Origin of the sequence: Pediococcus parvulus (genome assembly GCF_964063155.1) — a bacterium.
Classification (GTDB): domain Bacteria; phylum Bacillota; class Bacilli; order Lactobacillales; family Lactobacillaceae; genus Pediococcus; species Pediococcus parvulus.
On sequence record NZ_OZ061292.1, the window covers coordinates 1,845,491 to 1,960,833 of the forward strand.

The window sequence follows — 115,343 nt, forward strand, 5'->3', positions numbered from 1 at the left end:
ATCAGATAATTTCAAATTTTGTTTCGCCGTTTTACCAATAAAACCATGCATTAAAGCATTGTTCTTTCCAAACCAATACGTCCCCGAATATTCAAGCCTGTTTAAACTAAGACCTAGTTCTTCTTGCACCTCACGTTTAGCAGCAGCCTCTGCACTTTCGCCAGGTTGCATGTATCCAGAAATGAACGATGCATAACGGTGCGATAAGTAAGGCATTTTGGCCAACACAATTTCATTATATTCATTAGCTACAAGCACAATCACGCAATCGGAAAAAGTCGGAAACCAGTAACGATCACAATGTTCACAATACGGTGTTAACCCATCGTCACCAGCAGCCTTATCAACTAATATTGTGCCACATACCGGGCAATAACTGTATTTCATAAGACTTCAGCCTCCATGTCTATTTTGGTTCTTCTTTACTCTTATTCATTCTTCTAAATTTAAGCTGTGCGTTAATCCTCTGTGCTGTCAATCGCCAATAAGTGCGTAGTGCGATCCAAATACAGACATATATAATCATGAAATTAATCAAAAAAATAACTAAATTATTGCCAACTAACCAATTCCAATGAAACAAAAGATTAAATCCACTCACGCTCAAAAAAGAAACTATAATCAGAATGGTCAATTCACCCTCGTCGATAGCATCAGCATTGACCTTACTTTAATAAACTAAATTTCTTAGTTAAGTTTCGAACCACTGTGTCTTCTCCACTGATTGCAATTCCAACCGGATCGGTTTCCTCTAGTTTACTACTTGAAATTTTCGCTGCATATTCTTCAAATTGGTTATTAAGTGATTGACCCGTAGCTGTGAACACAACACTCACCACCTGATCGTTGGCAGTCAAGCTTTTAGCGAGATTTGCAATTTGGCCTTTGCCACCTTTCAACACCACTATGCTGTATTTAATACCTGCATGAAGTACTTGGTCTTGATCAATAACTGGCTGCTCTGAAAATACGGCAGGGTCTAATTTGGAAATTTGGCCCATTAATATCGCGGCCACATTACCAACTTGACCAATAGAAAGATTTCTATCCAAAATTATTGCATTTCTCTTCATAAGGGATTCACCTCGTTCATAAGATATACATACTATACCTATTGTTGGTAACTAAAACTAGCAAAAGTTTTGTTTGTCCAAACAATTCAAAAAAACAGCCTAAACCATTTCATGCAAAATTTTTGCGTAAAATTGGCTTAGCCTGTTTTTTATCAGTAATTTATTATTTATTAGAAACTAGTTATCCGCATCTGTATCGTCATCCAATCGGGCTTTTAAAACTTCAATCGCCTGGTTAGTCGTTTCGATCTCTTCAATCACTTCCGACAAAGTCAGACCCTCGGAGCTGTAGCCTTTGTACGTAGCAGTCACGTATTCGTTTTCTTCCAATTGGCGAACACGTTCCCTCAAGTTGCCCAATTCTTCAATCATTTGGTCGTATTCACGATCGGTCATTTAGCCTACCTCACATTCATCGTTTTAACCAACTATTTTCCTAAGCTAAAGCTTCTGGTGCATCCAATTGGGGACCTTTCCCTTCACGTGCCAGCACCCAATCATCATAGTTCCATTCTTCAGTTGCCCGTCTCGAACGCATATAGTCCCACTCCGATTCACGTTCAACTTCCATAATCTGCCCACCAGGCCCAATCGTCACCCAGTTGTAGGAACCATTATTATGGGCAAATTTTATCCACAGCACGTCAAAATCGATTCGTTTTCCCTTGCTAGTTTTATAAAATCGTTTTAATCTGTCAATTCTCATAAATTGTAACCCCCGGGCATAATCTGCGTCCAAATTCTCCCAAACATCGGTGGCAAGTTGCACCAGATTGCTTTCAGATGGAAGCGGTAAACTAGGGTTTCCAAAAAAATTATTGTAGCTAATCAAGCGACCATCTTCACCATAAACTAAGGTCAGATGGGCATTATTGGAAACGACCTCTTTTTCTTGTTGATAACGTTCAACGCGAACTTTTTCACGATTGCGCTGTCGTTGTGTCGAAGAAACTAATTTAAATTCATCAGGAATTATTAGATCACGATCGATTTGATTCTTAACTAATACATACTCTGTCATATCACTCACGCTCCATTTTCTCTGCAAACTATTGAGTTTTCAATCTAATAACGCATCCAATCCAGTTTCCATTTTCCCAACTAACTGTTTCAAAACCACAGCTTCTTTGGGATCTAACGTTTCAACGACTGCTTGATTAATCGTCGGGAGGCAACGGACTAATTGATCGTACTTTTGCGTGCCAAGTGGCGTCAACTTGATAATGCGCGTACGACCATCTACTGGTGATTTTTCTTTTGAAATATAACCTAATTTGATCAACCGATTTAATCGCCGGGTCACATTACTTGGATTGAGGTAAATTTGTTTAAAAAGCTCTTCTTGCGATAATTCGCCCATATCGCCCACTTTTAGCACAAAAAAGTAGGTACTTGATGTCAAACCCAAATCCTTTAACTCTTTATTCATATACTGACTCACCTTATGTGAAACTGTATTAATTGCCCTAAGGTAACTATCTAATTCTCTTTTTGCCATGTTTGAAGTCCTTTCGAATCGCGTAAATTATATAAAGCAGTGCCATGCCTAATAACAATAAGCCGACCGCATATGTCCAACGTTGGGCAACTAAAAATGAACTTTTGGACACGCCAATTGCGGTATCTATTTCGCGATGATTGATGATAGATAGCACGCGATAAAAAATAATGGTCGACAATGTTGTGCCTAGAACTAAACCAAATTCGCGCACTAATGAATTGGTTGAACCAGCCATTCCCCGTAATTTTTCAGGTACCGACTGCATGATAATCACACTGTTGGGGGTGCCAAATGTGGCCGTTCCGACAGCCATGATAGCAGAAAGCCCAATAAAATAAAGCAGCTCGGATTTCCTAGTTAAAAATAATAGTCCAATTTGAGTCATCATAAGAATGCTCATTCCAATAGTCATTTCCACATGTTGGTCATAATGATCTGAAATGTACCCGGCCATTGGGGATGCAAACACTGACACAACGGGAGCAACCATTAATAAAATCCCTGAGAATTGCGTGGAATAGTTTAAAACAAGCTGTAAATATAACGGAGCTAAAATTGTAAAAAAGTAAGAGACAATAAAACTCAAAAACACGACGATAATGCTCTTTCTAAACATCTCATTGCGAAAAATTGTGAAGTTCAATAATGGTCGCAATGCTTTTTGTTCTGTTTTGACAAAACACCAACTAAAACCACCTAACAGGATGAGCAGTCCCGCCAAATAGGCAATGTGCGTATTCAGCTGAGTGGTCAACAAATATAAACATGTCGCAGCCAAAGCAAGGAGAATTGCACCATACCAGTCAATCCCCTTTTCTTTATGGCGTATACTTTTCGGGAAAACTAAAACCTCTATAATCAGACAAATTATTCCAATTGGTAAGTTAATCCAAAAAATGTAGCTCCACGGAAAACTGCCTAAAATAAGTCCACCTAATCCGGGACCTGCCAGTGCACCTAGAGAAATAAAAATACTTTCAACACCAAACGCACGTCCTAACTGTTTGGCTGGAAATGTATCGGTGACAATTGCATAGCTATTAGCCATGGTCATACTGGCACCAATTCCTTGAACAAAACGGCCTCCCAATACAAACTCGATTGTGTGTCCAGCTCCGGCTAAAAATGAACCGACCAAGAAAATAAATGTGCCAATTTCAAAAATTTGCACTCGTCCGTATTGATCACCAAATTGGCCAAATAATAATAACGTCGCACAAATGGTAATTAAATAGACCGAAATAATTAAGGTTGTCGTACCAGTTGCTGCATTTAAACTCTGTGCAATTTGAGGAATCGCGATAGCCACAATGCTCCCATCTACGATCACCATGAAAAAGAATAATCCTAGTACCGATAATATCAACCAGCGTCGTTTTTGTGATAGCATTTGACCACCCTCTCGATGGTATCATGGACCAATTTATTTGCTTAAGCAAATAAAAAGGCTTGGTTTTGTCAAACTCTTTCAAAAAAATTATATTGTGACATCCTACAAATAACCTGCCAACACTATTCTGGAAAATTCGAAGTACAAAGTTAGGACTGGTAGATTTAAAAGTTAATAGAATTTCGTAACTTTTCTAAGTTAAGGGGTATTTTAATTACAGAGGCAATCTTCATTAATTTAAATTAGTAATCAAATTTTTTTAATTCAAATAACGATGTGCTACATTTGGAGTACAAAAGGAAGTGATACAAATGCCCGCTACTGATCGTATACAAGTACGTATTGACGCTGCTATAAAGAAACGTGCCGAAGAAAAACTAAGAGAAAAGGGCTTTACAATTTCTGAATTCACAAGGATGATCCTGGCAGATGTTGCCAATAACAAACTGACCGTGAGAATTGAAACTGCAAACAATCAAGTAAACGCAAGCCTTGCTGAAGTTGTAAAAAGATACTGACAACTCAAAAGAAATCAAATCGTATTCAGATATAGACTCTTTGGAAAGGGAATTATTTAAGTAAATGCAAAAATTCACTTTAACTCCTACCAAACAATTTAAAAAAAGCCTAAAACGGGTAAAAAAGAACCCACGCTGGAAACCAATCTGTCAAAAATCATCAAATTACACCGAAACCAATCCGTTACCATGGCGATACGTTCTTCAATGCTTTATAGAAGACTCTGAAATTCCGGATTACTTTACGCACATCCACTAATGGTCAAACAAAAATACCCAGAACGCAAGTAGCAGTCTGAGTATAATTTGAAAAGCACATTGCCATAATACGCCTCTGTAAGCTTTTAACTTAAAAATGATTTGGTTAGTATAAAAAGTATTTGTAACGAGCGTCCCCACCCCTATAAAACAGCCATAGCCTCCTAAAGTTTAGGGATCCTATTCTTTTTCCTTTGCCACCACATTTATATTATTACTGACTACAAATGAGCTTGGCGTTTCATTCGCTAACACCATACTGGACAATTTTGGATACGAAACGGGGGCAGGTAGATAATAGAAAGTTGGCATTTTTTTGTAATAGTGCCATTTTTTTAGATCTTTTTGATTGTACAACCGTAATGGCAATAAAATCAGGTACTTTTGTCCATCCTGAGTTGTCATGAAATAATACTGATCACTTTGATATCCCTCAGAATTGGGAATTGCCCCTTGATAATAACCGACTGAAATCGTTGATGTGTAATCATAATCGTATTCAAGTGATTCATCATCACTTAAAGTGGATTTGGTAATTTTAGCAACTGATAAATTCAGAAATTCAGCCCGCTGTTTAATAAACGCACGCCACTGGTTATCAGTATACTTAGGTTTGTAAGTTGCTTTTAAAAACCGCTTTTTGAACGTTCGGTTTGAAATCCTTTGACTATGAGATCGAGCTTTGTCGGCCTTTTCCTGTTTTTGGTAAAGACTCTTTGCATGCTTTTTAAGATAAACCTGTAATTGCTTGGCATCTTTAACGCTCAAAACATGTTTGAAAATCCAATGAACCGCTGAATCATACTGCTGTTGTTCGCGTTTGAGTGATGCCTTGGATTCCAAGGGCTTACTCCCTACCTCATAACTAGTATGAGCAGCACCCAAAGAATTTGTTCCGGCATTAATCAAATAAGTGCTAGAGAATTCAGCACGAGGTTGTTTACTAAAATCATCATCGTTATTTGAGTAACTCAACCTAATTTTATGTTTACTAAAATCACCGCCGAATCGCACCACAAAGAGGTCATCACTATCCTGACTCATAAAATCTAGGAACCCTCGACCCCTTATCATCTTCAATATATGTCAAATTAAATATCATTGCCGACCTATTTTTCGTCTTTGGCACCTTAATTGGTTTTTTAAACGTGATATCGTATTGGTCATCGGTTCCCTGATCCTTCGCTACTGTTGCAATCGGATACTTATTAAGAAATTTCTTAGCGCCATCCGTTGACCCGCTGAAATCAATAGCAAGAAATCCAACTATCAACGCACAAACTACGACCGCAACTGAAATCACAAGCGTCTTTCTTTTCATCTTTTCCCCTATCGTCTTTCAAATTCGTTTTTAAGTCATAAATTATGGTCAAACGTTCTAATCTTAGTATTACTTTTCCGCCAACTTACGTGACCTGGTCAATTTAATAATCGACACGATCGGAACAACTACGAAAGGAAGCACTATTGCCACGCCAACCATCGCCGAAATTGATAAGTACATCACAATAAAGAAGAAACTGTTATAAACACCATAAAGAATAACAAGGAGAAATAAATAACCAATTTCGCCAAGCCAAATTTTAAATCTGGTTCGTTTAGGTGCATTCTTAGTAAACAACGGCAATGCAAATACCACCATCGCACCGATCAATTGTAGAAACAATGCGATCAACCCAGCATTATAAGGCCACTGAAGCATCGTTGTTGAAGTCCCAATCATTTCACCTTTTGTCTGCAGCTCATCTTCAACAAACCAGACTGTCTCGCCAACAATTAGTAAGGCATATGGCAAAATGCAATTGATCCACAATCGGTAGTTTCTGGTGAACCAACGGCTATCTAATTGATAATTTTCCGGTTTATAATGATAAGCCAGCCAACCAAATACAAGTCCAAGAAGCAGTGCACCTACCAAATCCAAACTCATAAAGCTGGTTAGCAGTAAAGCAGAAAGTCCGCTCGACGCCACGCCAAAAACGAGCATCAGACGCATACCAACAAGATAAATGGTCACAATCAAGCTCACCATCGCCAAGATAAAATATAGACGGGCTTTTTTCATCTTCTCATCCTCTATTTTCAATTTTTTATATTAGGTCGTAAATTTGACCCTTCGGCTAGCTTATTTAAACAAAACAAATGACGTCTTGTTGTTATGAAGCTTCGCAAAACGTCATCTCAAAACTACTTAGTTTAAATAAAATAATCAATCAATTGAAACAATCCTAATCCCACAAAAAAGATTCCGTAGATATAGGTCCAAATTCGGTTTGGAATAAAGAACAGTGCTGATCGGTCTTTAACTTCAACTTGTTGCAAAGTTTGCTCATCAACAAAGACTCTTTTTTCTTTAGAAATAAAATACTTGCAGAATAAATAGTTAATTCCTGCTGATACCAGTCCAAACACAATCAGTGTAATCCCCGTCTGTAATAAAGTTGCCATATTCGTGCTTTCTAATGCACCTGAAATTAGACCAACACCTAAGCCGCCGAGCATTCCAGAAACTAGTACTAAAAGCCCTTTTCCTCGCCACACAAGCATATTAATTCCTCCTAATATTTCAATTATAAATATGATATTACAGTATTTACTGCTTATTGACAATAGTAATTTAAGCAAATTTGCAAGTTACTATTAGATAAAAAGATTTATCGAGATCAGTTAAAAATTTGAATACTAGTTTTTCACAAATCCACCTCGCAAAGTACGCTTCCACGTTGGGGTAGAACATTGAACTAGTTTTTGCAAAAAAATACCCAGCCACATACAGCGGCCTGGGTATAAGTTGAAAACCTATTGTAATATTAATACCTTTTTAAAAATTGAACTAGCAAACCAACAATTATGGCTAGCATTACGGCGCAAAATGCTAAAAGAACCACAAAAATAATCGAACCCTACATTAACCCAACCTCATTTCAAAGATTAGCTAAATTTCCGATGCATTCCTACATTCACTGCCAATGACCCAGCAAGAAACAGAATCACGGCAACGTTAGAAATCACTGCAAACACAGTGGCTGCATTCAAAAATCCAAAGGCAATCAAGACAAAAAGCCAAGATTGAATTGCTAGCCAAATGACTACACCATCTACTAAAGAGAGTTTAAATAATTTGATATTTAAAATATCCAAAAACGCTGGCAACCGAAATTCAAAATCACTAACTACTTTTCTACACAGATGGTAGCTCACTAAGCCAAGTAAAACCTGTGCTAGAAAGAAAACAACTAAAATGGCAACCAAAGAATTAACTTGATCTCCAGTAGCTACTGTAATGGCATATACTGGGTGACCCCAGAAATTAATCAGTGTCGGAATTTGCGCCAGAATATACTTTCCAAAATAGACAACTGTCAAAACCTCAACAAAAATATTCACTAACATAAATGCACTAAGTTTGTATCTGAACTTTATCATAGTAAGCCTCCATCCCCGCTTGTGATCTCATAACTTCAAATTAAAATGTAAGCGCTTTATTTACAACTTCATTATACTAGCAATTTATGAATTAGCAAACTTCTAATTTTTAGTGCTACAAAATTTTTTCAATCAAACAGTGCATACTGTTTTCTAAAAAATCCAAAACAATAGACCTCAAGTTTTTTACAACCTGAGGTCTATTGTTTTATTTCGTGTCAGATCCATACACAATGGTTTGGACCTTCTTCGTTATTTTGGCTATCTTAGGGAATCCACTAAACCCGCTTTGGCCATGACCATGTGTCATGACAACTAAAATGTAGCGTTCGCCATTTGGCAAAGTCACAATTCCAGCATCATTATTCGTGTCATTCAAGAAGCCCACTTTATCGGCCACCTTCGTCCCACTTTCTGCAGCTTTAGCGCCAGCTGGAATTCCAGTTCGATAAATTTGTTTACGCATTAAAGCCAAAATTTTCTTCTGATCACTACTATTCTTAAATGGGCCTTTCGCTTGGCTCAGCTTTTCCAATAAGAGCATTAGGCTGTGGCTGGTCGTTGTCGCAACTTTTGTTTCTTGAAAAACGGGATTGTACCAGCCCTGTTTCTTAACAAAACTATTGACCGTTGCCATGCCATAACTTTGTAATTCATTATCCGCGTAAGTGTTGTCACTATTCACGATCATTTGATAAAAACCATTAGTATTGGTGGCTGTCCAGCTAAACTGCCCTTTTTGCTTTTGATTCATCAAAAAAGCACTGATGAATAATTTAAACGTGCTGGCCGCGACTTCCGGTGTATGTGCATTGGATGATTCGGTTGTTAAGCTACCTTTTTCGTAAACCGCCGCGTTCTTTATCTTCTTAGTAGCCTTTTTAGAAGCCCCCAGATTATAAAAACTAACGCTTGTGGTTCCGTCTTTTGTCACTTTATTCAGATAAGTTTGCAGCTGAGACTTAATTTTTTGGCGTTGTTTTACCACTTGTGAACTTCGCGAAGCGTTATCCGCCTGCGAAGCACTGCTAGCCGCGTTGGAATTTGATTGTGCACTACCTGAGTTTATTTTGATGTAAATTAATATAATCAAGAGTACTCCCATTACCCATGGGAAAGCTTTGAAAATAATTCTATTAATACTAGGTTTATTATTTCGATTCATTAATTTCAATCCTTCAGTGACGACAACCCAATTTTTTTTCCCCAATAACAAAGTTGTGCCTCTTTGATACTCTCTTTCAAGAATACTACTTAACTTGCATGTTTTGAACAGTCTTTTAGAAGCTTAATATTAACGTTTCATTACATTCCAAAAAAGTCTAGATACTCAGTAAAACACACCCAATTTAACTCGCGCTTCACGACTCATTTTGTCAATCGTCCAAACGGGTTCCCAGACCAAATTGATTTTTACCTGCTTAACTTCATCGGCCGCCATCAGTGCATCAGAAATGGCATTATTTAACAGATCGGTCAGCGGACATCCCATCGTGGTCAGTGTCATTGTCACTGTGCATAAGCCCGTTTCATCAACTTCAACGTCATAAATTAATCCCAAACCTACCAGATCAACACCAAGCTCTGGATCAATAACAGTTGATAAAATTCGAAAACCTTGATCTTTAAAATTTTCTTTTTCTAAGGTCATTCAAGGTACCCCCTAACCAATTGCACCTTCCATTTCAAAACTAATCAACCGGTTTAATTCCACCGCATACTCCATTGGCAATTTTTTCGTGAAAGGTTCCACAAATCCCATGACAATCATTTCAGTAGCTTTTCGTTCGGAAATTCCCCGGCTCATCAAATAATAGAGTTGCTCTTCCGAAATTTTTGATACCTTCGCTTCGTGCTCCATTGAAACATTACTATTCAAAATTTCATTGTATGGAATCGTATCACTAGAAGAATCATCATCCATAATAATGGTGTCACACTCTACATGAGCAAACGAGCCGGCCGACTGACGCGCAAACTTAACATTTCCGCGATAATCAACAATTCCGCCGTCTTTAGCAATTGATTTTGACACGATGGAAGATGACGTCTCAGGCGCGTTGTGAATCATTTGGGCACCCGTATCTTGATCCACATTATGACCGGCAACTGCAATCGACAACATGGTTCCCCGTGCGCCTCTTCCGTTTAAATAAACGGAAGGATATTTCATGGTTGTTTTGGAACCGAGATTACCATCTACCCATTCCATCGTGGCATTTTCAAGTGCCTGCGCTCGTTTAGTTTCCAAACTATACACATTGTTTGACCAGTTTTGAATGGTGGTATATCGGCAATAAGCGTCTTTCAACACATTCACTTCAACGACCGCGGCATGTAAACTATCTGTATCATATTTAGGGGCTGTGCAACCTTCCACATAGTCAATTCGACCCCCCTCGTCCACAATAATAAGTGTCCGCTCAAACTGACCAGAATTAGCGGCGTTAATCCGAAAATAAGCCTGAACGGGAATTTGTGTTTGGACACCTTTAGGAACGTAAAGAAATGTGCCACCGGACCAAACAGCCGCATTCAATGCAGCAAACTTATTATTCGTGGGTGGTACAAGTTTGCCAAACCATTTTTTGAATAGTTGCGGATATTTTTGTAAAGCGGTGTCCGTATCTGTAAAAATAATCCCTTTCTTCGCAAAAGATTCGCGCATATTATGATAAACCGCTTCGGACTCATATTGCGCGGAAGAGCCGGCTAAATATTGTCTTTCCGCTTGCGGAACGCCTAACCGATCAAATGTCTTTTTGATGGTTGCTGGCACATCATCCCAGTTTCGAAACTTCTTATCCGTTGCCTTTTGGTAGTACAACATATTTTTCAAGTCCAGATCATCCAGTTTGGGACCAAACTTTGGAATGGGCATCTTCTGATAAACTTTATAAGCCGCCAATCGATAGTCTAACATCCATTTTGGTTCATGCTTTTCGGCCGAAATTTGCCGAATAATTTTTTCATTTAAGCCTTTACCAGTTGAAAAAACAGGCTTCACATCATCATGAAATCCATATTCGTAATCTTCTGTTGCCATTGTTAATTACCTCCTTCCAAAGCTTCTTGAGCTGCATGCCAAGCTAAAGTGGCACATTTGATTCGCGCGGGGAACTCCGCCACACTGCCTAAAATTTCTGCATCGCCAAGCCATGCTTTCGCTTTTGTTGAAATTTGCTTGCCCATAACCAACTGAAAAAAAGCTTCACAACCTGCAACTGCCTCAGTTTTAGTTAACCCGGCAAGCGCATCTGTCATCATGCTTGCTGATGCTTGTGAAATGGTACAACCATTTCCTGTAAAAGACACCTGCTGCACCTTGTCGTCTTTCATTAAGATAAAGGCACGAATATCGTCGCCACAGGACACATTATGTAATTCCACACTAGTCGTCGCATCCGGTAACGCCAGTTTGTGGTGGGGATGACTTGCATGATCCATGACGACCGCCATATATAGCTGATTTAATTTATTTAGACTCACCTGCAAAAAACTCCTTCACCATTTGAATTGCCTGGACAAAACGATCCAGATCTTCAACTGAGTTATAAAAACTCAAACTTGCCCGAACGGTGGCTTGTACCCCTAACGTCGCCATTAATGGTTGCGCACAGTGGTGACCTGCTCGAACCTCAACGCCTAACATGTCCAATCCAGTGGCCACGTCATGAGGATGAAGCTGACCTAAATTAAACGAAATGATCCCCGCATGTTGACTAGCCTCTTTTGACCCGTATATTGTGAGCTTGTTAACAGCAGTCAGTTTCGGAAATAAATAAGCGGTTAATTGCTGTTCTCTGGCGTTAATTTCAGCCATGCCAATTTCAGACAGATAGTCAATTGCAGCGCCTAACCCAATAACACCACCAATATTTGGGGTTCCGGCCTCAAACTTCCATGGTGCTGCTTGCCAAGTGGCATTCGTGCGGCTAACACTTTCGATCATTTCACCACCAAATTGAACGGGTGGCATTTCTGCCAGCAATTCTGGTTTGCCATAACACACACCAATGCCCGTTGTCGCTAGCATCTTATGACCAGAAAAGGTCAAAAAATCGGCATCTAAATCCTGAACATCAACTTTTTGATGGGCAACAGATTGAGCAGCATCCACCACAATATACGCTTGATGTTGGTGGGCTAATTTTGCGATTTCTTTAATGGGGTTAGTCACCCCAAGTACATTGCTGGTTTGCGTGATTGCCACAATCTTCGTTTTATTTGTTAATTTGTGTTTCAAATCAGCCATGTCTAAAGTCTGATCCGCATTTAACTCGACATATCTCAAAGTTGCGTGTTTCCGTTTCGCCAATTGTTGCCATGGAATCAAATTACTGTGATGTTCCATAATTGTAATCAGAATTTCGTCGCCTTGAGTTACCACTAAATTGCCAAAACTAGTGGCAATCAAATTTAAACTATCAGTAGTGGACCGGGTATACACAATTGATTTAGCACTCGGTGCATTAATAAATGCAGCAACTTGATTCCGTACCTGTTCGTAGGCAGCTGTTGCCTCGTTAGCCAGGGTGTAAACGCCACGATGGACATTGGCATTCGAGTGTTGATAAAAATCACCAATCCGATTCAAAACTTGATTAGGAGTTTGCGAAGTCGCTGCATTATCCAGATAGACCAAGGGCTCATCATTAATTTTGCGTTTTAAAATCGGAAAGTCATGAGACAAATTTTTAAACTTATTAGGCATTGGGCAACTTTCTTTCTAAACTTTTTTGGAAGCTTTGACGTATTTGAGGATTGGCTATTTCTTTTGCCAATTCACCAATAAATCCCCGGACCACTAATCGCTTGGCAGTTGGTTTTGATAGGCCGCGACTCATTAAATAATACAATTGTTTCTTATCCAAACGGCCAACGCTAGCAGCATGACCTGCTTCCACATCATTTTCATCAATTAACAAAATGGGATTAGCATCCCCACTAGCCTTGTCTGATAACATTAAGATGCGATTTTCTTGTTCCGCAATCGTCCCATGCGCCCCGTGGATAATTTTGCCAATTCCATTAAAGACTAATCGTGATTCATCCAAAATGACTCCTCGCTGTCGAATTTTACCCACAGAATGGGGAGCAAAATTAGTAACTCGCGTATTCATACCCTGTGTTTGTTTTCCAGAAGTGATGGCCGCATTGTTAATTGTGGCAACTGCCCGTCTACCAACCAACTCGGCGTTCATTTCCGCAATGACGTTGCCATCGCTAAAGGATCCGATCGACCAATTAAGATGCGCATTTTCACCAACAGAAGCTTGACGATTCAAATAAATTGGTTGAGCGGCAGTAAAATCATCCAAATTAATTAAATTCAAGTGACTATTGGCCTCTAAAACAATTTCTGAAATTCGATGGCCGGTTTTGGCGGTTCCTGCCCCATTGCTCTGTATCCCAATCGTCGCCTGTGCGCCTTCACCTAGAATAATCAGGTTATGACTTATTTCCTGCTCAAACTTTGTCTTTGAGTTTTCCGGTAAAAGGATTGGCTTCGTTAATTTTGTGTTTGCAGGAATATAAAGAAAGCTCCCAGCATTCACAAAGGCCGTACTAAAATTAACCAATCGATCTGTTAAAGTCGTCAGTGCTTTTTGAAGATAATACTTTTCCACTAGCTTTTCATGCTTCATTAACGCCGTAGCCAACGTGCATAAAATATAATCATTTGTACTACAATCCATCTCTTGATCGATAGACGGTTTAACTTGAGTCATTAGTTCGCCTAATTGCCAATATTCATAATGAACTTTGGCAAACCGGGGCAATTTAGTATTCCGATAATTCTTTAAAGCAGTTTTTCGAATATCCGTAAACCAAGCAGGCTCATTTGGAAATAAGCCTAACTCTGGTAACTTTTTCATTATGGGTTCACTCATCTTCGTTAGACCTCCGAATCAACCAAATCAACATGAATTCCTAACTCATCTCGTAAACCAGAATAACCTTCATCCTCCAAGTGATCGGCCAATGAAGCATCCCCCGTTTTTACGATGCGGCCACCCATCATAACGTGCACTTGATCAGGTTTAATATATTTCAAAATTCGTTTGTAATGGGTAATCATCAACGTTCCAAAATCTGGACCCATAACATGATTCACCCCTTTAGAAACAACTTGAAGCGCATCAATATCAAGCCCGGAATCCAATTCATCTAAAATGGCAAAAGTCGGTTTAATCATCAGTAATTGCAAAATTTCATTGCGTTTCCGTTCGCCACCAGAAAAGCCCTCGTTTAAATAACGTTCTGCCATGTCACTCGTCATATTTAAAATGGCTAACGCACTATCTAACTGAGTTAAAAAATCTTTAATTGGAATTGGGGCACCTTCTGGTCGGCGGGCATTAATGGCAGCACGTAAGAATTCCATGTTGGTAATGCCTTTTATTTCTGCCGGATATTGCATAGCCAAAAATAATCCTGCACGTGCCCGCACATCTACCGCTTGCTTTAACAAGCTTTTACCGTTCAATAAAATGTCACCCTGTGTCACGTGGTAGCGGGGATTACCCATAATGGTTTCCGACAAGGTAGATTTTCCTGTGCCATTTGGACCCATAATTGCATGAACTTCACCGGTATGAATCGTTAAATTGACGCCGGTTAGAATTTCCTTCATTTTTTGAGTATCCTCATCTTTAACTGCCACATGTAAGTCTTTAATTTCTAAAGTTTTCATTCTCTGTCCTCCATTATCCCGATACCGCCACGCCAAGTAATGTCCCGATAAAATAGGTCACTAACGTGGTAAACACACCCACTGAAATGTTTCGAATCACCGCCTTATAAATCGGTGTTCCAGCTTTTTGATAACCAATAATCGCGTTGATCGAAAGAGCTGCAATCATTGCCAACGACGTATTCCAAACTCGCCATTGACTAGTTGAAAGACTGATTGCCAATAGTGGGATTAAAGCCCCACATAAAAACGAAAAGAAGGAAGCCGTAGCAGCATGAATTGGATTTAAGACATCAATTTCTCTAATCTTTGTTTGATAGGTTTCTGAAGTTTTGTAAACCGTGCTGGCTTGCCCTTGAATACTTAACCGGTTCAGCTGGACCTCTTTTTGGGCGCTTACGGAAATAAATTCACCACCAGCCATCGAACAGGCCCCAGCAAGCATACCGGAGACGCCGCTGATGAAAAGTGTATAACTGTTTAAATTGGCTGCTGCTGCTCCCAAAACAATTCCAGAAACAGAAATAATACCGTCATTGGCTCCTAAGATTCCCGCTCGAATCACATTTAAACTATCCCCAAAATGAAATCTTTTAGTTGTAATCAATTTATGAATTTCTAACATCTAATTTCTCCAATCTTATGTCGTCCTGTTAAATTCTTAATTTTTTTGACGAAAAATGCATGAATCGGGAGCATCAAAAATTCATGCATTCAAAACAAATTTAGTTACCGGACTAATTTATCCCAGATTACAACTTTATGGGTAGCCAACGATTTTGGCACATCGATAATACGCTGATTGGCGCTCCCTCGAAATTGAAGGGTTAAATCTTTTTGTTCTTCCAGAAAACGCCCGTCAACCAAAATATCCAATAGCGACAACATTTCCAATTTGTCGTCTGAATCCTTCAGCAATTCATCCCAGGTATAACCAGACCAAGACCAAATATCCTTGCTATGACCAAATTCTTGACGCACCCGTTTACAAATTCTTAGGCAAACTTGGGTATTCAAAAAAGGTTCACCACCCAATAAGGTCAATCCCTGCACATAATCTTGACTGAGATCTTCAATAATCTGATCTTCCAATTCTTGAGTGTAAGGTTTGCCATAGTGAAAATTTTGTGCCGCCACATTGTAGCAACCAGGGCAGTGAAATGGACAGCCACTCACATATAAGCTACAGCGAACACCTTCGCCATCCACAAAGTTAAAAGCCTTATAATCGGCAATATACTGGAGACTAAGATCTTTAGCCAACCACTCTTTCGGAGTCGGATTGTTTGGACCGTGCATTTTTTGCGGCATTCTTTATCATCTCCATCGTTAGATTTTTTCTTCGTGAAGCAATTTCTACGTGTCGGCCATGGACCATTGGCCGTTGTTGCGGATTTCCCAAATATCCACAGGTTCGTTTGACGACATCGCAATATTGCGGATCGTGGTTGCCACATTGTGGACACTGAAAGCCACGAGCAGTCGCTTTAAATTCACCCTTAAACCCACATTTATAGCACTTATCAATCGACGTGTTGGTTCCTAGATAGCCCACATGATCATAGGCCCAATCCCAAACTGCTTCGAGAGCTTTCGGATTTTGCGTCAAATTCGGATATTCACAGTAATGGATAAAACCACCCGAAGCGTATTTAGGAAAGTCCTGTTCAAAGGTTAATTTTTCAAATGGGGTCGGATGTTTACGGACGTCATAGTGAAAACTATTTGTGTAATATTCTTTATCTGTCACATTGGCCACTTTACCAAACTTCGCAATGTCGTCACGACAAAAAGTATCCGTCAAGGACTCAGCTGGCGTGGAGTATAAACTATAATGATAACCACTGGCCTGAGCCCACTCATCACATTTCTGTCGCATGGCTTTCACAACTTTTTCTGCAAATTCGTGCGCTTGGGCATTGTGCTCCCAGTTTTCACCATAAAACACAGTGCACACTTCGTATAACCCGATGTATCCTAACGAAACAGTCGCCCGTTGATTCTTAAATAAGTCATCTACATTCCCATCGGCCGGTAATCGTTTGCCAAATGCCCCATACATATACAGTAATGGTGCATTTTTTGGCTGTGCTTCTTTCGTGCGTTCAATACGATAGGCTAAGGCTTGGTGACACAAATTCATCCGTTCATCAAAAATCTCCCAGAATAACTTTTGATCACCATTAGCAGACAACGCCAACCGAGGTAGGTTTAGCGTGACGACGCCTAGATTCATTCGGCCTGAGTTTACTTCTTTGCCGTTTTCATCATGCCATCCCTGTAAAAATGACCGACACCCCATTGGTGTTTTGAAACTGCCCGTTAATTCCTTGATCTTGTCGTACATTAAAAGATCTGGATACATTCGCTTCGTTGAACATTCAACTGCTAGTTGTTTAATATCGTAATTGGGATCAGTTGGCCGTAAATTTAAGCCACGTTTCAACGTGAAAATTAACTTTGGAAAAATAGCCGTTCGATGCTCTGTTCCCAGACCCTTGATCCGAATTTCCAGAATTGATTTTTGAATTTCTCGTTCAATCCAACTAGTGCCCAGACCAAAGTTAACGGTGGTAAACGGTGTCTGCCCTTGTGAAGAATATAAAGTGTTGATTTCATATTCCAGTGCCTGCATGGCATCGTAAATGTCCTTACGTGTTTTTGCTTTGGCATAAGCCGCTTGTTTATCAGCAGCCACCCACTTTTTGGCATCAGTTAAGTGTTTTTGATAATTAATCTCCGCATAAGGAGCCAAAAGCTGATCAATTCGGTTGGCGGAACAGCCACCATACTGAAGTGAAGCCACGTTCGCAATGATTTGTGCCATCTGGGCCGTAGCGGTTTGAATGGAGCGTGGCGAATCTACTTCGGCATTACCAATTTTGTAGCCATTTTTTAACATGCCATCAAAATCGATCAAACAGCAGTTAGTTTCGGGAGTCACGGGTGAATAGTCCAAGTCATGCCAGTGAATATCACCCCGCAAATGAGCTTTAGCTACTAATTCTGGCAACATTTTAAGTCCCATCGCCCGACTGGCAGCGCCAGCCTCCAAATCTCGTTGCGTATTAAAGATGGTGCTATCTTTATTGGCATTTTCATGGACAACTTCGGCATCCCGTTCAAAAACTTTTTCAATTCTTTTTTGCACATTCGTGGCATCGGCAAATTTTTGCTGATCAGCTAAATAAAAATCTCGATACTTTTGGGCTGCTTCAGCGAATCCCTGATTTTTTAATTGGGTCAGAACAGCATCATGAATATCACGCGTTTGAATAACTGTTTGATCATGAAACTGATCATACAAAGCCTCATAAATTAATTCTCTGTCACTTTCATCTGGTAAAACCTTGGATAAGCTAAAAATTAACTTATAAGGATGAAACTTGGCCGTTTCGCCATCTCTTTTTTGAATTGGAATTGTTCGTAATAGTCCTAATTTGTCTTTAATTGTTGATATCATATTGTACCTCCTACTGCTTTATATATTATCTATTATTGTGTTTTAGTAAGTAAAATACCACAACTTGTTGTGATTTTATCTTATGTGCACACTATATATAGTAGTCCTTTTGAGTTCGTTTGTGTATCACTTTTTTAGTCGATTTTCTAACCAAATATCCACAATGCCGTTTCGCCGCAGATTAGCGACCCAAACTTTTTTTATTTATTTGAAAGCCTTCCCACTTTGGGTACAAAAAAAGGATTATGACAAAAACTAAATTTTTGTCATGATCCTTTGCTTAAATTTTTATTACGTCGATCAAACTTTATTGAAGTGCTGTAACTACTTCAAGTGTTGCTGAGAAATAATTCTTTTTTTCAATCTTCTTTGGCAATTGTTTAGCCGTCTTCTTTTGCAAACTAGTGTATTTCATTGTTTTTGCTGCAAAGTTAACCGGAGCAGTAAAGGCCGTATTGGTGTAACTATGAACAGCTCTTCCAGTCAAAGTGTAAACAGCTGTAATCTTCTTACGTTTGTTAAAGAAATTCAATTGTTTCTTTAACGCGTTTTTTGTCACGCTATCTTTGCTGATTTTATAAGTTTGTGCTAACCGCCATGGCACTCGGCAAGCATTATAACCATACTCATCATCTTGTGCACTCTCGATTTGATAAGCCTTGAATGCCGAAAGTTTGATGCTCTTGCCAGTTACCTTGATGAAATCAGGGAACAAGCCAGACTTGTGACGCGCACTTAACTTCTTAACTGCTACCTGGCTTTGTTTGGCTACTTTTGTCCAGGTGCTATCTTTGGTGTAACTTGCAAATGTCTTGAAGTATCCCGTCATCAAATCAGACGTCCGAAGTTTACTCTTATCATAGCTGCTGGTTGCCCAGTTACCCATTTTTGGCAAGTAAGTGGTTGTATTAATTTCTCGTTTTTTGATAGCCTTTAACAAAGTCTTGGCCGCTGCTTTGTAATTTGTTTTCTTACTTCCCCATTTTTTATCAGCTAAAATGAGTGAATAAGCAATATCCAAGTCACCATCGGTCGCACTATTTTTCTCTGAACCAACACTCTTCAATTTTCCTGAACGACTCGCTTGTCGCCACGTCATAAGAGCATCTTTACTGGAAATTCGATGGGCACGATAATAAGCGTACATTTGATTATATGTGGTGTGCGTATTTGCACCCTTTTTAGCAGCTAAAACAGTTGCCAACATGCCATATCCTTGACCTTCGGAAGTGACGTAAGTTGCCCCTGATCCATTATTGTTCTTCACATACTTTTGAGATTTTCCACCTACATAAGCTTTCTTCCACTGATTATATAAGGTAACCGCTTGACTCGTTTTTGCTCGTGCAGGTTGTGCCTTGAGATTGGTTAATCCCACGACCACCCCTGCAACAATGACAAGTCCTAAGAGGCTCACCCATAATTTTTTCTGCTTCAAACTTAAGTCCCCCTTCAATTAGAATAACCTACTTTTATTATAGCTATAATCATTGAAAGGTGTAACAACTAGCTTGAAATTTTTTTAAATCAACTACCCTATCATCCAGCCACTAAAATTCAATGCTATTTAGTGGCGCGTTTTAATAGCCAGGTCAGGCCAATTGCCAAAATTCCCATCAAAACTCCTGCATATGGTGTCATTGCCAGACCAGTAGTTTCCACAATTTGACTGCCTAACCCGGAGCCAATCATAATCCCAATGTTAAACGCCGAAATATTCAAGGCAGATGCTAGTCCAATATCTTCGGGATGATCCTGTTCAGCTAATTGCACAATAACTAATTGTTCACCCGGCACATTCATGAAGGCAAATAATCCCAAAAGAAGGACCATCAGTAGTCCCATCCATTTGAAACTAATAAACACACCCAAGAAGAGTTGTGTGACAGTCAACAAGGTAAACATCCACAAAAGACCAGTTAGTGGCGTTTGATTTGCAAACCGCCCACCCACTGTGTTGCCAATAGCCACCATTAATCCGTAAACAATCAAAATAATCACAACCGTACTTGGCTGAAAATGCATCAAACGGGTCATAATTGGGCTGATATAGGTGTAACTCGTAAAGGTGCTCCCATATCCAAAAATAGTTAGTAATAGTGCTAACAATATTTTTTTATCAAAGATAAGTCTGCCAATATTTTTAATCTGAATGGGTCTACCCACCGGTAAATTTCTAGGAATCAATATCCAAGTCGCTAATAAACTGACCAAGCCAATTAAAGCTAAAAATAAAAACGAAAACCGCCAACCAAAATGTTGACCAACAAACGTTCCCAGTGGTACTCCTGTGACGGTAGCCACCGTTAATCCCGTGAACATCAAGGCAATGGCACTCGCTCGTTTAGAAGGCGCCACCACATCTGCGGCGATCACACTAGAAACTGACATGAATAAGCCATGAATGACTGCCGCAATCAAGCGACCTACAAGAAGCCAGGCAAAGTTTTGTGCACTAGCCGCCATTAAATTGCCCAATATAAACACGACCATGATACCGACCATTAGCGTATGGCGATTCCATCGAGCTGTTAGAATTGTTAGAACTGGTGCTCCAATCATGACACCAAAAGCATATCCCGAAACGGTTAAGCTCGCCATTGCTAATGAAATTTTAAATTGGCTCACTAGTAAAGGTAATAAACCCACGCTAATGAATTCGGTTGATCCGATGGCGAAGGCACTAATCGCCAAAGACCAAAGAATTAGCGTTGCGTGTTGTGTTTGTTTTTCTGTCATTTGATAACCTCCCCAAAATTATGTCGCAAGATTTTATTATAGAGGTTATAAAATGGTCCACAAGTACGCACTTTACAGTCAGATAGTTACCTAAAAGTAAGAATTAGAGTACCTTTTGATAGTATGGGCTTTGGGTATCTAATAAATTAATTTTTTGGCCCGCTTTTCTTTGCCGTTCAATATGTCGTTCGCCCCAGTGGCACATTTGATCCGTCAAATCGGCCAATGTTTGACCATAATCTGTTAAGCAATATTCAACCCGGGGTGGAATTTCCGGAAAAACTTCGCGATGGATAATGTCATCATGCTCTAATTCGCGTAACTGCTGGGTTAAAACCTTTTGGGTAATGTTTGGAATCACTCTCAAAAATTCACCATTCCGCATGGATTGGCGTTTTAAATGGCATAAAATAATTGCCTTCCACTTACCATTGATCACGGACAATGTCGCTTCGACCCCAATGTTGTACGTTAAAGTTGGTTGTTTCATAATTGCAAACTCCTTTTTAATTCAAAAATAAAAACAAGTCACCAATTATTTCACGATAACTTGTTCATAAGCTTTATGTTGCCCCTGCCAAGGAGTTTTATTATAGCATTTCTTCATTCATTTGACGCGTTGCAAACCTTCTATTTTCCGATATAACCGATCCACATCCCAATCAACAAAATGACTAAAACAAACGTTGTAATCCATACATACAAATGATCCCGTTCTTTCACAAATGCATAAATAGAAACCACAACCCGTAAAACGGGGGTTAGGATCAATAGAAATAGCCCCAACATTAGAATTGCAAACGGCTTTAGTGCCACAATTCCACTCAAAATTGCCTTGACCGTGGTGGGATAAAAATTAGCCGCATAACCAGTTTTGCCAGTGAACACAACTAAGAGGACACCGACCAAAATAACGGCCGCAGAAATGAGTACGCCAATTCGGAGTACTTTGCCGATAATTAACTCAATCTCGTTCATTTCTTCCATTTTTTTTAATTCTTCAGCTGTTTCTGGTTGTTTATTTTGTGCCATTAGATTGTCACCCCAAATCCTTTAAGAAACATTTGTAGTCCAATATAAAAGAGGATGGGAATAAAAATCATCCGTAAAACGCGGGCCCGTAAATGTTTCATAATTCTCGACCCGATCAGTGCACCGACCAAAATGCCAATCGCAAGAGGCGCCGCAATTTCTGGTCTGATTGATCCATTAAAGAAATAAACAGTTGCACTAGCCGCTGCGGTAACTCCCATCATCAGGTTACTAGTGGCACTTGAAGGCTTAAGTGGCATCTTCATGATGGTATCCATTGCAATGACCTTGAAAGCCCCACTCCCGATTCCCAGTAGTCCACTCGCTAACCCCGCACCCAGCATCATAGTGAACCCACCTGGAACATTTGAAACCTGATAGTCGATTTTTTTATCAATCGCATTATCATAATAGCTACCGTTTAATTTCAATTTTGTTGACAAAGAATCAGCCTGAATGGCTTCCGTTTTTTCTTTGCCAGCCCTCATTTTTCGATACATATTCCAAGCTGAAAACAAAAGCAAAACACCAAATAAGACATACAGAACGGCTGATGGCAACACGCCGGTTAAAACTGCCCCTGCAATGGCACCAATTGTCGTCGCAATCTCTAAAAACATGGCCACACGTAAATTAAGCATGTCATCTTTTAGATACGCTACCGTTGCTCCAGAACTTGTTGCGATGACAGAAATGATGCTTGCTCCAATTGCATATTTAATATCAAGCCCTATCAAAAGTGTCAAAACAGGTGTCACAATCATGCCACCGCCAATTCCAAAAATTGCACCGAAAATGCCAGCTCCCAGTCCGACAATAATTAATAGTAAAATTGTATTTATCATGGATTTTTCCTCTCCCCTTGAGTTCTCCATAGCCTGTTACTAAATTCCATAATAAAAGAAATTGCGCAGGCAATCAATAAACCCTGAAGATTCAGTTAAGATTTACTGCCCCTTCAAGGTTAGCTGTTCGTAATTTAATTAGTGTAACATACTATGAAAAACGACTTAAAATCCAAAATAAAAATCCACCGACTGCAAAAATTAGCCACCAGTAACGCGCCAAAAAATCCCAACCGTTCAAATGATGTGGTGTTGTGTCAACTTTATACATTGTTTGCTCAGTTCCACGAATTAACTGATCCAAACTAATTTCAAAAACATTACTCAAATCAATTAGATTTTCGACGGTGGGATATTTTTCTCCCTGTTCCCACTGGTTTACGATTGTTTCACTTACTCCTAATCGTTCGCCCAAATCTGCTTGAGAGAGCTTCATTTCACGTCGATTATGATAAATTTCACTTTGCAGCTCCATCGTCATCACCCTTTCAACTTAATTATGATGACTATAAGATATTAAGTAAAGAAAGGTGATTACTAATTCTAATAAAAAAGCTTTACAAAAAGAACGCGTGTTCGTATAATGGTTTTTAAAAGGAGTTGCTTGTGTTATGAAACAGTTATCTGGAAAAATTTCATCGTCGATTAAGGTTCTCAATCTAACGCCCCTTGTGCGTTTCGAGTTAACTGATTTACAAAATCAAAAAATCAATTGTTTAGTCCACCAACATGCACTCAATTTTCCTGCCATGGCGCAACCCAACTCTCGGATTGCAATTTATGGACATTACAATAAACGCCACCAATTTGTCGTCCAAAAGTTTATGGTTCAAGCTTCAGAAAATAATGATTTTTTCTCACATTCAGCTTAACTTTAAAAGTGAACCACACTAGGTGTTGGCTGTTGAATACCACTTTCTAGGATTTCAATATCCAACAAAGTTTCTTCATCACTAACCAGTTTTTCTTTACCATTGATAATACTGTCATATAAGGAATCATAAATCCGTCCATAATCGCCCTGCAAAGATGGGATTTGTTTGGAAATCCAATCGCCATTTTGATTATGATATTTAACTTTACCGTATTTATCAGGGGTATCTAAGCCAAAATTTAAGTCTCCGGGCATAATTCCTAGTTTAAGATCATTTTCCTGCTGATCAATATCATACTTTACGTATGATCCAGCTGTTCCATGTAAAATAAATCGCGGATTTGGCATTGCCACTAACGGATCCGTTTTGACTGTGACCTTTAGCTTGCCATAATGCAAATCCATTTGATAATAATCATCAAGCGTACTCTTGGTATTCTGAATCGTGCAAATATCGTAGGCAACTGACTGGGGTTTCCCAAACAAGGCCAGCATTTGGTCCAGCATATGAATTCCTAGTCCATAAAATGTACCGTTAATTTTATCACCAGTGTGAACACTATTGTCAGGTCGATATTTGTCCAAGTGAGATTCAATCTCTAAAGGTTCACCTACATACCCTCTATCCAAAACTTCCTTTAAGGTGAGATAGTCGCTGTCAAAGCGCCGATTTTGATAAGGCATTGCAATTAGATGTTTTTGTTGGGCCAATTTTAAGAGCTGTTCCGTTTCATTAGCTGTTTTGCAGAATGGCTTTTCTACCAAAACATTTTTGCCATGGTTTAACACCTGTTTAGCAAAATCAAAATGTGTATCAGCTGGTGTACAAATGGTAATCAACTGAATTTCATCGTCATTTAAAACTTCATCCAAATCCGTGGTGAAGGTAATGCCCATTCCTTGATAATTTGCTTCTCGTTCAGGATGACGGCGATGATTATAAATATACTTTACTTCAATATTTTCACGCTGTTTCAGGTAAGGTAGATGGTAACGATTTGCACTTTTTCCAAAACCAATAATTGCCATTTTTAAAGTCATTTGAGTGATCCCCTTTTTATTTATTAACTTCATCATAAGCGAGGTAGAAATCGTTTTCAACTGACTTGATTCCATCTTTTCTATTTCACGTTTGTAGCGAAATAAAAAGCAACTAAATTAGCGAGTTAGTTCGCTAGTTTGGTTGCCAGTTGCCAAATCAACAATCACATTTATTTTCTAATCTTACCAAACCCATAATACGACAAAGCTCCAAATGGCGGTAAAACAAACACCAATGCGCTCCAGATTAATTTATTGCCGCGTTTGAATTCATGACTTTTTAAAATATCAACAAGCGCAAACAACTGAATTAAACCACCCAAAACAACAATTGGCCAATACTCTTTTTTAAATGCATGATCGTTCTTCATTAGCTTCACACTCCTCATTTTTATTGTTCCAATAAACACAGTATGAGCTATCTTGTAAGCGTTCGCAACTATTATTCTTATTTAACTAAAGGTTGAAAGTATCAAAATCATTATATCAGTGTGGTGATCGCAAAGAGTAGACTTAGTCTGGAAGCAAATGGGCTCAGTAGTGTCATTTATCTTAGCGGGTTTCGCTTAGATAAAGGCCGAGCTTGGAGACCTCCAAGTCGTGCCCACTATTCCGCCTAGTAATGATGATTTTCGTTCCGAAAATCTTTCTTGCTCCTGTCGATGTCGATTCTTGTGGCAAGCTCGGCCGCAAGAACTCGCACTACGTTCCAGCCCAAATTTGCGGGAAGACGGCATTTTATCTAATTTTGCTGCCATGAACGTTTTCGTATCAGGCAACAAGATAAGTTTTTGTAGTTTCAACCTTTAGTTATTTAAAATATCTGCTCTGAAAATCAGCAATTTTATGGTATTCCGGTTCCAAAATTTCACTAATTTGTGCCCATAATTTCATCAAATCTTGATAACATTCGGCATTTTGGGGATTCGCTTGCCATTTTTGCTGATCAGTTGATGCCAACTCATTTAAGGCTAGTTTGGGGACAATTTCCAAACTGTGAAGCCCCATAATGGCCGCACCTAAAGCTGAACCCGCCGATTTTTTTGAAACTGTCACTGTTTGATTAAAACAATCCGCTAAGATTTGTACCCAGAACGCAGATTGAGAAAATCCACCAGTTGCTTTCACATTGGCAATCGGACCTGCTACCCGTTCAATCATTTGCGTGACTTCACACAAATTTAAAACGATCCCTTCCAATACAGCCCGAATCATGTCTGCTGGGTGTGTTGGCGCGTCAGTCCAACGAAACTACCACGTGCATCCGCATTCCAAATTGGCGCCCGTTCACCACCTAAATAGGGCAAAAAAATTAAGCCATGGGCCCCAGGAACTGATTTTGCAGCTAACTTAATCAACTCAACGTAAGATGACTGCCTATCTTTTGTGAACCACTGCTCCTGTACCCACTGGAGAACAATCCCACCATTATTTACGGGACCACCCACAAGCCACTGATCTTTTCCAAGGACATAACAAAATAATTTTCCAGCCGGATCAAAAACCGGATGGTCAACGACTAATCGGACTGCGCCACTGGTTCCAATGCTAACTGCTAATTGACCAGAGTTAGTTGCACCAACCCCAAGGTTTGCGAGTGCCCCGTCACTACTGCCGATAATAAAGGGTACATCAGTATCAAGATTTAGCTGAGCAGCCATTGTTGCAGACATTCCAGAAAATTGGGTTTCTGTGCTCACCAATTTGGGCAATTGATTTGTAGTGATACCAGCAATTGCCAACGCCTGGGCATCCCAGGCCATCGTTTGAATATTAAACATTCCAGTAGCCGAAGCAAGTCCTTCATCTATCACGTAAGCTCCAAAAAGTTTAAAGAAAATATAGTCTTTAATACCAATAAACTTGGCAGTTTTGGCAAATAACTGCGGCCGTTCTTCACGAAACCACATAATTTTGGTCAGTGGGGTCATGGGATGGTTTGGCGTTCCCGTTTTAAAATACAAGGCTTGAGCAAGACCATTTTCGCGAAGTTCAGCACTTTGTTTTTCAGAACGGTTATCAGCCCACGTGATGACTTGGGTTAAAGGTTTGTCTTGGCCATCGATCAAAATCAAGCTGTGCATGGCTGCTGAAAAGGACACTCCTAAAACTTTCCAGGACTTTTGTTTAGCTATTTGCATCACCTTTTTAATACCAGTGACAACCGCCGCAAAAATCTGTTCTGGATTTTCTTGTGCGTAACTTGGTTGGTCTTGATGAAGTGGGTAACCATTATTCTGATTGGCTAAAACGGTCCCTTTTAGATCAAACAAAACAACTTTTGTACTTGTTGTGCCAATATCGACACCGATTATTGCTTGCATGGTGTTCTCCTAATTATATTAATTGCAAATCCGATCAAAAGTGGTTAAACTAATTGCTAACATTCGTGCCTCATTTGCTTTATAATTTTAATTGTAATCGAAATAGAAATTTATAACAGAAAAATCGTTGTAAATATTGAGAAAGGATCATAAAAAATATGAAAATTGGTATCATTGGCGCAACCGGTAAGTCCGGCTCAAAAATCGTGACTGAAGCACTGAATCGTGGTCATCAGGTCACGGCACTTGTTCGTAACAAAGATAAGGCAACAAAATTATTTGGTGGCACAGTAACCATTATTGCAAAAGATGCTTTTGACATCACTAAACAAGATTTAACTAATTTAGACGTTGTCATTGATGCCTTTTCCGTTCCATTAGGTAAACATCTTGCTTATCAACATATTGATCTGGCAGTCCATTTAGTGCATTTATTACGAGAAACGGAAACGCCACGCCTTGTTTTTATTCTTGGAGCAGGTAGTTTACAAACTGACGATGGTCTCTTACTGGATCAACTTAAAAAGATTCCTGACTCACAAGCTTGGATTGATACACCGGAATCACAAACTCATGAGTTAGATTTCTTAAGAACTGTGACAAACGTCAATTGGGTTGGTGTTTCTCCAGCGGCCAGTTTTCTCGATGGCCCTAAGACAGACTATGCTTTAGGAAAAGATCATGTTCTTTACGATGCCAATCAAAAATCTGAAGTTTCAACCGGAACAATGGCCGTTGCTATTTTAGACGAATTAGAAAACCCTAGTGTTCATCAAGCGCGCTTCACGATCCGCAACAAGTAGGCTTCTACATTAAACAACTTAAAGGAGAATTTTAATGCAACCAAAATCTGTTTATCTCGCCGGCCCATTCTTTAGTGATGGTCAAAACAATCGGGTAAAGACCGTTAAAAATCTTTTAAACAAGAACCAAACCATCAATTCTGACGTAATTTTTCTTCCAGGAAAAGATGAATATACGGACGCTGCCGCCGGGTCATTTGAATGGCAAATTGCCACTTTTAATGCGGATATTCGTCAAATTGATCAAGCCGATGTTGTTGTGGCGATCCTTGATTACGACCTTGAAAATGGCCAGCATGAAGCCGATGCCGGAACCATTTGGGAATGTGGTTACGCCTATGCCCAGCACAAACCCGTTTTCTTAGTTCGTTTTGATAAACAAACAGAAAATTCAATCAATTTAATGCTGGCAGGTAGTTATACAGCCATGTTCAATGGTGAAAAAGATATTGCCAACTTAGCTACTTATGATTTTTACAATTTGAAAAATAAATACGTCCATCTAGACGTCATTTAAAAACAGTTTCTTTTAAACCCATAAAAAAGAATCCCAGCAACGACAGGGATTCTTTTTGTTTCTCAATTTTTTAAAAAATCAGTCATTAATTGCAAAGCTTGTGGTCGCGCGGCTCCCTTGAATTGATGTGAGCCACCAACAACAATATGCAATTCACTATTTTCGTACACTTCTTGATAACGTTCTGATGCTTTTTTATCCACCACAGTATCCGCATCTCCATGAATTAAACAAACTGGACCCTTATACTGTTTGGCAACTTCATAAATAGGCATTGTCTGTGCCGTTCGCAGATAAAAGCCACCCACTATCTGTCCCTTTTGGGTTGGTAAAGCATCTGGAATATGATTCGGTTGGTACGTGACACCCTGCAGGTCACCTTTAAGCGCATCGTCCTTTAATGTCGCTGCAGGAGCCAACAGAACCAGCTTTGAAATATACTCCGGATAATTACCAGCAAGCATACTCGCCACAACACCGCCTTGAGAGTGTCCAATCAAAAAAATGTTTCCAATATGGGGTAATTTCCTGGTAAACGTTAAAATTGCGTTGCCATCCGAAATTTCATTTAAAATCGTCATATCTTGAAAACGGCCGTCACTTTTGCCATGCCCATTAAAATCAAAACGGATTGTGGCAATCCCATCTTCATGTAATCTTTGTACTACTTGTGCTAACAGATCTGTCTTTCGATAACCTAAATCACCAGTAAAGCCATGCATCAGAATTGCAATATCATACTTATCTGTGCCTGGTGTTTCCAATAAGCCGCGTAAGATTAAACCATCTCGTTTAATTTCAACGTCCATAAAAAGACTTTCCTTCTATAATAAAATCAAACCTTTATTCAAGGTCATCTTAGCAGGATTGGCAATTTTTTTCAGCTTATTACCCTCGAAATGAACAGTTTATTTACTATATAATTCCTGGACCTTTTTTTGAATGTCGACATGCTCCATAAACTCGTCATAGCTAGTCTCAGAACGATCAACAACACCTTTGTCCGATACTTCAATGATGTGATCTGCAATTGTTTGAATAAACTGCCGGTCATGAGAAGTTAAAATCAATGAACCGCCAAAATTAATCAAGCCATCATTTAATGACGTAATAGATTCCAAGTCTAAATGATTCGTGGGATCATCCAATAATAAAACATTGGCCTTACTCAACATCATTTTAGAAAGCATGCAACGCACCTTTTCACCACCAGATAATTTGGTAACTGGCTTATTAACGTCCTCACCGGAAAATAACATTTTCCCTAAGAAGCCCCGTAAGAAAGTATTGTCACTTTCCTCTTTAGGTGCAAACTGGCGCAACCACTCTAGGATATCTAAGTTTTCATTTGAGAAGTAACTATTAATATCTCTTGGGATATAACTTCGAGTGGTCGTTTGTCCCCAAGTAACCGTTCCTTCATCTGGCTCCAGTTCACCCGCAACAATTTGCAGTAAAGTGGTGGTTGCCAAATCATTTTGACTCAATAAAGCTGCTTTTTCACCTGGTTTGACAGTGAAGGTGATGTTATCCAGAATCTTCACACCATCAATTGATTTGGAAAGCTTATCAACGCGCAATAAATCATTTCCCAATTCACGTTCTGGTGTGAAACTAATGAATGGATATTTTCGAGTTGATGGTTGAATGTCATCCAAAGTGATTTTTTCAAGCTGTTTCTTTCGAGAAGTTGCTTGTTTAGACTTCGAGGCATTCGCGCTGAAACGAGCCACGAATTCTTGCAGTTCTTTCATCTTTTCTTCTTTTTTGGCATTTGCATTTTCTTTAAGTTTGGCAGCTAATTGACTGGATTCCATCCAAAAATCATAATTACCTACGTAAAGCTGAATTTTACCGAAATCTACGTCACACATCATGGTACAAACGGCATTTAGAAAATGGCGGTCATGAGATACCACGATAACTGTGTTCCGGAAATCACCCAAAAAATCTTCCAACCATGAAATTGATTGGGCATCAAGTCCATTGGTTGGTTCATCTAAGACCAAAATATCAGGATCACCAAACAAAGCTTGTCCCAACAATACTTTAACTTTTTGGCTTTCAGTTAGTTCGCTCATTTTTTGAGCTTGCATTGTTTCATCAATACCGAGTTGTTGTAAAAGTTGTGCCGCGTCAGACTCTGCATTCCAGCCGTCCATTTCGGCAAACTCACCTTCGAGTTCGGCTGCTTTAATCCCATCAGCATCGGTAAAGTCCTCTTTGGCATACAAAGCATCCTTTTCCTTCATAATGGCATACAACTTTTTATGACCCATAATCACAGTATCCAAAACTTTTTCAGTTTCAAACGCATAATGATCCTGATTCAAACTTGACATCCGTTCATTAGGTGAAATTGAAATATGACCCTTTGTTGGTTGGAGTTTGCCTTCAAGTATTTTTAAGAAGGTTGATTTGCCGGCTCCATTGGCACCAATAATGCCGTAGCAATTTCCAGGCGTAAACTTTAAATTGACATCTTCATAGAGTTTGCGATCAGAAAATTGCATACTCATATCGGTAACTGTTATCATTTAATATCCTCACTATTCTTGATAAATCCCCTTAAATCGAGTTTCAGATCTAATCCACAATTCTTAAAATGTATCACAATTTACTAAGCAAACGCAAGCCATTCGGGCCAAATAACGCCTAAAATAAGATAACTTTTTAATAATAATCTCTTTATGTTATTTGAATTCGTTTTCTTTCCGCAATTGCTTTTTCATGCTATTCTTTAGGTAATTAAATTCGAAAGCAAGTGAGGTTACATCATGCAACGTTCAGAACACGACTGTATAAAACTAGTTCCGCTGTTTAAACACTTACCAGATGGCGATGTTGATAAAATCGAATCCATTATCATGCACAAACATTACGAGGCTGGCGAATCTCTATTTCTCGATGGGGACAAACTGAACACACTCATGATTGTCGCTAATGGCCAGGTCAAAGTTTCAAAAATTGCCGCCAATGGTCGTGAACAGCTTCTGTATTTGTTACAATCTGGTGATTTTGATGGTGAAGGGGCCCTTTTTCAAGAAATGACACGCAGTTCTTCGGGTGTTGCGTTGATCCCGACGCAAGTTTGTCAGATTAGCCGTAACAATTTTCAAAAGTTACTCAGCCAATCACCAAGTATCAGCATGAATCTGATTAACGAATTTGGTCAACGGATTTCATCCCTTGAAAAACGCACGACCGAAGCTTCGACAGAAAGTGTTGAAGCTCGTATTGGCAATTATCTGGTTGAAACCGGGGCAAGTTTGGAAAAAGATACCTTTAAGTTACCCATCAAAAAAAAGGATCTTGCGATTTATCTCGGCACCACGCCAGAAACCGTTAGTCGGAAACTAACAGAGTTCGAACGAAAGGGCTGGATTACACAAGGTCCTCAAAAACGGATTAAATTGATTGATAAGGATGCGCTGGTCTTGTTGGATTAAAGGTTACTATTCCTTTGTAGCCGAAATGTGTTAAAGAGAGCAACTTCCTCCGCTTAGCTACGATAGTCAAACGATTCCAAGTGCGAATCATTTAACTATCTAGGCTAATGCTCAGAAGCTACCGCTCTCTTGAACACTCTATTCTTCCTCCAGCCCATCGCCAGCATTATTGCCGACTAACGCCTGAAGCACACGAATCGCATGATTATCATCCCCACGCAATTTTTCCATATAATTACGCAATGCGGGACGCTCTTCTTTTTCCGCTAACTTAATGGCACGATCCACAAACAAATTTTGCGTCACATAATCCTGAACCGCCTCACTCACCATCTCATCAGCCGTAAAATACTTGTTCTTACCATTTTCACCAATCATCGAATACTCACTGTATTCCGCGGTTGTTGAAGATGGTTTTTCATTTTCATCTAAAAGTAGTTCCCCAACTTCATCATAGTGGGTTCGGTTTTCTCGAATCAAATGCTTCAACACATGTTGAATTGCTGGTGCGCTCAATCCCTTTACGTACCAAGTCACCTGATGTAATTTCGCATCAAGCACCGTGAAATTGGAAACAATATGATTCACCATTGCCCCTGCTGTGGGCACATGATGATCGATTTCGGATTGTTTCTGTTCTGCTGCAAATAATTCTTCTGGAGTTTTTGACATTTTTGGTTCCCCCTAATTTCTTAATATGCTTATATTCTATCGAGTAACTGCTGACGTTAAATTGATTAGGATCAAGTTTTAAAAAATTTCTAGTTCTTAACTACTTATTCTTTCGACCCGTTTTTCTTATGCTGTAATCATGGTAGCGATTACAACAACTGTAATCATATTTAGCATAGGAGGAATTTTTTTATGAAATTAGGTGCGATTGAAGCTGGCGGAACCAAATTTGTATGTGCTGTTAGCGATGAAAATATTACTATTGAAGATCGGACACAATTTCCAACCACAACCCCTGAAGAAACAATGGCGCAGGTGTTTACATATTTTGAGCAACATCCCGTGGACGCAATTGGAATCGGTTCGTTTGGCCCTGTTTCTTTAAATGAAGAAGCCGATAATTATGGTTTTATTACCAATACGCCCAAACTAGCTTGGAAAAACTATGACTTTTTAGGTGCCATGAAGGCTCATTTTGATATTCCATTTTATTTCACTACAGACGTCAACGTGGCGGCTTACGGTGAATACAAGGCTGGCGCAGGTCGGGGCAAACAAAACATTTTGTACTGGACTGTCGGAACCGGCGTGGGTGCCAGTTATCTGCAAAATGGTGGATTTCTACAAGGCTACAGCCACCCTGAAATGGGTCACATCTTGTTGAGACACGATCCTCGTGATCATGGTTTTGAAGGCGTTTGTCCTTATCATGGTGATTGTTTTGAAGGTTTAGCTGCCGGACCATCCATTGAAAAACGGTTTGGTAAAAAAGGAAATGAAATTGATCCAAGTGACGAATTCTGGGAAATTGAAGCTAACTATATTGCACAAGCTTGCGTCAATGCCACTTTGATCTTACGCCCAGATATCATTATCTTTGGCGGCGGAGTTATGAAACAAAGCCAGCTCTTCCCTCAAATTCAAAAAGAATTTGTCAAACAACTAGCAGACTATGTAGATTTCCCTGAAATTTCAAATTACATTGTCCATGTTGAATTGGGCGATGACGCCGGAATTACTGGTGCATTGATGTTGGCTAAAAAGGCCACTGAATAAAATTAAAACCAAGTTTAGTTGGATAGCGAGTCATCCTTAACGGACTTTCCGTAATTGATGGCCGCTATTTTTAGTTGGTCAAAAACCACTCTGCTTCCCCTCTCTGCGTAAGTAAGCTAAAATACACTTAACAAAACAAAATTAGGAGTGATTAATTTGGCAAAATACGAAACATTATTACCTCGATTTTTAAAATATGTAAAAGTAAACACACGCTCTAACCCAGATTCAAAAACAGTTCCCACTGATCCTAAGGAAGTAGCCTTCTTAAAAACACTTGCTCAAGAGCTTACCAATCTTGGTTTACAAGACGTGCATACCCAAGCACAAAGTGGCTATGTCGTAGCTACTTTACCTGCTAATGATGGTGGCAATACTCCTGTATTTGGTTACATTGCCCACATTGATACCGCCGACTTCAACGCAGAAAACATTGATCCTCAAATTCATGAGAATTACGATGGTGAATCTGATATTCAATTAAGTAAAGATGGCAAATGGGTGCTTAAAACTTCTGCATTCCCTGCGTTACACAATTACAAGGGTCAAACCTTAATCACAACAGATGGCACAACTTTGCTTGGTTCTGACGATAAATCTGGTGCAGCTGAAATCATGACAGCAATGGAATATTACATTAACCATCCTGAAGTAAAACACGGTGAAATTCGCGTCGGCTTTGCCCCTGATGAAGAGACAGGAACCGGTGCTGATCATTTTGATGCAAAAGACTTTAACACCAAATATGCTTACACTGTTGATGGCGGTCCGCTGGGTGAATTGGAATATGAAACATTCAATGCTGCACAGACAACTGTCGAAATTCAAGGTAATGAAGTGCATACGGCAACGGCCAAAGGTGTCATGGTTAATGCCCTTCAAGTGGGAATTGATTATCATAACCTCGTTCCAGCTGGTGATCGTCCTGAATTAACTGATGGCCGTCAAGGATTTTTCCACTTATTTAAGATGGAAGGCACTCCTGATCATGCTAAACTAGTTTATATTATTCGAGATCATGACCGCAAAGTATTTGAACAACGGAAACAAGAACTACAAAACATTGCAGATAAACTAAACGCAGACTTTGGTGAAGAACGCGTAACTGTTGAAACCCATGACCAGTATTACAACATGCGCGAAATTCTCGAAAAAGATATGACACCCGTTGAAATCGCAAAAACTGCCATGGAAAATTTGGATATTACCCCTGTAATTTATCCCGTTCGTGGCGGTACAGATGGTTCAAAAATTTCATTTATGGGTATTCCTACACCCAACTTATTCGCAGGTGGCGAAAATATGCACAGTCGTTATGAATTTGTTTCGGCTCAAACCATGGAAAAAGCAGTTGATTTGATTTTAGAAATCAACAAGCTAAATAGTGAACAAAGTAACTAATTTTTCATATAGAAACTAAAAACGTTATTCGGTTACCTGTTTTAAAAACAGATGGTGAATAACGTTTTTTTTGATAACTTTTTTTCATTTACATCAATTGTGCTAGAAAAAAATTCATCAGTTCAACAAAATAAAGATCCGAAAAGGGATAGATTTTCCTTTCAGATCCTTATTTTGCATAAACAGGTTAGTTTTGTTTTTTTAGCATCAAGTTATTGCCTCATAACGGCGTAATTAATAACTTTCAAACTTGAATATGTTAAAACGACTATTGAGGTACTCTACCTAATAATTTCTTTGGTGTTGTCAAATAAATTGAGAACTATGAGGATTACAAATAGTAATATAGCTATCATAAAAACGGAATGAAAACCGTTAAGCAGAACTGAATTAATTGCGTTTTGCAATGAATGACCATTCCTAAAGGGAGTATTTGAACTGATAGCGTTATTTAATTTACTAATTGTTAGCGACTTATTCGCTTTAACTCCCTGGTTTAAAGCGAAGTTAAAGACTAATCCGAAAATACCTGTCATGACGGTTTGTCCCAATGTTCGCCCAAGTGTGAGCATTGAGGATGCAGTCCCAATATTTCCCTTTGGCACAAGTTCTTGTGCTACAACGGTATTCATGGTAATGATAATACCAAGACCGGCACCAGTTATACCGGCAATAACATAAAACATCATTATTGGGAAATTTGTTCCTGCAAAAACTAAAGGTACGTAAAATGCCGTTTGAATTACAACTATAGGCAATACTATATACTTCGGAGCAAATCGTTTTAAGAGGCCGCCTACAAAAAATGAAGTTATCAACCATAAAACAGGACTGGGTGTAATAGCCAGACCAGCTATTGAAGCCGATACATGGTAAATTGACTGTAACCACATCGGAAAATACACTTGAAACCCAATCTGCACACCAGAAAGCAGTAAGGCTGTTGTTATCTGAATTGAAAAGGTTCGATTACTAAATAATTTTAATGGGATTAATGGATCTTCTGTACGTCGTTCGACCATTATGAAGAATACCAGAGCTGCAGCAAAAGTAATAAACGGTATCAACCAGAACATGAACGAGGTACTTTGCTTGCTAAGATTTTGTAAGCCAAGGAGAAGTCCAATTAAACTTGCCGAGAGTAAAACTATCCCTGGATAATCAATCTTAATCTTTTTCGCATTAAATGAGGATTCATGGTAACCAAATACGATTAATCCTAAAACAAGGATACCAAGAGGCACATTAATAAAAAATACCCAATGCCAATTAAGTTTGTCCACTATAAATCCACCAATAAGTGGCCCAGCAAGTGCTGAAATACCCCATGCTGTATTATTTCATTGCCATAATGTTGGAACGTCTTTCAAAACTAAAAACGTCAGCGATGATTGTAAATGTTATTGGCATTATTGCACCCGCGCCGATACCCTGAATTGCGCGCGAAACAATTAGAACAATAATGTTAGGCGAAAATCCACAGGCAATTGAACCAATCAGAAAAGTTACCAAGCCAAAAATAAATATTGGCTTTCTTCCCAGTTGGTCTGCCAATTTTCCATAGATGGGAGTTGTAACAGCGGTAGTAAGCAAGTACATTGCAAATACCCAACTTTCTTGAGTAATACCATGTAGTTCACTCACAATAGTTGGTAACGCCGTAGTGATGATTGTCGTCTCCACTGAACTCATGAACGTTGCAATAAAAATTGCAGCCAGAGTGAGAGTTATATTACTTTTTTTACTTTTTTCCAAATGTATACCTCCATTATTTTTTTGCATTTTCGCGTAGCTAAATATTTATTTCAGCAACAAAAGATGGAAGTGCACGATTTCTATTATATAGCTAATCATTAATTTCTTGCAAAAATTTGTTTAGTGAATCCTTAAAAAATGAGCTTTTTTCATTCACTTTTTTAGGATGATTATTAATATCAATAAGTGAACCATAAGCATTGTTCCCGCTGCTTTCCGCTGAGCTCTAGGACCGCTCGGCAAAACAAAAGGCAGAATATAAGCACGATTCCTGCGGGATTGCGATCCCGCCTCCATCGTGCTTATATTCTGCCTTTTACCGTTTTGCCTCGCGCACTTTCACTTTATGCCACGTGGCCCTCCACCGTCTCAATATCAGCCTTGCCATCACGCTCCACAATGGCTGCAATTGCCTCCGTTATTCCCTTCACATCATCTGTCAAACTCAATGAAGGCGTATTTGGCCTGCTTGTCACCTGCTCCGGTAAAAACGGAATATGCATAAATCCAGCCTTCAATTCCTGAAACTCCTTATCAATCATATACTGTACCTGGTACATAATATGATTACATACATACGTTCCAGCCGTTGTCGACACACTACTTGGCAAACCTGCCACCCTAATCGCCCTAGCCATCGCCTTCACCGGCAATTGCGTAAAATACGCATTTTGACCATCTTCATGAACCGGCGTTCCTAGTGGCTGATAGCCCGCATTATCCTTAATCCGTCCATCATCAAAATTAATTGCTACCCGTTCTGGCGTCAATCCAAAACGACCGCCAGCTTGGCCAATACTCAAAACATAATCTGGTTTTTCCTTTAAAATAGCCGCATGCGTCACATCTGCACACTTGCCAAAAATTGTGGGGATTTCAATTTTCACAATCTGCGCACCTTTAATTTCATCTGGCAAACGTTTCACAGCTTCAATCGCCGGATTAATTTTGTCGTCACCAAACGGATCGAACCCAGTCACAAGAATTTTCATTTTTATGTCCTCCTTAAATTTAAAATGCTAACACATACATCAATAAAATCTGAATAATTAACATAGGAATTGCAATTGGTGCCTGCTGTTTAATGACACCCAGCGGATCCTTCATTTCCATTAACGCCACCGGCAACGTATTGAAGTTTGCAGCCATTGGCGTCATCAACGTCCCACAATAACCAGACGTCATTCCGAGTGCCGCCACAACCACTGCTGATCCACCTTGCGCAACCACAAATGGAATCCCAATTCCAGCCGTGATAACTGCGAATGCCGCAAACGCATTACCCATAATAATCGTAAACACAGCCATTGCCACACAATACAGGACAACGCCCAGCAGATGATTGCCAACCGGAAAAACACTGGAAATCGCATGTGCCGTCACGTTACCTACGCCAGAAGCTGTGAAAACCACTCCTAATGTAGCTAATAACTGCGGCAAAACTCCGGCCGAGCCAACCGAACGTACCATGCGTTGCGTATCGTCAAAAACGGCTTTTCCACTTGATTTGGTCAAAACAACCGCCACAATTAATGAAAGAATTGCTGCAGCGCCGATTCCAACCTGTCCGCCAAACGGTGTGAACTGGGCTACCAAAATAGCAGTCACAGCCAAGATAATGCTTGGCAGGAAAATCCACCCCTTTAATCGCAAGGCCGCAGATTCAGCTGTTTTAACATTAATTTCTTTGATATGGCCCACCTTGACCTGTTTTAAAAGAGACAGTAAGCCGATCACCAATAAAAATGCGCCCACTAATGCATTAGGAAGCCATTGACCTAGGGCAAAAATAACTGCAAACAAAGTCCAAAACAATCCAGTTCCATAACGAGTCGAATTCGTTTTGTCTCGAAACGATTCGATTGCAGCAATTAAAAAACCAACTCCAATTAACATGTATAGGAACGTTAAAATATTATTGATTAAACTAGTCATGGTCAACACGTCCCTTCTTTGTAAACTGGCGATCAAATAAGCGATTATATACAAATACTAGGACTAATGTAATCACGGCAACTGGAATGGAATATAAAACAATTCCCGTCGGATCGACTTTATACCCTAAAGATTTCATGGTGCTCGCCATCAATAACACACCACCAGATGCAACAAACAAGTTTTGCGCAAAGAAATTTCCAAAGTTTTCTGTAGCCGCCGATCGTGCTTTAATTCGATCGACATCTTTTGGTGTGAGTTTTGCTTCAACACTCGCTGCTGCTTGCGCCATTGGATTAATCAAAGGCCGGATAAACTGGACCTGCCCTTGTAAGGTAATTCCAAAAACACAGGCTAATTCTCTAATTAATAAATAGATATCAAAAATTCGCCCGGGGGTTAAGTTTTGTAGACGATGAATCAAATTTACGGCAGATGCCTTTAAGCCATTGCGTTCGATAACGCCAATCATTGGCAAAGTTAAAAAAAATAAGGACACCATCCGATTGTCTAAAAATCCTTGCCCTAAAATCGCTAAAAATTTTGTAAAATCGATTCCGGATGCTAATGCGGTGGCCAGTGCCGAAATCAAAACGACGGCCACAGTGTCTAATTTGAATGCAAATCCCAGTATAATAACTAATACACCAATTAAACGTATGTATTCCATTCGCTTGTCCTCCATTTCATTTATTGAATGATTCTAATTTTGTTATCATAAATTTAGCATGAAAACCCATTTTCATCTTTTTAAACTAGGAAACATGTTTTTTCAGCGCCAAACACTTTCTAAAAATTCGCTAGCCTATACTCCGTGAAAACTTCCACACGTGTTTCTCATTTATATTTAATGTTTTTCACTATAGGACTGCTGAAAGTGATTGTCAAATGTAAATTTGTATCTTTAAAAAAACAAATATATCTTCCTTGTTTCGTTCCAACGTTGGCGCAAGTTATGATCTGATTGGCAAGATATTCAATAAACCCCTGATTTGTGCAATATATTTTTCAATTTTACTAATGCTAATATCTCAATATGCTTGGTGAATGATTTCAAGCAATCAATTACCCTTCATAAATTCTTCAAAAACATTATATTTTCCATCCAAGTTTGACAACTGACAAGACACGCGCTAGACTAAGTCCAAATTAGATAACAATTAAAAGCAATGAAGAGATGAGTACGATCCCACATTTTCATAGAGAGCCTCTTCTGGTGTAACGAGGTAAAATAGTGAATCTGAACATGGTCTTGGAGAACATTCCGCATTAAGCCTCGGCAAAATGCAGATGGGTGCGCCCATTATCGCGCCGGAACTTCCTTTGCGGAGTTCTTCGAGGAAATAATTTTATTATTATTTCAAACCAAGGTGGTACCGTGACCATTTCTTTAATGAAGTGCTCGCCCTTGACGTTTTTACGTTGAGGACGAGCTTTTTTGTTTCTAAATATAAATAATAAGGAGTTTTTACAATGACAACTAAAACAAGTTTACAAGCGCCCTATCGTTTCGACCAAGTCGGTAGTTTATTACGTACTCCAGAATTAAAAGCGGCACATAAGGACTTTGCCGATCAAAAAATCTCGGCTAGCCAATTAGAAACCGTGCAACAACAAGAAATTAAAAAAATTGTAGCTAAACAGGTTGCACTTGGCCTCCATGCCGTAACTGATGGTGAATTTAGCCGCTCTTGGTGGCATCTCGATTTTCTTTGGGGATTAAATGGTGTTGGCAAATACGACTACCAAAAGAGTTACAAGTTTCATGGGCAAAAAACACGAACTGACAATGCCTTTTTAACCAGCAAGATCAGTTACAATCCAGACCATCCCTTTTTTAAAGCTTTCAAATATTTAAACTCAATCGTTCCTGATGGTGTCCAAGCTAAGCAAACCATTCCGTCACCAAGTTTACTATTCCGTGATAATCGCAGTGATAATGCCCCTAAGTTTTATGAGCATCACACAGATTACTTAAATGATTTGGCGCAAGCTTATCACGAGACAATTCAGCACTTTTACGAACTTGGTTGTCGTTACATTCAATTAGATGACACAACTTGGGCATTTTTAATCAGCAAGCTGGACGAAACTAAAAGCGATCCAGAAGCTCAAAAGCCATTCCGTAAAATTGCTGAAGATTCCGTTTATGTTATCAATAAACTCTTGGAAAACTTACCCACCGATTTGACCGTAACGACACATATTTGTCGAGGAAACTTCAAATCAACCTTCCTATTTTCAGGTGGTTATGATGTTGTGGCTGACTATCTTAGTCAGTTGAACTACGATGGCTTTTTCTTGGAATATGATAACGATCGTGCCGGTGACTTTAAGCCCCTCGCTAAAATCTGGAACCATGATGCAAACAAGCGGATTGTCTTAGGTCTTGTGACTTCTAAATTTCCAGAGCTAGAGGACCAAACTCAATTAATCACACGTATCAAAGAAGCTACTGAAGAAGTCCCACTAGAAAACTTGGCGCTTTCTACTCAGTGTGGTTTTGCTTCAACTGAAGAAGGCAATAAATTAACTGCTGATCAACAATGGGCAAAATTAAGTTTAGTCATCGACACCGCTAAAAAAGTTTGGCAAGATGCAGAATAACACTTAACCTACTAAAGGTTGAAAGTATCAAAATTACTTCACTAACTAGTATTAAATGACTTGGTTCAAAAACAGTAGTTTAATTGCCGTCCTGCGGCTCCAAGTCGTGCCCACTATTCCGCCTAGTAATGATGATTTTCGTTCCGAAAATCTTTCTTGCTCCTGTCGATGTCGATTCTTGGGCAAGCTCGGCCGCAAGAACTCGCACTACGTTCCAGCCCAAAATTTGCTGGAAGACGGCATTTTATCTAATTTTGCTGCCATGAACGTTTTCGTATCAAGCAACAAGATAAGTTTTTTGTGGTTTCAACCTTTAGTTAACCTATGAAAACCAGAACACGGCTCTTTTTGAGTTTTGTTCTGGTTTTTTCTATATAATGGCCTTCAGAAAAGACGCTTAGTGCCAAACATGATACTATTAAAGGGAAATAAATTTTGTAACTGCCTGGGGGAATGGCTAAGATGGGTAAAATCAGAATAAATAATATGAGCTTTCATACATTTAACGGTGTGTTTGCTGAAGAAAAGAAACTGGGTCAGCGCCTTGAAATTGATGCTGAACTCACCTATCCAATTGAAGAAAAGGTTTTGCACGACAACCTGAAAGAAACGGTTAGTTATGCGGACGTCTACCAAACCATTGAAGATTTCGTTTTAAACAATAACTACAATTTAATTGAGAGTGTGGCTAATCATCTTTTGAAAAAAATTCTGGCCACCTACCCGACTATTCAGGCCGTTAAATTAAAAGTGCGCAAATATAGCGTCCCGATTGCCGGAATCTTTGACAACATTGAAATTGAAGTTTCCGGAGAACAGCATCATGAATAATGACGTTTATTTAAGTGTTGGCTCTAATCTTGGCGATCGCCAGGCCAACTTAAAACAGGCTGTTAACCTGCTCGACCAGAATTCAGCCATCAACGTTAAAAAAGTTTCGCCCATTTATCAAACGCAGCCGGTGGGTGGCGTCCCGCAAGACGACTTTTTAAATATTGCCATTCACTTGTCCACTTCTTTAGATGCCCATCGCCTTTTAGATGAGTTACATCAGATTGAACAGGATTTGCGCCGGAAACGGATTATTCATTGGGGACCCCGGACAATTGATTTGGACATTTTGTACTTTAATCACGAAACCTATCAGGATGACAAATTAATCATCCCCCATCCCGAAATTGCCAACCGCCGTTTTGTGCTGATCCCACTGTTAGATGTTTTAACAGATGACAAATTGATTGCTAAAACCCAGCAACAATTACAAACGACGCCTGACCAGAATTGGGTAGAAATTTTACATGACTAAGAGGTAACCAGAATATGATCGAAAAAAATAAAAAAAAGATAGAAAACGCCGTGCATGACATTATTGAAGCCATTGGCGATGACCCCAAAAGACCTAGCATTCAAGAAACTCCCGCCAGAGTGGCCACAGCCTATGAAGAAATCTTTGCTGAAACTGGCAAGCAACATTTTGAGGATTACAAAATTTTTAATGTTGCAGAAAATGCCGGGATGGTTTTGGTGCAAGACATTCCTTTTTATTCCATGTGTGAACACCACATCCTCCCCTTCTTTGGCACGGTCAATGTGGCCTACGTTCCACAAAACGGTAAAATTATTGGCTTGAGTAAAATTCCCCGGTTGGTCGACTTTGCCTCGCACCGACCAAGTGTCCAAGAAAACATCACGGTGATGATTGCCGATGAATTACAACGCATTTTAAACCCTAAAGGTGTGGCAGTATCGATTTCTGCACGCCATATGTGCATGGAAATGCGTGGAATCAACAAATCGGGTCTATTTACGTATACGAATAAATTTTTGGGCACCTTTGCCGATGATCACGAGTTAAAAAACGAATTTCTCCAACAGACGCATCAGAGGTAATCACTTACCATGAACGAAGACCAACAAACCTACCAAAATTTAATTGCAAAAATGAATCATCAAGTTCTAGTCACTCAAGATAATCGGGTAACCATTTTACGAAAAATCCTGGTTGACCTCCATTATCCAGATCAGAGCTATAAAATTATCCACATTGCCGGAACCAATGGCAAGGGGTCAACCGGTGCCATGTTGGGAGCTATTTTGCAGGAAAATGGCTACCACGTGGGTCGTTTTTCCAGCCCCGCGATGTTAGACGACCGCGAACAAATTAAACTTGATGGGCAAATGATTAGTTATAAGGCTTTTCTTCAAGCCTACCAATTTATTAGTGACACGCTGGGAAACCGAGATCAGGTCGCTTCGCTTTCAATTTTTGAGTGGTTTACTTTAATTGCCTTGGTTGCTTTCAAACAGGCAAAAGTAGATTTCGTGATATTGGAAGTCGGATTAGGTGGTAAAAATGATGCCACAAACGCAATCTCTGCGCCATTATTGACTTTGTTTACGCACATTGATTACGATCATACCCAAATTCTCGGCCATACCATTCGCAAAATTGCGACTCAAAAATCCGGTATCATTAAATCGGGTTCATCAGTGATTGTTGCACCCCATCAAAAACAAATTACGCGTGAAGTCTTGCGGACTGTGGCTGATAAACACCATGTGGCCATCCATTTTGTGCGTAACATTCAGTTGAAAGTTTTAAATCAGGATCAGACAGGCACCCAAGTCCAGATTAGTGGCCCCCTAATTACCAAACAAGTTTATCAACTGGGCTTGATCGGTAACTTTCAACTAGATAATTTAGCTACGGTTTTAAGTGCTGTAACTTGGCTTCGGCAAAATGGCACGTCACTTGACCAACAGTGCGTTTACAAGGCTCTATCACAGCTCAAAGTTCCCGGACGTATGCAGATTATTCAGCAGCATCCCACCGTTATTTTGGACGGAGCACATAATCCTGATGGTGCTAAACAATTAGTTCAATCATTAAAAAGTTTGTTTCCAAATCGAAAAATCCATTTTCTATTGGGCTTTTTGGCGGATAAAAATTACTTTGAAATGTTGAAAAGTTACTTACCAATTGCAACTGATGTGTACGTGAATACACCCAGTCAGCACCAACGGGCCTTAGACAAGGAGTGCCTGGCTAATGTGATTCGAAATGAGTTTCATTTTGCTAACGTCCATCTTTTTGAACCCAACGATTCACACGAAGCACTTGCCCAAGCTCGGCAAAGAAGTTCCACAAACGATGTCATTATCATTACTGGTTCCTTTTACTTTATCAAACAATTTGAAGGTGAATTTCATGTTTAATCAACCAATTCTCATTGCTTCTAATAACCTAGATAAAACCATCGAACTTGCCAAATGTTTTAAGGTAGCAAATGTGCACGCCCAGTCCTATCAAAATAAGCTTGCACGCACAACCTTTCCAAAGGAAGGTACGACAAGCTATTTAGATAATGCGCGGCAAAAAGCAATTTTTATTGCTGAAAAGATGCCTCACGCTTATGTTTTAGGGGATGACTCTGGAATGATTGTAGATGCTTATCCAGATAAATTTGGTGTTGAAACTTCACGCCAACTAGTAGATTATCCTACAGATAAAGATAAAAACGATTATTTGATCAATTTGGTGGCCGGTAAATCACGAAACGTGACCTTACGGACAGATCTGGTTTTATGTTCACCTAGTCACCATCTGTATCATGGTTTTGGCGAGTTTAAGGGGACCTTTAGCGACCAAGAACGGGGCCAAAATGGTTATGGCTTTGACAAAATCCTCATTCCTCAGGGTGAAACTCATACCCTAGCCGAGATGCCAGATTGTAAAAAGGCCCCTTATTTACATCGCACAAAGGCAGTTCATAATCTTCTAAAAAGGGCGGTTCAAAACGAATATGAATATTTCTGACAAAACTGAAGAATTTGCACATCCCGATTCATTTGCGGATCAAATCGCCTATGATACGTTACGTAAAGCGCGTAAAATTGCGTTGCAGTTTACCGATCTATCTGAACCAGAAATGGTCAAACTAACCAAATTATTGGCAGCATTTGATGTTCCCATTCGAGCCAACAAAAATAGCGTCCAGACCGTTCTCCCTTTGACTGCGTTTCAGTTGTTTATGGCACATTTCAAAGATCGGTTTCAAAACTCTGTCAGTCAAGAAAAGTTGACCGAAATTTATGCGCAGCACGGCGTTTACTGGAATTATGGAAATCAGCACCGCGATTTAATTCAAAAACCTTTAATTTACGGTATTTTAAATATTACCCCGGACTCATTTTATGATGGTGGTCGTTATTTTGAACCTCAAAAAATCATGGATCGCGTTGCTGAGATGGTTGCGGCTGGGGTGGACGTCATTGAACTTGGCGGACAAACCACACGGCCGGGTTTCAAAGAAATAACTGCCGATGAAGAGTTAGCGCGCATTATGCCTTACGTAAAGCAGATCCACGACTCCTACCCTCAAGTCACTTTAGCTGTTGACACCTACAAATTTGAGGTCATGCGTGACATCGTTAAGGACGGCGAAGTTGATATTATAAATGATGTGAATGCCTTCACTGACGATCCGCGTAAACTTGCTTTATTGGCACCAACTAAAATGGGCTTGTTAACCATGCACAGCAGTCGTGACACTGAGTATGACAATTTGACTCAAGAAATGCGAAACTTTTTCAAGCAGAATCTAGATCAATTGACTGCTGTTGGAATCGATCGCGACCGTATCGCCTTAGATCCCGGAATTGGTTATGCCAAAGTTGCAGACGGTTATCAAGATTATGCGATGATGCGCAACATCGATCAGTTTAATGATTTTGACCGCCCCACAATGATTGCCATTTCCCGTAAGGGGTTTGGCGCAAAATTATTTGGTTTAAAAAAAGAGGACCGTTTAGCGGTCACTCTTATTGCAGAAACTTATATGTATTTGCATGGCGGAAATATTTTGCGCGTCCATGACATTACGGAAACGAAGCAACTTGTGAAGATGCTTCAAACCATTAACAATGGGTATTGGTTCAAAAATGCTAGTAAAAAAGATTGAGACATTTTTCTCAATCTTTTTTACTAGTTTTAATTTGAAGGTAACATGGTTGCAAACGATCCGTCCCAAATACTTTCATGATGCTTGATGATTGTTTGAGCATTCAAAAGGTCTGAGTCAAAGGTTGTGGTTAATCCCCTTGTGACTTCAACCTCATAATTTAGATGACGTGCAACCCGAATTGTGGTGTCCACGCAATACTCAGTTTGACCGCCACAAATTTCAACACTATGTGTGTTGTAGGTTTTTAAATAAGCCTCTAAATTAGTGTGATAAAACGAGTCGGGTGTTGTTTTGACGATGAATTCATCTTTCTGCGATTTAAAGTCTAATTTGTCGGTTAATTCAAAGGCTTCGGTATCGCTTGGAATCTCATCATCGGTAGTTTGGACGAAAAAAATCGCCTTTTTTTCTTGTCGATAAACGGCGATTCGTTTGTTGATGCCTGCCACAACTGCATCAAAATTCTCCATTTTATGCAATGCATTTTGCATATCAATTACAATTAAGACATCTGCCATTATATTTCCTCTTTCATAAATCAAGTTTGTTTGACAGTACTAAATCTAAAGTACTTTCGGTATCCAAAGACGATCTATTTCCCTGTTCAAGGCATCATCAATCAAGTAATACGCTTATGAACTTTGCGAATAAGTTCAAGAGAAATGAATGGGTCTCTGTCAAATCGTATTGGTGGAGATTTTGAACGGCACATTCACTTCGGTGAATGTGCTTTTTGTTTACTCATGAATTAAACTAATCCGGATAAAGAAGTTGTCAATATTTCGAAAACCAAAACAGTTACGCTTTAATGCCTTGATTTTACGATTAAGTCCTTCAATTGGACCGTTGGAAAATGGATAACGACAACTGTTTAGAAGGGCTGAACCATTTTTGATAAACGTGTTGATCGTTATGTCCATTTGATTACTAGTGGGTTGGTAGTTAGTAAGTAAGGATTGGAACACATTAGCATCCTTTTGGTGTATGGCACTTAAGATACCTTGATAGGTTTGATACACAGATCTAAATCTGGGAAAAGCGTCTAGAGCTAAATCAATGGCGTTTTGTTGCGTCATATACTCGTTAATTCCGCGTAAATAAACAGCCTTAGAATCATTAACTTTTATTTCATCAAGATGAAATAAACGCCATTGAGATTTTAAAATATGATAAATTCGTGAATGCTTATCTTGGATAGTACGAATGGTCTGCGTGCGTTCATTATCTAAGGCACGCCCAGCCAGTTGAATAATATGGAAACGATCGATAATCGTGGCCGCATTGGGAAATAAGCGATGAATGAAGCTGCCATATTCAGCATTCATGTCAATCGTCACTGATTGAACTTGGGCACGTTCTTGAACCGAAAAACGAGCTTCAAAGTAGTCAATGATATCTTTACTTAGCCGATCTTTTAAAGTAACAATTCGGCGATGACTAACGGCATCGCAACAATTAAAGGACATCCAGTGATTACAGGAACGAAATTCATCAAAGCAAAGATTCTCTGGGAGATGTTTAACACGATAGGCTAAGTGAATATTGGCATTTAGGATTCGTTGAACACTGCTTGGCGAAATTCCACAAAGTTTAGCAATTTCTTTACTCGTCAACATATCGCGTGCCAAAACGATCACTTGATGTTTGATATTATGTGTGAAAGTTTCGTTACGATTAACCAACTTAGTTTTAGCACCACAGGTTTTTGAACAATCTTTACATTGGTATCTTTGACGTTTTAAATGCATTTCGTAACGACCACCGGATAAGGTTCCTAAACGCAGGTGACTCATGTGAGTTCCGTTTTTAATTAAGCTTTTATGGCCACAATGTGGGCACTTTAAAAGTTGATAAGACAAAGTTGCATGGACGACATGAATACGTTGGTTTGTGGAACACCGTTCTTTAGAAATACCAGTGACAATTAAGTTTGGGTCTGTTATTTCGAATAAGCATAAGATAGAATTAGTTAGGGACATCTGAATTTCCTCTTTTCGATTTGTTTTGGCGATTAAATCGTAGCACAAAGAGGACAGATGTCCTTTTTTATTTTTCTGATTTTCAAAACAGACAAAAAACCGGTATTAGTTATTCACCAATACCAGAAAGTGTAGACCCAAATGAATTGGTGATGCAAATATAACTCCCCAAATGAGCATCTTGTCCCATTATAGTACAACTGAATGGAAAAGAGGAAAACGCTACATTTTTTATTTAAGAAATTCTTAAAAACAGTGAGTGAAACAAAGCGGTAAAGGCAGAGAATATAAGAGAACTGGAGGCGGGATCGCAATCCCGTTGGAAGTTTTCTTATATTCTCTGTCTTGCTTTGTGGAACTGTCCTATATCAGTGAGTGAAACAAAGCGGTATGAGAGGAAATTTAAGGCTCACCGTAAGCGGGGAGAATTCCCGCAGTAGGTGTGTCTTATATTTTTTCTCTTGCTTTGTGGAGCTGTCCTATATCAGTGAGTGAAACAAAGCGGTATGAGAGGAAATTTAAGGCTCACCGTAAGCGGGGAGAATTCCCGCAGTAGGTGTGTCTTATATTTTTTCTCTTGCTTTGTGGAGCTGTCCTATATCAGTGAGTGAAACAAAGCGGTAAGAGAGGAAATTTAAGGCTCACCGTAAGCGGGGAGAATTCCCGCAGTAGGTGTGTCTTATATTTTTTCTCTTGCTTTGTGGAGCTGTCCTCAAACCCAAGAAAAAGAAAGTCTCCCTATTTGCCATCCTGTTTCTGCACCGCAGCAGTCGCTACTGCGTTCACATAATTGAGCGGGTTATCAAAATTAGGCTGGAAAAACATATCCACCATTGATAAGTCATCGATGGTCATTTTAGTTTGAATGGCTAATGAAATAACATTTGCGGATTGGGCACAATCATAGGAACTGTAAAATGCCCCACCCAAAACAACCCTTGTTTTGGGATCCCAAACTAGTCGCATCAAAATGGGCGTTGTGGTTAACATAAAATCTGGCCGATAATTTTGTTCCAGTGTCACACTTTCAACCTTGACGCCCCGTACTTGGGCACCACTTTCCGTTAATCCAGACGAAGCCAAGGTCTTTCCAAAAAGGGCCACCGCAGATGAAGCCTGCGTTCCCATATATTTAACAGTTGGCTTTTCAATGTTATGACCGATTAAAACGCCCTGTCGGATAGCGTTAGTTGCCAAGGGAATATAGTCATCCTTGCCTGTTGGATTGTAATGCACAACTGCTGAATCGCCCGCCGCAAAAATATCAGGATCAGATGACCGCATATACGCGTCAGTAATTATTGCACCATTCGGTAACATTTTTACTTTACCCTTCAATAAATCAGTGTAAGGTCTGAAACCCGCACACAAAACAGCAAAATCGGCTGTGTAACTATCCTTAGTTGTTTTTACTGTGATTTGGTCATCACCTTCAAAAGATTGTACCATTTCATCCATAGCCAATTTGACACCATGTACTTTGTAGTCGTCTTCAACTCGCAAACCAATTTCTGGATCAAAGTTTTTGGCTAAAACGTGTGGTAAACCATCAATCAAAGTAACTTGTTTACCAGTAACCGCCAATTGTTCAGCCAATTCTGCACCAATATACCCGGCACCAATGATAATTGCAGACTTAGATTTTGGCGCGGCTTCACGCAAAATTTTAGCGTCGTTCCAATCTTTACAAAGCTTAACCTTGTCATTATCGATACCCTTAATTGGAGGAATGACAGGTGCAGAACCAGTTGTCATCACCAACTTATCATAATGTGTCTGTGAAATTCTTCCAGAAACTAAATTTTTTACCTGAACCGTTTTTTGTTCAGGATCAATCTGCAACACATCATGTTGCATTTTCATAGTCGCCCCTAGTTTTTCAAGCTCCTCAGGAGAAGAATAAAACATTTTATTTGGATCTGAAACGTGATCACCAACCCATAACGCAATTCCACAAGAAAGAAACGATAAATTATCATTTCGTTCATATACAGTCACTTCATAGTCTGGATGTTCTGCTAGAATCTGTTTGGCTGCAAAAGTTCCGGCATGGGTTGCTCCTACTATAATTATTTTCATAATTTCCCTCCACAAGTTTTTTTGTTATCAAAATTATTAGTTTATTGTTAATTCAATTCTATTTTGTATGTCGGCAAATGTCAACGCTTACACATCCCTATTTATTGCTATCAACATTATATTGACATTAATACTATACGGTATATAATATAGATTAGAAAATATCATAAAGGAGGGCACCTATGAATATTCAAGTCAGTTCGGAAATCCTCGACGGACTAGTTTTGTCATTACTCACCCATCAGGATTTTTATGGTTATGCAATTACGCAAAAAGTCCAAGAATCCATTAAAATATCTGAGTCAACGATGTACCCCGTTTTAAGACGACTTCGAAACAAAAAATGGCTAACTACTTATGATCAGCCCTATCAAGGCCGGAATCGACGCTACTACAAAATCACTGAAGCCGGTATTGATCAATTAAAGATTATTTTAGAAGCTTGGCAGAGTTACCAAACCAATCTTAATCAAGTTTTTGAAGAAACTCAGATTCCACCTATTAATATGCAGGAGGACGCCACCCATGAATAAATCAGCATACATTAAAAATCTCCAAACTTATTTATCTGGATTAACAAAAGATGAACAAAATGATGTAATAGATTTTTACAGTGAATATATTGAGGATGCCAATTTACAATCTGATAATGAAATCATTGCAAAGTTAGGAACTGCAAAACAGTTGGCTCGAAAAGTATTAGCAGATTACTCTATTAAGAAAAATGAGGGGCTTGAAGAAGTCAAAACAAGTTCCAGTAAATCTAACATAAAGTTAATCTGGGTAATTTTATTAGGTATTCTTTCAACTCCTCTTACCATTCCCGTTGCCGTTTTAATTTTTATCGGTATTGTCTTAGTATTTGGCCTTTTGTTAACGTTTATCTTCGCCGCAATTTTATTTTTTCTTTTTGGAATTATTTTCGGAGCTATTTCAATTTACTCTGGCATAATTTTTCTTTTCACAAATTTTACTTCAGGACTTTTCTATCTCGGCACTGGATTAGCTTGTGTGGGTCTTGTGTTAATTATTTGCCCACTCTCCATTTCAATTATTCGTTTCCTATTGCAAATAACCGTCCAAATTTTCCGTCAGGTTTTTCAAAAACTTTCTCAAAGGGATCCATCCCTGAAAGGAGATCACTAAAATGAAAAAAATCATTAAAGTTGGTTCGCTTAGCCTTCTAATCGGTCTTTTTCTAAGCCTAGTCGGTTGGAAAATGAATGGCTTTCAATCTATGACCATTGACCAACACTATCTCCCCAGAATCGTTAAAATCGAAAAAAAAACAACTAATTTAAGCTCCTTTACATCAATTAAGGGAGATATCAATAACTATAATGTGCATATTAAAACCGGGAAAAATTACAAAATTCATTACCAAGGCCAGTCTCAAGCTAATCCGATTTATCGCATTAAAAACAACCAACTTATCATTAAACAAACTGGCAAGCTCTACAATGCAGTTGTGCACAAATCTTATGTGCCTAATGTCTTAACCATTACGGTTCCAAAAAATAGTAACTTGAATCAACTAGACTGGAAAATCACAGGCGATAATCTAACGCTTGAGCATTTAAATATCAAACAAGTGAAACTTAGAATAAAAAACGGTTATTTTTGGGCCTATAACAGTACCCTCGGTCAAACTGATTTTAACTCGTTCGGAAAATTGGCCGGTAACGTTTCGTTACATCAAGTTAAGTTATTAAACGGCGCAAGCTTTAAACAAGAAGGAACCTTTAGAATGTTCGGAGGTTCCTTCAAGGGAATCGTCAAAATTTATAATAGTGGCTATTTCAATCATCTGTATGGATTAAGTAAAAAGGACGGCTACACTTTAAAGACGGGATCTTCTGACGCTTATAATAATTGGTATGGATTTAAAACGACTAAAACAATCACTAAAAATCCCCATTCCAAGAACCAAATTGAGCTGTACAACAAATACTTTGAAAACGTGGTTGATCACCAATAATTATTAGACCTCTAAAGATTGAAAGTATCAAAATTATTATATCAGTGTGTTAATTGCAAAGATTAGCCTTAGTCTGGAAGCAAATGGGCTCAGTAGTGTCGTTTATCTTAGCGGGTTTCGCTTAGATAAAGGCCGAGCTCAGAGACGTGTATTTCGGCTCTAGTCGTGCCCACTATTCCGCCTAGTAATGATGATTTTCGTTCCGAAAATCTTTCTTGCTCCAGTCGATGTCGATTCTTGTGGCAAGCTCGGCCGCAAGAACTCGCACTATTCCGCCTAGTAATGATGATTTTCGTTCCGAAAATCTTTCTTGCTCCAGTCGATGTCGATTCTTGTGGCAAGCTCGGCCGCAAGAACTCGCACTATTCCGCCTAGTAATGATGATTTTCGTTCCGAAAATCTTTCTTGCTCCAGTCGATGTCGATTCTTGTGGCAAGCTCGGCCGCAAGAACTCGCACTATTCCGCCTAGTAATGATGATTTTCGTTCCGAAAATCTTTCTTGCTCCTGTCGATGTCGATTCTTGTGGCAAGCTTGGCCGCAAGAACTCGCACTATTCCGCCTAGTAATGATGATTTTCGTTCCGAAAATCTTTCTTGCTCCTGTCGATGTCGATTCTTGTGGCAAGCTCGGCCGCAAGAACTCGCACTACGTTCCAGCCCAAATTTGCTAGAAGACGGCATTTTATCTAATTTTGTTACTATGAACATTTTCGTATTAAGAAACAAGATAAGTTTTTGTAGTTTCAAGCTTTAGATAGACCTATTTATAAGAAGGCTTTCGGATGAGAATTTAGTTATCGGGAAGCCTTTATTTTTCTATATCAATAGTTTGTTTTAAGGCTTTTTTTATAGTTAGTTTAAAAAGTTTGGAAATTAGTCTTAGAAAGTTACCTAATCGATAACATTATCTTCATATTTGTAATCTAAGATTATGAGTAATATTTAGAGGAAACGGGGCTCAACTTTATGATATATGCGCAAATCTTAGCTGGTGGTAAAGGTACTCGGATGGGAAACACAGCCATGCCGAAACAGTTTCTACCACTTGGCGAAAAACCAATTTTAATTCAAACTATCGAAAAATTCGTTCTAGAACATCGTTTCAAGGCGATCCTGGTTGTTTGCCCCGCTGACTGGTTGACTCACACCAAGGACATCATTAGTAAGTTTATCAAGGATCCCCGCGTAGTCGTCGTTACTGGTGGCTCTGAACGAAACGATACCTTAATGAACGGTATTGCTTATATCGAAAAGACTTTCGGTCTAAGTGATGATGACGTGGTGGTCACCCACGATGCAGTTCGCCCATTTATTACAGAGCGGATCATCGATGACAACATCAATGCCATTTTGCAACACACAGCCGTCGATACGGTTGTGCCGGCTATCGACACCATCGTTCGCGGTGAAAAAAGCCAAGTGGCAGAAATTCCTATTCGAGAATATATGTATCAAGGCCAAACGCCACAAAGTTTTAACATTAAGAAGTTAAAAAAAGCTTTCGGCCAACTAACCAATGCTCAAAAAAAAGTTTTGTCCGATTCCTGTAAAATTTGTCTCCTCGCGGGTGAAGAAGTTCACATGGTTCGTGGAGAAGTTTCAAACATCAAAATCACAACACCTTACGATTTAAAAATCGCACAGGCAATTGTAGAAAAGAGAGTGATTATTTAATGCTAAATCAAGTCTACCGTTTAGTCAGTGCACGCCAATTCGAGTCACAAACCATTGACGAGAATTTAACTTCAAATGAAATCATTGTGCGTCCCACATATTTATCAATTTGTAAGGCTGATCAACGTTATTTTTCTGGTAATCGTTCTCAGACTGTCCTGAAACAAAAATTACCGATGGCATTAATTCATGAAGCCATTGGTACCGTCGTTTTTGATCCCCAAAATGAATTTTCTGTGGGAGAAACTGTGGCGATGATTCCAAATACGCCATCCCACCAAAGTAAGATTGTTAAAGAAAACTACCTTTCAAATAATCATTTCCGTTCTAGTGGTTACGACGGCTTTATGCAAGAGTATGTCTTTTTACGTCGCGATCGCGTGATTAAGATCCCTAAAGAATTTGAACCCAATATGGCCGCCTTTACAGAAATGATTTCGGTCGGCGTCCAGGCTCTCACCAATTTAAAGGAAACTATGGATGCTGATCAAGATATAATTGGTATTTGGGGTGATGGCAATTTAGGTTACATTATTGCCTCCCTAGCCAAATCCTTCTTTCCAAATAGTAAAGTCCTTGTATTTGGTCGGCATCAATACAAACTAGATTATTTCTCTTTTGTAGATGAAACTTACCTGGTAAGTGACATTCCACCAGAATTAAAGGTAAGTCATGCGCTTGAATGTACTGGTGGCACTGGCAGCCAAATTGCCGTTGATCAAATCATCAATCACATTCGACCAATGGGCACCATCATGTTATTAGGCGTTTCAGAAAACCCAATTGAAATTAATACCCGTTTAGTTCTTGAACGCGGTTTAACTTTAAGAGGCTCAAGTCGCAGCAGTCGTGGCGATTTTCAAAGTGCAATTGACATTTTGGCGAAGGACTGCAAAACACAGGATCGGTTATGCAATTTAATTGGCGAAACGCAAAAAGTAAGTTCTATTAAAGAAGTTGTAAGTTTCTTCGAAAAAGACAGTGCCAGCTCTTGGGGGAAGGGCGTGATGCGTTGGGCAATTTAAAAGAAATAAAGCTTAAAACCTTAAAATTCATATATAATACCAGTTACCAATTTTGTTATTACGTATGCCGTCCCCGCCCCAAACGCGTCACATTTGCGACAATGCGAAATGCAAAACTAGTTGACAATCTGAAACAACTTTATGACACATTTGAAGAAAACGGTGATTATGAATTAAAAGCATTTTGCTTTCATTATGACCGTTCATGGAAGAGTCGTTTGCTCTTTTTTTGGTACTCGTTAATGTCCGTTTATTACGTCGCCACTTCACATTTGTTCATTATTGATGACTACTTTTTCCCTTTATATTCATTAAAGAAGCATCGTAAAAATGTCGTCATTCAAACTTGGCACGCAATTGGCACACTCAAAAAATTTGGTCTAAGTCTTCCTAATGCACAAAAAAGTGTGATCAAACCCCACACAAATTATGATTGGGTCGTTGTAAATACTGAGGCAGATCGTCAGGCCTATGCAGATGCTTTTGATATTGAAAATTCACATATCCTTCCCCTCGGTCAGCCTATGTTAGACACCGTTTCAAAATCATCTATTAACCTACCGCCCAATCACAAAAAGAAATTGCTTTACTCTCCTACCTATCGCTCAAACGATTCAAAAAAAGTATTAACAGCTGTCAACGATATGATTAAGGCAACAGCAAGCTTAAAAGAAGATTGGGAAATCTACATTTCAATCCATCCATATGTTAATATGAAATCAAATCTTCCTAAGCTTCCTAAAAACGTTCATCTCTTTCAGGATCCCGCATTAGTCAAAAAAATAATGCCAAAAGTTGACGTTTTTATTACAGATTATTCGTCACTCCTTTTGAACTTTAGCTATTTCGAGCGACCTATTTTATTATTTACTCCCGATTATCAAGACTATTCTCAAGAACAAGGTTTCTATGTTGATTATTTTAACTATTTACACGCACCTTCGTTTAAACAAACATCGTCACTTATGACTTTTATCAATGAGGATTTATCGCATGTTGATTTAGACTATGTCCGTCAGTTAAAGCAAAAGAACTTTCCTAATCAGGATGGCCATAATAGTGACCGGGTTTACAACTTTTTAACATCAATCAATAGGTATGGAGAACAGAGATTATGAGACATCTACTAAGAAGAATCAAAAATAAACTAAAACGTATGTTGCATCCTACGCCACAAAATACAGTGACTCCAGAAGAAAGCTTGCCCGCATATCACACTCCTCATTTGGTGGAAGGTATCGATTCCCTCATCAAACGACAGATCACCACAATTGATTTCAATGGTGCGTACTTCACGATTTCTGGAACAGCTTATTTTGAGAAATTTCCTGAAAAAGATGAAGAAAAAATCGTCAAAAGTCTAATCCTCACAAAAGACGGATCCGACGATATTGAAATTCCCTTAGTCAACCAGAAAATAGAGAATCCCCATTTTCCAATGGCCGGCTACAAAGGAACCGCTAATTTTTCCGTAATCAATAAAGGTAAACCGCTAGAACCCGGTCAATACGAAATCAAAATTCAGTTAAAACAATATCTTTCTGATGGATGGCTAATCGAACGCACATCCGTGGGAAAGATTTTGGACTGTACTCACGATTTAAGTTACATCACAAATATGACAAACTATTCTGCGAAAAAAAATACCCAGTATCGTTTGATTTTTAAGTATAATTTTGCTGCTAATTCCCTTGAAATCGATTCAAGTGTGCTCAGTGAAATTAATCCTCTTGAAAACGAATTAGATGCAGATTTTGTCCTTGAAAGTCCTCTAATGCGGCCCTTAAAACGCCGCGTTTTAGGTTGGGCTTATCGCTGGTATAGTTTGTTACCCGTAAATCGGCATAAGATTTCGTTTGTTTCGGATAGTCGAACTAGTATTTCTGGTAACTTTGAGTTCATCTATCAAGAATTATTAAAACGCCATTCTGATTTTAAAATTTCGTTTTATCTAAAACCAAGCATTAAAGCTAAAAAATCGTGGCATGAAATTTTTGTTCTCGCAAAAGCTTTTGCCACAAGTCGGTATATTTTATTGGATGATTTTTATCCCTTAATTTATCCCCTTTCTATTCGGCATAATGCCGATCTCATTCAAGTGTGGCACGCAGTCGGCGCATTTAAAACTTTTGGTTACAGTCGCGTAGGCATGCCAGGTGGCCCAAAGCTAGATTCGTTAAATCACAAAAATTATACTAAAGCGCTTGTTTCTTCTAAACACATCGCGGATAAATATGCGGAAGGTTTTGGTATTCCCGAAAAAAACATCGTGACAACTGGGATTCCGCGAACAGATATCTTTTTTGACAAAGCTTATCAGGCTGATGTCCACCAAAGATTACAAGAAGAGCTCCCATTCATCAAAGGTAAGAAGGTAATTTTATTTGCGCCAACTTTCCGTGGCAATGGGCAACAATCTGCTTACTACCCCTTTGAGGATATTAATTTCAACAAGATCTATGAAGCTCTTCATAAAGATTACGTTTTTCTCTTGAAGATTCATCCCTTTGTCCAAAACCAACCAAATATTTCTTATAAATATGCGGACTTCTATCATGACGTTTCTGATTTCCGAGAAATCAATGATTTATTGATGGTGGCAGATGAACTGATTACTGACTACTCTTCTGTTTGCTTTGAATACGCCTTACTAAAACGACCCATGATTTTCTTTGCACCGGATTTAACAGAGTATATGCAAAAGCGTAGTTTCTACTTTAATTATCTGGATTTCATTCCGGGTGCTTTGGCTGAAACAACAGACGAATTAATTGCTCGAATTAAGAATCCACAACTAGATCGTAAGAAGCTTGATTCATTTGTCAATTACTTCTTCGATCAGCCAGATGGTCATGCTACAGCACGTTTTGTTGATAACCTTGAAAATGGTTTTGACGATGAAAACAGCCACCTCGCCCAAGCAGATGATGACCATACTCCAGATGGAAAGGTGATCCCACATTGGGGTAAGATGCAATAATAGGAATCTAAAGATTGAAACTACAAAAACTTATCTTGTTGCTTGGTACAAAAACGTTCATGGCAGCAAATTTGGGCTGGAACGTAGTGCGAGTTCTTGCGGCCGAACTTGCCACAAGAATCGACATCGACTGGAGCAAGAAAAATTTTCGGAACGAAAATCATCATTACTAGGCGGAATAGTGGGCACGACTTGGAGCCGCAGGACAGCAATTAATCTACTGTTTTTGAACCAAGTCGTTTAATACTAGTTATTGAAGTAATTTTGACACTTTCAACCTTTAGTAGGAATCAAAAAACAGTCACACGCCTAAAAGGGTTAGGCGTGTGACTGTTTTTTAATAGCTTCTAAAATGATAGACGCCTTACTCATTTGACCCATAACTATGTTTGGTAGGGAAAAGTGAGAATCGTTCCGCCCGGTAAACATAACCGCCACTACCAAGATTGGTGAGTTTGACATTAAAAATCTGTTTATTCGTCTTCGCATCATACTCAATCACATTAGCAGCATCCCCATTATCTAACCAGCCAAAATCAATTAAACGATTTGTGGCACTCAGGTAACGGTTGGAACCAATAATATTGGCAAAGTTCTTTTTACCAAGCGACTTACCAAAACTATCAACCTGTTTAATCGTCATTTTCTTCTCATTAATCTTGTATTCAACCCCTTCTGAGTACTTACCAGAAGAGTTAGCAAGAGATTTCTTCGTATCACCAACAGCCACATTATTGTTGAAGATCAAAACATTCAGAGAGTTCTTATTTCCTAAGGTACTTGGATTAACAATCGCTGCATGTTGACCACCTGGCCAAGCAATCTTCCCAGAGGCTTTCAATAGATACTTACGATAGCTCTTAGGCCATGCTGAGCGCTTCTTACCAGAAAGAATCCACTTGATCTTTTGAGTCTTATAGTCTATTTTCATAACCAAATTTTGGTTCCGACTAGAAATAATCAAACTCTTATCCGTTTTATCGTAGTAAATGGAATTTTCATGGAACCAATCTCGCTTTCCCATGTACTTAGATGATTTAGTTGCATTATATTTACGATAGAATTTACTTGGCAAAATGTTCTTCATGTTAATGACTTTAGTGATTTTACCAGTCTTGTGAGAAATTACAATCATTGTATCTTCTACGTAAGTTCGGCCACCATCGGAAACGGTCGCGATCAAATCTTGATTAGGAAGCTCTGTCACATCATGATGAATTTGATTATGATTTTGTTTCTTCGATCCTTTTGCCTTACCCAAGGCTTTATGATTAAGTCGATAGGTTCGTTTAATTTTACCTTCATAGTTCATTTCAACCAGTTCATTGAAATAGGAGTTAGACGCTTTTGATTTTGTCCAAATCAGTAAGTTACCATCGCTTAACTGTTTGAAAATATGGGAAGTTGGCCGGGTGGTGTACCACCGAATTGCCCCATCAGCATCAATTCCAAATGAATAATTTTTAGCTTCTTTTTTACCAGAAATGGTTGTTCGCACCATAAAGGTTAGTTTAGCATTTCCTTTTCCTGTTTCCATTTTCTTTTTGTTTGCTTTGGTAACCTTAATATTTATGGAAGCTAAAGAGCTAGGTATTTTGGCCGTTTTGATATGAATAGTTTTGGTCACGGAAGTACCATCTTTATAAGTGACTTTAATTTTTACAGTGTTATTGTAACCCGCATACAAACCTAGGATTTGAAGGGTATGAGATTTTGTATACTTCTTAACTGTATTGGTAATGGATGTCTTACTTGTTTTCCCGACTACCGTGTAACTCACTTTGGCTGCCTTTGAAGTGTTAAAAATAGCTACCGCAGTTAACGGTGAAACTTTATAAGGATTGAGCTTGGTATAAATATTATTCAGTGTGTACGCCCCGCTAGTAGCCTTATTTTTCAGGCTCTTTGTCACACTTTTTTGCGCCTTAATTTCGTTATAAACCAGGCGGGAATTAATATCTTTTTTTACCGCACTAGCTGAGTGGACCTTACTAGTTGTCGTTGTGGTACTAGAGGAGTTATTGCTCTTCGAAGCTTCGTAATAGTACGCAGACCCGATTACAAAAAAGACCACGATAATTGCTATTATCCATTTGGTTCTTTTACGCATATAAACAGGTTCCCTTCATAATAAATTTTGCTAAAAGAAAATTTCCGAACAATTATTCCAATTTAAACTGTCCGGAAACACTCTTGTAACTATGCGGATTTTTGTGTGTCTAATAACTTATCGGTTGCTTTAATCAAAGCCTCAACGTCTTGTAAGTCATCCACATACGTACCACTTGCCAACGGATGACCGCCACCTGCAAATTTCCGTGCCACCCCATCAATTGGAATTGTCTTTGATCGTAAATGTACGCGATAATTACCGGTAGGACTTTCAATAAAGATTAGCCACATTTTAACATCTATCAGCTGTCCCGGCAAAGGAATAATTGCATCTTCATCCCCCCAGGCAATGTTTAGCCCTTTCAGCACGCGTTGTGGGATGAGGATACACCCCAGTCCGTGATCGTTAACTTCCATATTGGTCATCACAAAGCCAAACAACTTACTAATTTGAAAATCAATTGCGGTGGCTTCATGACTAATTTGCGAAACATCAACCCCAAATCGACGTAAGTCTGCCGCAACTTGAAAAGTTTCACTAGTGGTGTCACCCGTCGAAAAATTGACCGTATCACCAATAATTCCCGCGTATAAAGCACTCGCAATTTTCATATTTAGTTTAAGCATGCCAGGATTGGTCTGATAGAGTTCATAAATTAATTCAGCACAACTTGAAGTTCCCTCTTTTACCCAATTTATTTTAGCATAGGGGTCCAAATTAGGATGATGATCAATTTTTATTGTCGGTTCAACTGGCAAAGGACCGTCAATTCGACCCCGATTAGCACAATCAACAACAATAACTAAGTCATCTACAGTTGGTAACTTTTCTAAGCCCATTTCGTCACTAATCCAGGCCAGCGATGAACTGGGTGAACCAACTGAAAAAATTTGCTTTTCTGGAAACGAAATTTGTAACATTCTCGCTAACCCGACTTGACTGCCAATCGCATCAGGATCCGGATTAACATGCCGATAAATAAAAATCCGTTGATGCGTTTTGATTAATGTCATAATTTCCGAAATCATTAACCCAATTCACCTCCTTAACTAATTATTCAGCCAAACTGATATAATCATGGCTTGCCAAATAATCAATAATCTGTTTTGCTGACGCTTCTAAAGACTGTGCCGAGGTATCAATAGTCAATTCTGGTTCTTCAGGGGCTTCATATGGTGCATCAATGCCAGTAAATCCCTTAATTTCACCCCGACGAGCTTTTTCGTAAAGATGTTTCACATCACGTTTTTCACAAACTTCTAGCGGCGTATCGACGAAAACTTCGATAAATTCACCATCGCCCAAAATTTCACGAACCTTGTCACGATCAGCACGGTACGGAGAAATAAAAGCAGTCAGTGTGAAAAGACCCGCATCCGCAAACAATTTAGAAACTTCACCAATTCTGCGGATGTTTTCTGCCCGATCTTCTGCTGAAAAGCCCAAATTACTGTTAAGGCCAAATCTAATGTTGTCACCATCTAAGACGTAACTATTGATATGGCGATCAAATAATTGTTTTTCAACTTCAACAGCGATGGTTGATTTTCCAGATCCCGATAAACCGGTAAACCACAGAACGGCACTCTTATGACCAAAACGTTTCCGCCGGTCCTGTTTATTAATTTTTGTTGTTTGCCAAGTAATATTTTCTGATTTTGCCATACAGTCCTCTACTTTCTTTTCATACCTTCAATCAATACTTTTGCAACTTCAGGACGAGAAACTTCCTTTGGTGGAACAATGCCATCTTTCAACATGCCCCTAACCTTTGTTCCACTTAACGAAATGTGATCCTCTGCACTGTGTGGGCAAGTTTTATCGGTAGCCATTGACCCACACTTCTTGCAATAAAAAGCATTTTCAAATTTAAAGAAACTCATGCCCATTTCATCTTCAACAGAGGTAATTAAGTCTTGTGCTTCGTAGGTCCCATAATAATCACCCACACCAGCATGATCACGCCCCACGATGAAATGCGTACAACCATAGTTTTTACGGACAATAGCGTGTAAGATGGCTTCGCGCGGTCCTACATAACGCATAGCAGCAGGATAGATCACTAACCGAACCCGGTCTTTTGGATAGTAATAACGCAAAATTTCTTGATAACTCTTCATACGGACATCAGCAGGAATATCATCGGCTTTAGTTTCACCAACTAGCGGATTTAATAACAAACCATCAACACTTTCGAGAGCTGTTTTTTGAATGTATTCATGTGCCCGGTGAATTGGATTTCGGGTTTGGAAACCAACGATTGTCTTCCAACCTAGATCGTGAAACATTTTGCGCGTTTCAATTGGTTCCATGTAGAAATCGCTAAAATTTCCGTGACTAGGCATTTTTAAAAGTTTTACGGGTCCACCTAAGTAAACGTCGCCGGTATCATACATCTTTTTAACACCAGGATGAGCTTCTTCAGTTGTACCGTAAACTTTTTGTGCTTCTACTTTTTTGTCAGGACGGAATTTATCAGTGACAACCATTGTGCCGTAAATTGAACCAGCCGCATCAACGAGCGCAATTTTTTCATCAGGCTCGATCTTAGCTGCGATTTCCTCTGAAACTGGTAACGTAATTGGAATACTCCAAACAACGCCGCTGGTTAAGTGCATTGTGTTAACAACTGCATCGTAATCAGCTTTAGACATAAACCCATCTAATGGACTAAAACCACCAATTGCTAATAGCTCTAAATCAGAAATATTCCAATTATTAATTGTCAATTTGGGCAATTTTTCTGCTTCCGTCTTTGCTTCTGATAAAAGGTCCTTTAAATTAATTAATTTGCCACCATGTGGTGTAATTCCATAAATTTTTTCCATGTGAGTCTCCATTTCTAAACTTTTATTTTTTTAATTAAGTTAAACTAGTTTTTATAGTTGATCAATTTCATTAGCCACTTCGTGTTGATAGTCAAGAAGTTGATCCGGTTTATTATCTGCCTCAATAAATTTCGCAATCTGTTGTTCCGTTTCTGGTTTATTCAAAGTGGATGCCAAGATAATAAGATGCGGATGTTTATTAATGCGTTTCAACACCCGATTATATGCGGCAACTAACTCTGTCTTCTTAGTTTCGTCAATTGTCAGGTGTTGATCATCCAAAATCACAACATTACGGGTATCCAAATTCATTTCTTCACTGATTGTCAGCAACATCGCAAACGTTTGGCTAGTCAAGTGATCACCAATTCCCCAAATAGATTTCGTCTTGGCAGCATGACGCACATAATTGTTCAGATCTTCTTTCAACTCAAGGTAAACATAATCATCAGGATAATTATCGGAAACCTCTGACTCAGAATTTAATTTTTGAGTAACGGCCCGCTGCAGGTTGTGAATCCGTTTTGTTTTCTCATCATCCATGTCAACACCTTGTTTTATTAACAACGTGTTGACCTGCTTGATTTGATCTGAATTAGTTCCATAAACAAAAACTGTTTTGCTGTCGATTTTGACATTGAAATCGCGATATAAGGAACCGTATTTTTTGAGATAACGGTCAGTTAGGTCATTAATCTGTTTGTCAAAGTCCTCGGAAGCAAAGAAATCATCATCACTGGCAGCCTTCATTCCTAACAGATAAAGTTCTTTCACATCATCTTCAAGATCCTTTTCGTTTTTAAAATCTTCTAAGCTTTCACCACTATCACTCTTTTGCAGATTAGGATCGATAAACCCATCGATTTTTGCCTGCAATTCTTTTTCATCTTTTGGCCATGGCAGATCCAACTGTTCGGAAACCCGCCTTAAAGTAGGCAGTGTTTTATGAAAGAGGTCTTCATAACTGACCATCAGACGCGGATAGCCTTTCGTATCACGCATGGATAACAATGTTCGTACTTGCCACTGCCGTAACGCTAAAATCTTATCTCGGTGCCAGGCCCTCGAGTTTGAGGCCACAACATCAAGTGGATTACGAATCAAAATAATTTCGGCCGGTTTTACATCGACATCATCCAAAACATGTTGCCATAACTCGATATAATCGTTCATTCGTGGATCCTTTATAACCAAGTAGGTTTCTTTCTTGAATTTTCCAGATAAGTATTTGGTCAGTGCAGCACGATCTTTTTTAACCTTGGGACTGTCGTAATACCCTTCAAAAGCGGGGCGATACCGAATTTTACTACCTAACGACTTATGAATTTTGATTACATCTTTATTTTCAAAATAGCCTTTGGGATTAATTCGCTTGCTGGGCGCCAACAAGTTATCTGTGCCAAGCGAAATGCCCATAAAATTAATACATTTTGTCAAAACAGATGTACCAGAACGGCCGCTTCCTAAAACTAAAACTGCTCGTTTAGTTCTCAATCCGGGAAAAAGTTGTTGTAAAAGGTGAATAGCCATTTGCATCTTCCTATCTAATTTTATTTTTAAAATTTTGTTTCAATTCCTTCTAAACGATGACGTACATGTAATACGACGTGAACACACAAATTACCATACAAATTAAATTAAGAGGAATCCCCACTTTAAAGTAATCCGTAAACTTGTAATGTCCTGGACCATACACAATCAAATTAGTTTGATAACCAATCGGCGTTGAAAAATCGGCGGTCGCCGCAATCGTAATTAGTATTGCCAACATCATAACTGGTAAATTCATGTATTTTGCAGCAGAAACGACAACTGGGAACATTAATGAAAGAGCCGCTGCATTAGATAATAATGCCGTCAAAAAATTAGTGATGAAATACAACAAGAACATATACAAAATCGGATTTGCAGCCCCAGTCACAAGTGTTAATGACTTGGCAATATACTTGTCTGCTCCAACATTTGACATGGCCAATCCTAGGCCATAACTACTTGCCACCAACAGTAAAACATTCATGTCCACTGCCCGAGGTACATCTTGAACCGTAATACATTTAGTGAGAAACAAAACGACACAAACCGCTGACAAGGCCACAAACAGGTCAACGATACCCATTGTTGAAACAATAATGGCTGCCACTAATAACAAAATAGGTAAAAAATCTTTATAACTTTTCTTATTTGATTTTGCTAACCGTTCATCAAACACATGCAGATCCTTCATTGCCTTTAACTGTTCTGGCTCATTGGTTGTAATGGCGACCAAGTCATCTCCAGCTTTCAGATTAATTTGGCCAATTTGCCCAGTTAACTTGGCTGAATCACGATGAATGGCCACAATCACCCCACCATAAACATCACGGAAATTTGCTGATTTAACGGTTTGATTAACTAGTGATGAGCTGTCTGGAATCGACAACTCCACAATGTGCGCATGATCATTGGTAACATCCACCATGTCGATTTTTTCATGACTTGGTTGTAATCCAGGAATTTGCAATAAATCATTAACTTCCTTAACCGATCCTGTGAAATAAAGTTTGTCACCTGCTTTTACGGTTAAATCGTCACTGACTGGCACAATTGGCTGCCCATCACGATTAATGGCAACCAAGAAAACATGGTCCAAATTACGAAGCCCGGCAGCGTTTATGGTTTGGTTTAAGTGCGGAAATTCTGAATTAACCGACATTTCAATCAAGTAATCATTTGGCGATTGCATCACGTTATCGACATTACTTCTTTTGTAATTCGGCAAGATCTTATAACCAATCGTCAACAGATACAAACCACCAACAATCGTGATCGGAATACCAATCACGGCAAAGTCGAAAAAGCCAAATTGTTGCAGATGATATTTTGAAAGTAATCCTTGAGCCACCAAATTGGTTGACGTTCCGATTACGGTGATTAACCCACTAAGAATAGTGATATAGGACAAAGGAATTAAAAATTTGGAGATTGATAAGTGCTTTTTACGACACCACTTTTGAACCATCGGGGTCAACGTAGATACAATTGGTGTATTATTCATGAAAGGTGAAAATAGACTAACTGTTGTCAGTAATCTTAATAAAGAACGTTTTTCAGATTTGCCATTACCCAAAACATGGTCGAAAAAACGCGTAATCACATTACTTTTTGCTATTGAATAAGCGATAATGTACATTAATCCGATTGTCGCTAAACCGTCATTAGCAAAACCTTCCAAAGCATCATCCGGAGACAAAATACCTATTAACATTAAAAAAGCAAGTGCACATAAAATGATGGCGTTCGGTGTGGTAATTTCCATAGCCATTAGCACAAAAGTAACAGCTAACGTTATTAGCACAATCGCAATTTGCAAAGTCGTGTCATATCACTCCATTTCTAAAACTTATTAGAAGAAAATTGAATTTGGAAATTCTCAAACACAAAGTTGTCCTTTACTAATTAAATGATTTTAAAATCGGCTTTTTGTGAGAAATATCTTTTCATTTCAAACGTCAGTTACTTTTAACGTTGAAGAAAATTGTAATATATACTTATGAACTAACGTGGGAGATAAATTGAGGATTTAACACGAAGTTTCGTCAAATTTGAATACTTCGCAAATTGCTAATGATAATTATTAGCAATTTGCGAGCAAAAAGATGCGATCAAAGTCAAAACTGACTTTGATCGCATCTTTAACAACATCTATTATTCACTTTTTTTATTCCACTTCGAATTCATTTAAATAAACACTAAATGGTTGTAATGCTTCGGCTTCATAACGTCGCTTGAAATCAGCAATTTCTTGTGCAGAGTTTGTTGCCGGATCTAATTGTAATTTTTCTGCTGGTAAAGGTCGATTATTACGAATTTTCACATCAATTGTAACTGGGCCTTCAACTTTAATTGCCGTATCAAAGGCCGCGACCAATTCTTCATGAGTACAAGCTGTAATACCTAAGGCGCCCATTCCTTGTGCAATCATTGCATAATCTGCACCCTGCAAGTCAACGCCAAAGAATTTTTGCTTTTCATCTTCTTGTTCATCTTTAATAAAATCAAAGCTTTCATTTGAAAAAACAACGTTAATGATGTGTAGTTTTTCCTTCACTTGAGTTAAAACATCTTGCATCACCATTGAAAACGCACCGTCACCCGTCAAATTGAAGACTTGCCGATCAGGATAAGTCAGCTTTCCTGCAATTGCAGCACCCACACCGTATCCCATCGTAGCAAACAGGGCAGAAGTGGTAAATTTTTGTTTTGGATTCATATTCAAGAATCGCAAACTGTTCATCGTCACATCACCCACATCAATCGCAAACACATCATTACCAGTGGCCACACGATTAATTTGTTTGAAAACTGAACCTACTTCCAAAGGCTCTGTTTTTTTATCAGCTAATTGTTGGAGATAGGCACGCCAATTCTTCATATTAGCCACACAAGCCTCATAAAAAGGCCGATGTGCCACTTCTTTACTTTGCGCGACTAATTGGACCATTGTTTGTTTGGCATCGCTGAGCAACGGTACATCCACATCATGTCGCTTACCAATTTTGGCAGAATCAATGTCGACTTGAATAAATTTTGCTTCTGGTTTAAACAGATCCTTCGTCCGCCCGAACGGAAAATCAGCACCGATCATCATAATGAGGTCTGCTTGCTCCAAAGTTTCATTACCAGGCTTAGTCGAAACCCGGTAAGCCGATCCCATGTTACCTTCAAAATCATCCGGAATAATTCCCTTTGAAATTGACGACATCACAACTGGTAGTTTGAGATGTTTTGCCAAAGCAATCAATTCATCGGTTGCGCCTTTAACTCCGATTCCCGCAAAAATCACGGGTCGGTTTGCTGTTGAAATTAGATCAATCGCCTTTTTCACCATTTGACTATCCGGAGCTGGTAAAACTGGTTGCACATAACTATGTCCAGATGACCAAAACTCGCTTGGAATTTCTTTGGTTCCCAAGTCATTAGGAATCGTGACTACTGCCACGCCATTTTCTTTATATGCCCGCCGAATTGCTTCGTCCACCACATGTGGCAAGCTTTCCGCCGTCATGACTGTTCGGTTATAAACAGAAACATCCGCAAACATTGGATTTTCATTCATTTCTTGGAAAGAATCCCAGTTCATGTCAGCAGTCCTAACCTGCCCAATTAGTGCCAATACTGGCACATGATCCATTTGGGCATCATACAAACCATTAAATAAATGCGTGGCACCAGGACCAGCTGATCCGAAACAAACGCCTAACTTTCCAGTTAATTTTGCATGGGCTGTGGCAGCGAACGCACCAATTTCTTCATGACGAACCTGAATATAAGCAATCTTATCCTTTTCGACTCGTAACGCATCCATCGTACTATTAATTGATCCGCCTGGAATGCCGTAAACCTGCTGAACATCCCAGTCTTCGAGTACTTTCATCATCGCAATACCAGCATTAATTGTTTCACCCATTATTAATCCTTCTTTCTAGTTTTGATTTATTGTCGTTATAACTGCATACCTATGGGTGTAGTATCTCATGAAGTAAATACGCGTGTAAAAGAAAACGCTCTCATTAGTTTATACAAAAAATGAGACCACAACAAAACCTATGTCTTCGTTGCGATCTCGTTCATATTTCCAAAATGTTATTTTTAAACCGTAAAAAAAAGCAGATTCTGAGCCTAGTCACAACTATGCTCAGAATCCGACCGTCTTTTTTCACTTTCATTTTTCTAGTTATTATAGAGTTTGAAAAATTAACCAAACGTTTAAAATAACTAGGACAATTGCAGCAACCCAAGCACAGACATTGACCCATGTTCGGTTGGCAAACTCACCCATCAGTTTCTTGCTACCCGTAAAAATAATTAGTGGGATCATTGCAAACGGTAATGCCACACTCAAAAATACCTGTGAGAACGTCAGTAAGTTTTCAATTTGTGATTCATTTCCGTGATAGTAAATGGCAAATCCTAAAACAGGAATAATGGCCAGCAACCGGGTTAACAAACGCTGTGCCCATAACGGCATCCGCAACCGAATGAAACCTTCCATGATAATCTGTCCAGACAAGGTTCCAGTAATAGTGGAGCTTTGACCAGATGATAACAAGGCAACCGCAAACAGCATACTCAGTACCGGACTTGCGACCGCACCAACAATTTTTGAATTACCTAAAGCGTTGTATAAGTCGACGAAACGGCCTAAGTCTGAATTGGTACCAAAGAACAATGCAGCTCCTAAAATCAAAAGTAAACAGTTGACGACAAAAGCCATCGTTAATTGCATATTGGAATCAGCGACTGTGTACCGAATTGCACTGCGCACACTCTTCCGATCATTACGATCAAAATTACGTGTTTGAGAAATGGATGAACCCAAGTACAAATTATGAGGCATAACCGTGGCACCCACAATTCCTAAGCCAATATACAACATTGATTTGTTCGCAATAATATCTTTTCCGGGAACAAATCCACGCAGAATTTCTGGTACATTTGGTTGTGCCAAAATAACTTCATACAAGAAAACAAAGAGAATTACAGCAACCAGTGTCGCTACGATTGCTTCAATTTTTCGAAATCCTAGTTTCATTAACAGCAATAGCAGCAAAACATCAAATGCTGTAATGATAATACCGACAATCAGTGGGAACCCAAACAGCAGCTCCAACGCAATCCCTGATCCAATAATTTCCGCAATATCGGTAGCCATAATGGCTAGTTCTGTGATAATAAATAGAATGATACCACCGAGTTTGGAAGTCTTTTCTCGGGTAAGTTGCGCTAAATCACGACCAGTTACAATTCCCAGCCGAGCAGCCATTGCTTGTAACAGCATCGCGATTAAACTTGAAATCAAGATGACACTAATTAACCGGTATTTAAACTGAGCTCCACCAGAAATTGAAGTAATCCAGTTACCTGGGTCCATATATCCTACTGAAACTAAAACTCCAGGTCCTAAGTACGCCAAAAATGTTTTTAGAACTCCTGCATTTTGCGGAACTTCGACACTTCCGTTAATTTCATCTAAAGATTTACTCGCGCCACCAGTAGATGAGATCATGTGGTGTGTTTTGTGACCTGTTGTTGAATCCTTTTGTACCGAACTCCCCTGTACTGCTTGTGACTGTCCGTCACCATTTTGGATCTTTACTTCTTTAATATTGTCTTGGTTGTCTTTCTTTGCCATGGCATTTCCTCTTTTCTAACATTCTCAAAATCCAATCTCTGAATTATCGAACTACGATTACGGAAACGTGTGCCCGTTTTGCAATTCTTAATCCTACCGCTCCTGGTACACGGTGGCTTGCATCCTCTGTATCAGATCCGCAAACAATCAAATCCGGTTTAAACTTTGGAATAACTCTTTCTAATATAACATCATCTACATCACCAGCACCAACAGTTAATCCAGTCACATGCTCAGCACCCAGTTTTTCGGCAATCGTCATATAATCTTCAACCGTTTGGCGAACATCATCTTCCTTTTTGTCGATCTTACCTGGTGTCATCACATCAAAAATGCTTACATCATCGTCTTCTAAAACGGAGACAATACATAATTCAATCTGATAATCATGTGCCATTGTCGCTGCATAACGAAATGCCCGGATCGAAGAATTTGGATCATCAGCATCCACAGTCAATAACACGCGACGGAAAACAAGTGGTTGACTCAATTCACTAGCTTGCATAACAAACCTCCTCATTTTTGGTTTCATTAGTGTTTTTAAATCACCATATTCAACCTGTATTCAGATGGCTTCAGTTTTTTACCACCTAAATGATATTAACACTTAAAACAATAGATTTCCACAAAAAGATAAACGCAAATTAAAAAAAAGTAAATATAAGTTTATTTTAATTTTAGGTTAGCCTTATTTTTTTAAAAAAAGCTTTGTCATCTAAAAAAGCATCCGCTCATTTTTGAACGAATGCTTTGCAAGTTTAATAATTAATTTTTTGAAACAACTGAAGAAGCCGAATCAGTCAAACTTTTCTTTGCTACATGGGTACGTGTACTTTTATTAATAATAACGGTAATCAAAGCCACGGCCGCAAACACACTCAAAATGAGGTAATCAATTGCAGAACCTTGGCGGGTTTCCGCAACAGTTGAGCCACCATGCAATTCCAATGAACTGACAACGGAAGCCAAAATTACGGTTCCCATAGCGCCAGCATACTGCTGCATCATGTTAAACAAGGAATTAATATCCCCTCTTTTTTCTGGCACAACTTGTTGACTGGCAGCTCCCATAACGTTTCCGAAACTGAAAGCCACACCAATTCTAAGAATAACAAACAAGGCCAATAGAATCATTGAAGTCATCACATTGTTTAAGAAGAAGAACAAAACAACTGATGCCAACAAACAAATATTACCCACCATCAATGGTAAGAAGGCACCCTTTTTATCCATAATTGAACCGGTACTTGGTGAAATAATTGCGCCGATCAAGGCCCCAGGTAAAACTAATAATCCGGCAACCATAGAACTTTGATGTAAGTTTACTTCAGCAACCATTGGTAACAACCATGAAATTCCAATATTTACGAAGGCTAATACAAAGTAGTTTACCAAATGAAGCCAAACGGCTTTTTTCTTTAACAGTCCAAAGTCCAAAACTTCACGGGCACTCTTTGAATTGTACCAAGCATAACTAGCTAATAATAAAATTGAAATGATTAGAGAAATCCAAAATGCTGCTGAAGTCCAACCGGCAAGTCCTGCTTCATTAAATGTCCACACAAATCCGATTAGGACTAAACTCAACCAAACCATGCCAAAACCATCAAATGATAATTTTTCGCCATCTTTATGCTGAACAGGAATATCGATACTGCTCATTCCCATGATTAACACGATGATACTTAGAGGTAAAACAACCCAGAAGATCCATCGCCAGTTGATTAAAGTGTTTAAAATTCCGCCATATGTCGGTCCTAAAGCTGGTGACAATGAAGTTAGCATACTTGCAACTCCGTTATAAGTCCCAACGTGTTGACTTGGAATCTTTACATTAATAATTTGGAACATCAAAGGCGTTGCTAGTCCGGTTGCAACGGCCTGAATCATCCGGCCAATCAGTAATAACCAAAATGTGCCGGCAATCGCACAAACAATCGAGCCCACGATAAACGCCGTTGCTGAAAAAATAAAAATCGAACGGAATTTAAACTTCCGCATGATGAACGCCATTGCTGCCATCATGATTGTGACTAAGAGCAGATAAGCAGTTGTAATCCACTGAACTGTTCCCACACTCACGTTAAACTGATTGCTTAGTGTATTCATTGTGACGTTCAACGAAGTTTCAACCAAAATACCCATAAATGAGATCATTCCGGCCGAGACAATCGCTAATCTTGTTTTCAATGAAATCTTATTTTCATCCATCTTGTCGCCCATCTCCTTGATTTATTCTGTTATTTTTATAAAATACGAATAATTTCAAAACACAAGGGCACATCCAGCTTCGGCACTGCCTTGCTGTCGTGTCCTTGAATGACTCTTTTTTTCTTATACTCTTTTAGGACAGTTTCTGAAGACAACCTCAGTATTATAAACGCACCTAGCGCGGGACCTCATCCCGCTGACGGTGCGCTTATAATACTGAGGTTAACTCCGTCTTCATCCACTCACTTTTCCGCTGAGCTCTAGGACCGCTCACGGAGGCAGTCCTTTCAAAATAACTATGACTCCCGCGGGATTGCGATTCCGCATACGTCACAGTTATATTTCCTCTTTAATGTTTTTTTCCACTGAGCTCTAGGACCGCTCGCAGGAGCAACCTTCTAAATATAACTATGATTCCTGCGGGATTACGATCCCGCCTCCATCACAGTTATATTTAGAAGGTTAACGCTCCTGCTCGCGCACTCTAACTCCATCTCTCATCCACCTCATTTGGAATTCCGAACGCATCTAATATCTTCATCGTCTGGTGGTTCACCAAATCCTGAATCGTCTTTGGATGATTATAAAACGCTGGTACCGGCGGAATTATTTGTGCCCCTACCTTCGCCAACTTCGTCAAGTTTTCCAAATGAATCACACTCAATGGCGTCTCTCTTGGCACAATTATCAGTTTTCTCTGTTCCTTTATCGCAACATCTGCAGCGCGCGCAATCAAATTATCGCCAATTCCATACGCAATCGTTGCCACCGTCTTCATACTTGCCGGCACAATCACCATCCCATCATTCAGAAACGAACCACTCGCAATGGCCGCACCCTGATCATTGCTATGGTAAACCTTGTCAGCCAATGCATTAATCTGACTCAATGAATAATCTGTTTCTAACTCCAAATTTTTCTTTGCCCACTGACTCATCACCAAATGAACCTCTACATTGTCTAATCGATGCAACTTTTCCAACAAGTTAATTGCATATATGGTGCCTGAAGCACCTGTCACTCCGACGATAATTTTTTTCATGTTTGCACCTTCTCACGGTATGACTTTTCGAAAATTGTAGTTTTAATAAAATAGTCTGGGTAACCAAACTTTCTATTTTTATAGCCGAAACGTGTTAAAGAGAGCAACTTCCTCCACTTGCCAGTTCTTGTGGCTTGGTTTGAAGCCACAAGAATGGTCATCTCCCGGAACATAAAAGATTATTAGTGATTTTTGCTAATAATCTTCCTTAATGTGGAGTAGTGCCAGTTCTTGCGGCTTGGTTTGAAGCCACAAGAATGGTCATCTCCCGGAACATAAAGGATTATCTGCGTTCTTTGCTAATAATCTTCCTTAATGTGGAGTAGTGCTATTTGCTCTTTCTACCCTTATAGCTGAAACGTGTTTAAAAAGGCAGCTTCCTCCGCTTAGCTACGGTAAACTAAACGATTCCTAAACCGAATCATTCAGTTACCTAGGCTAATGCTCAGAAGCTATCTGCCTTTTGAAACACTCTACTTTAAGTACTTCTCCCAATCCTTCACTTCTTTAAATTGGGCCCGTTCAAACTGATCCTTCATATCAAATGGCACCGTTCCATCAATCACCAATTTCGATGACATTCCTCGTGTCCGAATTGACTTTGGATCATACTCTGGTCGCTCCGATGGATCCAATGGATGATTTCGCATTCCCGGCAACACCATAATATCTTGATCTGCTTGGAATCTTGTATTTATCGTCCACACCACATCATTCATATCAAAGATATCCACATCTTCATCCACCAAGAACACTGTCTTCAATTCCTTGAATGATGAAAATGCTAATAAGGCTGCCTGACGTTGAATTCCTTCATCCGCCTCATTATCCTTATGAATCTGCATGATGGTCATCAACTTACCACCACCTGATGGAGGATTGTACACATTCAATACCTTTCCAGGAATTGCTCGGTTTGTTAAGGACAAAATACTTGCTTCAGTTGGGATACCTGCCATGCTGACATGTTCCTCAGAAGGTCCAATAACACTTTGCATAATCGGATGTTCTTTACGATGAGTAACCGCTGTAACCTTGATCACTTGCAATGCTGGATTAGCATCACCATCGTATCCAGGAAATTCTGGCATTGCCTTACCTGTATGCGTATTAATATCTTCTTGAATGCGCTCGTTTGGCATAATGTAGCCTTCCAAAGTGTACTCAGAACGAGCTAATGCTTTTTCATCAACAGTTAATCCATCAACTAATTGCACTGGCTCTTGACGAATAGCACCAGCAACACCCAATTCGTTATAACCCAATGGTGTTGTCGGTGGCTCAAAGGTCGCTCCAATTGTTATCGCAGGATCCAGACCAATATTAATTGTAATTGGCATTGGTTTGTTCATTTTTTCATATTCTTCAGCAAATGCCCCGATATGACGGCCACCAGGCATAATGTAAATGCCTAACTTGTCTTTATATTCCAAAACCATACGATGAATTGTGACATCACTCATGGTCTTGTCTGGATTGGAACCATAAACCACCCCAACAGTGATGTATGGACCCGCATCCATTGGTGTGTTTGTTGGTGCAGCAACCAATTTACGAATATCAAAATCAGCATCCGTAGACTTATGCACAACTTCATGAGCTGGTGCGTCTTCTTCAGCAACTGTCACAGGTGCCACTGGATTTTCAACAGAATCGTTTAAAAACTGACCCAATGTGTGATAATCGTGGTGGAACATCTTCCCAACCCGTTTACGACTTGCCATCAAGCCCATCAAAACACGTGTATCGGGGAATCCCTTGACGTTATTAAACATCATCGCTGGACCTTCTTGAGTAGGACGTTCAACAGTCCCACCGGCACCAATATAACGATAAACGCCAGATAATTCAGCATCTGGATCAACTTCAACATCAGTTTCATGATATTGACCCGGTTCTTGTTTTAATTCATCAAGAACTTTACGCAAATCATAAACATCTTTTTTTGCCATAATCAATGACCTCCAATTTTTAATTCTTTTAAAAATCTCGTAAATTGTGAAATCTTCTTACGTTTGTCATTATACGAGTGCAAATCCTTGCGAACAAATCGCATTTCGACTAGCATTATTCCCAACAGGAATAATAGAATTGAGGCTGACTTATGACGATTGAAGATTTAAAAGATTTTGTGGCTTTATATCAAACTCGCAACGTTTCGGATGCTGCTGTTGAGTTATTAATGACACAGTCCGCTTTATCCAAACGCATTCATGCCATGGAAGACGAATTGACCACCAAATTGATTTCCACGAAAAATAAACGTCACTTGGTCATTACTGAAAGTGGCGAGGTTTTTTTTAGGTATGCTGAAACAATTTTGACGCAGTATGATTTGCTCACTCAAGAACTTTCGGAATATCGAGAGCTCAAAAAAGGAACCCTGCACATTGGCAGTGTTCCGGTGATGTCACAGTATGGACTAATGACAAAAATGAGCCAATTCATGGCAGATTATCCACAAATTAATATTCGTCTTGAAGAACTAGAAGGCGTTGATTTGTTGGAAAAGCTCCAATCCAAACAGCTTGATCTTGGTATTTTGCGTAATGTCCAGACCCAGTTATTAAATAAATCGCAATTCCATTTTATCGATATCGATCAAGACGAACTCAAAGTCGTTCTGCCTGCCAATCATCGCCTTGCTAAGCAAGACCAGATTTCAATTGAAGACTTACGCGATATTGATGTCGTTGTTTTAAGTCCCGGTTCTGGGATCTATGAACGGATCGGCAAACTTTATCAACAAGCCGGTTTCACACCCAATATTCGATTCACAACTACTCATATTGAAACTTTAATGGGAATTATTGAAAACTCGCAACGTGTCACTTTCTTATTTCAAAAATCAGCAGAGCCGTTTATGAGCGACAAATTTGTCACCCGTTCCTTTTCGACACCTATATATAACAAACTGCAATTAGTCTACCCTCAAGGGACACTAACTCAGGCAGGACGACGGTTTATTAACTATATAACCCATGCATCCCAGCCAATTCACAAATCTTAATAATTTTTTTGTTTCAACTCTCCTTTTTTGTGGTAAACTCATCAACAATTCAATGTCACTTAGCCGCTTTTAAAAAGGAGATTTGAAATGGCAAACAGAGTTACAAGGAATTTTATCGATAATTTACCAAAGGCAGAATTGCATGTTCATTTAGAAGGCACACTAGAACCTGAGTTGCGCCTTAAATTAGCGCGTAAGAATCACATTGATATCGGTACAGATTCGCTTGAAACTCTAAAAGCAACCTATCATTACGATACCTTAGCTTCATTTTTAGCTGTATATTATTCGGCGTTGGATGTTTTACAAACTGAATCAGATTTTTATGATTTAGCTTTTACTTATCTCAAAAAAGTTCACGAAAACAACGTGCAACATGTTGAGATGTTTTTTGATCCCCAAGCTCATACCAGTCGGAAAATTAGTTTTGAAACGGTCATCAACGGCTTTTCAAAGGCAGCAGAAGATGCAAAAAAATTCGGTGTAGACGCTCAATTAATCATGTGTTTTCTGCGTGATTTTTCTAAAGAATCAGCTCGGAAAAGTTTAGAAGCTGCTAAACCTTACCAAGACAAAATTTTGGGAATCGGGCTTGATTCAGACGAACATAATAATCCGCCGTTGAAATTTGCCACAGCGTTTGACAATGCGGTATCTGAAGGCTATCACATCACCATGCATGCCGATGTTGATCAAGTCGATTCCATCGATCACATTAAGCAGGCGCTGGAAATTATTGGTGTGGAACGTTTAGATCACGGTACAAATATCGTTGAGAATCCTGATTTAGTTGATTTCGTGAGCACCAATAAAATTGGGTTGACCTCTTGTCCCAATTCCAATCAATTTCTTAGCCAAGATATGAAGGGTGCTGAAGTCAAAACCTTGCTGGATCGCGATGTGAAAGTAAGTATCAACTCAGACGATCCCGCCTACTTTGGTGGTTACATCAACGATAACTACTGGTCCATCACAAAAAATTATGAGCTGACGCAGGAACAAGTGGTGCAATTAGCCAAGAACTCATTTGAAACCGCCTGGATCAGCGATAGCCAAAAAAATAATTATATGAAACAAATCGATAATTATGTCGCCAATTTTGATTAAAAAAGGTTAATAAAAAGGTTCGGAAAATTTGAAGTGCCCCGTAATTGTTAGACATAAATCTGACAGTTGTGAGGCGCTTCATTTTATTTTCCAAACCTTTTAAGTTTTGATAGCCGAAACGTGTTAAAGAGAGCAACTTCCTCCGCTTGCCAGTTCTTGCGGTCTGAACTTCGGCCACAAGAATGGACATCATCCGAAACATAAAAGATTATTAGCGTTATTTGCTAATAATCCTCTTTAATGTGGAGTAGTGCCAGTTGTGCTTTCTATCTTTATAGCCGAAACGTGTTAAAAAAGGCAGCTTCTTCCGCTTAGCTACGGAAAAGCAACGATTCCAAGTACGAATCATTGCTCTTCCTAGGCTAATGCTCAGAAGCTATTCGCCTTTTTGAACACTCTTTTTATTTTCTTCTTCTCCGCCGACTTCTTGTCTCAGGCTCCGACACATCTTCTTCATCTTCCGACACTTGTGGATGCCGACTTGCCCGCGTTGGCCGTTCTTCTTGCTTCGTTACTTCTTGGTCAGCAGTTACCTTACTATGCTGGGACAAATACACAATTGCACCCAAAATTAAGATTGCTGGCACCAAAATTGCCGAATCCTGCAACCACGGCACAAAAATGCCCGAAACAAATGCGCCAACCATAAAACTGCCCACCACAATACCAGTATCAGCAGCCTTTTGTTTTGCAACCGTGTCATGCCGCATATAGCCAGTATACAAATTTTCTGCAGCCGTTCGAATATTTCCCGTCATCATCAAAGAAGTGAACGGTCCATCTTGTAACTTTCGAAACTCCTGTAATTGAGCTGCCGCCGTAATGGCTAGCAACATCACGGTAATCACATCTGGTGCATTACTACTGATCATGGCCACCAAAACCATCAAAGCAAACTCATAGATTAAAACAAAGTAGGCCCGTTTTAAATAGTTTCGCTTAAAGTAATGCTGGACGTGCCGAATAAATACGGTACCCAGTCCAAATGCAATAATCGCAATTAAATAGTAATCGAATTTTGCAAAATGACCCTTACTCAAACTGACTCCCATTAAAATTAGGTTTCCAGTTTGGAGCCCAGCAAACACACCGCCATGTTCTAAGTATGTGTACGCATCTAAGCCCCCAGCAATGGCTGCTAAAAATGCGCCGAAATATAGTTGCTGGTAGGCAGGATAAGCTTGTCTCCTCAAAAAAATGGTCCCCTTTCTCTCTTATGTTTAAATCCTTTTGAATTCATGAAAATTGATCAACATATTTCAGTGTAGCATGAACCGCATTCAGACTAAAATAATTATTTAAGACGTTAATTATTCTTTAAAAATTGTATAATTGGATGAAACCGTTTTATAACCACTAAATATCGAAATGAGGTTCAGTCATGCACAAAAAATACACTTGGCGAACAGCCGAAAAAACAATTTATCCAATCAAAAAAGCACCTTCAATTGCCACCCTACCAACACAAACCTTCATCACAATTTCTGGTTCCGGAAACCCAAATAGTGACGCATTTGGCAGAAAAATTGCCGCTTTATATGCCGTTAGCTACGCAATTAGAATGGCACCAAAAAAAGGCATCCACTTTCCTGGCTCCTTTGAATATACCGTTTACACCTTGGAAGGCTTTTGGACGTTACCAGAAAATTATCACAGTAACGAGTTAGATAAAAATCAGCTGGTTTATCAAATTATGATTAAACAACCTAACTTCATCACACCAGCTGTTTTTGACCAAGCGCTAAATTTGGCAAAACCCAAAATTGATTCCGAGCTATTTAGTCAACTTTCTTTAGAAACTAAACAAGAAAAGACAGTTGGGATGATCTTACACGTTGGCTCTTTTGATGACGAACCTGCTAGTTTTGCGAAGCTGGCACAGTTTTTGGATGAGCAAGGTTACAAGCGCACTAGTAAAGCTCATAAAGAGATTTATCTTTCTGATTTTAGAAAAGTAATTGAGGATAAACGTAAAACGATTCTACGAGTATCTATGACGAAAAAATAAAAAAGTGAAACAAAACTCGTCTCACTTTTATCGTCATTTAAACGATTTAAGAACCATCCTATAAAATTTCATCACTAATTTTTTGGAACGCAAACTCACAGCAGGCTTCACGAAATTCGTTTCGTTTGAGTTCAGGTTGATGTAAATCATATGCATCAGTCTGGCCTTGAAAACTAATCCCAATCCAGGCAGTTCCAGCCTTTTCGCCCTCAAGTCCAGTTGGCCCTGCTGCTCCCGTAAATGAAACGGCAAGATCAGTATTGAGGGCTTTTTGCGCACCTTGTGCCATAGCAACAGCTACCTCAAAACTAACAACGCCATACTGCTGAATAAGTGATGCCGGCACATTTAGAAGTTGTGTTTTAACTGCATCCGAATAGGTCACAAATCCACCTGTAAAAATATCAGAGCTCCCCGGAACGGATGTGATTTCTGATTGAAATAATCCGCCAGTTAGGCTTTCTGCCGCTGTAATTGAAATGTTTTTTTCAATTAAACTTTTTACCACATAATTAACTAATTTAGCGTTCATGAATGATCATCCCTTTTAGTCCTTTTGATTTCAGTTTACCTTTCTGCTCCAGAATTACCACCATAAAAATCAAAAACGTTGTCATCCAACATCAGGGAAGGCAACGTTTTTAAATAATTACTTTTTAATTCGAATATTTTCTTCATGTACCGCCTGTACAACCGGATGTTTCGCAAAATAATCACTAATCAATTCGGTCATATCAATTTGAACTTCACGCACAATTTTACTTGCGGCAAACATCTGATAATCACCGCCACCAATCCCGCGATATTGATTTAACGTCACTTCCAGTTTCTGATCGTCGTGCACCGGTTTGCCATGATAACTTAACGCAATTACCCGCTGTTTTTCTGGTTTATTTAAATCAAACGCATAATTAATGCCGCTATAGATATCGTAATTATACAATTGTAGCTTGGGTTCCCGGAACTTAGCTGAAACTGCGACCTGACCTTTTGAATCAACCATGAAGAAGCTCGCACACCTTTCCAGCGCTCGTTTCAAATCGGTACCCGTAATTTTTAAAACCACCAGCGTATTTGGATAAACGTAGCTATTCACGATATTACGCATCGTGACGGTCGGATCATAACCCAACACTTCATCATTAAACAAAGACGTTGCTGATAAATCAGTATGGGTTGCTGCCATTTGAACCTGATTAATAAAACTCAAGTAAGGATGACCATGCAGACGAGCCGTCATAGGATCCGTAATTTTCATATTACCGATAACTTCTCCCATTGGCGCATCAAGCCAATCTTCAACGTCGTCTTGTAAATCAGAAGTTAGGTTTTCAAACTTTGCGGCTGGTTGCACATCGGCCACAAAAATTAGATGGGCATCTTGTGTTTGAACCTGGTGCTGAGCATTCAAATTCAATTCAATTGCTCCAACAAATTTACCTTTTTCGCCTGGTTGGGTTGTCGGCACACCCTGGCAAATGGTGGCGATTTCTCGATGTTGGTGCCCTGTCACTAATGCATCAATTCCGGCCACTTCTTTCAATAATTGGTAGCCCTCGTTTTCTCCTGTAAGCCGTTCACTAGGTTTACCAGTTTCCAAATCACACTCAAAGCCACCATGATAGGCCACAATCACGATATCGACTTGTTCTCGCAATATGGGAACCCATTTTTTGGCAGCCTTAATTGCTGATTCAAAACACCAACCTGCAATGTGATCCGCTTGCTCCCAATGAGGAATATATTGCGTTGTTAATCCTAAAATACCTACTTTTAATCCGTGATGTTCCAGAATTTTATACGGGGCATCAATGACGCCATCGCCGGGATTCTCTTTCAAATTAGCAGCCAAAATGGGATAACGACGCCCAGTTTCACACTGCTGTAGATACGCCATGCCATAATTGAATTCATGATTCCCCAAAATACCTGCGTCGTAACCCACTGCATTCGTCAGTCGGGTATAGATAGACCGCCATTTAGCCTGCTTTTTTGCAGTGAAATAGGTTAACGGTGAGCCTTGAATAAAGTCGCCATTTTCAATGGTGATCACCCATTCGTCAGCCGCGGCTTGTTGTTTAATTTGCTCAATTTTAGTCGCTACTTTTAAAAAACCATATTCTTCATGATCGGTGCGCTGACTATAGTTTGTAGGATAGAGGTAGCCATGTACATCACTTGTTGATAAAATTGTGAGTTTCATTGCCTACACCAGCCGTTTCCGAAGTGTTCCTGAAATAAAATCGATCAAGGTGACCGTAATGATAATACCCAGTAAAATAATCCCCACTCGTGACCAAGTCCGCGTTTGGATGGCGAAAAGAAGTGGTGTGCCAATTCCACCAGCCCCAACCATCCCTAAAATAGAAGCTGATCGTACCGCAATTTCAAATCGGTACAAAGTGTATGATAAAAACTCTGGTAAAACCGTTGGCAAAGTTGCAAATACCAATGTCTGTGAACGATTGCCACCGCTACTCATGAGGGCTTCACTAGGTCCAAAATCCATATTTTCAATCGATTCACTAAACAGCTTTCCTAACATCCCAATGGAGTGAATGCTGACGGCCAAAACACCAGCAAACGACCCCGGCCCAACTGCTTTAATAAACATGATAGCCAAGACGATTTCGGGAAAAGTCCGAATCAAAGTCAGGACTAGTTTGCCTGAAGTTGACCGAATGTGAAACCGTGGCTTACCTGTCCGAGCCGCCCAAAAAGCAAACGGCACACTCAAGATGGCCGAAATAAAAGTCCCTAAAAACGCCATTGCAATAGTTTGCAAAATCAGGCTTACCAGATCTTCGCCACTGCCATCATAGACGTACTTCCAATCTGGATGAAAAATCCCATAGGCAATTGAACGGGAAACTTCACCCGCAGAATCTTTAATCCCAGTAAATTGCACACCAGTAATACCCCAAATATAAATCACGGCAATGATCACCAACCAAAACAACCATTTATACCGTTTAGACCGCAACGATGTCTGACTCACTGTTAGTTGTTTCATAGTAATCGCTCCCTCAACGTATTGCTGACGCCATCAATAATTAGAACCACAACTAAGATTCCTAAAATAATGATCGCCGTTTGGCCATAAGCAAACTGATCTAAGGATCGTTGTAGATACACCCCAATCCCGCCGGCACCTAAGTAACCAAGGACGGTTGAAGCCCGCACATTAATTTCAAACGTATACAAGAAATAACTTACAAAATAGTTAAATACTTGAGGAATGACTGCAAACACAACCAACTGTGTTTTGTTGGCACCCGCCGCCTGTAGTGCTTCTAAGGGTCCCTCATCAATCGTTTCAATTGCTTCATAAAATAGTTTGGAAATCATCCCAAAGGAGAAGATGGCTAGTGTAAACACACCGGCAACGGGACCAATTCCGACAATGGCCACAAACAATGCAGCCAACATCAAATCCGGTAACGTCCGTACTAAATTTAAAATAAACCGAATAATGCCACGGAGAAATTTATTTTTCACGATGTTCCGGGCTGCTAAAACCGAAAATGGAATGGCAACTAGGGTTCCCACTGTGGTCCCGATCAACGCCATTTGGATGGTTTCTAAGATGGGTTGCACCACCAAACTTGTGTACTGCCAATCTGGTTTAGCCATTTGCTGCAAAAGCACAACGAACTGACCAAAATTTGCAAAAAACATGACAAAGTCAACGCCAGTCATCTTTGCGGTGCCAATAACTAATAGAACAAATAGCGTCAGCCAAGCAATCGTTTTAACATGATACTTCTGCGCAAAGGTTCGCGTTGGGACAATATTCATGCTTGCACCTCGCTTTTCTTTACAATACTGACAGGTTGATAAATGGCCTCCAAATCTTTTTCGGTCACTTTGCTGATGGGTTCGTCGTAAACAAGCTCACCATCACGCAACCCGATAATACGATCAGCAAAGCGCTTAGCCAAAGACACCGAATGCAAATTCACAATTACAGTAATATGAAACTCCTCATTTAATCGTTTTAAATCATCCATCACAGATTCAGTCGTCAGCGGATCCAGCGAGGCAATTGGTTCATCCGCCAAAACAATTTTAGGATCCTGCATAAACGCCCGGGCAATCGCAACCCGTTGTTGTTGACCACCCGATAATTCATCCGCCCGACTATAGAGTTTTTCACCAAGACCCACTCGTTGCAAAGCTTCAATCGCTTTTTGTTTATCTTCTTTTGAAAATAATCCCAACGTGCTCTTCCATGTGGAATAATACCCTACTCTTCCTGATAAAACGTTGCGTTGCACACTAGAACGTTTGACTAAATTAAAGTTTTGAAAAATCATGCCAATACTGCGCCGCAATCCCCGCAATTCTTTGCCTTTTAGATGCACAATCGATTCACCATCTACCCGAATGTCACCTGTTGAAATATCGTGCATCCGATTAATTGTGCGCATCAATGTACTTTTCCCGGCACCCGAAAGGCCCACGACGACGAGAAACTGGCCTTTAGGGATGGACAAGTTAATATCTTTCAAACCCAAGGTACCGTTCTGATAAGTTTTAGAAACATGTTTAAACTCGATTATTGGTTCGTCTGTCATATTCAGGATCCCTTTCGTTTATCCAAACTTGCAAGAAAAGGGAGTACGCACTCGGCGTCCCCCTTTCCTAAACTGAACTGTCTGCGAAGCCTATTTATTTAATTTCTTAGCTGTCTTGTCATATGCCCGAATTGCATTGTAGTCGCTATCCTTGGCAGTGACGTAGTTTTCATGTGAATAAACTGATGAAATGATTGCGTGGCCCTTCTTGGTCTTGGCAATTGCCTTAAAGGCTTTAGAAATCTTTTTATCCCACTTGCTACTCATATCACCACGAACAGTAATCGTATCGTTTGGAATACCCTTCGTTGTATAAATTGGCACAACCTTTTTCATGACATCTTTAGCATCTTTTTCAACAAGTAAACGGGCGCCTTGGAAGACAAAGGCTGCATCCGCATCGCCATTATAAACGGCCATGACACCTTGATCATGTCCCTTAACCTGAACCGTTTTAATGTTGTCCTTGTTAATATTGATACCATGTCGATAAAGTTCAACCGCTGGATAAATCCAACCTGCAGAAGAAGTGGTATCTTGAACCGCAATCTTCTTGCCCTTTAAATCCTTGATTGACTTAATGCCACTACCTTTGCGAACTAAAATCTGAGCTTTGTAAGTGTTGACCAACGTATTGGTAATCTGGTCATTAGGTTCCTTGTATCCGTATCGCTGAGCTTTCAACAAAACCTTTGCGTTATATTGTTTGTGAGCCAAAACGTATGCGTCTGGTGGCAAGAAACCAACATCAACCTTCTTAGAACCCATTGCTTCGACGATCGTATTGTAGTCTGTTGAAACGGAAACCTTAACTGGAATTCCGAGTTGTTTCTTTAACAAGCCTTCCAATGGTTTCGCCTTTGCTTCAATAGTGCTGGCATTTGAAGACGGAACAAACTGAACCGTCAACTTTTTCGGTGTATAGGATTTGCTGGCCGAACTACTTGAACTCTTCCCGCAAGCTCCCAAAACAAAAACAAGTGATAGTGCCCCAACAACTGTAGCCAATCGTTTAAACATTCGCATCAAAGTGTCTCCCCTTTTGATTGTATTTGACAAGTTCAGTGTATCTCATAGTCCGAACGATTTCAATAACATTTACAAAAATTGTTAAGTTTTCACCAAATTAAACTGTTTACATAACTTTCAGTACCATTCATTTATTTGAAAGCCGAATGAAAACACACCGAGAGAGCCAAATTGATCACATATCGCCATTTAGGGGGTAATTTGTCGTCAAAATCGGGACTACAATTTAATCTGATTCATCCAAAACCACTTATGGGTGTTGCTTTCATAGACAAAGCTTCTTCACTTATGGGGGTTGTAATGCCTGTTTCTAGGGCGCAAAAACGGAATGCCAAACAAGGCCGACCTATTTTTGCATAAAAAAGTCCCCTCAATCTAATTTGAGAGGAGGAATTATATTTATATCTCATTTGATTACAGTTTCCGAATCATATCAAGATGGGGAATACCAGTATCTAAATACACATCACTAGTCGCTTCGAATTCAAACGATTCGTAAAATTGCTGTAAATAAGCCTGGGCTTGAATTTTAATGGTCGTGATTTTAGGCATTTCCGCTTGAACCACCTGAATACCAGCCGTTAAGAGTTGGTAGCCATACCCATGTTTTCGAAACTTTGGATCAATTACCACGCGGCCAATCCGGATTGCTGTGGGGTCAGTTTCTGGAATTAACCGCAAATAACCCACTAAATTTCCAGTATCATCATGCATTTGCAAATGTTTAGAAACCAAATCTGCCTCATCGACTTCTGGATAGGCACAATTTTGTTCCACCACAAAAACATCGGTACGCAATTTATAAATTTTAAAGAGTTCCATATTCGTTAATTCTGAAAAAGCTTTGACTGTAACTTTCATTTTATGCTCCTCGACCGTTAGCTAGCTTTCATTGAACTTCAGTATTTCCTGCAATTGAAGTTCATTTATCATATTCCGACAATACCTGTTTTAAAAAGCGTTGATAGTTTTCGACAAAATCAGGTGGTCCAATTACCTTGATGTGAGAGCCGAAGCCCGCCAAATAGCGGTAACCAAATTCATGATAGGGCACGGTAATTTCCGCATAATAGTGCTGATTATCAATCTCACTGAGAACCTTGGCGCCATAGCGTTCCACAAATTGGTCGCGAACCGTCGCATCTATTTTAACTTTAATTGGAATGTTCGGAAACGGAAAATAAGTTTTAGCCAGCTGCCGCTTAGTCTTAAACTTCCGTTGCGTAAATTTCGTAGACAACTGTTTTACATTCGTAATTCGAGAAATTTTATACGTTAGGAATGCCTGCTTTTCCAGAACATAACCTTGTAAATACCAACGCGTTTCCTTGGCCTGTAACTGATAGGGCTCCACCGTTTGCCTTATTTTACTGCCGTCAACATCAATGTATGTAAATTTAACCAAATATTGTGACTTGATGGCGTGTTGAAGAGCGTCCATCATTTCTGCTATCTCGGTACGCCCTGACCACTGCTGAAACGAGATCGAGACGGACTTTTGTGTGATTTCATGAGGAATCATGCTTCGGATTTTCTCGAGTGTCGCTTTAATGTCATCATTCAACATGAGACTTTGAAAACCATTTAACGCAATCAAAATGTTTTCCAAATCTGTCACAGATAAAAGGCGTTTGTCGAACTTATAAGCTGGCATTAAGCCGTAGCCCCCATGACTGCCCCGCAACGCATAGACGGGAATGTTGGCCAGCGCCAGCGTATCCATATCTCGTAAAATGGTGCGTTTGGTCACTTTAAATAAATCTGCAAATTCCTGTGCAGAGATCACGTCGCGCTCTAACAACATCATCACTATCGCGATTAGTCGTTCAATTTTCATTTTATTTCCACCAATTTTCATTGATGACAGACACCTGTCACCTTTAATCCAGTATACTATCACTATATTAAAAAAAGGAGATCTTTTAAATGACTTTTGAAATCGTAAAATTACCGGAACAACTCTTTGCAGGAATCACAACGGTACTGCCCACGCCAGAATCCTTTGACGATATTTCGGCACTAAGTAAGGTAAAAGCTGAATATTTGGACAAATTCAAAAAAGATGCTGCAAAGTTAAGTGGCGGTGCACAAGATGATAATATCTATGGCATTAACTTTAATGATGCTAATCAAAACTATCTAGTTGGTGTCAAAGTTACCAAAGTTCCCGCTGGAACAGCAAGCTTCTCCACTCCAGCAACAACCTTTGCAAAATTCACGACCAAAGCTACCGACCGTCCCCAGATTGATCAATTCATCGGTGCTGCTTATGGCGAACTGTCGCAATCCGCTAAATATGGAATTGGTGGTAACTACAACGTAGAGATTGTGAACAATTTTGTGAAAGATGCCGATACGTTTACGTTGCTTTTGCCGGCGATGGAAAAATAAAGTGACCATAATGAAAAGCGCCCTTCAAATATAAGGGCGCTCTTTTCATATATTGATTTTGGCACTCTTAAGAATACGTTTTTTGCACAATTAAAAGTTCATAAATCTCTTATCTAGATCGATTCGACAATAAAAGTCCTGCAAGCACTACAGTCAATATGTTTGACAACACTTGCAAACCACTGTTTGAGTTTCCTGAAACGTTCAAAATTAAGGAGACGATAGCCACCAGTATTGTAATTACGGCTAACCATTTAATTTTTTTACTCATAGCTCTTTCCCTCCTTTTATTAGTCACTTGTAAAACAAGTATTCATTAATAGTAATAGTTGCTTCCTTTGCTCTTAACTATATTGATTCGACACTCTTCTAAAACTCGTAAAATGGGATTGCCAGCTACGGAGCAGCTCTTAACTATATTGATTCGACACTCTTCTAAAACCGCCGGGACGCTGTTCAAGATAATTGCGGAGCTCTTAACTATATTGATTCGACACTCTTCTAAAACGGTGCGTAATAAGCAATTTATTCAAATTTCGCTCTTAACTATATTGATTCGACACTCTTCTAAAACTCACTGCTTGGGAAACCAGCCGACAAATCAGCTCTTAACTATATTGATTCGACACTCTTCTAAAACTAAGGACACAGGTATTGAGCAAGAAAAACAGCTCTTAACTATATTGATTCGACACTCTTCTAAAACTCACTGCTTGGGAAACCAGCCGACAAATCAGCTCTTAACTATATTGATTCGACACTCTTCTAAAACACTAGACCTTCATCTAATCGAACGCCCTCGGCTCTTAACTATATTGATTCGACACTCTTCTAAAACTACGTATCAACTAGAAAACGTCCTGATAACGCTCTTAACTATATTGATTCGACACTCTTCTAAAACGTATTCAGCCACCGGTAGCATCAAAGAACAGCTCTTAACTATATTGATTCGACACTCTTCTAAAACGCTTGTAGTTGGTTGCATAGTAGCTGATTGGCTCTTAACTATATTGATTCGACACTCTTCTAAAACGTCCGAAGTTGGTTCTGGATTCTTTAAGCTGCTCTTAACTATATTGATTCGACACTCTTCTAAAACGCTGTTTATTATCAACAGTGCCAGAAGCACGCTCTTAACTATATTGATTCGACACTCTTCTAAAACTAGCGCTAGCTGTGTGCGAGTTGTTTTTTTGCTCTTAACTATATTGATTCGACACTCTTCTAAAACCCGTAGTATTACCAGTTAGTGTTTCACGTTGCTCTTAACTATATTGATTCGACACTCTTCTAAAACAAATTACCCAGCTGATTTGATAAATCTTGAGCTCTTAACTATATTGATTCGACACTCTTCTAAAACTATGGCAAAATGGAAGAAAGATGTTGCTGAGCTCTTAACTATATTGATTCGACACTCTTCTAAAACAAAAATTTGATACGCTTGAAGGAGCAAGAGGCTCTTAACTATATTGATTCGACACTCTTCTAAAACATAATTAAGTGAGAGTATTGGCATGCCTAAGCTCTTAACTATATTGATTCGACACTCTTCTAAAACATAACTTTGTGTGTTCAATTTTTCAATCGCGCTCTTAACTATATTGATTCGACACTCTTCTAAAACGGAAGCCGCTAAGGACATCCCTAACTGGAAGCTCTTAACTATATTGATTCGACACTCTTCTAAAACCGCCGGGTGTCTTAAAGTAAGCGAACAGTGGCTCTTAACTATATTGATTCGACACTCTTCTAAAACCGTTTTTTTATAATGCTATTCTCATAGTATCTAGTACCGCCAATCAACAAAATCCTGATCAACGTAGTAATAACGGCATTTATCAAATTCTTCATGATTATCCATTTCTGAGAATGAAATAAATAGGATATTCAAATCAAGTGACTTAATTAAACTCACCAATTCATCAAATTGGCTGACACTGAGATAATTTTTCACACTAGTCAAGACAAGTACTTTGGTTTCCTTTAATTCAGAAGCAGTTTTTAACACCGTTTCAATTATACCATATGGATCTTGCTTTAAAGCACTTACAAAGCTAACTTCACAGTACTTTACCAACTTAATCGGATCAAATTCGTCGTTAACCTTAAGAGGTAAATCTAATGAAAATGTTGCATCAAAAATTAGTGATTTTAATTGACTATTGATTTCAGTTAGTTTTTGCCTAGAAGCATCATCCAATTTTGACACGATTTGCTTTTGCAATTGGCTTTGGTACATCTTATTTAAGTCTACGTCAACAAATGCATCCCCAATCCATTGAATGGCTTTTTCACATTCTTCAATTTCAAAATTATCATCACTAATTTTTACTGAATCAGTATATCCGCGCAATCCTGAAACCAAATCTGTGTAAACCTTTTGATTACTGGTCTCAATCAAAGTTGGTTTATTCGTATTAATAACAATTGGTTTAAACGGAAAATATGTAAGATTCATATAATGATGGTCCTTTCAGCTGAATTACGTACATCTTGCTTGGGTTCACCTACAATAAAGTTCATACTATTATATTGTTTTTCAGTTACCATTAGACTCTGAATCAACCCATCTGCCGGTGCATAAGTGGCAATTCTTTTTTCCATTAAATGGGCACTCTTTTTATCCACACATACGCGTACATATATTGAAAATTGCACCATCAAAAACCCTTCATTCAGCAATGCCTTTCGGAATTTTCGATAATTTCGTCGATCTTTACTCGTTTCAACCGGTAAATCAAACATTACCATTAATCGCATTATTCGATACCTCACTAATCTCCACCTCAATTTTTATTTTGTCAGTCTCTTCACTTAAATACTTTAAACAGTTGAGTACATGCTTAGAAATAGCATTCCTCATAATAGTATTCTGTCCGTTATATTTCATCTGTAAATCTAGCAAACCCACTAAGCCAAACTTAATATCTGGGGTAAAATCGTTAAATTTCTTTTGTTTAACCCACCAATCAATTATTGGCCTAAAAGGTTCCATCAAATCAGAGCCTAAATTAAAGTTGTTTTCTTGACTATGATGATGAATCCCTAATTGGGTTATATAACCATTTGCAACAATTTCTCGATTAACGGCAGATAAAATGATAGCATATCCATAATTTAAAGCTGCGTTCGTCGGGCTAAAATCTCGTCGGGATGCTTCATCTTCAAACAATAATGAAAAATATTTTCGAGCAACAACTGCTTCTCGATTTGTAACGTCATTCACCTCTAACTTCGAAAGCTCATCCTTTAACTCCTGGGATTCAATGCCCAAGGAATCTACCACAAAAATTTGATTAGCAATTTTTTGAACGACAATCTTAGTCCACAAATCTGTCTTTCGTTTCTCAGACCAGTTAAATTGCGTGTTTAGCAACTGCGGATCACGATTATTTGGATAATAATCTACCGTCTCCGTAACAGGTTGTCCACTGTTATCCGTAAAAATCACTTTACTTTGATGCTTGGCTAATTCACTAATTACAGCACTAGTAATTACCGCCCGCGTTGTACTAACCAGTAGAATCTGAATATCACTCACTGGAATTTGATTAATACTATCTGCCGTTTGAACGACCACACAATGTCCTGAATAGGAAATCTTTGCGTGTTGTGTAACCACAACTGTTCGCCATCCCATATAAAATTCCTCCTTGTTTTGAAAGCGTTAATATGATATTATGCAATTGTTAAGTTCGACACACTTAATATTTTAACTATATTGATTTGACGCTCTGGGTTAAAATCAAACAAAGCTTTATGCTGAGTTTTATCTTTTGAGTCCGCTATCGGACCATACATAATTTTATTAAGAAAAGCTATTGAAGGTTATTAAACCGACAATAGCTTTTCTTTTTACTTAATTTTATTCAATTGTACTCGCCGTTCAAATAAATCTGTTGGCGACTGATAAATTAGTTGAGCATTCTCACTTAATGCAATACCTGTTGGCTGTTGCATAAATCCAAATGGAGATTTAATACCTAAAATCTTCAAATCTGTCATTGTTGCATTAGCGTGTAATCCCTGTAACATCCTGTTGATAACCTCTTTTTTCCCTATTTTAGTTAGTTTTCCATTCTTAAATTCATTTGATATTGGTAAATTTTCAAATGTTGATTTACCTTCCGCAACTTTTTCTCTAAAGCCACGATTATCATATAGTGGAAAATATTTTTTCATGGCAATTATAATTTCATCACACACATCGTCCAATTTATAACTTTCTTGTTTATCACTGTTTTCTCCCTTTCGATAAACATTATTTATCACTTTAAGTGCACCTTCTGACAACACTAATTGTTGTGCATTATACGGGTACGTATCACTCCCGATCATAAACAATTTATCATCGTCTTCGACTAACTGCTGGTACTTCACCCTAGGAATAACGATTTCAAATTTACTTACAGTTTCAGAAATCTCACCAGTTTTGTTGTTTTTCTTCAGTTGGGTAAATTGAGGTTTAAGTACGTCATATAACCGATTTAGTTCCTCTTGAGATCCATGTTCAATACCTGCTAATTGAACTAAAGCAGAAGTCGGTACCCCCACAACTTTATATGCAATTTTCTTACCCTTGATCACTTTAACAATCGCCATGTAGGCAAATGTTTTACCAGTATATCCACCATAAATTTCGGTCGGTTTATTAGCTTTAATTGGGATTAATTTCTTAGAACCTTGTCCACTAGCCTTATCATCACTGGCTTTATACACGGTTTGATTATAAAGTGCCCCACGCCGTTCACTCACTTCATGCGAAATCAGAATCTTTTTGTATGCAAACAAGTGACGAATGTAATCAAGATCATTCGTTTTGTGCCATATTTTTTTACCATTCTTATCTGCAATCTGATCACTATGTTTCAAATCGTAGATAAAGTTAAACCGTCTCATCTTTGTATCTTTTTGACTAAACTTCTTGAAATCTCCATAAACAAAGTATGACTGCAACTTAGGATAACGTTCCAACAAGTAGTTGCCAATAAACGCCGCTAAATAGGCATCAAACGCATGGTGATAATCATTCACATCCCGATTTTTCAGTAATTCAAAGTCTTCACGCATCTGATGGGAAAGGTCCGCCTTTACTGAAACAATTTGGGTATCTTCTGTATATTCATCAGCCAAAATATTAACAGCTAACTTAATTACCTGTCGAGTTTCAACCAATTGCCGATTGATAAAGCCATTTTCAGTATGGGCATTAATATTCTCAGGATTCATGGTTAAATTTCGATACTTAGCTTTTGAAATTAACCCCTGTTCTCTCATTAATTCCCAGGTTGATCGCATCTTAGCACCAAAAAGCTCACTAGGAACGGCATCCGATTTTCGTCTGTTTCCCTCAGCATCAGTTAACACACGATTATTTAATGAATCATCCTTAACAAAGGCCTGTGGCAAAATATGATCAATATCATAGCTTGAAAGGCGATCTATATTAATTGGTTCGCCATTATAAATATCACGACCTCCCTGCATGAAGTACAGGAATAATCGATCTTTAAAATCTCGTTTATCGTTAATGGCATCTTTTAGCTCTTGACGAACACCGGCGTCTACCAAGAGGTCACTGGTCACTTTATCATATGCTGCTTCAATCTGATGCTGACGTTGAATGGAACGTCGAGGGTTACGTTCCTCTCCACGCGCAAATTCTACATGAATTTTAGCGGGTGCTTGCCCATGCATCGCGTTTTGGATATCATGAACAACTAATAAAATTTGTCGAATTGCTTTTTTGTTTTGTGGAGAAGTATATAAATCGTTAATAACATCCTGTGAATTATTCTTGCCAAGCATCCCTTGATTAGCATTTTTTACAAGTTCAGCGAAATCTGGATCTGCTTGAATTTGCATAAAGTTTTCGTTCGTAATCCACAAAATGTCTAAAATACTACGATGATCCGAGTTTCTTAGACCACTAAGTAGTTTCTTTGATAAGCGACCCCAACCTTGATAACGTTTAGTCGCTAATTTTTCTTTTTGACTATCCGTTAGCCAAGTCAACTCATCTAGTTTGGCCCGGTAAATCTTTTTATCTTCAAAAATTGTCGACCACTCAATAATCTTTTCCAAATCGTCTTGTTTATCATTGGCATCAACAACCTCTGCACCCAAAATTCCATGCAAATCATGATAAGCACTTAGTCCACTATTAAATCGTTTTTCATCAGCTAAACCGTCAATTCTCGGGCGTTTATCATAGCCACCAGTAGCTACTAAATACTCCTGCAAATGCTTAATCGTGACATTTTTAAACTTTTTAAACAAATCATTAAAAATCTGTTGCTTGAGTTCGATCGAAATTGGCTTACGATCAATTCGAATTTTATTGAGTTCGTTTAACACTTCAAATCTTTGATATAACAAACTCTGTGCCGGTAGCACATCTTCACCCAATAAATAGGTATCAGTAGTTGTCATCCGTTTGATAAACTGGTTTGCACTAGCCATCCGGTCCACTTTTTGATCGAAGTTCCAAGGTGTAATATTTCCTGGTTCTTTTCGTTTCATCCATGCAAAACTAGCACCAGACTGTTTTTCCTGATCTTCGGCAGTAATCATTGGGCCAACATAATAAGGCACACGGAAAGTGACCAACTCATCCAACTTATATTTAGCAACCCCGCGGCGTGTCTCATTTGGATTTTCCTCAGCTAACCAAGGATAGTATTCCTTTTGATTTTCAACGATCTGATCCAGCTCCTGTTGTTGCAGTTGATGCGGAATTGAACCATTCGCTTTGGTGCGTTGCTTAGGCATAAATTCATCTTGATCCATCACATCTTGAATTTTCTGTGCTTCGGCTGAATCATCCAAGTTACCTTGAATTTGTTTATAGAAATCATCCCTAGTTAAAACTTTTCCCTTTACACCATCAATATAGCCGTCATATGCAGCACGAAGATTCTTAGCTTTCTTCGTATCAGTCATATTATTAATCAAATCTTTCAATAATTTCAAATGTGTCTTATGCGAATTATATTTTTCTACCATTGATTGTGATAAAGTATGATTTTCTGGCACAATTGCCGCCAAAGTGATCCCGGAGTATAGACTACGCAAAATTTCAATAATTTCACGGCCATCGTCTGTCATCTGACCATCAACCTTGGCCAATTCATCATCAATCGTTTCTGAATCAAATGTTAAGGACCAATCTTTAGCGGCTTCCTTGTCAACTTCAACGTTGGTAATCACATTTAATTTGGCTTTATTACCAACTGCAGCTTTCAGGATTTCGGTTGCAATGGCTTTGTTACGTTTTTCAATTTCTTTTTCTTCAGAACTTTGATACACATCCCCAGTCAAAGTTCGTTGCCGATCAGCCTTACTCCGCTTGTTATCAATCAATATTTCTTTGATATGATCCAAATTATCCGTTCTAAGTGCAAACGGATCATCAGTTAAAACGCGTTGATAAATTTCATTTAGAGCATCAAATTTGCCCTCCAAATTCAATTTACCAACAGTAAAATTACTGGCAGAAGCTGCATTTAAAAAATGCCCACGAAACTTCACAATATGATGGATCGCCAAATAAATCTCACGAACATCAAATTTACGATGTTCTGTCATGAGCGCATGACGTAAATGATAGATTGTAGGATACTTTTCATAAAATTTTTGATCCGATTGATCGTTAAACAAAATATCTCCTGAGTAGTGCTTGTTAGCATCCTTCGGTGACAAATTTGATTCTTTCAATCGCATAAAGAATGCTTCATCCACAGGATTTATGTACGGTTCAAAAATCTCCCGCAATAATCGTAAACGCCAACGACGGCGACTTAAGCGACGGCGTGTTGTTCTGAAACTACGTCGATCCGCAGCTGGTTGCCCTTCAGAAAATAAACGCACACCAATTGCATTTTTTCCTTTCACGCGCATGACACGGTTATTTTCATCCACGACTGCAAAACCAATTGAACTGGTTCCGATATCTAGGCCGATACTATATTTCTTATTTTCCATAATTTTCACTCCTACTTATTACTTCACTGTTACTATGATTATATAATACCTTTTCTTATAGCGCTTTCACATACCTTTCAAGAAACTTTTTAACTTCTACCTTATCCTACTAAAACCATTCTTTTTCCAGCCAATATCCTGTATAATAAATGTAAACGAATACAGTCACCAACAAGGGAGTTGTGACCTATGTTACAAGTGAAAAACTTAAACAAATCGTTCGGCCAAATGCAGGCCGTTGTCGATGAAAGCTTCACCGTTAATGACGGTGAAATTCTTGGTTTGATTGGTCAAAATGGCGCTGGTAAAACCACCACGTTTCGTATGATTCTGGACTTGCTCAAGCCCGATTCAGGTTCTGTATTTTGGAACGGCCATCCTTTCACTCGCAAGGATCAAGACATCGTTGGCTTCTTGCCCGAAGAACGCGGTTTATATCTTAAAATGACTGTCGAAGAACAAGTCATCTATTTTGCAGAGTTGCGCGGTCAAAAACCAGCTGTGACTAAACAAAAACTAAATGATTGGATGCAACGTTTTGCCGTCAAAGGTAAACGCACCGACAAAATTAAAGATTTATCTAAAGGAAACCAGCAAAAGGTGCAGCTAATTGCTACGCTCATTCATGATCCCAAACTGGTCATCTTAGATGAACCATTTAGTGGTCTCGATCCGGTGAATGCCAGTCTTCTCGAAGACGGTATCGAACGGCTCAAAGCACAAGGTTCCGCTATTATCTTTTCTTCACATGATATGGGGAACGTTGAAAAAATTAGCGATAAACTTTTGATGCTCCGCCAAGGCGAAACAGTTTTAAATGGCGTAACCAATGAAATTCGAGAAAGTTTTGGTGACACGCGTATTTTTCTTCAATCTCCTCTCACCGAAACCGACCTCTTGGCAATTGACGGCGTGACTAACGTTAAGAAGTATCAAGCTGGCTTCGAATTGCAACTAGCCAATCCTGAAGTCGGTAAAACGGTCTTTGCGCAGGCAACTAAAAATGGATACGTTCGTGAGTTTTCGCAGCAGCCACCATCTCTTGATGAAATTTTCCGAATGAAAGCGGGTGTGTCTAATGAATAAATTTTGGGTCGTTTGCAAACAAGTCATTCGCAAAAACATTAAAAGTCCCACTTACATCGTTTTGTTATTAATGCCCGTTATTTTATTAGGAACCATAGTTGGCATCGCCGCCATCAAGAATCACACTAGTGAAACACCACAAATTGCCATTGTGAGCAACAACGCGCCATTACGTTCGGCTTTGCTTAAAAGCAATACCAAGAAAGCATATAACGTCAGCAAATCAATCACCACAAAAAAGGCGGCTGAAACCAATTTAGCAAAGGAAAAATTGGACGGCTATTTAACCGTCACAGTCAAAGGTGGTCAGGTTTCTGCAATCTATAAATCACGGACGAATGGAAAAACGGTAGATACCACCAGTTTACAGAATTCATTAAATTCACTGAAAATGCAACAAACGGCGGCCCAATTAGGATTATCTGCTAAACAGCTAGCAAGCCTCTTTGCCCCCGCCAACTTTAAAACTCAGTCTGTTTCGTATACAAATGGAAAAGAAACGGCTCAAAAAGATAATCAACAGGCTGTCAACAGCATTTTAGCCATGGTGGTGACCATTCTAATTTATATTTTCATGGTCAGCTATGCGAGTCTGATTGCCCAAGAAGTGGCTACGGAAAAAGGTTCCCGAATCATGGAAATTCTGGTTAGTAGCGTCTCACCGCAAATTCAGTTTTTTGCTAAAGTCACTGGCATGTTTGTTCTCATTCTGTTACAAGTTTTAGTTACCGCAATCTGTGGTGTGTTTGGCCTGAAGTATCTGAGTGGTAATGTGCAATTCTTAAAAGATCTAGATTTGAGCCATGTTCAACCCAACATTATCATCATATTAGTGTTGTTCTTTATTTTGGGAATCACGTTATACACCATTTTGGCGGCCGGTTTAGGCGCGCTAGTTTCCCGATCAGATCAAGTCAGCCAGGCAGTTTCTCCACTGACTATGGTTGGCTTAGCTGCATACGGAGCTTCGTTTGTGGCCATGAATTCTAACACCGTTTTGATTAAAATCGGCTCATTTATTCCGTTTCTGTCCCAAAGCATCATGCCAGTGCGGTATGCGGTCGGCAATGCCACAATCATGGATGCCATAATTAGTTTGGTTATTTTAGCGGTTTCGATTGTGCTCGTCACTTGGTTTACGACCCGCTTGTATGCAAATCACGTTTTGGACTATTCTGATCAGAAAATTTGGAAACGTATTTTGAAACGCAATTAATAAGCTTTTTCGTTCCTATTTTGCGTAGTTTGACGTAAGGTTAAGTTAAATAAACACGAGGAGGTTCATGACTATGCAAGTTTCAGTACCGACATCAAATGGTTTATTACTCGATAAATATGGTAAATATGCGCCCAAAGAGGCCATCTATAATAAAAACCCGGCAATCTCTTTTCCGATTGAAATTACGGACATCCCTAAAGAAGCCAAAACAATTGCGCTAACCCTTTTGGATTTCGACTCTGTGCCCGTTTGTGGGTTTGCTTGGATTCACTGGATAGCCGCAAATATTCCTGCAGCATCCACCGTAGAAATTCCCGAGAATGCCAGTCAAAAGGGCGGCATCCAGATGATTCAAGGAAATAACAGTACGGCTGGTCCTTTAATTGGTGAAACAGATCCTTTAACTACCCAGCATTACATCGGACCGACCCCGCCGGACAAAACACATGATTACTGGCTGGATATTTATGCACTAGATAGTGAGCTAGATTTAAAAGAGGGTTTTTGGTTAAACGAGTTTTATCACGCCGCTAAACCTCATGTTATTGAAAGAAAACGAATTAGTATCCTTAGTCGGGCATAAAGATATTTAAATAGGCTTAGATCGCGTCAATCTGCGACTTAAGCCTATTTGTGTGCCTAAATTTAATCTTTGTTTAGTGGTTGTTGGCATTCAATTAAGGCCTTTAGATTTTCTTATCCAAAAGCCCGCAGAAAGTTCACACATTTTTAAGTTCGGTTTAATCTAGCCACCGCATACTTAGTATATTAATTCAAAGGAGCCATTCAAACTAATCGAATTTCGATGTAGTTCGCTGGACATCCTTTTGAAGATAAGATTTTGCAATCGCAAAATACCCATTACTGACAATAAGGAGCGATGAATATGTTATTGAATAATCAGAATCTATCAGTCTTAGAAGTTCAAGTGCTAGGTATTTACCAAGCAAAAATTGAAGTTAAAACGATTTCTGGTGAATGCCTTTTCGTCTATCCCACTCAGACTCAACGAGATGATCCTCTTTTTTGGACATCCCTAAAAGATATCATCAAAGCCAAACTATGGCTGCCAATCAACAAATCCTTACATCAATTAATTGATTCTGACTGGTTACTTCCGATGAACGCCTAATTAATCCTCGGATTGAAAATCTTCCTGAGCTTTGATCAACCTGTTCAAAAAGTTTTTCACCGTTTGAATATCTGCATCCGAAAAATCCGCAACAGCTGCAAGAGCTTCTTCTCGCAGCTGTTTGTGTAACTGCATGTGGGCTTGTGCTAATTTTTGCCCGGATGGAGTCAGTTTTAAATATACCGTTTTTTTATTTACCGCTTGATGGAATTTTTTCAACAATTCCAATTTTTCCAAATGATTGATTCTGCGCGATGTGCCACCTTGTGTAATTTGAATGGCGGCCACAACCTCACTCACCGTTTTTTCACCATCTAACAAAACATCCAAAATATCCAAATCATTATGCGTCAAATGATTTTTTTTCGGATCACCATCAATGGCCGCATGTTTAGCAACCCATGTTTCATGCTGATTATGTGTTTCTTTTGAACCAATTTGATGTAACAAAGCATCTATTTCTTTAAATTGTGATTCATTCATTGTTTTCACCTTCTGCTTATATATTACCAGTAATTTATAGTTGACAGCAAGAACTTTCGGGTTTATATTAAATACATTACTAGTAATATAAAAAGAAAAGGACTGATTATTTATGAAAGCATTAACGATTAAAAATTTTAAAACTGCTCCTGTTTTTTCACAGGATGTTCCTGAACCCACAACTGATGAAACGTTTGATACCTTGATCGATGTATTGGCTGCTCCAATCGAAAACTTTGATAAAGCCAACGCCGCTGGTCGTCACTATTCAAGCACTTATTGGCATCCCGCGTTTCCAAGTATCCCCGGTGCTAGTGGCATTGGCCGTCGGGTCGATAACGGTAAACTGGTTGCTTTCCCAGCACGAACTTTAAAACCGCAATTTGGCTCATATGCCCAACGAACAGTCGCCAACTCCAAATTATTATTGGAAATTCCCGAAAGTACTGATGTTTATGTAAGTACTGCCGCTGCGTCTTCGCTTTTAACAATTGTTGCCCCACTTAAATTTAGTTTGGATATGCAACCCGGTGACACTGTTTTGATCAACGGCGCAACTGGGTTTGCGGGACAATTAGCCATTTAGGTTGCCAAAAGTCTTGGTGCTAGTGAGATTATCGGAACCGGCCGTAATCCAGAGCGATTAGCAGGCCTAAAAGCTTTAGGTGCCACTCAAACCATTTCACTGGCTAAAGATGATAAAACAATCATGCAAAATCTCGATAACTTATCTGTTAAAGGTAACTTGATTATCCTCGATTACTTATGGGGTCATCCCATCGAACTCATTTTACACGCAATTATTCCAAATAGTTTAGCTATGAAACGTGCCACTACGCTAGTTTCAATTGGCTCCATTGCTGGATCAGAAATCAGTTTACCTTCGAAAGCAATTCGGACTTCTGGACTTCAAATTATTGGTATGCAAACTCCTAAAGTCATGGCCAACCAACAAGCAGTTTATAAGGCTGTTTGGGGTTTGATCAACTCCGGTAAAATTAAATCAGATATCAAAACGATTTCTTTAGAAGAAGCTGCTACTCAGATCGACTGGCAAAAACCAGTTCCAAGTGGCGTTCGGACTGTAATTAAACTCTAGTTTTCAAAATGGCATCTCTTTGTTTAACGGTGTAAAATGGAGGCAAAATCAAGTCATTGAAGAGGGAAACTATGTCAGAACCATACTTTAATAAAATTACTGCCGCTGGATATCACCAGATTGAAAAAGAAATTGAAGATTGGAAAGCAAAACGGCCAACCTTGATTAAACATTTAGCCGAAGCTAGTGCCCTCGGTGACCGATCCGAAAACGCCGAGTACACTTCTGCAAAACGGGATTTACGCCATCTTGAAAGCCGGCTCCATTTTCTAACCAAACAATTACAATACTCAAAGATCGTCACCCCCACTGACAATCAGATTGTAGAAATTGGTAAGTACGTTTCCATTGAATTTGTGGACGATCACGATCAAGTGACCTATCAGATTGTAGGAAAACAAGAGGCTGATATTAAAACTAACAAAGTTTCACTGGATTCACCGCTTGGTTCTGCTCTGATGGGCATGACCCTTGGTGATGTTGTGACAGTTCAAGCACCAAATGCCAGCTATCAGGTTAAGGTTTTAGACGTGAAATTATAAATTTGGGTAAATTAAAACGCGATTGAGAAAGTGAAAATTTTCTTGATCGCGTTTTTAATTGATTAAATTTTTTTGACTTAGCTTTTATTAGATAGTTACTTGCAGCAAACGCAGTAAGATATCCAAAATTTATCATGTGTCATTCCAAGTTATTTAATCTTAACCTTGTGTAGAATTATGTGAATGTTCTGGAGCTGTATCTGGCATATTATTCAAAGTTGCCATATCTGCATCGCTAATTTCAAAATCGAGCTTAGCGTTGTTTTCAATATGGTCTTCCCCAACTGCCTTTGGTAATGGCAAAACACCATTTTGCAAGCAGAAACGTAATGCCATCTGGGCAACACTCACGTTATATTTACCGGCTAAAGCCACCATTTGATCGTTTTTCAACAACCCACCAGTTGCCAATGGGGAATAAGCTTCCACTAAAACGCCATTTTCTTTCGCAAAACTCGTGATCTTGGGTTCTGTATAGCCAACGTAATACTGAATTTGGTTGACCATTGGCTTTACCTTAGCGTCAGCGAACACATTTTTAAGATCGTGAACATTAAAATTAGAAACACCAATCGCTTTTACCCGACCGCTTGCATAAATATCCTGCATAGCACGCCAAACTTCAACATTACCCTCATCACAATCTTTACCGATCTGATTCCATGGCCATGGTGCGTGCACTAGGTATAGATCGACATAATCAATATCCAATTTTTTAAACGTGCTTTCAAAATCAGCCATTGCTTCATCGTATGTTTTACTCTGAGCGGGTAGTTTTGAGGTCACAAAGATCTGGTCACGAGGAATACCTGACTCCCGCACGGCACGACCCACATCGGCTTCGTTACCGTATGCTTTGGCAGTATCAACATGGCGATAACCCACTTTCAATGCGTTTAACACAGCTTGATAAGCTACATCCCCAGCTGGAGTTTGCCAAGTACCGAATCCTACTTTAGGAATCTTGACGCCGTTTGCTAATTCAAATGTATCTGTTAAAACTGACATGATTTACCCTCATTTCTAATAACTCAATTTAGGTCGCGAATGACCCACTAGGATAAATTGTACGCGTTTTCTTAACAGAGGTCGATTAATAAGGCTCAACCTGTTAAGATATAAGCAAATAGTTAGCTCTAAAAGGAAGTTTTTCAATGTCAAATAAATTTTATCAACGCTTGTTGGCGGTGGCCGTTTTGATGCTTGTTATCGGAATTATTCGGCCATTTTCACCTCAAATATTCAATACGATCTGCCTTATTTTAGGTGCCGTTTTAATTGGTCTAACCATTGTGATTGGCCAGAAGAAAAAATAAGGTAGATACCCGCCATTGCTATGAAACAAAGGTGTTTTAGCGTATGATGGTGGTAAAAGCGAGAGGAAGTGTCCATGATGGCCAGAATTATGAAAATGAATGCGCAACAAGCAAATACTTACCTCAATTGGCAGTATCCAGAACCGTATACATTTTATAATTTTCCACCTTCAGTTAGTCGCTCTGAGTTATTAAACGAATTGCTGATGAGTAATAGCGATTACTTTTCAATCTTAGATGAAAATGAGCAATTATTCGGAATTTACGAATATCAGTTTCACAATGGCGTCATGGAAATCGGCTTCGGAATTCGCCCTGAAGATACTGGAAAAGGCTACGGAGAACAATTTGTTCAACAATGCATTGCCTTTGGTCGTCAGCACTACCACTACTTTGGCAAAGTCACCTTGGAAGTGGCGGATTTTAATGAACGCGCCATTCACCTTTATAACAAAATGGGTTTCAAAAAGGTCAGCGAACGCGCTGCTAAACCATTTGGTATGCCGATAACCTTTATAAAAATGACCCTTAAACCATAAGACAGGTGAATATTAAGGCGAGATTGTTGTATGATGTTAAACATGACATGAGAACTCATTGTCTAAGTGCTTCATGCCATGTTTAGTTTTCAATCAATTGTTATTAAGCAAAAGTGAGGTGAAATAGTATTGAAACAACCACCAAAATGGCTTTATAAGGTCGTACAGTTCATGCAGGGCCGTTACGGAATCATGGACAGTTTGAATAAATTTTTGATTAGTTGTGGTTTGATCCTAATTTTCTTAACCATCTTTATCCACGCTGGTTGGCTCAATCTGTTGGGCCTGCTTTTTCTGATCGCTACTTATTGGCGCGTGTTTTCACGAAAAATCTACCAACGAGCTCGAGAAAACGGAAAATTTCAGCAATGGACAGCTTGGTTAACTAAACCGATAAGTCGCCGTTATCAGGAATGGCAGCAACGCAAACAATATCGCTTTTTCACCTGTAAAAACTGTCACCAACGCATTCGCATCCCTAAAGGAAAAGGAAAAATTCAAATTACCTGTCCGACATGTCGCCATCAATTTCGGGCACGTACTTAATTTGTGCCAATTAAAAACTAGAATCTTCCTTAATCAAAGTAAGGTGGATTCTAGTTTTTTGTGTAAATTAATTCTTCTTCCATAACCAGCTCAAAGATACAATTAAAGCTATCCATGCAGCTAGTTCTAACCAACTAAATTTCTTTTTTGTTGCTGTTAATCTGACATGATCTGTTTCTATTAGTTTCATTGAGACTTCCCTTTTTTTGATATTTCATGGTGCTTCATGTTGTCATCTTATCCTTTTTCCGCCGAGTCCTAGGACAACTCCGCAAATCAGGTTTAAATAATTAAGCAGGATTCCTGCGGGATTGCGATCCCGCCTCCATATCCATCTACTGCACTTTTCCGCCGAGCTTCAGGACAACTCAGAAGAACAGTCAGAAATTTCTAAGCATAATTCCTGCGGGATTGCGATCCCGCCTCCATATCCATCTACTGCACTTTTCCGCCGAGCTTCAGGACAACTCAGAAGAACAGTCAGAAGTTTCTAAGCATAATTCCTGCGGGATTGCGATCCCGCCTCCATATCCATCTACTGCACTTTTCCGCCGAGCTTCAGGACAACTCAGAAGAACAGTCAGAAGTTTCTAAGCATAATTCCTGCGGGATTGCAATCCCGCCTCCATATCCATCTACTGCACTTTTCCGCCGAGCTTCAGGACAACTCAGAAGAACAGTCAGAAGTTTCTAAGCATAATTCCTGCGGGATTGCAATCCCGCCTCCATTACGCTTAGAAACTTCTGACTCCCGTTCTTCTTCGTTCACTTTACTTCATTCACTTCTCTTAATTCAGGAATCGAATCCATCGCGCCCTCTTTTTGCACCGTCAATGACGACGCCAAATTTGCAAACTCAATCGTCTCATCCATATTACTCAAATCTGGCACCACCTTTGCCGCAATCGCACCAATAAACGTATCTCCCGCCGCCGTTGTATCCACCGGCGTAACTTTATGCGCAGGCACCAATCGACTCCTACCGTTCACACTGTAGAAAACACCATTTGATCCCAGTGTGATCACCACATTGGCAATTCCCATCTCTTGGAATCTCGCCGCAGCCTTTTGACAATCTGCTTCAGTTTCTACCTTTTGACCAGTCAATGTCGCCGCTTCCGTTTCATTTGGCGTAATCACATCCGTCAACTGAATCAATTCTTCCGGTAATTCAGGCAAAGCCGGTGCTGGATTCAAAATAGTTAACCGATCCACTTGTTTGGCCAATCTAAACGCCGCGATGACCGGCTCCAAATTTGTCTCCAATTGGGCAATCGTAATCTGTGAACGCTGAATATTCACCCGATCTGCATTAACAGCTTCCACTGAACCCAACTTATTAGCGCCACCCTCAACCATAATTGTGTTATGGCCATCTGGTTCCAGCATAATAAACGCCTGTCCAGTATTAGCGTCATTCAAAATTCGGATTCCGCTAATATCAATGCCTTCATTTTGACACTTATTTCGCAAAAGTTTTCCAGCGTCATCATCACCAACAGAACCAATGAAATGCACGGAAGCGCCTAAACGCTGAGCAGCCACAGCCTGATTGGCACCTTTTCCGCCCGCCGCCTGACTACTAGGTTTTAGTAAACTCAGTGTTTCTCCCTGCAAGGGGATGTGTGCAACCGGAATGTGAATATCCATATTCAAACTACCAACAACCGTCACATTATTTGCCATGGTTACTCCTTCTTTTTCTATATTAGAATCGATTTTATTTCTATCTAAGAGTATACAGAGCCTAATAACCATGTCAACATGGATTCTCAATTTCACTTGATTTGATAAGGACGGATATGGTCCGATTTAGACTGGTATTCATCCAATTTGGAAATTTTTCCCTCTGCATTCCACTGAATCACAGAAACTCCATCAAATTCGTAAGTCGTTTGTTCGTGAGCCTTAAAAAACCACTTTACAAAAGACTGGTTATCGACAGATTTAATTTCATCAATCTGCCATTCCAAAACGGTTTGCTTAGCTGACTCATTTTTAATCCATTGTTGAACTTCATCAAGCCCCACATACTGAGGCCCATAGCATTCCGTATAACAAATTTCCGGAGCAAAATACTCTGTCAGCTTGGAAAAGTCCTTTGTGATCCACATCTGAAAATATTCAGCAATAATTACTTCTCGTGTCATTTAGCCGATATCTCTTTTCGTTATTTTTCAACCGTATAAATTAAATGCTCATTCACAAATGTCAGCATCCCTTGTTTGCTCAATTCACGTCCATAACCAGAGTTCCGAACGCCACCAAAGGGCAATTCCGGTAAACTGGTCCAGCCATGGTTTACGAACGTCATTCCCGCTTTGATTTGACTTGCCACTTTTTCAGCATGTTTTAAGTCACTCGACATGACCACGCTTCCCAGTCCATATTGTGAGTTGTTCGCTAATTCGATGGCTTCTTTCTCAGAATGAACCCGATAAACGGTGGCAACCGGCCCAAACAATTCTTGATCAAAAATTGGGTTTTCAGACGTAATATCAGTTAAAATCGTTGGCATGAAAAATTGCCCATCTAAATCAACCGACTGATTACCATAAACAACGGTTGCCCCCGCCGCAACGGCTTCATCCACTTGTTTTTGTAGTTTGGTCTTTGCCTTTTCTGAAGACATTGGCGCCAAAGTTGTATCCCGGTTCATGGGATCGCCCATTTTAACTTGTGAAAAAGCTTTCGTTAGCTGCTTGATGAAATCATTATACAGCGAATCGAGGACAATAAACCGTTTTGAAGCCGTACAAGTTTGACCAGTATTGGCTAAACGCGCTGCCGGTGCAACTTCATATAATACGTCTTTATCCACGTCTTCTAAAACGATGAAGGCATCATTACCACCCAACTCCAACGTTGATTTTTTCAGATTCTCGCCCGCCGCTTTGGCAACTTCCTTACCTCCGCGTTCAGAACCGGTTAAAGCAACCCCTGTAATCCGTGGATCGGCAATTATTTCGCCAATTTGGTCGTAATCTAAGAATAGATTCATCAGACTGCCTTCAGGTGCACCAACTTCTTCCACAATCTGGGCAATTTTTCGAGCCGATCCCGGGACAATGGATGCATGTTTTAAGATCACTGGGTTTCCCACCATAAAGTTTGGTGCAAAAATTCGCATGACTTGATATAACGGAAAGTTCCATGGCTCACATGCCAAAATTGGTCCCAAAGCTTGTTTCAAAACATTTGCGCTCGCGCCAGTGGTTTCAATCTCAGTTGGTTCTAAAAATTCATCCGCATGGTCCGCAAAATAATCGGCAATTGACGCACACAAACTTACTTCTTCTTCTGATTCACCAATCAATTTACCCATTTCTTGAGTCATAATTTCCGCCATACTGGATTTTTGTGCTCGCAATTGATTGGCAACGGTGTGAAGAATCTCTGCTCGTTTGGAACGCGATTCACTCTCCCACGTGTGAGCAAGATCAGCAGCCATCTGCAAGGCAGATTCGATCTCTTTAGAAGATGCATTTTGATACTCGTTAAACGTTTCGTTCGTGTAGGGATTTACTGATTTATAGGTCATAGAATATTCTCCTTACCTTGTTTGAGTTAACAGCGTTTACAACCCTCATTATAACGAGCGCAAATTAGCTAATGCGAAATATTTGCACAACCAAATTTCAAATTCATAACGGATGAAAGCATTATTTTATTTACATCGGTCTATTCAAAATTAATAATTTTCCTAGCGTTTCATAAAATAAATAAATGAATAGTTAAAAGCAACCACACTTTAACGTTCGATTGTTACTTTTTTTGAGGAATTTTAATTTAATTTCAGTAACCACACAGAAGTGAAAACCCCCTAGATTTGGGGTATTACCTATACCAATAACTTTTTTTAATTAAATTTGCTTTAGAAAACGCTTGCAAAAAGAATACAAATATTTTAAACTAACCAACATAAGCTAGTCTTTAGCAATTGATTTCAAGGAGATGAAATAGATGAAAACATAATTGAAAAACATTATAAAACTGAGTAATTTGCCATTTAGAAAAATCAAAAAATTGAAAAAACTTTTTTCAGACTTGAAAAAGTTGCAAACATTTCAGCTATTATACTTACATTTTTACGTGACTTTATGAGTACTTAAAGAGTTTCTATCATAGACCAATTTTGATTTTGGTTTAGTTACGGTATCTTAAATTATCACATAACAATTCAGAAAAACGGCATAAACAAAAACTACTTAACCATTGGTCTGGTTTACTTTCATATTTTTGTTTATCAACCTTTTCATTTATATATAGGAGGAAAAAATATGGCTGACCAATCAGAATCATTCAAAGACAAATTTAGTAATGCTATCGGTATATTCTCCGGCTCACGTTTCGTACGAGCAATCATGGCTGCCGGCTATAGTGTTATCACTTTTTCTATTGTTGGTGCTATTTTCTTAATTTTAACTGTTTTACCACAGGCTTTTCCTATTCCTGGATTTGCGGCTTGGTATGCTGGTACAATCGGAAGATTCTCCAATATGTTCCAAGTAATTTATAATTCAACTATGGGTATTTTGGCATTGGTTTTTTCTGGGACCTTTACCTACACATACACCAAAATTTATCGTGATGAAGAAAGCCTTAACCTTGATCCATTAAATGGCTTAATGTTGTTCTTAATGGCAATGTTCATCACTGTTCCTCAATTAGTTTGGAAAAACGGTAGCATTCAGTTCGTTCAATCTTTAAATAAATTGAACGTTATCGGCGGTGGTTATGCCGTTTCTACAAGCGGTATCACTCGAATTGCTTCAGTTGGTATTTTTACTGGGTTAGTTGTTGGCTGGTTAACAGTTCAAATCTATCGTTTAACCATCAAACACAACTGGCAAATTAAAATGCCAGATTCAGTACCTGCCGGAGTTGCAAATTCATTTAGTGCTTTAATTCCAGGCTTCTGTGTAGCTTTTGTTGTTGGTGCAATCAACTTGGCTTTGATTATGGCCGGAACCGATATCTTTAAAGTCCTTTACATTCCATTTTCATTTATCAGTAACATCGCTGATACATGGTGGGGATTCCTAGTCATCATCTTCTTGATCCACCTTCTCTGGTGGTTCGGGATCCATGGTGCTACCATTATGAGTTCTTTCTATACACCAATCGTTTTGGCTAATATGGCCGCTAATGTTCACGGTGCTAACCACTTTTTCGCCGGTGATCCCATGAATGCCTTCGTTATCATTGGTGGTTCTGGTGCTACTTTAGGTATGGCAATTTGGTTAAGTTTTAGAGCTAAATCCGCTCAGCTTAGCAGTATTGGTAAGGTTGAACTGGTCCCAGCTATTTTCAACATTAACGAACCGATTTTATTTGGACTTCCAATTGTCTACAACGTCCAGTTAGCAGTGCCATTTATCTGTGCACCATTAGTATCCGGCATCGTTGGCTATTTCACAGTAACTTCTGGAATAGTCAAGAAAATTATTGTTCAGCAACCTTGGCCAACCCCGGTAGGCTTGAGTGGTTTCTTGGCCACTGCCAGTTGGCAAGGCGCCGTTCTATCAATCTTCTGTGCCTTCGTTGCCTTTCTTGTTTGGTACCCATTCATTCGTCATTATGACCGTACTTTGCTTAAGAAAGAGCAAGCCATAGCTGATGCTGAAAAATAAATTAAGTCAACTTTGTCTGTAAGTAGTTCAAAAATTTAGCTTTTAAAAAAACAATTCCGAATTGAGTTCAGCTATCAATTTGAGGTTGTTTTTTTTCAGCGCAAAACTTCTCAAATTGTTTTTCACAAATAAGATTGCTTTAATGCTACACTGAATGTAAGCGTCACCTTTAATTAAACAAAAAACGATGAAAGCGTGATTTTGTATGATTCAACACATTTTTTTAGACATGGATAATACTTTACTCAGCCCTGACGGATCAATCAGTGCTAAAAATATTTCGGTTATTAAAAATAGTCCTATTCCAGTCTCCTTGGTTTCGGCACGAGCACCATTTGAAATGCAGTTTGCCATTCACGACCTTGACTTGAATACCACTCAAGTTGCATTCAACGGGGGCTTAATTTACAAGCCTCAGCTTAAAGGCTACCAACAAATCTATTCACAAGCTATTAATCCTCAAACAGTTAAAAGAATAATGACAATTATTCATCAAAACTTTCCCGAAGTATCCTTAAACTGGTATTCTGATCACACTTGGTTCACAGATAAACATTGCCAAGAAACTGACGCCGAAACTGCGATCACTCATGAAAAGCCGGTTATTCAGAAAACCTCTGTCAATCTAACTCAAACAATCTATAAATTTATGGTTATGAGTTTTCAGCCGCCCTTATTTGATCGTTTACAAAAGTACTTAAAACAATTAAACTTACCAGATTTAAATGTGATGACTTCAGGGGATGCTTATATCGAAATCACCCCAACCAGTGCGACTAAGGCCAATGCAATTGCTCAAATTCAAAAAGAAGAACACTTGAAAATTGACCAATTGGCAGCCTTTGGCGACGGAGAAAACGATATTCCCATGTTTAAACACGTCGGTTTACCCATTGCGGTGGCAAATGCCAGTCAGGAAGTTAAACAGTACGCCAAATTTGTTTCGACCAGCAATCGCGAAGATGGTGTCGCAATTGGGATTGAACAACATATTTTAGCTAAGTAATCAAATCAGCACTTAAACTTGACTTTGTTGGTCGGCGTTTAAGTGCTTTTAGTTAATCTAAAAATCCATTGAAATCTCGGTTCGCATTTTTGGGCCAATTAATCTACAATTAAGTAAATAATTAAAGTGAGATGATATTTTTTATGACAAAACGTATTAAAGGTTCCTGTACCACAATTTTAGTCGGTAAAAAAGCTTCCATTGACGGTTCTACAATGATCGCCCGTAACGAGGACGGAGCCGGTCCACTTAATCCCCAAAAGTTTGTTGTGATTAAGCCTGAGGATCAACCTAAACACTACAAATCAGTTTTAAGCCCCGTTGAAATTGATTTACCTGAAAATCCATTGCGTTATACTTCGACTCCTGATGCCACAGATGGCCGCGGAATTTGGGCTGGTGCTGGTATTAACAGTGACAACGTCGCAATGACTGCAACTGAAACGATTACTTCAAACTCACGAATTTTGGGTGTTGATCCCCTTGTAGCCGATGGCATTGGCGAAGAGGATATCACAACCATTACACTTCCTTATATTCACTCCGCGCGTGAAGGTGTCAAACGGTTAGGTGCCCTTCTTGAAAAATATGGCACGTACGAAATGAATGCCATGGCTTTCTCCGACAAAGATGAAGTTTGGTATTTCGAATCAATCGCTGGGCATCACTGGGCAGCGATCCGCATCCCTGACGATGCCTATGTCATTGCGCCAAACCGTTTCAACATTGACCAATATGATTTCGATTCTGAAGACACTTTATTTGCAAGTGATTTACCAGAACTAATCGAGAAAAATCATTTAAACCCAGATCCTGACCAAGTTAACTTACGTCATATCTTTGGGAGTGCCACAATCAAGGATACTCGTTACAATAATCCGCGTGCTTGGTACGGCCAAAAGTATTTCAACCCTGAAATTGACCAATCCCCAATTGATCAGGACTTACCTTTCATCTGCCGAACTTCTAAAAAGATCAGTGTGGAAGATATGAAGTTTGTTTTGAGTTCACACTATCAAAACACACCATATGATCCTTACGGCACGGGTACTGAAGACGAAAAGAAACAGTTCCGGCCAATCGGTATCAACCGAAATCAGGAATTACACATCTTACAAATTCGTTCTGACGTTCCTGCAGAAATTGCTGGTGTTCATTGGTTAGCCTTTGGTCCTAATACGTTTAATGCACCAGTTCCATTCTACGCAAACGTTAATGACACACCTGATGCTTACCGTAAAACAACCGGTGAATGTGACCCAACTGCCATGTACTGGCTCACAAACGTTTTGGCATTGATGGGTGATAACAACTTCGGTTTGTATGAGGATCAGGAAAACTTGTTTGAAGAAAACACAGTTGCTGATTGTCGTCATCTTCAAATGGAAACTGATAAGGTTGCAACCCAACAGACTGACGTTTCAAAATACTTGGAGTCCGTTAACAACCAAATGTCAGATGTTGCAATGGCCTATGCCAACAAACTTCTCGGTCAAATGTTAGCTTTAGGCGAACCACAAATGAAATTACAATTCACTTTGAACGATTAAGTTTTTAAGACTTGTAAATTTAAAAAGCTGTGAAAAATTCATTTTTTCACGGCTTTTTTGGATAATTCTAACTTTTATGTATAGTTTTAAACAGCGATGGTTTAACGGAACCACAATCTGCATTCAAAAAAGGTGTATCCAATAAACGAATTAACCTTAGCTAACCTCGTTTATTGGATACACCTTTTTAGTTTAATACAAGTTTTTACTGTAATTTATTCGTTAGATCAGTTCTGACCAACAAAACATCACACTTGGCCACACGCACGACATAATCCGCTACAGAGCCAATCATTGCCCGTTGTAAAGCGCTCATTCCTGTTGCACCCATCATGATCAAATCGTCGCCAAACTTTTTAGGAGCCACCTCAGCAATGATCTTAGCTGCATTGCCAGATTCAATTGAAACTGACACATCATCAAAATTGTATTTTTCATGGATAGTTTGTTGTAACATTTCAACATATTCTTTGGTTCTTCGGTAGGTGATATCTAAATAATCTGTATTTGATCCCATGTGCCCATAAACATCTAAGAAACGGCTTGTTTGGATGATAGAAATAATATCTAAATGTGCCGAATTTCGTTTGGCAGTAAACACAGCTTTAGTCACAGCAAGTTCAGCATTTTTTGAGCCATCCACCGGAACCAGAATTCTATTGTATTGCATTGGGTTTACCTCTCACTTCAGTCTTCTAAGTTGATTATAATCAATATTAGCCTGTAGCGCTACCATTTGAGAAAAATTTATCCATCCCGTAAAAAAAGTCCCAGATGTAAACATTCATGCAGACCGGCAGATGTTTACATCTAGAACTTTCTTTTTAACATAATAAGATAAACGCATTAAATTAATATTAACTACCCATTGTGTCAGCTAACTCTTTAAACCACTTGGCGCTTTTTTTAATTTCGCGAGCTTGCGTATCAAAGTTCACGTAAAACAGGCCATAGCGTTTGTTATACCCGTTTGCCCAAGAAAATTGATCTTGCAACGACCAAACAAAGTACCCTTGAACATCAACACCTTCATTTCTTGCTTTGAGCAAGGCTTCTACATGTTGATCAATAAAATCAATTCGTGGTTCATCATCAATTTCTTCACCAATACCCTTGTATTCATCCTTATAACCAAGGCCATTTTCAGTAATATAGATTGTTTTACAATTCTTATAAGTTTTGCTAACCCATTTAAGCATGTCGTACAGACCTTTAGGATAAATATTCCAATCCCAATCGGTTGTAGGAATTTCTGGATTTTTAACATGCTGACCGACGCCTTTAAACTTAAACGAACTCGTACCTTTTTCGCCTGTACCGTTAAACGTGTTCGTACTTTCGCCATTATATGCCGCAACAAATGATGGTTGGTAATAGTTCATTCCAAAGTAATCATTACGAGTTGAAGCCTTTTTCAAAGTTTCCATATCTCCTGGTTCAATGGTGAGATGCGCATCGTTAGCTTTTAAAACTTCGTTTACTAATTTCATTGTATCCGGTTCATATTCACCTTTAAAAGTCCCATCGAGTAAAAAGGTGTTCATAAAAGCATCTTCACATTGAGCAGCATGTGTATTTTCCGGTGTGTTTGGATAAGGATAAACAGGCTGTAGCACATGAATTAAGCCAATCCTCCCTGTATAACCTTTATCTTTGAATAAATTAACAACCCGCGCATGGACCAGTAGTTCATTATGTTCAGCTTGAATTGCATTAGATACATCAAAATGATGATTAGGTGGAAAATTACCTTGAATATACTGAGAAAATGCTAAAGAAATTAACTCATTAATTGTAAACCAATTTTCAATCTCAGAGAATTCCTTAAAACAGAAATCAGCATAGTTAAAGTGAACCCCCAAGGTTGGACAGAAAAATCCAATTTTGGGGGTTTCATTTATGAGTAAATTTAATTTCGATTTTAAAGTTAAGATTGTCACCGAGTATTTAAGTGGTCAGGCAGCTTATTCACTAGCGAGAAAGTATGGGATTGGCAGCAAGGCTACCGTTTCAATTTGGATTCAGCGATTTGAAAGATTTGGTATTAAAGGACTTCAGCCAAAAGCCATGGACTTAGAATACACTAGTCAGTTTAAAGTTGATGTATTAAACTGGAGGAAACAAAATCAGGCCTCACTTCCAGTAACCGCCTTACACTTTAATTTATCCTCGCCAAGTACAATTTGGCAATGGGAAAAGCGATTTGAGACATTAGGAATTAAAGGGCTTGAGCGAAAGCGAGGCAACTCGAAAAATATGGCAAAACACAAGAATGAGAACGCTAAACCAGTTGTCCAAAAGGACAACTCAACAACAAAAGATACTTTAAAGCAACTCCAAAAAGAGAATCAAATGTTGAAGATTGAGAATGAATACTTAAAAAAATTAGAAGCCTTAGCTCGGAAAAAATCAGCACAAAGGAAATCTCGAAAATAGCGACTGAGTTGAGGCAAATATTCCAAGTATCAATTAAATTGATTCTCAAAGTAATTAAAATACCGCGTAGCACGTATTACTACACTCGAAATCATGAAGGTCGAAAATTCAATGACGATCAAGTTATTCAAGCAATTGATGAAATTCGACAACAAGATTTAAAATACACAAAGAAGTACGGGTACCGTCGAATTACAAGTGCTCTGCATGATTTAGGATTTCAGATAAATCACAAGCGGGTTTTACGTATTATGCAAGAACATGCCTGGATATGTCATGCCTTTAATCGCCAAACTCGTAAATATAACTCGTATAAAGGATTAGTTGGTAGGATTGCCCCTAATCGGTTAAAGCGTCGCTTTAAGACCGACAGACCCTATCAAAAACTTGTAGCAGACGTCAGTGAATTTCGATATGGATCTATGGGAACAAATGAACGCGTTTATTTGGAACCGGTACTAGATTTATTCTCTGGAGAAATTTTAGCATTTAATATAAGTGAACATCCAACAGTTGAATTCGCCATTAAACCGCTCAAAGAAGCTTTAGAAGGACTTCCGGCACTAAATTATCGGACAACAGTTCATACTGACCAAGGCTTTCAGTATCAACATCGCCAATGGCGAACGCTCTTGAAAGAACATCATGCATTCCAAAGTATGTCTCGTAAAGCGACTTGCCTTGATAATGCAGTAATGGAGTCATTCTTTCATATTATGAAAGCAGAAATGATGGATGAACATTTTGAAGATAAAACTAGCCTAATTCAAGCAATGAAAGATTGGATAGACTTCTATAACAACCGTCGTATCAAAACAAAATTAAACGGCAAGCCCCCGGTAAAATACCGAGAACTCGCCGTTCAAAAAGCAGCTTAACAATTTGTCCAATTTTAAGGGTTCACTTCAAGTCTACAAAATAGTCAATATTCTTCCGGTTTAGCCAATCACCATCTTCAAACAAGGTCTTCGGTGAGTCAAAATGATGTAAAGAGACATACGGTGTCACCCCATTATCAATACAACATTTAAACAATCGATGATAATAATCTACTCCTGTTTGATTCGGTTTTCCATAACCTTCAGGAAAAATACGAGTCCATGAAATGGATAAACGAATTGCATTGAGACCGTACATCTTGGACAACATAATATCTTCCGGATATAAATGATAAAAATCACTTGCCGGATCAGGCGCAAACCGCCCCTGCTGTTTTAAATAGTC

At 39.1% G+C, this 115,343-nt stretch carries 111 protein-coding genes, 4 pseudogenes and 1 CRISPR repeat array (2 of these 116 running past the window's edge); of the genes and pseudogenes, 40 read left to right on the top strand and 75 right to left on the bottom strand.

Annotated elements, in window-relative coordinates; all coding sequences use genetic code 11:
- The 7 genes from AB3217_RS09305 to AB3217_RS09335 form a co-directional block, all read right to left on the bottom strand.
- Positions 1 to 387, bottom strand: the 5' portion of a protein-coding gene (locus tag AB3217_RS09305) for an NAD(+) diphosphatase (RefSeq protein ID WP_057782808.1). 120 nt of this gene lie to the left of the window's left edge; the window shows 387 of its 507 coding nt (coding positions 1-387); it begins with the start codon at positions 385 to 387; its stop codon lies beyond the left edge, outside the window.
- Positions 388 to 406: 19 nt separating this feature from the next.
- On the bottom strand, positions 407 to 634 hold the full coding sequence (locus tag AB3217_RS09310) for a DUF3021 family protein (protein ID WP_057782806.1): 228 nt from the start codon (positions 632 to 634) through the stop codon (positions 407 to 409).
- Between the two features lie 31 nt (positions 635 to 665).
- Positions 666 to 1,073 (bottom strand): DUF2000 domain-containing protein, encoded by a 408-nt coding sequence (locus AB3217_RS09315; protein WP_367366029.1) that lies wholly within the window; start codon positions 1,071 to 1,073, stop codon positions 666 to 668.
- Positions 1,074 to 1,250: 177 nt separating this feature from the next.
- Entirely contained in the window at positions 1,251 to 1,469 is a 219-nt protein-coding gene (locus AB3217_RS09320; RefSeq protein WP_057782802.1) for a hypothetical protein, read from the bottom strand.
- Between the two features lie 40 nt (positions 1,470 to 1,509).
- On the bottom strand, positions 1,510 to 2,094 hold the full coding sequence (locus AB3217_RS09325) for a hypothetical protein (protein WP_367366030.1): 585 nt from the start codon (positions 2,092 to 2,094) through the stop codon (positions 1,510 to 1,512).
- Between the two features lie 39 nt (positions 2,095 to 2,133).
- Positions 2,134 to 2,571, bottom strand: a complete 438-nt coding sequence (locus tag AB3217_RS09330; RefSeq protein ID WP_057782904.1) for a MarR family winged helix-turn-helix transcriptional regulator — start codon at positions 2,569 to 2,571, stop codon at positions 2,134 to 2,136.
- Entirely contained in the window at positions 2,549 to 3,964 is a 1,416-nt protein-coding gene (locus tag AB3217_RS09335) for an MFS transporter (protein ID WP_367366031.1), read from the bottom strand. The genes AB3217_RS09330 and AB3217_RS09335 overlap by 23 nt, the downstream gene beginning before the upstream one ends.
- 311 nt (positions 3,965 to 4,275) lie before the next feature.
- Here AB3217_RS09335 and AB3217_RS09340 point away from each other — a divergent pair, with 311 nt between their 5' ends.
- On the top strand, positions 4,276 to 4,482 hold the full coding sequence (locus AB3217_RS09340) for a type II toxin-antitoxin system RelB/DinJ family antitoxin (protein WP_057782796.1): 207 nt from the start codon (positions 4,276 to 4,278) through the stop codon (positions 4,480 to 4,482).
- A 438-nt stretch (positions 4,483 to 4,920) separates the two neighbouring features.
- Here the strand turns inward: AB3217_RS09340 and AB3217_RS09345 are convergent, their stop codons facing one another.
- The 21 genes from AB3217_RS09345 to AB3217_RS09445 all read right to left on the bottom strand — a co-directional run bounded on the left by AB3217_RS09345 (position 4,921) and on the right by AB3217_RS09445 (position 23,417).
- Positions 4,921 to 5,784 carry a hypothetical protein gene (locus AB3217_RS09345; RefSeq protein ID WP_057782795.1) on the bottom strand — a complete coding sequence of 288 codons (864 nt, stop codon included), beginning with the start codon at positions 5,782 to 5,784 and terminating at the stop codon, positions 4,921 to 4,923.
- Positions 5,771 to 6,061 (bottom strand): hypothetical protein, encoded by a 291-nt coding sequence (locus AB3217_RS09350; protein WP_057782793.1) that lies wholly within the window; start codon positions 6,059 to 6,061, stop codon positions 5,771 to 5,773. The genes AB3217_RS09345 and AB3217_RS09350 overlap by 14 nt, the downstream gene beginning before the upstream one ends.
- Positions 6,062 to 6,130: 69 nt before the next feature.
- Entirely contained in the window at positions 6,131 to 6,805 is a 675-nt protein-coding gene (locus AB3217_RS09355) for a hypothetical protein (RefSeq protein ID WP_057782791.1), read from the bottom strand.
- 131 nt (positions 6,806 to 6,936) lie between these two features.
- Positions 6,937 to 7,287 carry a hypothetical protein gene (locus AB3217_RS09360; RefSeq protein WP_068807777.1) on the bottom strand — a complete coding sequence of 117 codons (351 nt, stop codon included), beginning with the start codon at positions 7,285 to 7,287 and terminating at the stop codon, positions 6,937 to 6,939.
- 384 nt (positions 7,288 to 7,671) lie between these two features.
- A complete protein-coding gene (locus AB3217_RS09365) occupies positions 7,672 to 8,166 on the bottom strand; it encodes a hypothetical protein (protein ID WP_057782787.1) in 495 nt (164 codons plus the stop codon).
- Between the two features lie 208 nt (positions 8,167 to 8,374).
- Positions 8,375 to 9,376, bottom strand: coding sequence for a serine hydrolase (locus AB3217_RS09370; RefSeq protein WP_367366032.1), 1,002 nt, complete (start codon positions 9,374 to 9,376; stop codon positions 8,375 to 8,377).
- Positions 9,377 to 9,496: 120 nt separating this feature from the next.
- Positions 9,497 to 9,817: a metal-sulfur cluster assembly factor gene (locus AB3217_RS09375; protein WP_057782785.1), complete on the bottom strand. Its 321-nt coding sequence runs from the start codon at positions 9,815 to 9,817 to the stop codon at positions 9,497 to 9,499.
- A gap of 12 nt (positions 9,818 to 9,829) precedes the next feature.
- Complete coding sequence (gene sufB / locus AB3217_RS09380) at positions 9,830 to 11,212, bottom strand: Fe-S cluster assembly protein SufB (protein ID WP_057782783.1); 1,383 nt, start codon at positions 11,210 to 11,212, stop codon at positions 9,830 to 9,832.
- A gap of 2 nt (positions 11,213 to 11,214) precedes the next feature.
- Positions 11,215 to 11,655, bottom strand: coding sequence for a Fe-S cluster assembly sulfur transfer protein SufU (sufU, locus tag AB3217_RS09385; protein WP_057782781.1), 441 nt, complete (start codon positions 11,653 to 11,655; stop codon positions 11,215 to 11,217).
- Positions 11,642 to 12,880: a cysteine desulfurase gene (locus tag AB3217_RS09390; RefSeq protein ID WP_068807786.1), complete on the bottom strand. Its 1,239-nt coding sequence runs from the start codon at positions 12,878 to 12,880 to the stop codon at positions 11,642 to 11,644. Before AB3217_RS09390 ends, sufU begins: the two co-directional genes overlap by 14 nt.
- Positions 12,873 to 14,060: a Fe-S cluster assembly protein SufD gene (gene sufD, locus AB3217_RS09395; protein ID WP_068807789.1), complete on the bottom strand. Its 1,188-nt coding sequence runs from the start codon at positions 14,058 to 14,060 to the stop codon at positions 12,873 to 12,875. Before sufD ends, AB3217_RS09390 begins: the two co-directional genes overlap by 8 nt.
- 5 nt (positions 14,061 to 14,065) lie before the next feature.
- Positions 14,066 to 14,863 carry a Fe-S cluster assembly ATPase SufC gene (gene sufC, locus AB3217_RS09400; RefSeq protein ID WP_068807792.1) on the bottom strand — a complete coding sequence of 266 codons (798 nt, stop codon included), beginning with the start codon at positions 14,861 to 14,863 and terminating at the stop codon, positions 14,066 to 14,068.
- 13 nt (positions 14,864 to 14,876) lie between these two features.
- Complete coding sequence (locus AB3217_RS09405) at positions 14,877 to 15,488, bottom strand: VIT1/CCC1 transporter family protein (protein WP_367366033.1); 612 nt, start codon at positions 15,486 to 15,488, stop codon at positions 14,877 to 14,879.
- A gap of 104 nt (positions 15,489 to 15,592) precedes the next feature.
- Positions 15,593 to 16,174: an anaerobic ribonucleoside-triphosphate reductase activating protein gene (nrdG, locus tag AB3217_RS09410; protein ID WP_057782773.1), complete on the bottom strand. Its 582-nt coding sequence runs from the start codon at positions 16,172 to 16,174 to the stop codon at positions 15,593 to 15,595.
- Positions 16,119 to 18,326: an anaerobic ribonucleoside-triphosphate reductase gene (nrdD, locus tag AB3217_RS09415; RefSeq protein WP_068807797.1), complete on the bottom strand. Its 2,208-nt coding sequence runs from the start codon at positions 18,324 to 18,326 to the stop codon at positions 16,119 to 16,121. The genes nrdG and nrdD overlap by 56 nt, the downstream gene beginning before the upstream one ends.
- A 307-nt stretch (positions 18,327 to 18,633) precedes the next feature.
- A complete protein-coding gene (locus AB3217_RS09420) occupies positions 18,634 to 19,764 on the bottom strand; it encodes a glycosyl hydrolase family 8 (RefSeq protein ID WP_057782769.1) in 1,131 nt (376 codons plus the stop codon).
- 125 nt (positions 19,765 to 19,889) lie between these two features.
- Positions 19,890 to 21,065, bottom strand: a complete 1,176-nt coding sequence (locus AB3217_RS09425; RefSeq protein ID WP_068808312.1) for an MFS transporter — start codon at positions 21,063 to 21,065, stop codon at positions 19,890 to 19,892.
- A gap of 103 nt (positions 21,066 to 21,168) precedes the next feature.
- The gene (locus tag AB3217_RS09430; protein ID WP_057782765.1) at positions 21,169 to 21,555 is read right to left on the bottom strand and encodes a helix-turn-helix domain-containing protein; all 387 of its coding nucleotides are present in this window, start codon (positions 21,553 to 21,555) and stop codon (positions 21,169 to 21,171) included.
- Positions 21,556 to 21,695: 140 nt separating this feature from the next.
- A complete protein-coding gene (locus AB3217_RS09435; protein WP_147206693.1) occupies positions 21,696 to 22,097 on the bottom strand; it encodes a DUF1634 domain-containing protein in 402 nt (133 codons plus the stop codon).
- Positions 22,097 to 22,942 (bottom strand): sulfite exporter TauE/SafE family protein, encoded by an 846-nt coding sequence (locus AB3217_RS09440; protein ID WP_367366034.1) that lies wholly within the window; start codon positions 22,940 to 22,942, stop codon positions 22,097 to 22,099. The genes AB3217_RS09435 and AB3217_RS09440 overlap by 1 nt, the downstream gene beginning before the upstream one ends.
- Positions 22,943 to 23,093: 151 nt before the next feature.
- The gene (locus AB3217_RS09445; protein ID WP_057782762.1) at positions 23,094 to 23,417 is read right to left on the bottom strand and encodes a helix-turn-helix domain-containing protein; all 324 of its coding nucleotides are present in this window, start codon (positions 23,415 to 23,417) and stop codon (positions 23,094 to 23,096) included.
- 136 nt (positions 23,418 to 23,553) lie between these two features.
- Between AB3217_RS09445 and AB3217_RS09450 the strand changes: the two genes are divergently transcribed.
- Positions 23,554 to 23,814, top strand: coding sequence for a hypothetical protein (locus tag AB3217_RS09450; protein WP_260274623.1), 261 nt, complete (start codon positions 23,554 to 23,556; stop codon positions 23,812 to 23,814).
- Between the two features lie 2 nt (positions 23,815 to 23,816).
- On the opposite strand, the gene AB3217_RS09455 is transcribed toward AB3217_RS09450, so the two are convergent.
- The 3 genes and pseudogenes from AB3217_RS09455 to AB3217_RS09465 all read right to left on the bottom strand — a co-directional run bounded on the left by AB3217_RS09455 (position 23,817) and on the right by AB3217_RS09465 (position 27,181).
- Positions 23,817 to 24,857, bottom strand: a complete 1,041-nt coding sequence (locus AB3217_RS09455; protein WP_367366135.1) for an oxidoreductase — start codon at positions 24,855 to 24,857, stop codon at positions 23,817 to 23,819.
- 170 nt (positions 24,858 to 25,027) lie between these two features.
- A complete protein-coding gene (locus tag AB3217_RS09460) occupies positions 25,028 to 25,228 on the bottom strand; it encodes a PLDc N-terminal domain-containing protein (protein ID WP_057782756.1) in 201 nt (66 codons plus the stop codon).
- A 439-nt stretch (positions 25,229 to 25,667) separates the two neighbouring features.
- A pseudogene (locus tag AB3217_RS09465) lies at positions 25,668 to 27,181 on the bottom strand (gluconokinase).
- A 158-nt stretch (positions 27,182 to 27,339) separates the two neighbouring features.
- Here AB3217_RS09465 and AB3217_RS09470 point away from each other — a divergent pair.
- Both AB3217_RS09470 and AB3217_RS09475 read left to right on the top strand, forming a co-directional pair.
- Entirely contained in the window at positions 27,340 to 27,984 is a 645-nt protein-coding gene (locus AB3217_RS09470) for an NAD(P)-dependent oxidoreductase (protein ID WP_057784741.1), read from the top strand.
- A 34-nt stretch (positions 27,985 to 28,018) separates the two neighbouring features.
- On the top strand, positions 28,019 to 28,501 hold the full coding sequence (locus tag AB3217_RS09475) for a nucleoside 2-deoxyribosyltransferase (protein WP_367366035.1): 483 nt from the start codon (positions 28,019 to 28,021) through the stop codon (positions 28,499 to 28,501).
- Positions 28,502 to 28,563: 62 nt separating this feature from the next.
- On the opposite strand, the gene AB3217_RS09480 is transcribed toward AB3217_RS09475, so the two are convergent.
- Together AB3217_RS09480 and AB3217_RS09485 are read right to left on the bottom strand one after the other, a co-directional pair.
- Positions 28,564 to 29,310, bottom strand: coding sequence for an alpha/beta hydrolase (locus tag AB3217_RS09480; protein ID WP_260267940.1), 747 nt, complete (start codon positions 29,308 to 29,310; stop codon positions 28,564 to 28,566).
- A 99-nt stretch (positions 29,311 to 29,409) separates the two neighbouring features.
- A complete protein-coding gene (locus AB3217_RS09485; RefSeq protein ID WP_260267941.1) occupies positions 29,410 to 31,038 on the bottom strand; it encodes an ABC-F family ATP-binding cassette domain-containing protein in 1,629 nt (542 codons plus the stop codon).
- Between the two features lie 240 nt (positions 31,039 to 31,278).
- Between AB3217_RS09485 and AB3217_RS09490 the strand changes: the two genes are divergently transcribed.
- Positions 31,279 to 31,950 (top strand): Crp/Fnr family transcriptional regulator, encoded by a 672-nt coding sequence (locus AB3217_RS09490; protein ID WP_260267942.1) that lies wholly within the window; start codon positions 31,279 to 31,281, stop codon positions 31,948 to 31,950.
- A gap of 138 nt (positions 31,951 to 32,088) precedes the next feature.
- Here AB3217_RS09490 and AB3217_RS09495 read toward each other — a convergent pair whose 3' ends face one another.
- Positions 32,089 to 32,622 carry a ferritin-like domain-containing protein gene (locus tag AB3217_RS09495; protein WP_057784736.1) on the bottom strand — a complete coding sequence of 178 codons (534 nt, stop codon included), beginning with the start codon at positions 32,620 to 32,622 and terminating at the stop codon, positions 32,089 to 32,091.
- A gap of 192 nt (positions 32,623 to 32,814) precedes the next feature.
- Here AB3217_RS09495 and AB3217_RS09500 point away from each other — a divergent pair, with 192 nt between their 5' ends.
- Both AB3217_RS09500 and pepT read left to right on the top strand, forming a co-directional pair.
- Entirely contained in the window at positions 32,815 to 33,678 is an 864-nt protein-coding gene (locus AB3217_RS09500) for an ROK family protein (protein ID WP_260267943.1), read from the top strand.
- A gap of 156 nt (positions 33,679 to 33,834) precedes the next feature.
- Entirely contained in the window at positions 33,835 to 35,079 is a 1,245-nt protein-coding gene (gene pepT / locus AB3217_RS09505) for a peptidase T (protein ID WP_068808346.1), read from the top strand.
- A gap of 281 nt (positions 35,080 to 35,360) precedes the next feature.
- On the opposite strand, the pseudogene AB3217_RS09510 reads toward pepT, so the two are convergent.
- The 4 genes and pseudogenes from AB3217_RS09510 to AB3217_RS09525 form a co-directional block, all read right to left on the bottom strand.
- Positions 35,361 to 36,861 (bottom strand): annotated as a pseudogene (locus AB3217_RS09510) (MFS transporter).
- Between the two features lie 317 nt (positions 36,862 to 37,178).
- A complete protein-coding gene (pcp, locus tag AB3217_RS09515; protein ID WP_068808351.1) occupies positions 37,179 to 37,826 on the bottom strand; it encodes a pyroglutamyl-peptidase I in 648 nt (215 codons plus the stop codon).
- 19 nt (positions 37,827 to 37,845) lie between these two features.
- Entirely contained in the window at positions 37,846 to 38,769 is a 924-nt protein-coding gene (locus AB3217_RS09520) for a DUF979 domain-containing protein (protein WP_068808354.1), read from the bottom strand.
- A complete protein-coding gene (locus AB3217_RS09525; RefSeq protein ID WP_057784727.1) occupies positions 38,762 to 39,439 on the bottom strand; it encodes a DUF969 domain-containing protein in 678 nt (225 codons plus the stop codon). The genes AB3217_RS09520 and AB3217_RS09525 overlap by 8 nt, the downstream gene beginning before the upstream one ends.
- A gap of 803 nt (positions 39,440 to 40,242) precedes the next feature.
- Here AB3217_RS09525 and AB3217_RS09530 point away from each other — a divergent pair.
- The 7 genes from AB3217_RS09530 (at position 40,243) to folP (ending at position 46,337) form a co-directional block, all read left to right on the top strand.
- A complete protein-coding gene (locus AB3217_RS09530) occupies positions 40,243 to 41,376 on the top strand; it encodes a vitamin B12 independent methionine synthase (RefSeq protein ID WP_367366036.1) in 1,134 nt (377 codons plus the stop codon).
- Between the two features lie 462 nt (positions 41,377 to 41,838).
- Positions 41,839 to 42,207 (top strand): dihydroneopterin aldolase, encoded by a 369-nt coding sequence (gene folB, locus AB3217_RS09535; protein ID WP_084254361.1) that lies wholly within the window; start codon positions 41,839 to 41,841, stop codon positions 42,205 to 42,207.
- On the top strand, positions 42,200 to 42,682 hold the full coding sequence (gene folK, locus AB3217_RS09540; RefSeq protein ID WP_068808360.1) for a 2-amino-4-hydroxy-6-hydroxymethyldihydropteridine diphosphokinase: 483 nt from the start codon (positions 42,200 to 42,202) through the stop codon (positions 42,680 to 42,682). The genes folB and folK overlap by 8 nt, the downstream gene beginning before the upstream one ends.
- Before the next feature lie 14 nt (positions 42,683 to 42,696).
- Positions 42,697 to 43,266 carry a GTP cyclohydrolase I FolE gene (gene folE, locus AB3217_RS09545; RefSeq protein ID WP_057785008.1) on the top strand — a complete coding sequence of 190 codons (570 nt, stop codon included), beginning with the start codon at positions 42,697 to 42,699 and terminating at the stop codon, positions 43,264 to 43,266.
- A gap of 9 nt (positions 43,267 to 43,275) precedes the next feature.
- Complete coding sequence (locus tag AB3217_RS09550; protein WP_068808363.1) at positions 43,276 to 44,592, top strand: folylpolyglutamate synthase/dihydrofolate synthase family protein; 1,317 nt, start codon at positions 43,276 to 43,278, stop codon at positions 44,590 to 44,592.
- Positions 44,585 to 45,193 (top strand): non-canonical purine NTP pyrophosphatase, encoded by a 609-nt coding sequence (locus tag AB3217_RS09555; protein ID WP_057785006.1) that lies wholly within the window; start codon positions 44,585 to 44,587, stop codon positions 45,191 to 45,193. Before AB3217_RS09550 ends, AB3217_RS09555 begins: the two co-directional genes overlap by 8 nt.
- Positions 45,180 to 46,337, top strand: a complete 1,158-nt coding sequence (gene folP, locus AB3217_RS09560; protein ID WP_068808366.1) for a dihydropteroate synthase — start codon at positions 45,180 to 45,182, stop codon at positions 46,335 to 46,337. Before AB3217_RS09555 ends, folP begins: the two co-directional genes overlap by 14 nt.
- A gap of 29 nt (positions 46,338 to 46,366) precedes the next feature.
- Here the strand turns inward: folP and AB3217_RS09565 are convergent, their stop codons facing one another.
- The 3 genes from AB3217_RS09565 to AB3217_RS09575 all read right to left on the bottom strand — a co-directional run bounded on the left by AB3217_RS09565 (position 46,367) and on the right by AB3217_RS09575 (position 50,398).
- Positions 46,367 to 46,858: an isochorismatase family protein gene (locus AB3217_RS09565; protein ID WP_068808369.1), complete on the bottom strand. Its 492-nt coding sequence runs from the start codon at positions 46,856 to 46,858 to the stop codon at positions 46,367 to 46,369.
- A 219-nt stretch (positions 46,859 to 47,077) separates the two neighbouring features.
- On the bottom strand, positions 47,078 to 48,319 hold the full coding sequence (locus AB3217_RS09570; RefSeq protein ID WP_367366037.1) for an ISL3 family transposase: 1,242 nt from the start codon (positions 48,317 to 48,319) through the stop codon (positions 47,078 to 47,080).
- A gap of 738 nt (positions 48,320 to 49,057) precedes the next feature.
- Positions 49,058 to 50,398, bottom strand: a complete 1,341-nt coding sequence (locus tag AB3217_RS09575) for an FAD-dependent oxidoreductase (protein WP_068808371.1) — start codon at positions 50,396 to 50,398, stop codon at positions 49,058 to 49,060.
- Positions 50,399 to 50,580: 182 nt separating this feature from the next.
- Between AB3217_RS09575 and AB3217_RS09580 the strand changes: the two genes are divergently transcribed.
- The 7 genes from AB3217_RS09580 to AB3217_RS09610 all read left to right on the top strand — a co-directional run bounded on the left by AB3217_RS09580 (position 50,581) and on the right by AB3217_RS09610 (position 58,056).
- Positions 50,581 to 50,931: a PadR family transcriptional regulator gene (locus AB3217_RS09580; RefSeq protein WP_068808374.1), complete on the top strand. Its 351-nt coding sequence runs from the start codon at positions 50,581 to 50,583 to the stop codon at positions 50,929 to 50,931.
- The gene (locus tag AB3217_RS09585; RefSeq protein ID WP_068808377.1) at positions 50,924 to 51,544 is read left to right on the top strand and encodes a DUF1700 domain-containing protein; all 621 of its coding nucleotides are present in this window, start codon (positions 50,924 to 50,926) and stop codon (positions 51,542 to 51,544) included. Before AB3217_RS09580 ends, AB3217_RS09585 begins: the two co-directional genes overlap by 8 nt.
- A gap of 1 nt (position 51,545) precedes the next feature.
- A complete protein-coding gene (locus AB3217_RS09590) occupies positions 51,546 to 52,376 on the top strand; it encodes a DUF4097 family beta strand repeat-containing protein (RefSeq protein WP_367366038.1) in 831 nt (276 codons plus the stop codon).
- Between the two features lie 967 nt (positions 52,377 to 53,343).
- Positions 53,344 to 54,051 carry a 2-C-methyl-D-erythritol 4-phosphate cytidylyltransferase gene (locus tag AB3217_RS09595; RefSeq protein WP_068807972.1) on the top strand — a complete coding sequence of 236 codons (708 nt, stop codon included), beginning with the start codon at positions 53,344 to 53,346 and terminating at the stop codon, positions 54,049 to 54,051.
- The gene (locus AB3217_RS09600; protein ID WP_068807969.1) at positions 54,051 to 55,076 is read left to right on the top strand and encodes a ribitol-5-phosphate dehydrogenase; all 1,026 of its coding nucleotides are present in this window, start codon (positions 54,051 to 54,053) and stop codon (positions 55,074 to 55,076) included. The genes AB3217_RS09595 and AB3217_RS09600 overlap by 1 nt, the downstream gene beginning before the upstream one ends.
- Entirely contained in the window at positions 55,064 to 56,194 is a 1,131-nt protein-coding gene (locus tag AB3217_RS09605; RefSeq protein WP_068807967.1) for a CDP-glycerol glycerophosphotransferase family protein, read from the top strand. The genes AB3217_RS09600 and AB3217_RS09605 overlap by 13 nt, the downstream gene beginning before the upstream one ends.
- Positions 56,191 to 58,056 carry a CDP-glycerol glycerophosphotransferase family protein gene (locus tag AB3217_RS09610; RefSeq protein WP_367366039.1) on the top strand — a complete coding sequence of 622 codons (1,866 nt, stop codon included), beginning with the start codon at positions 56,191 to 56,193 and terminating at the stop codon, positions 58,054 to 58,056. Before AB3217_RS09605 ends, AB3217_RS09610 begins: the two co-directional genes overlap by 4 nt.
- 364 nt (positions 58,057 to 58,420) lie before the next feature.
- Here the strand turns inward: AB3217_RS09610 and AB3217_RS09615 are convergent, their stop codons facing one another.
- From AB3217_RS09615 to AB3217_RS09670, 12 genes are all read right to left on the bottom strand, one after another.
- Positions 58,421 to 60,166 (bottom strand): aryl-sulfate sulfotransferase, encoded by a 1,746-nt coding sequence (locus AB3217_RS09615; RefSeq protein WP_367366040.1) that lies wholly within the window; start codon positions 60,164 to 60,166, stop codon positions 58,421 to 58,423.
- 89 nt (positions 60,167 to 60,255) lie between these two features.
- Entirely contained in the window at positions 60,256 to 61,197 is a 942-nt protein-coding gene (locus AB3217_RS09620) for a bifunctional oligoribonuclease/PAP phosphatase NrnA (RefSeq protein WP_367366041.1), read from the bottom strand.
- A gap of 25 nt (positions 61,198 to 61,222) precedes the next feature.
- Positions 61,223 to 61,834 carry an adenylyl-sulfate kinase gene (gene cysC / locus AB3217_RS09625; protein WP_068807957.1) on the bottom strand — a complete coding sequence of 204 codons (612 nt, stop codon included), beginning with the start codon at positions 61,832 to 61,834 and terminating at the stop codon, positions 61,223 to 61,225.
- An 8-nt stretch (positions 61,835 to 61,842) separates the two neighbouring features.
- Positions 61,843 to 62,997 carry a sulfate adenylyltransferase gene (sat, locus tag AB3217_RS09630; RefSeq protein ID WP_367366042.1) on the bottom strand — a complete coding sequence of 385 codons (1,155 nt, stop codon included), beginning with the start codon at positions 62,995 to 62,997 and terminating at the stop codon, positions 61,843 to 61,845.
- A gap of 51 nt (positions 62,998 to 63,048) precedes the next feature.
- Positions 63,049 to 64,527, bottom strand: coding sequence for a sulfotransferase family protein (locus AB3217_RS09635; protein WP_367366043.1), 1,479 nt, complete (start codon positions 64,525 to 64,527; stop codon positions 63,049 to 63,051).
- 49 nt (positions 64,528 to 64,576) lie between these two features.
- The gene (locus tag AB3217_RS09640) at positions 64,577 to 66,298 is read right to left on the bottom strand and encodes an SLC13 family permease (protein WP_367366044.1); all 1,722 of its coding nucleotides are present in this window, start codon (positions 66,296 to 66,298) and stop codon (positions 64,577 to 64,579) included.
- A 396-nt stretch (positions 66,299 to 66,694) separates the two neighbouring features.
- Entirely contained in the window at positions 66,695 to 68,443 is a 1,749-nt protein-coding gene (gene spxB / locus AB3217_RS09645; RefSeq protein ID WP_367366045.1) for a pyruvate oxidase, read from the bottom strand.
- A gap of 270 nt (positions 68,444 to 68,713) precedes the next feature.
- Positions 68,714 to 70,042 (bottom strand): Nramp family divalent metal transporter, encoded by a 1,329-nt coding sequence (locus AB3217_RS09650; protein ID WP_068807977.1) that lies wholly within the window; start codon positions 70,040 to 70,042, stop codon positions 68,714 to 68,716.
- A gap of 169 nt (positions 70,043 to 70,211) precedes the next feature.
- Positions 70,212 to 70,673 (bottom strand): universal stress protein, encoded by a 462-nt coding sequence (locus AB3217_RS09655; RefSeq protein WP_057784854.1) that lies wholly within the window; start codon positions 70,671 to 70,673, stop codon positions 70,212 to 70,214.
- A gap of 260 nt (positions 70,674 to 70,933) precedes the next feature.
- Entirely contained in the window at positions 70,934 to 72,379 is a 1,446-nt protein-coding gene (locus AB3217_RS09660) for an MFS transporter (protein WP_068807947.1), read from the bottom strand.
- Between the two features lie 484 nt (positions 72,380 to 72,863).
- On the bottom strand, positions 72,864 to 73,421 hold the full coding sequence (locus AB3217_RS09665) for a UbiX family flavin prenyltransferase (protein ID WP_068807941.1): 558 nt from the start codon (positions 73,419 to 73,421) through the stop codon (positions 72,864 to 72,866).
- Positions 73,422 to 73,894: 473 nt separating this feature from the next.
- Positions 73,895 to 75,373 (bottom strand): UbiD family decarboxylase, encoded by a 1,479-nt coding sequence (locus tag AB3217_RS09670; RefSeq protein WP_367366046.1) that lies wholly within the window; start codon positions 75,371 to 75,373, stop codon positions 73,895 to 73,897.
- Between the two features lie 152 nt (positions 75,374 to 75,525).
- Between AB3217_RS09670 and AB3217_RS09675 the strand changes: the two genes are divergently transcribed.
- Together AB3217_RS09675 and add are read left to right on the top strand one after the other, a co-directional pair.
- Positions 75,526 to 76,431 carry a LysR family transcriptional regulator gene (locus AB3217_RS09675; protein ID WP_260275018.1) on the top strand — a complete coding sequence of 302 codons (906 nt, stop codon included), beginning with the start codon at positions 75,526 to 75,528 and terminating at the stop codon, positions 76,429 to 76,431.
- 87 nt (positions 76,432 to 76,518) lie between these two features.
- Entirely contained in the window at positions 76,519 to 77,538 is a 1,020-nt protein-coding gene (gene add, locus AB3217_RS09680) for an adenosine deaminase (protein ID WP_068807935.1), read from the top strand.
- 401 nt (positions 77,539 to 77,939) lie between these two features.
- Here the strand turns inward: add and AB3217_RS09685 are convergent, their stop codons facing one another.
- Positions 77,940 to 78,731: a YoaK family protein gene (locus tag AB3217_RS09685; RefSeq protein WP_260290085.1), complete on the bottom strand. Its 792-nt coding sequence runs from the start codon at positions 78,729 to 78,731 to the stop codon at positions 77,940 to 77,942.
- A 188-nt stretch (positions 78,732 to 78,919) separates the two neighbouring features.
- Here AB3217_RS09685 and AB3217_RS09690 point away from each other — a divergent pair, with 188 nt between their 5' ends.
- The gene (locus tag AB3217_RS09690) at positions 78,920 to 79,546 is read left to right on the top strand and encodes a GyrI-like domain-containing protein (RefSeq protein ID WP_367366047.1); all 627 of its coding nucleotides are present in this window, start codon (positions 78,920 to 78,922) and stop codon (positions 79,544 to 79,546) included.
- 58 nt (positions 79,547 to 79,604) lie between these two features.
- Here AB3217_RS09690 and AB3217_RS09695 read toward each other — a convergent pair whose 3' ends face one another.
- The 8 genes from AB3217_RS09695 to AB3217_RS09730 all read right to left on the bottom strand — a co-directional run bounded on the left by AB3217_RS09695 (position 79,605) and on the right by AB3217_RS09730 (position 86,989).
- A complete protein-coding gene (locus tag AB3217_RS09695; RefSeq protein WP_260267354.1) occupies positions 79,605 to 80,078 on the bottom strand; it encodes a CinA family protein in 474 nt (157 codons plus the stop codon).
- Positions 80,079 to 80,195: 117 nt separating this feature from the next.
- Positions 80,196 to 81,749: a bifunctional UDP-sugar hydrolase/5'-nucleotidase gene (locus AB3217_RS09700; protein ID WP_367366048.1), complete on the bottom strand. Its 1,554-nt coding sequence runs from the start codon at positions 81,747 to 81,749 to the stop codon at positions 80,196 to 80,198.
- Between the two features lie 3 nt (positions 81,750 to 81,752).
- Positions 81,753 to 82,559 carry a phosphonate ABC transporter, permease protein PhnE gene (gene phnE / locus AB3217_RS09705; RefSeq protein WP_057784851.1) on the bottom strand — a complete coding sequence of 269 codons (807 nt, stop codon included), beginning with the start codon at positions 82,557 to 82,559 and terminating at the stop codon, positions 81,753 to 81,755.
- Complete coding sequence (gene phnE / locus AB3217_RS09710) at positions 82,556 to 83,344, bottom strand: phosphonate ABC transporter, permease protein PhnE (RefSeq protein ID WP_057784850.1); 789 nt, start codon at positions 83,342 to 83,344, stop codon at positions 82,556 to 82,558. Before phnE (AB3217_RS09710) ends, phnE (AB3217_RS09705) begins: the two co-directional genes overlap by 4 nt.
- A complete protein-coding gene (phnC, locus tag AB3217_RS09715) occupies positions 83,341 to 84,123 on the bottom strand; it encodes a phosphonate ABC transporter ATP-binding protein (RefSeq protein WP_068807915.1) in 783 nt (260 codons plus the stop codon). Before phnC ends, phnE (AB3217_RS09710) begins: the two co-directional genes overlap by 4 nt.
- Before the next feature lie 90 nt (positions 84,124 to 84,213).
- Positions 84,214 to 85,149, bottom strand: coding sequence for a phosphate/phosphite/phosphonate ABC transporter substrate-binding protein (locus AB3217_RS09720; RefSeq protein WP_068807913.1), 936 nt, complete (start codon positions 85,147 to 85,149; stop codon positions 84,214 to 84,216).
- Between the two features lie 417 nt (positions 85,150 to 85,566).
- Positions 85,567 to 86,013, bottom strand: coding sequence for a GNAT family N-acetyltransferase (locus AB3217_RS09725; protein WP_068807910.1), 447 nt, complete (start codon positions 86,011 to 86,013; stop codon positions 85,567 to 85,569).
- Between the two features lie 61 nt (positions 86,014 to 86,074).
- Positions 86,075 to 86,989: a YafY family protein gene (locus tag AB3217_RS09730; protein WP_068807974.1), complete on the bottom strand. Its 915-nt coding sequence runs from the start codon at positions 86,987 to 86,989 to the stop codon at positions 86,075 to 86,077.
- A gap of 89 nt (positions 86,990 to 87,078) precedes the next feature.
- Here AB3217_RS09730 and AB3217_RS09735 point away from each other — a divergent pair, with 89 nt between their 5' ends.
- Positions 87,079 to 87,543, top strand: a complete 465-nt coding sequence (locus AB3217_RS09735; protein WP_367366049.1) for an effector binding domain-containing protein — start codon at positions 87,079 to 87,081, stop codon at positions 87,541 to 87,543.
- Between the two features lie 109 nt (positions 87,544 to 87,652).
- On the opposite strand, the gene AB3217_RS09740 is transcribed toward AB3217_RS09735, so the two are convergent.
- The 5 genes from AB3217_RS09740 to cas9 all read right to left on the bottom strand — a co-directional run bounded on the left by AB3217_RS09740 (position 87,653) and on the right by cas9 (position 95,532).
- The gene (locus AB3217_RS09740) at positions 87,653 to 87,814 is read right to left on the bottom strand and encodes a hypothetical protein (protein ID WP_157077608.1); all 162 of its coding nucleotides are present in this window, start codon (positions 87,812 to 87,814) and stop codon (positions 87,653 to 87,655) included.
- Positions 87,815 to 87,883: 69 nt separating this feature from the next.
- A CRISPR array of direct repeats spans positions 87,884 to 89,305; the repeat unit is 36 nt; unit sequence GCTCTTAACTATATTGATTCGACACTCTTCTAAAAC.
- Positions 89,306 to 89,335: 30 nt separating this feature from the next.
- Positions 89,336 to 90,007 (bottom strand): type II-A CRISPR-associated protein Csn2, encoded by a 672-nt coding sequence (gene csn2, locus AB3217_RS09745; RefSeq protein WP_367366050.1) that lies wholly within the window; start codon positions 90,005 to 90,007, stop codon positions 89,336 to 89,338.
- A complete protein-coding gene (gene cas2 / locus AB3217_RS09750; RefSeq protein WP_057783621.1) occupies positions 90,004 to 90,309 on the bottom strand; it encodes a CRISPR-associated endonuclease Cas2 in 306 nt (101 codons plus the stop codon). The genes csn2 and cas2 overlap by 4 nt, the downstream gene beginning before the upstream one ends.
- Entirely contained in the window at positions 90,287 to 91,189 is a 903-nt protein-coding gene (gene cas1 / locus AB3217_RS09755) for a type II CRISPR-associated endonuclease Cas1 (protein WP_057783623.1), read from the bottom strand. The genes cas2 and cas1 overlap by 23 nt, the downstream gene beginning before the upstream one ends.
- Positions 91,190 to 91,404: 215 nt before the next feature.
- A complete protein-coding gene (gene cas9 / locus AB3217_RS09760) occupies positions 91,405 to 95,532 on the bottom strand; it encodes a type II CRISPR RNA-guided endonuclease Cas9 (RefSeq protein ID WP_367366051.1) in 4,128 nt (1,375 codons plus the stop codon).
- Between the two features lie 189 nt (positions 95,533 to 95,721).
- Between cas9 and AB3217_RS09765 the strand changes: the two genes are divergently transcribed.
- From AB3217_RS09765 to AB3217_RS09780, 4 genes are all read left to right on the top strand, one after another.
- Complete coding sequence (locus AB3217_RS09765; RefSeq protein ID WP_367366052.1) at positions 95,722 to 96,618, top strand: ABC transporter ATP-binding protein; 897 nt, start codon at positions 95,722 to 95,724, stop codon at positions 96,616 to 96,618.
- A complete protein-coding gene (locus AB3217_RS09770; protein WP_260289475.1) occupies positions 96,611 to 97,834 on the top strand; it encodes an ABC transporter permease in 1,224 nt (407 codons plus the stop codon). Before AB3217_RS09765 ends, AB3217_RS09770 begins: the two co-directional genes overlap by 8 nt.
- Positions 97,835 to 97,907: 73 nt before the next feature.
- Positions 97,908 to 98,420, top strand: a complete 513-nt coding sequence (locus AB3217_RS09775) for a YbhB/YbcL family Raf kinase inhibitor-like protein (RefSeq protein WP_367366053.1) — start codon at positions 97,908 to 97,910, stop codon at positions 98,418 to 98,420.
- 303 nt (positions 98,421 to 98,723) lie between these two features.
- Positions 98,724 to 98,969 carry a hypothetical protein gene (locus AB3217_RS09780; protein WP_057783633.1) on the top strand — a complete coding sequence of 82 codons (246 nt, stop codon included), beginning with the start codon at positions 98,724 to 98,726 and terminating at the stop codon, positions 98,967 to 98,969.
- Here the strand turns inward: AB3217_RS09780 and AB3217_RS09785 are convergent, their stop codons facing one another.
- A complete protein-coding gene (locus tag AB3217_RS09785) occupies positions 98,970 to 99,452 on the bottom strand; it encodes a MarR family winged helix-turn-helix transcriptional regulator (RefSeq protein ID WP_367366054.1) in 483 nt (160 codons plus the stop codon).
- Between the two features lie 112 nt (positions 99,453 to 99,564).
- On the opposite strand from AB3217_RS09785, the gene AB3217_RS09790 reads away from it, so the two are divergent.
- From AB3217_RS09790 to greA, 3 genes are all read left to right on the top strand, one after another.
- Positions 99,565 to 100,038, top strand: a complete 474-nt coding sequence (locus AB3217_RS09790) for a hypothetical protein (protein WP_367366055.1) — start codon at positions 99,565 to 99,567, stop codon at positions 100,036 to 100,038.
- A 123-nt stretch (positions 100,039 to 100,161) separates the two neighbouring features.
- Complete coding sequence (locus AB3217_RS09795; RefSeq protein ID WP_367366056.1) at positions 100,162 to 100,551, top strand: NADPH:quinone reductase; 390 nt, start codon at positions 100,162 to 100,164, stop codon at positions 100,549 to 100,551.
- Positions 100,552 to 100,622: 71 nt separating this feature from the next.
- A complete protein-coding gene (gene greA, locus AB3217_RS09800) occupies positions 100,623 to 101,093 on the top strand; it encodes a transcription elongation factor GreA (RefSeq protein ID WP_367366057.1) in 471 nt (156 codons plus the stop codon).
- A 159-nt stretch (positions 101,094 to 101,252) separates the two neighbouring features.
- On the opposite strand, the gene AB3217_RS09805 is transcribed toward greA, so the two are convergent.
- The gene (locus AB3217_RS09805) at positions 101,253 to 102,101 is read right to left on the bottom strand and encodes an aldo/keto reductase (RefSeq protein ID WP_367366058.1); all 849 of its coding nucleotides are present in this window, start codon (positions 102,099 to 102,101) and stop codon (positions 101,253 to 101,255) included.
- Between the two features lie 146 nt (positions 102,102 to 102,247).
- Here AB3217_RS09805 and AB3217_RS09810 point away from each other — a divergent pair, with 146 nt between their 5' ends.
- The 3 genes from AB3217_RS09810 to AB3217_RS09820 all read left to right on the top strand — a co-directional run bounded on the left by AB3217_RS09810 (position 102,248) and on the right by AB3217_RS09820 (position 103,494).
- On the top strand, positions 102,248 to 102,409 hold the full coding sequence (locus AB3217_RS09810) for a hypothetical protein (protein ID WP_186806947.1): 162 nt from the start codon (positions 102,248 to 102,250) through the stop codon (positions 102,407 to 102,409).
- Positions 102,410 to 102,486: 77 nt separating this feature from the next.
- A complete protein-coding gene (locus AB3217_RS09815; RefSeq protein WP_367366059.1) occupies positions 102,487 to 102,948 on the top strand; it encodes a GNAT family N-acetyltransferase in 462 nt (153 codons plus the stop codon).
- A gap of 129 nt (positions 102,949 to 103,077) precedes the next feature.
- On the top strand, positions 103,078 to 103,494 hold the full coding sequence (locus AB3217_RS09820; RefSeq protein ID WP_057783660.1) for a hypothetical protein: 417 nt from the start codon (positions 103,078 to 103,080) through the stop codon (positions 103,492 to 103,494).
- A 765-nt stretch (positions 103,495 to 104,259) separates the two neighbouring features.
- Here the strand turns inward: AB3217_RS09820 and rbsK are convergent.
- The 3 genes from rbsK to AB3217_RS09835 all read right to left on the bottom strand — a co-directional run bounded on the left by rbsK (position 104,260) and on the right by AB3217_RS09835 (position 107,035).
- A complete protein-coding gene (gene rbsK / locus AB3217_RS09825; protein ID WP_068806543.1) occupies positions 104,260 to 105,180 on the bottom strand; it encodes a ribokinase in 921 nt (306 codons plus the stop codon).
- Positions 105,181 to 105,272: 92 nt separating this feature from the next.
- Positions 105,273 to 105,644, bottom strand: coding sequence for a nuclear transport factor 2 family protein (locus AB3217_RS09830; RefSeq protein WP_068806540.1), 372 nt, complete (start codon positions 105,642 to 105,644; stop codon positions 105,273 to 105,275).
- Positions 105,645 to 105,664: 20 nt separating this feature from the next.
- Positions 105,665 to 107,035, bottom strand: coding sequence for an NAD-dependent succinate-semialdehyde dehydrogenase (locus tag AB3217_RS09835; protein WP_057783666.1), 1,371 nt, complete (start codon positions 107,033 to 107,035; stop codon positions 105,665 to 105,667).
- Between the two features lie 739 nt (positions 107,036 to 107,774).
- Here AB3217_RS09835 and celB point away from each other — a divergent pair.
- The 3 genes from celB to AB3217_RS09850 all read left to right on the top strand — a co-directional run bounded on the left by celB (position 107,775) and on the right by AB3217_RS09850 (position 111,683).
- Positions 107,775 to 109,127, top strand: coding sequence for a PTS cellobiose transporter subunit IIC (gene celB, locus AB3217_RS09840; RefSeq protein WP_057783668.1), 1,353 nt, complete (start codon positions 107,775 to 107,777; stop codon positions 109,125 to 109,127).
- A gap of 205 nt (positions 109,128 to 109,332) precedes the next feature.
- A complete protein-coding gene (locus AB3217_RS09845; protein ID WP_057783670.1) occupies positions 109,333 to 110,133 on the top strand; it encodes an HAD family hydrolase in 801 nt (266 codons plus the stop codon).
- 143 nt (positions 110,134 to 110,276) lie between these two features.
- The gene (locus tag AB3217_RS09850) at positions 110,277 to 111,683 is read left to right on the top strand and encodes a C69 family dipeptidase (protein ID WP_260267317.1); all 1,407 of its coding nucleotides are present in this window, start codon (positions 110,277 to 110,279) and stop codon (positions 111,681 to 111,683) included.
- A gap of 205 nt (positions 111,684 to 111,888) precedes the next feature.
- On the opposite strand, the gene AB3217_RS09855 is transcribed toward AB3217_RS09850, so the two are convergent.
- On the bottom strand, positions 111,889 to 112,353 hold the full coding sequence (locus AB3217_RS09855; protein WP_367366060.1) for a universal stress protein: 465 nt from the start codon (positions 112,351 to 112,353) through the stop codon (positions 111,889 to 111,891).
- A 187-nt stretch (positions 112,354 to 112,540) separates the two neighbouring features.
- Positions 112,541 to 113,530, bottom strand: a pseudogene (locus AB3217_RS09860) (family 1 glycosylhydrolase); the annotation flags it as partial.
- Positions 113,531 to 113,582: 52 nt separating this feature from the next.
- Here AB3217_RS09860 and AB3217_RS09865 point away from each other — a divergent pair.
- Both AB3217_RS09865 and AB3217_RS09870 read left to right on the top strand, forming a co-directional pair.
- Entirely contained in the window at positions 113,583 to 114,119 is a 537-nt protein-coding gene (locus AB3217_RS09865) for a helix-turn-helix domain-containing protein (RefSeq protein ID WP_057785073.1), read from the top strand.
- The gene (locus tag AB3217_RS09870; protein ID WP_232310845.1) at positions 114,116 to 114,997 is read left to right on the top strand and encodes an IS3 family transposase; all 882 of its coding nucleotides are present in this window, start codon (positions 114,116 to 114,118) and stop codon (positions 114,995 to 114,997) included. The genes AB3217_RS09865 and AB3217_RS09870 overlap by 4 nt, the downstream gene beginning before the upstream one ends.
- A 31-nt stretch (positions 114,998 to 115,028) precedes the next feature.
- Here the strand turns inward: AB3217_RS09870 and AB3217_RS09875 are convergent.
- Positions 115,029 to 115,343 (bottom strand): annotated as a pseudogene (locus AB3217_RS09875) (family 1 glycosylhydrolase); its annotated part runs 120 nt beyond the window's last position; the annotation flags it as partial.

Bases quoted from the DNA above. Each gene is read 5' to 3' on its own strand.
- AB3217_RS09315 (WP_367366029.1), bottom strand. From the start codon at position 1,073: ATGAAGAGAAATGCAATAATTTTGGATAGAAATCTTTCTATTGGTCAA.
- AB3217_RS09320 (WP_057782802.1), bottom strand. From the start codon at position 1,469: ATGACCGATCGTGAATACGACCAAATGATTGAAGAATTGGGCAACTTG.
- AB3217_RS09325 (WP_367366030.1), bottom strand. From the start codon at position 2,094: ATGACAGAGTATGTATTAGTTAAGAATCAAATCGATCGTGATCTAATA.
- AB3217_RS09330 (WP_057782904.1), bottom strand. From the start codon at position 2,571: ATGGCAAAAAGAGAATTAGATAGTTACCTTAGGGCAATTAATACAGTT.
- AB3217_RS09335 (WP_367366031.1), bottom strand. From the start codon at position 3,964: ATGCTATCACAAAAACGACGCTGGTTGATATTATCGGTACTAGGATTA.
- AB3217_RS09340 (WP_057782796.1), top strand. From the start codon at position 4,276: ATGCCCGCTACTGATCGTATACAAGTACGTATTGACGCTGCTATAAAG.
- AB3217_RS09345 (WP_057782795.1), bottom strand. From the start codon at position 5,784: ATGAGTCAGGATAGTGATGACCTCTTTGTGGTGCGATTCGGCGGTGAT.
- AB3217_RS09350 (WP_057782793.1), bottom strand. From the start codon at position 6,061: ATGAAAAGAAAGACGCTTGTGATTTCAGTTGCGGTCGTAGTTTGTGCG.
- AB3217_RS09355 (WP_057782791.1), bottom strand. From the start codon at position 6,805: ATGAAAAAAGCCCGTCTATATTTTATCTTGGCGATGGTGAGCTTGATT.
- AB3217_RS09360 (WP_068807777.1), bottom strand. From the start codon at position 7,287: ATGCTTGTGTGGCGAGGAAAAGGGCTTTTAGTACTAGTTTCTGGAATG.
- AB3217_RS09365 (WP_057782787.1), bottom strand. From the start codon at position 8,166: ATGATAAAGTTCAGATACAAACTTAGTGCATTTATGTTAGTGAATATT.
- AB3217_RS09375 (WP_057782785.1), bottom strand. From the start codon at position 9,817: ATGACCTTAGAAAAAGAAAATTTTAAAGATCAAGGTTTTCGAATTTTA.
- sufB (WP_057782783.1), bottom strand. From the start codon at position 11,212: ATGGCAACAGAAGATTACGAATATGGATTTCATGATGATGTGAAGCCT.
- AB3217_RS09390 (WP_068807786.1), bottom strand. From the start codon at position 12,880: ATGCCTAATAAGTTTAAAAATTTGTCTCATGACTTTCCGATTTTAAAA.
- sufD (WP_068807789.1), bottom strand. From the start codon at position 14,060: ATGAGTGAACCCATAATGAAAAAGTTACCAGAGTTAGGCTTATTTCCA.
- sufC (WP_068807792.1), bottom strand. From the start codon at position 14,863: ATGAAAACTTTAGAAATTAAAGACTTACATGTGGCAGTTAAAGATGAG.
- AB3217_RS09405 (WP_367366033.1), bottom strand. From the start codon at position 15,488: ATGTTAGAAATTCATAAATTGATTACAACTAAAAGATTTCATTTTGGG.
- nrdG (WP_057782773.1), bottom strand. From the start codon at position 16,174: ATGCCGCAAAAAATGCACGGTCCAAACAATCCGACTCCGAAAGAGTGG.
- nrdD (WP_068807797.1), bottom strand. From the start codon at position 18,326: ATGATATCAACAATTAAAGACAAATTAGGACTATTACGAACAATTCCA.
- AB3217_RS09425 (WP_068808312.1), bottom strand. From the start codon at position 21,065: ATGACAGAAAAACAAACACAACACGCAACGCTAATTCTTTGGTCTTTG.
- AB3217_RS09430 (WP_057782765.1), bottom strand. From the start codon at position 21,555: ATGAAACAACCAACTTTAACGTACAACATTGGGGTCGAAGCGACATTG.
- AB3217_RS09435 (WP_147206693.1), bottom strand. From the start codon at position 22,097: ATGGCACAAAATAAACAACCAGAAACAGCTGAAGAATTAAAAAAAATG.
- AB3217_RS09440 (WP_367366034.1), bottom strand. From the start codon at position 22,942: ATGATAAATACAATTTTACTATTAATTATTGTCGGACTGGGAGCTGGC.
- AB3217_RS09445 (WP_057782762.1), bottom strand. From the start codon at position 23,417: ATGGAGCTGCAAAGTGAAATTTATCATAATCGACGTGAAATGAAGCTC.
- AB3217_RS09450 (WP_260274623.1), top strand. From the start codon at position 23,554: ATGAAACAGTTATCTGGAAAAATTTCATCGTCGATTAAGGTTCTCAAT.
- AB3217_RS09455 (WP_367366135.1), bottom strand. From the start codon at position 24,857: ATGACTTTAAAAATGGCAATTATTGGTTTTGGAAAAAGTGCAAATCGT.
- AB3217_RS09460 (WP_057782756.1), bottom strand. From the start codon at position 25,228: ATGAAGAACGATCATGCATTTAAAAAAGAGTATTGGCCAATTGTTGTT.
- AB3217_RS09470 (WP_057784741.1), top strand. From the start codon at position 27,340: ATGAAAATTGGTATCATTGGCGCAACCGGTAAGTCCGGCTCAAAAATC.
- AB3217_RS09475 (WP_367366035.1), top strand. From the start codon at position 28,019: ATGCAACCAAAATCTGTTTATCTCGCCGGCCCATTCTTTAGTGATGGT.
- AB3217_RS09480 (WP_260267940.1), bottom strand. From the start codon at position 29,310: ATGGACGTTGAAATTAAACGAGATGGTTTAATCTTACGCGGCTTATTG.
- AB3217_RS09485 (WP_260267941.1), bottom strand. From the start codon at position 31,038: ATGATAACAGTTACCGATATGAGTATGCAATTTTCTGATCGCAAACTC.
- AB3217_RS09490 (WP_260267942.1), top strand. From the start codon at position 31,279: ATGCAACGTTCAGAACACGACTGTATAAAACTAGTTCCGCTGTTTAAA.
- AB3217_RS09495 (WP_057784736.1), bottom strand. From the start codon at position 32,622: ATGTCAAAAACTCCAGAAGAATTATTTGCAGCAGAACAGAAACAATCC.
- AB3217_RS09500 (WP_260267943.1), top strand. From the start codon at position 32,815: ATGAAATTAGGTGCGATTGAAGCTGGCGGAACCAAATTTGTATGTGCT.
- pcp (WP_068808351.1), bottom strand. From the start codon at position 37,826: ATGAAAATTCTTGTGACTGGGTTCGATCCGTTTGGTGACGACAAAATT.
- AB3217_RS09520 (WP_068808354.1), bottom strand. From the start codon at position 38,769: ATGACTAGTTTAATCAATAATATTTTAACGTTCCTATACATGTTAATT.
- AB3217_RS09525 (WP_057784727.1), bottom strand. From the start codon at position 39,439: ATGGAATACATACGTTTAATTGGTGTATTAGTTATTATACTGGGATTT.
- AB3217_RS09530 (WP_367366036.1), top strand. From the start codon at position 40,243: ATGACAACTAAAACAAGTTTACAAGCGCCCTATCGTTTCGACCAAGTC.
- folB (WP_084254361.1), top strand. From the start codon at position 41,839: ATGGGTAAAATCAGAATAAATAATATGAGCTTTCATACATTTAACGGT.
- folK (WP_068808360.1), top strand. From the start codon at position 42,200: ATGAATAATGACGTTTATTTAAGTGTTGGCTCTAATCTTGGCGATCGC.
- folE (WP_057785008.1), top strand. From the start codon at position 42,697: ATGATCGAAAAAAATAAAAAAAAGATAGAAAACGCCGTGCATGACATT.
- AB3217_RS09550 (WP_068808363.1), top strand. From the start codon at position 43,276: ATGAACGAAGACCAACAAACCTACCAAAATTTAATTGCAAAAATGAAT.
- AB3217_RS09555 (WP_057785006.1), top strand. From the start codon at position 44,585: ATGTTTAATCAACCAATTCTCATTGCTTCTAATAACCTAGATAAAACC.
- folP (WP_068808366.1), top strand. From the start codon at position 45,180: ATGAATATTTCTGACAAAACTGAAGAATTTGCACATCCCGATTCATTT.
- AB3217_RS09565 (WP_068808369.1), bottom strand. From the start codon at position 46,858: ATGGCAGATGTCTTAATTGTAATTGATATGCAAAATGCATTGCATAAA.
- AB3217_RS09570 (WP_367366037.1), bottom strand. From the start codon at position 48,319: ATGTCCCTAACTAATTCTATCTTATGCTTATTCGAAATAACAGACCCA.
- AB3217_RS09575 (WP_068808371.1), bottom strand. From the start codon at position 50,398: ATGAAAATAATTATAGTAGGAGCAACCCATGCCGGAACTTTTGCAGCC.
- AB3217_RS09580 (WP_068808374.1), top strand. From the start codon at position 50,581: ATGAATATTCAAGTCAGTTCGGAAATCCTCGACGGACTAGTTTTGTCA.
- AB3217_RS09585 (WP_068808377.1), top strand. From the start codon at position 50,924: ATGAATAAATCAGCATACATTAAAAATCTCCAAACTTATTTATCTGGA.
- AB3217_RS09590 (WP_367366038.1), top strand. From the start codon at position 51,546: ATGAAAAAAATCATTAAAGTTGGTTCGCTTAGCCTTCTAATCGGTCTT.
- AB3217_RS09595 (WP_068807972.1), top strand. From the start codon at position 53,344: ATGATATATGCGCAAATCTTAGCTGGTGGTAAAGGTACTCGGATGGGA.
- AB3217_RS09600 (WP_068807969.1), top strand. From the start codon at position 54,051: ATGCTAAATCAAGTCTACCGTTTAGTCAGTGCACGCCAATTCGAGTCA.
- AB3217_RS09610 (WP_367366039.1), top strand. From the start codon at position 56,191: ATGAGACATCTACTAAGAAGAATCAAAAATAAACTAAAACGTATGTTG.
- AB3217_RS09615 (WP_367366040.1), bottom strand. From the start codon at position 60,166: ATGCGTAAAAGAACCAAATGGATAATAGCAATTATCGTGGTCTTTTTT.
- AB3217_RS09620 (WP_367366041.1), bottom strand. From the start codon at position 61,197: ATGATTTCGGAAATTATGACATTAATCAAAACGCATCAACGGATTTTT.
- cysC (WP_068807957.1), bottom strand. From the start codon at position 61,834: ATGGCAAAATCAGAAAATATTACTTGGCAAACAACAAAAATTAATAAA.
- sat (WP_367366042.1), bottom strand. From the start codon at position 62,997: ATGGAAAAAATTTATGGAATTACACCACATGGTGGCAAATTAATTAAT.
- AB3217_RS09635 (WP_367366043.1), bottom strand. From the start codon at position 64,527: ATGGCTATTCACCTTTTACAACAACTTTTTCCCGGATTGAGAACTAAA.
- AB3217_RS09640 (WP_367366044.1), bottom strand. From the start codon at position 66,298: ATGGCTATGGAAATTACCACACCGAACGCCATCATTTTATGTGCACTT.
- spxB (WP_367366045.1), bottom strand. From the start codon at position 68,443: ATGGGTGAAACAATTAATGCTGGTATTGCGATGATGAAAGTACTCGAA.
- AB3217_RS09650 (WP_068807977.1), bottom strand. From the start codon at position 70,042: ATGATCTCATCTACTGGTGGCGCGAGTAAATCTTTAGATGAAATTAAC.
- AB3217_RS09655 (WP_057784854.1), bottom strand. From the start codon at position 70,673: ATGCAAGCTAGTGAATTGAGTCAACCACTTGTTTTCCGTCGCGTGTTA.
- AB3217_RS09660 (WP_068807947.1), bottom strand. From the start codon at position 72,379: ATGGATGAAAATAAGATTTCATTGAAAACAAGATTAGCGATTGTCTCG.
- AB3217_RS09665 (WP_068807941.1), bottom strand. From the start codon at position 73,421: ATGAAAAAAATTATCGTCGGAGTGACAGGTGCTTCAGGCACCATATAT.
- AB3217_RS09670 (WP_367366046.1), bottom strand. From the start codon at position 75,373: ATGGCAAAAAAAGATGTTTATGATTTGCGTAAAGTTCTTGATGAATTA.
- AB3217_RS09675 (WP_260275018.1), top strand. From the start codon at position 75,526: ATGACGATTGAAGATTTAAAAGATTTTGTGGCTTTATATCAAACTCGC.
- add (WP_068807935.1), top strand. From the start codon at position 76,519: ATGGCAAACAGAGTTACAAGGAATTTTATCGATAATTTACCAAAGGCA.
- AB3217_RS09690 (WP_367366047.1), top strand. From the start codon at position 78,920: ATGCACAAAAAATACACTTGGCGAACAGCCGAAAAAACAATTTATCCA.
- AB3217_RS09695 (WP_260267354.1), bottom strand. From the start codon at position 80,078: ATGAACGCTAAATTAGTTAATTATGTGGTAAAAAGTTTAATTGAAAAA.
- AB3217_RS09700 (WP_367366048.1), bottom strand. From the start codon at position 81,749: ATGAAACTCACAATTTTATCAACAAGTGATGTACATGGCTACCTCTAT.
- phnE (WP_057784851.1), bottom strand. From the start codon at position 82,559: ATGAAACAACTAACAGTGAGTCAGACATCGTTGCGGTCTAAACGGTAT.
- phnE (WP_057784850.1), bottom strand. From the start codon at position 83,344: ATGAATATTGTCCCAACGCGAACCTTTGCGCAGAAGTATCATGTTAAA.
- phnC (WP_068807915.1), bottom strand. From the start codon at position 84,123: ATGACAGACGAACCAATAATCGAGTTTAAACATGTTTCTAAAACTTAT.
- AB3217_RS09720 (WP_068807913.1), bottom strand. From the start codon at position 85,149: ATGCGAATGTTTAAACGATTGGCTACAGTTGTTGGGGCACTATCACTT.
- AB3217_RS09725 (WP_068807910.1), bottom strand. From the start codon at position 86,013: ATGAAAGTTACAGTCAAAGCTTTTTCAGAATTAACGAATATGGAACTC.
- AB3217_RS09730 (WP_068807974.1), bottom strand. From the start codon at position 86,989: ATGAAAATTGAACGACTAATCGCGATAGTGATGATGTTGTTAGAGCGC.
- AB3217_RS09735 (WP_367366049.1), top strand. From the start codon at position 87,079: ATGACTTTTGAAATCGTAAAATTACCGGAACAACTCTTTGCAGGAATC.
- AB3217_RS09740 (WP_157077608.1), bottom strand. From the start codon at position 87,814: ATGAGTAAAAAAATTAAATGGTTAGCCGTAATTACAATACTGGTGGCT.
- csn2 (WP_367366050.1), bottom strand. From the start codon at position 90,007: ATGAATCTTACATATTTTCCGTTTAAACCAATTGTTATTAATACGAAT.
- cas2 (WP_057783621.1), bottom strand. From the start codon at position 90,309: ATGCGATTAATGGTAATGTTTGATTTACCGGTTGAAACGAGTAAAGAT.
- cas1 (WP_057783623.1), bottom strand. From the start codon at position 91,189: ATGGGATGGCGAACAGTTGTGGTTACACAACACGCAAAGATTTCCTAT.
- cas9 (WP_367366051.1), bottom strand. From the start codon at position 95,532: ATGGAAAATAAGAAATATAGTATCGGCCTAGATATCGGAACCAGTTCA.
- AB3217_RS09765 (WP_367366052.1), top strand. From the start codon at position 95,722: ATGTTACAAGTGAAAAACTTAAACAAATCGTTCGGCCAAATGCAGGCC.
- AB3217_RS09770 (WP_260289475.1), top strand. From the start codon at position 96,611: ATGAATAAATTTTGGGTCGTTTGCAAACAAGTCATTCGCAAAAACATT.
- AB3217_RS09775 (WP_367366053.1), top strand. From the start codon at position 97,908: ATGCAAGTTTCAGTACCGACATCAAATGGTTTATTACTCGATAAATAT.
- AB3217_RS09780 (WP_057783633.1), top strand. From the start codon at position 98,724: ATGTTATTGAATAATCAGAATCTATCAGTCTTAGAAGTTCAAGTGCTA.
- AB3217_RS09785 (WP_367366054.1), bottom strand. From the start codon at position 99,452: ATGAATGAATCACAATTTAAAGAAATAGATGCTTTGTTACATCAAATT.
- AB3217_RS09790 (WP_367366055.1), top strand. From the start codon at position 99,565: ATGAAAGCATTAACGATTAAAAATTTTAAAACTGCTCCTGTTTTTTCA.
- AB3217_RS09795 (WP_367366056.1), top strand. From the start codon at position 100,162: ATGCAAAATCTCGATAACTTATCTGTTAAAGGTAACTTGATTATCCTC.
- greA (WP_367366057.1), top strand. From the start codon at position 100,623: ATGTCAGAACCATACTTTAATAAAATTACTGCCGCTGGATATCACCAG.
- AB3217_RS09805 (WP_367366058.1), bottom strand. From the start codon at position 102,101: ATGTCAGTTTTAACAGATACATTTGAATTAGCAAACGGCGTCAAGATT.
- AB3217_RS09810 (WP_186806947.1), top strand. From the start codon at position 102,248: ATGTCAAATAAATTTTATCAACGCTTGTTGGCGGTGGCCGTTTTGATG.
- AB3217_RS09815 (WP_367366059.1), top strand. From the start codon at position 102,487: ATGGCCAGAATTATGAAAATGAATGCGCAACAAGCAAATACTTACCTC.
- rbsK (WP_068806543.1), bottom strand. From the start codon at position 105,180: ATGGCAAATAATGTGACGGTTGTTGGTAGTTTGAATATGGATATTCAC.
- AB3217_RS09830 (WP_068806540.1), bottom strand. From the start codon at position 105,644: ATGACACGAGAAGTAATTATTGCTGAATATTTTCAGATGTGGATCACA.
- AB3217_RS09835 (WP_057783666.1), bottom strand. From the start codon at position 107,035: ATGACCTATAAATCAGTAAATCCCTACACGAACGAAACGTTTAACGAG.
- celB (WP_057783668.1), top strand. From the start codon at position 107,775: ATGGCTGACCAATCAGAATCATTCAAAGACAAATTTAGTAATGCTATC.
- AB3217_RS09845 (WP_057783670.1), top strand. From the start codon at position 109,333: ATGATTCAACACATTTTTTTAGACATGGATAATACTTTACTCAGCCCT.
- AB3217_RS09850 (WP_260267317.1), top strand. From the start codon at position 110,277: ATGACAAAACGTATTAAAGGTTCCTGTACCACAATTTTAGTCGGTAAA.
- AB3217_RS09855 (WP_367366060.1), bottom strand. From the start codon at position 112,353: ATGCAATACAATAGAATTCTGGTTCCGGTGGATGGCTCAAAAAATGCT.
- AB3217_RS09865 (WP_057785073.1), top strand. From the start codon at position 113,583: ATGAGTAAATTTAATTTCGATTTTAAAGTTAAGATTGTCACCGAGTAT.